The sequence below is a fragment of the Streptomyces sp. NPDC017056 genome (assembly GCF_044332485.1).
In the GTDB taxonomy this organism is placed as follows: domain Bacteria; phylum Actinomycetota; class Actinomycetes; order Streptomycetales; family Streptomycetaceae; genus Streptomyces.
On the sequence record NZ_JBIRPD010000016.1, the window covers coordinates 114,161 to 213,703 of the forward strand.

Here is a 99,543-nt window from a genome sequence, read left to right on the forward strand (position 1 = left end):
CCTGGTCGTTGATGTCCCGGATCAGGGCGTACTCGATCGAGATCCGCCGCCCGGACTTCTCCGCGTACTCCCAGGCCGCGTCCAGCACCTCACGCACCTTCCAGCGCGTGTTGACCGGTACGAGCGTGTCGCGCAGCTCGTCGTCGGGCGCGTGCAGCGACACCGCGAGCCGGCATTTCAGCCCCTCGTCCGCGAACCGCAGCATCGCCGGGACGAGGCCCACCGTGGAGACGGTGATGCCGCGCTGGGACAGCCCCACCCCGTCGGGCTCGGGGTCGGTCAGCCGCCGGATCGCGCCCACGACCCGGTTGTAGTTCGCCAGCGGCTCGCCCATGCCCATGAAGACGACGTTGGACAGCCGGGCCGGGCCGCCCGGCACCTCACCGTCGCGCAGCGCCCGCATGCCGTCGACGATCTGATGAACGATCTCGGCGGTGGACAGGTTCCGGTCCAGCCCGGCCTGTCCCGTCGCGCAGAACGGGCAGTTCATGCCGCACCCGGCCTGTGACGAGATGCACATCGTGACCCGGTCCGGGTAGCGCATCAGCACCGACTCCACGAGGGTGCCGTCGTGCAGCTTCCACAGCGTCTTGCGCGTGGTGTCGTCGTCACAGGAGATGTGCCGCACCACACTCATCAGCTCGGGCAGCAGCGCCGTCGCCAGCTTCTCCCGCGCCGCGGCCGGGATGTCCGTCCACTCCGCCGGGTCGTGCGCGTACCGGGCGAAGTAGTGCTGCGACAGCTGCTTGGCGCGGAACGGCTTCTCACCGGCCGCGGCCACGGCTTCGCGCCGCTCGGCGGGGGTGAGATCGGCAAGGTGCCGCGGCGGCTTCTTGGCTCCGCGCGGCGCGACGAAAGTGAGTTCTCCGGGCTTAGGCATGGTTCTTCCAGTGTCGCAGACGTAAGGGGTACCGATCGCCGCCTCGACGAACCGGCCTGACCTGCGGTTTTCCCTATGCGTGAGGGGCCCGCCACGCAGCGCGGCGAGCCCCTCACACGTACGGAGAACCTCCGGTCAGCCGGAGCCGACGAAGATGACGTACAGCAGCCAGACGACCGGGGCGGTCGGCAGGAGCGAGTCCAGGCGGTCCATGATGCCGCCGTGGCCGGGCAGCAGCGTGCCCATGTCCTTGATGCCGAGATCGCGCTTGATCATCGACTCGCCGAGGTCGCCGAGCGTCGCGCTGGCCGCGACCGCCATGCCGAGCAGCAGGCCCTGCCACCAGACGCCGTCCGTGATGATCAGCTGCATGCAGAGCGCGCCCGCGACCATGGCGAACAGCACCGCGCCGAACAGCCCCTCGCGGGTCTTGCCGGGGCTGATGCGGGGCGCGAGCTTGTTCTTGCCGAAGCGCCAGCCCACCGCGTACGCGCCCGTGTCGCTGACGACCGTCAGCAGCAGGAACGTCAGCACGCGCTGCGGCCCGTCGTCGGCGGCGAGCATCATCGCCACGAACGTCGCCAGGAACGGCACGTAGAACGCGGCGAAGACGCCTGCCGTGACGTCCCGCAGATAGTTCTCCGGAGCCTCCGTCATGCGCCACACCAGGGCGGCGAGCGCGGTGAGCGCCATCGCCACCCACGCGCCCTCCGCGCCCCGTACGTAGCCGGCGACCACCATCGCCGCGCCACCGAGGGCGAGCGGGACCAGCGGTACCCGGATGTCCTTGCGTTCGGAGAGCCGGGACGTCAGCTCCCACAGGCCCACGACCACCGCGATCACTATGACGCCGACGAAGAGCGGCTTGTAGACGAAGAGCGAGAGCAGGATGACGGCACCGAGGCCGACACCGACTCCTATGGCGGCCCGGAGGTTGCGCCCCGCGCTCTTCTTCTGCGGCTTGTCGGGGTGCCGTGAGCCGTCGGGTCCCGGCGAAGAGGTGGGCATGGGCTCCTGCGGCTGTTCGTCGCGGAACGGGGGACCGCTCTGCCGAGCGGCCCCCCGGTCGTCCCGGTGGTCCCGGTCGTCGTCCAGAGGGCTCCGGTCGTCGTCCTGGTGTCCGCCTGCGTCGGGCACGATGGGCATGGGCCGAGTCTGCGCCGCGCCGCCCCAGTCGTGCGCGGGACCCGCCGAACCGGCGGGCCCCTGGTCGGGTGGTCCCCATTGACCGGCTCGGCCGACGCCAGGCGGGGCCCCCCAGGATGACTCGTTCATCAGACCTCTAGGAGCTCGGATTCCTTGTGCTTGAGCAGCTCGTCCACCTGCGCGACGTACTTCGCGGTGGTGTCGTCGAGCTCCTTCTCCGCCCTGCGCACCTCGTCCTCGCCGGACTCCTTGTCCTTGACGAGCTTGTCGAGGGTTTCCTTGGCCTTGCGCCGGACGCTGCGGATCGAGATCTTCGAGTCCTCGGCCTTGTTCTTCGCGACCTTGATGAACTCCCGGCGGCGCTCCTCGGTGAGCTCGGGGAAGTTCACACGAATGATGTTTCCGTCATTGCTCGGGTTGACGCCCAGGTCGGAGTCCCGGATCGCCTGCTCGATGTTGCGCAGCGCGCTCTTGTCGAACGGGGTCACCACGGCCATCCGCGGTTCGGGCACCGAGAACGACGCCAGCTGGTTGATCGGCGTCATGGCGCCGTAGTAGTCCGCCACGATCTTGTTGAACATCGCCGGGTGCGCACGCCCGGTGCGAATCGCGGCGAAGTCCTCCTTGGCGACCACGACGGCCTTCTCCATCTTCTCCTCGGCCTCGAGGAGGATCTCTTCGATCACCACTTGCTCCTGGTCTTTTCGGTAAGAAGCAGAGCCTCGCCCCTGCCGCGCGTCTTCTCCTGCACGGTGTCCGACCGGCAGGCCGTTGTCCATCCCCGTGCCGGGGTCTTCCCACGACCCGGGGTTGCCGCCCGTACGGTGCCCTGCCCGTACGGCAATACGGCAGTTGGGGCCGTCAGGCCCGGGTGCCCTGATCGCTGACGAGCGTGCCGATCTTCTCACCCTTCACCGCACGCGCGATGTTGCCCTCGGCGAGCAGTTCGAAGACGAGGATCGGGAGCTTGTTGTCACGGCAGAGCGTGATGGCGGTGGCGTCGGCGACCTTGAGGTCGCGGGTGATGACCTCGCCGTATTCGAGGGCGTCGAACTTCACCGCGTCCGGGAACTTCTTGGGGTCGGCGTCGTAGACCCCGTCCACGCCGTTCTTGCCCATCAGCATGGCCTCGGCACCGACCTCCAGGGCACGCTGGGCCGCGGTGGTGTCGGTGGAGAAGTACGGCATGCCCATACCGGCGCCGAAGATGACCACGCGGCCCTTCTCCATGTGGCGCACGGCGCGCAGCGGAATGTACGGCTCCGCGACCTGCCCCATGGTGATGGCGGTCTGGACGCGGCAGTCGATGCCCTCCTTCTCCAGGAAGTCCTGGAGGGCCAGGCAGTTCATGACCGTGCCGAGCATGCCCATGTAGTCGGAGCGGGCGCGGTCCATGCCGCGCTGCTGCAGCTCGGCGCCGCGGAAGAAGTTGCCGCCGCCGATCACGATGGCGATCTCGTAGCCGTCACGGACCACGGCTGCGATCTCGCGGGCGATGGCGTGCACGACATCGGGGTCGACGCCCAGTCCGCCGCCGCCGGCGAACGCTTCGCCCGACAGCTTCAGCAGGAAGCGTCCCTTCCCGCCGCTGTCGGCCTTGTGGGCTGTGTCCGCGCCGTCGGCACCCTGATTCATCACGCTCTCCTCGTGCACATACGAAGAAGGCCATTGCCGGGGGTCTGGTTCAGATCCCTGTACGGCAATGGCCTCCTCGTCACATCTGCGGCCGGCCGGTACGCGGCCGACTGCGTACGACCCTAGCGGGGCCGTAGGTCATTCGCTGGCCTTGGCGACAAGGCTCACGGCTTGGCTCAGGCGCCGACGCGGATGCGCACGAAGCGCTTCAGCGAGACACCGGCCTCGTTCAGGACCTTCTCGACGGACTTCTTGTTGTCCTTCGCGAAGGGCTGCGCCAGCAGCGTGTTCTCCTTGAAGAAGCCGTTGACGCGACCCTCGACGATCTTCGGGAGGGCGGCCTCGGGCTTGCCCTCCTCACGCGAGGTGGCCTCGGCGACGCGGCGCTCGTTCTCGACGACGTCGGCCGGAACGTCCTCACGGGTGAGGTACTTCGGCGCGAACGCGGCGATGTGCTGCGCGACGTCCTTGGCGGTCTCGGCGTTCTCCTTGTCCAGCTCGACCAGGACGCCGACCTGCGGCGGGAGGTCGGGCATGGTGCGGTGCATGTAGGCGGCCACGTAGCCACCGGAGAACTGCGCGAAGCGGTCCAGGACGATCTTCTCGCCCAGCGTGGCGTTGGCCTCGTCGACGTACGCCTGGACGGTCTTGCCGGCCTCGATCTCGGAGGCGAGCAGCGCCTCCAGGTCGGCCGGGGAGGTGGCGGCGACGTGCGCGGCCAGCGCGTTGGCGACGGCCAGGAACTTCTCGCCCTTGGCGACGAAGTCCGTCTCGCACTTCAGCTCGAGCAGAACGCCGGAGGTCTTGTCCTCGGAGATGAGGGAGACGACGGCGCCGTTCTCGGCCGAACGGCTCTCGCGCTTGGCGACGCCCTTCTGGCCCTTGACGCGGAGGATCTCCACGGCCTTGTCGACGCTGCCCTCGGCCTCGTCCAGGGCCTTCTTGCAGTCCATCATGCCGGCGCCGGTGAGCTCACGGAGCTTCTTGACGTCCGCGGCGGTGTAGTTCGCCATGGTCTGTGAATCTCTTCTCGAAATCTCGACAGTCGAAAGATCTACGGGTGGACGGCGGGGGCGGCGCTCGTGGCGCCCTCCCCCGCCGTCGTCAACCGATGGTGCGGCGTCAGGCCTGCTCGGCGTCCGCGGCCGGCTTCTCGGCCTCGGCGGCGGGGGCCTCGGCAGCGGCGGGGGCCTCGGCGGGCTCGCCCTCGGCCTTGGCCTCGTCAGCCTTGGCGTCGTCGGCCTTCTTCTCGCCCTCGAGCAGGTCGCGCTCCCACTCGGCGAGGGGCTCGCCGGCCTTCTCGCCCGGCTTCTGGTCGCCGGTGGCGACGCCGGAGCGGGCGATGAGGCCCTCGGCGACGGCGTCGGCGATCACGCGGGTGAGCAGGGTGACGGAGCGGATCGCGTCGTCGTTGCCCGGGATCTTGTAGTCGACCTCGTCCGGGTCGCAGTTCGTGTCGAGGATCGCCACGACCGGGATGTTGAGCTTGCGCGCCTCGCCGACGGCGATGTGCTCCTTCTTGGTGTCCACGATCCAGACGGCGCTGGGCACCTTCTGCATCTCGCGGATACCGCCGAGGGTCTTCTCCAGCTTGGCCTTCTCGCGGGAGAGGACCAGCAGCTCCTTCTTGGTGAGGCCGGAGGCGGCCACATCCTCGAAGTCGATCTGCTCGAGCTCCTTCAGGCGCTGCAGGCGCTTGTAGACGGTCGAGAAGTTGGTCAGCATGCCGCCGAGCCAGCGCTGGTTCACGTAGGGCATGCCCACGCGGGTCGCCTGCTCGGCAATGGCCTCCTGGGCCTGCTTCTTCGTGCCGACGAACATGACCGAGCCGCCGTGGGCGACGGTCTCCTTGACGAACTCGTAGGCGCGGTCGATGTACGACAGCGACTGGAGCAGGTCGATGATGTAGATGCCGTTGCGCTCCGTGAAGATGAAGCGCTTCATCTTCGGGTTCCAACGGCGGGTCTGGTGCCCGAAGTGGACGCCGCTCTCCAGCAGCTCCCGCATCGTGACGACGGCCATGGCCGTACTCCTCGTGTTACTCGGTTCCACTGCGGCCGGGCGGCCGCGGTGCCTGACGCCCCGGCGCGCTCTGCCGGAGAAGGGACCTTGCGGGGCCTTCCGAGGACCGAGGGGCGCGTCCACCGTGCTGCCCGAATGGGGACTGTTGCGCTGGTGGCGGGGCGTGCGAAGTCGACCCGGTGACCCGGATCGCCACAAGAAGTGTACGGGACCGCCGAAGGGACGGGCGACACACACCTTTCGGACAGGAAATCGGGGGTGGGGCGGGGGCGGGGGCGGGCGGGGAGTGGGGGCGGGCCGGGGGCGGTTTGTACGGGTCGGATGACTCTTACGGCTGGTGCGGCTCGGATGGCTCGTGCGGCTGGTGCGGCTCGGCTCGTACGGCTCTACGGTCCTCGCCGGGGCGCCGGGGCGCCGGGGCGCCGGGCGGCGGCACCGCGAGCACCGCGCCCCGCGCCCTGCACCCCGCTCTCTCCCCCCGCTCCCCATACCCCACAAGGGTGACGCCGTTATTAACAACCCACCGGTAATCCACCGATCCGGCTCAAGATCCCCAAGCGGCAGCCGACCGCGCCATCGTCGAAACATGCGCCGACAATCCACTCTCAAGACCACCCGCGCCGCGGCCGCCAGCTACACAACAACACCCACAGCGCCCACCAAACACCCCCGACACCCCTCACCCCCAGGTGTCCGATTCCTCACCCTCTGCACCCTGCCCGTAATGAGCATCGCATTAGCCGTATTTTCCGCCGGAGCCGCCACGGCCGGCGCCGGAGCCACCGCGGCGAGCGCCAGGGCCGACGCGGCGAGTGCCGGAGCCGACGCGGTCGGCACGGCCTTCACCGGCACAGCCGCCCCGCCCAGCCCCACCGGCCCCCCACACCCCCCGGAACGACAGCCAGCACCCGCCCCTTCACACGGCGGCCCCGAGCCAGATCGCCCACCGCCAGGGACTACCGGCGAACGGGCATGGCCGGTGACCGGGCCGACGGGCGTGCGCCCCACCATCGCGCGCGGCTGGGAGCCTCCACCCGCCCCCTGGGCCGCCGGCCACCGCGGAGTAGACCTCTCCGCGACCAGGGGTGCCACGGTGCGAGCCGCCGCCTCGGGCCGGGTTCTCTTCGCCGGGAAGGTGGCGGGGCGCGGCGTCCTGTCCATCGAGGTAGCAGCATCCGGCCGCCCACCGCTCCGCACCACCTACGAACCGGTCCGTCCCACCGTCCGAAAGGGCGCCCGCGTCACCGCAGGCCAACCAGTGGCCACCCTCGCCCCGGGCCCCTTCCACTGCTCCGGCCCATGTCTCCACTGGGGCCTGCTCCGCGACAAGACCTACTTGGATCCGCTCTCCCTGCTCCCGGCGTCAATGCTGCGCCCTGTTCCCGCGCGGCTCCTACCGGTCATCGGAATTCCGGAGCCGGAACAGCCACCATCAGACCTTCGCGGGGCACCACAACAGAGCCACCCGCGTCGAGCGACAGCCCAGCGTGCAATAGCACGGGCACGGGCACGGGCACAGGCGCAGACACCGCCACGGGCACGGCGAATACAAACCCGACCACCGTCCGCCACCGCCGAGCGAGCGCGGCCGGTCAGCCCCTTACGCCACCAAGAACCATGGCGACCGCGGCCTCCGTGATCTGCGTCGGGTCCTCCGCGGCCCCGAGTTCGATACGGCGAACCGCGGCGTCGACAACGCCTTGAAGCAGCATGGCGGCCAGTCGCGGCTGCTCGTGACCGAGGTCGGCCAGGGCCTCCACGATCATCGCGATCAGCCCGCCGTGCGCAGCCCGGATCTTCTCCCGCGCGCCCGCGTCCAGCTCGCCCGCCGAGATCGCGACAACGGCCCGGTGCCGACGGTCACCGACCAGCGCAAGCTGTTGGCGCACATACGCCTCGACCTTGGCCTCAGGCGTGCCGACCCGCTCCATCGCAGCTTCGACCTCAGCCGCCCAAACGGGGAAGTCGACAGCGCACAGCTCTTCGACGACAGCCCCGCGGGAGCGGAAGTACTCGTAGACGGAGGAGCGCGCGAGACCCGTGCGCTCGGCGAGGGCGGGGAAGGTCAACGCCTCGGTCCCGCCTTCGGACAACAGGGTGCGGGCGGCGTCCAAAAGGGCGCCACGCTGCATCGTCCGGTGCTCGGCCACAGAGGCCGCTCGAATCCTGGGCACGTCACCACTCTACGGATGGCCCGCCCGGCACGGCACTCCGCATCACGATGTGTCCATGCCGGAGACCGACAGCCAAACACCGGCCACCAAGCGCGCCAGAACGGAACGGCAACAGGACAAGCACCCCGACACACCAAGAAACCCGCAGGTCAGATAGGCGGCGAGGCACGACAAGAGCAAGCCGACCACACAGACGGACGCACAAAGCGAACATCCGCCCGGACAAGGACACGACGGCCACCAAAGCAGAGCCGGGCACACCGAACACGGACCTAGGCGCTCCCCTCAGCCGCGGGCCAGCACACACCCAGACGCACTCCCCAAGCCAGGTGCACCGCCAAGCGTGCACTGTCCGAGGCAGGCGCGGCCTCAGAGGCAGGCGCGGCGTCAGGCCAGGGACGCTCCCCATGCCGGGCGCGATGCTCGAGCTGGGCGCGATGCCCGAGCCGGGCGCGATGCCCGGGGCCAGGCGCGCTATCCGAGGCCGGCGCGCTTCCTATGCCGGGGACGGCGTCCGAGGCCGGCGCACTCCCCATGCCAGGGACGGCGTCCGACGCAGGCGTGGCGTCCGAGGCTGACGTGACCCCCAAGGCAGACGCGGCGTCCGAGGCCGGCGCGGGGCCCAAGGCAGGCGTGGCGTCCGAGGCTGGTGCGGAGCCCAAGGCAGGGGCGGCATCCCGAGGCTGGTGCGGTGACCGAGACGACGTCGGCCGCGACGTGCGGGGCAGGCCAGGCGCGGGGGCCACCATGCCCCCGGCTCGGAGGCAGCCAGGGAGCCGGGGAGCGCGTCGTCCCCTGACGCCGGCCCATGCGACGAGGCGCGGCTGCCTGCAGACAGCGCGGCCACGGGCAGGTACAGCCCGCCAAGAGCAAGCGGCGCGGAGGCGAGAGGACAGGGGCGGGGTGGGAGGGGGCGGGGGGCGGGGGGGGGCGGGGGGGAAGCCAGCAGGTGACGCCCAGCAGGGGCCGGCCGAAGGGCAGGAAAGCCCGAGATAAAAGCAGCCTTGCGAAAGAGTCGAGCGGCCAGCCCTGACAGCCCCCAGCACAGTCACACCTACTGGCCCCATCAGCCCCGGGACGACACCTGCACCGATGGGCCCAGCGCACGGGCCAGGCGGCATCACTGCCTCCCCCGCGCCCCCAGGTCAACGCCCCATGTCCGCCAGTTTGGCGCGGAGCTGCAGTACGGACTTGGTATGGATCTGGCTGACCCGGCTCTCCGTGACGCCGAGAACGTTGCCGATCTCGGCGAGGGTGAGACCTTCGTAGTAGTAGAGGGTGACGACGGTTTTCTCGCGTTCAGGGAGCGTGTTGATGGCCCGGGCAAGCAGCCGCCGCAGCTCACGGTCCTCGGCGACCTCGACCGGGTTGTCGGCAGCCGTGTCCTCCAGGGTGTCCATCAGGCTCAGCCGGTCGCCCCCCTCGCCGCCCACATGCAGCAATTCCTCCAGGGCCACCACGTTGGCCAGCGACAATTGGCTGAACACCCCGTGGAGTTCCTCCAGCGCGATACCCATTTCCGAGGCCACCTCCGCTTCGGTCGGGGTGCGCCGCAGCTGGGCCTCCAGGGTGGCGTACGCCCGCTCGACCGCCCTGGCCTTCTGCCGTACCGACCGCGGGATCCAGTCCAGTGCCCGCAGTTCGTCGATCATCGCGCCCCGGATACGGGTGATGGCGTACGTCTCGAACTTGATCGACCGCTCGGGCTCGAACTTCTCGATGGCATCGATGAGCCCGAAGACCCCGGAGGAGACGAAGTCGGCCTGCTCGACGTTGGGCGGCAGGCCGACGCTGACCCGGCCGGCCACGTACTTCACCAGGGGGGAGTAGTGCAGGATCAGCTGCTCGCGCAGCCGCCCGTCGCCCGAGTTCTTGTACGCGCGCCACAGCTCCTCCAGAGAGGTGGGCGCGGCGGGGCGCACGCTGCCGCGCGCGGCGGGGGGTGCGGCCGCGCGGTCAGACCCGGAGGTGTGCTGGGGCATTCGTCGCCTTGAGCCGTTCTGCCGAGACACTGGGGAACACGTGCGTGAGGTCGAATTACTCGTGAGCGTAGCGTGACTACAGTGTCGCGATGCGCGATGAAGGGTCGTTCGGGAGTGCGCAGATACGTTCCGCTGCCCGCACCCCCGGGTTACAGAGGACGACGGTTCCACCCCCAGGGGGCAGAACCGTCGCCGTGAGTACCCGGCGCGCGCTCCGTCTCACGCGACTTCGCCACCGACCGGTACGGCAACGGCCGACGCGCCTCGTCGCCGTCCGGTGACGGCAGAGGCCCGCAAACGGAAGCGTGGCAAACCTGGATGCTGCGATCATTCTCCTCACTTTTTCACCCGTTCGTCCCAGGTCAAGGACCGCCTCGCCGCGAACCTGCCCCAGCCTTGGAGAGGCGCGCCAACTCCCAGACAGCACCACACCTTTGAACGAACCCGAGTGACTGCAGCTCGAAGAGCTTGCCCTGCGCCACTTCCTCTGCCGTACCCGAATCGTGCGCCAGTCGCCGCGCGTCCGCCCCGCCCCGCGCGGGGACCGCTTCGAGCACTCGGCTCGCCACCGGATCGAGGAGATCGCGCGCGACAACCGGCCCGCGCCGGGCGGGAGCGAGATCGCCGATGCTGCCGACCAGTTCGACGACCTCTGCGGCGTCGGTGACCACAACGGCTTCGCCGCGGAGGAGTTGATGCACACCGGCGGACAACCCGCTGGTGACCGGTCCCGGCATGCCCATCATGTACCGGCCCAGCTCCGTTGCCCGTCGCGCGGTGACCAGCGACCCACTGCGGAGTTCAGCTTCCACGACCACCGTGCCTCTGGTGAGAGCAGCAATGACCCGGTTGCGCAGGATGAAGCGACTGCGGGTGGGATGGTCGCCCGGCGGCAACTCGGCGATCACCAGGCCCTGTTCCGCCAGCCTTCCGATCAACTCCACGTGACCTCGCGGGTAGGCGTAATCGACACCGCAGGCCAATACCGCGACCGTGGCCCCCTGCGCGGCAAGCGCGCCTCTGTGCGCGGCACCATCCACCCCATAGGCAGCACCGGACACAACCGTCCAACCACGGTCGGCAAGGCCCGCGCCGAGTGTGGCAGCCATGTGCGCGCCGTACTCCGTACAGGCTCTGGCTCCGACGACGGCAACGGATCGCAGCGCCCACAACCGCAGATTCGCGCTCCCCCGTACCCACAAACCGATCGGCCGCCCGTCCTCCAGATCGTCCAGCTGTCGCGGCCATTCCTCATCGCCGGGGCAGATGAACCGGCCTCCAAGCGCAGCGACGGCAGCCAGGTCGGCGGCCGGCCCGGCAGTCGTGTCAACCCGGGCCGCTCGCATACGCAGCCCCGCGAACTTCTTCTTCGACGCTCCCGCCGGCATTTCCCGCTCACCGGCCAGGGACTGTACGAGGTGTACCGGCGTCGTCTGCCGCAGCCAACGTCCAACCGTCTCGTCACCCGGCTCAACGATGCGCGTCAACGCCGCGCGCGCTTTCCTCTCCTCCTCCCCCACGTCATGCATGTGCGGCCCCCTTACCGCCCGCCATCCGGCACACTGCTTTCTCCACGATCCCCCGCATCTCCTGCCCCTTCCTCTCTCTTCTGCGTACTCCCCCGCCATCTCGGCGGCCCGTCAGCACAGCGATCCGGCAATCCGGCAATCCGGCAGCGCCGTGTAACCAAAAGCGGTACATGAGTCGTCATTACGGCCACCGCACTCGGCCGGACCCACACGAGTTCCGTTCGCGCGTCACCTGTTCAGCCGTACACGCGAGAGGCCGTCACAACCTGCGTCCCGCCCCAGCCAAACCGGCATGAATCACAGCCCAGACCACGGCGCACTGCGCACAGCGGCGGGCCCCATGAGCAGCTACGGCCACGAGCAACTACCCGCAGCTCAGCAACTGCCCAGCGCCGCGACTGTCGCTAGGCGCGGCATACGCCTCACGCGCCTCGCCTCTCGTGTGCTTTACCGTCGCCTGCCTTACCTTCCGCGTCCCTTACCTTTCGCTTGTCTCGCCCCCTCCTCTGGGGCCCTCCCCCCCCCCGCCCCTCCACCCTCTCCTCCTCCGCGGCACGGCGTCCCGTGGGAGGGCCCAGAGCATGACCCCAACCAGATCAGCCCGGCCTCCCGTTCCCCGGCGCCTCGTCGACCCGCCAGCTCACCGACGCACCAGCCCACCCGCTCCCAGCCCACCCGCTCCCAGCCCATCCGCTCCCGGCCCACCCGCTCACCGGCTCGCCGACTCACCCACCCACCGGCACACCGGTGCGCTGGCCCGCCCGCCCGTTGGCCAACCGGCCCACCAGCCCACTGGCCCGTCGGCCCGCCAGCCCACCGGCCCGCTGGCTGATCGGCCCACCAGCCACCCAGCCCACCGGCGACGCCCCACCTCTCCGGCCCGGCGCCTCCCCAGCCCGTCGCTTTCACCCCGCTCCCGTCGCCAACGCCACCCCCCGCCTGATGCCTGTGCGCAATTCCAAGGCCCAGTTGACGTCTTCCGAGGTAGGGCGGTCGTGGCCGGCGAGGTCGGCGGATGTCCAGGCGACGCGGAGTACGCGGTCCATTCCGCGGGCGGTGAGCAGGCCGTTCTCCAGGTCGTGCTCGGCTTGGGCCATTGCTCCTGGGGCCACTTGCCAACGCGTTCGTAGTTCGTGGCCGGGCACCTCGCTGTTGGTGTTCCAAGGCGTACCGGCGAAGCGGGTGGCAGCCCGGTCGCGGGCGGTTCGTACCCGCTCGGCCACTTCGGCCGTGGATTCGGCTCCCCGGGTGAAAGAGAGCAGCTCGGACCGCGCGACCGGCTCCACCGTCACCCTCAGGTCGATGCGATCCATCAGCGGCCCCGACAGCCGGGCCCGATAGCCCCGGATGGTGGAAGGGCGGCATTCGCAGCCGCCCCCGAGCGTGCCGTGGCGCCCACAAGGGCAGGGGTTCGCGGCCAGGGCCAGCAGGAATCTTGCGGGCATGCGCATCATCCCGGCGGCTCGCGCGACCACAACGTATCCGGACTCAAGCGGCTGCCTCAGCGCGTCCAGGACGCGGGCGCTGCATTCCGCTGCCTCGTCGACGAAGAGGACACCGTGATGAGCCAGCGAAACGGCTCCCGGCCGGGGCAGGCCGCTGCCGCCGCCCACGAGTGACGCCATCGTCGCGCTGTGGTGGGGCGCGCAGTACGGCGGGCGCTCCACCAGCGGCTGCCCGGGAGGCAACGTGCCGGCTACCGAATGTACCGCCGTGACCTCCAGCGATTCCTTCGGTGACAGAGACGGCAGGAGCCCGGGAAGGCGTTCGGCGAGCAGCGTTTTGCCGGCTCCTGGTGGGCCCTTCAGAAAGATGTGATGGCGTCCGGCTGCCGCTACTTCCAAGGCTTTGCGGGCGCCGTGTTGTCCCACGACGTCCGACAGGTCGGGCAGGCGCTCTCCCGGCGCGCGCGCCGCACTGAGCGCGTTGCCAGGGACGGCCAGCCCTGCCAGCAGCGGGTCCGGGCGGCCTTCCACCGTCGCCCCGTCGTCCTCCTCTTCCGGCACCGGCTCGTCAGTGAGCACCGCGATCAGTTGTCGGAGGCTCCGTACGCCGAGGACGGAGACGCCTGGGACGAGCGATGCCTCGGCCACGGCCCTGTCCGGCACGACGACCTGGCGGTACCCAGCGTCGGCTGCGGCCAGGACGGCGGGCAGCACCCCGCGCACCGGCCGGACGCGGCCGTCCAGTCCCAGTTCGCCGATCATGACGAGGTCGGTCAGCTCACGCGGGTCGATCCGTTCCGCCGCTCCGAGCACCGCGCAGGCGACAGCGAGATCGAAGCCGCTGCCTCCCTTGGGTACGGAAGCCGGGCTGAGTCCCACCGTCAGCTTCTTCTGCGGCCATTCGCCGCCGCTGTTCACGATGGCGGCCCGCACTCTGTCCCGTGATTCGACCAGACTCTTGTCGGGCAGCCCGACCAGGGTGAAGGCTGCCACGCCCGGCTCCAGGTCCGCTTGGACCTCGACGACCACGCCCTCGACGCCGACCAGCGCGACCGAGCACGTACGGGCGAATCCCATCAGGACACCCCCCGGACATGCTCCAGGAGAGGCGCGCCCCGGGCCGGCAGCAGCACGCCGACCACATCGATACGCACCCCGCCGGGCGGCGGCCCACCGTGCTGCTCCAGCCAGCGTTCCGCCAGGCGGCGAAGGCGGGCGGCCTTTTCGGGCCGTACGGCCGCCATCGGATGTTCGTACGCACCCGCACTCCGGGCCTTGACCTCGCAGAGCACCAGCGCGTCGCCGTCGGCGGCCACGATGTCGACCTCGCCTTCCTGGCACCGCCAGTTGCGGTGCAGGATGCGCATGCCGATTGAGATCAGATGCCGGGCCGCGAGGTCTTCTCCGTATTGGCCGATCGCTCGTCGCGCGCTGGTGACACGCGGAATGCTTGCAGTCAGCCGGGCGGCGGAGTCACGGGCACGGCCTCGGCGGGGGTGTCCCCGGGGATTCGGCCGGCCGCCCGGCCGGCCGCTCTGGGCAGGTGTGATCGTCCGGGCGCCACGGACGGGCGACGTGTGTAGGGAGCCTCCCGTGCCGCTTCCGTCCGCGGCTGTCTGGAACTGGGACTTTCCCTCATGTGCGTGTGCGGCCCCCGTCGTCTGGGGCTTTCCCTCATGTGCGTGTACGGCCCCCGTCGTCTGGGGCTTTCCCTCATGTGCGTGTACGGCCCCCGCCGTCTGGGGCTTTCCCTCATGCCTGCCGCTGTGCGTGGCGGTCGGACCGGCGTTCTGATTGACGGTCTGATCGCCGGTCTGATCGGCGGTCTGATCGGTGTTCTGTTTGGCGTTCTGCGTGGCGTTCACTCGGCACCACCTCCGGCACCGACTGTGACGCTTCAGCCCAGACCCATTGGATCTTGGTGGATAACCAGGCGGATGTGGATATCTCGGTCACCCGTCCGAGCGAATCCGAGCTGATCGATGGCGGCTCACCTGCAAACCGACGGTCAGCTCCACACCGGGCGTCAGGGGGACACGGGTCAGGGGCAGGCCCAGCGCCGCCCCCACCGGCCCCACCCCACCGGCCCCCACCCCACCGGCCCCCACCCCACCAACTCAGCTCCCCGGCAGATCCAGGTCGCTCTTGTTCAGCTCCTCGATGTTCACGTCCTTGAACGTCAACACGCGCACCTGTTTCACGAAGCGAGCCGGTCGATACATGTCCCAGACCCACGCGTCCGCCATCGAGACCTCGAAAAAGACTTCTCCCTGAACAGAGTGCACCTGCATCTCGTAGTCGTTCGTGAGGTAGAAGCGTCGCTCGGTCTCGATCACATATTTGAACAGCCCGACGACGTCGCGGTACTCCCGGTAGAGCTTCAGCTCCATCTCGGTCTCGTACTTTTCGAGGTCCTCGGCGCTCATGGCAGATCCCCTTCAGCCGTGCGTCCCCCTATTGTGCGTCAGACGCTCTCGCTAGCCAGCAGCACCGGCGCGCCAGGGGGCCCTTCGTCGAGCAGTGTGCGCAGCAGCTCGGCGAACGTGGTCGGATACACCGTCTCATGCGATCTGGAGAGTTCTTCCGAAGTCCACCACCTCAGTCCGGACACGCTGCGTCGTTCCAGATCCGTCTGCCCCGACATCTCCGTTGCAGTCTGGTCCGTGTGGGCCAGGAAGTACCACTCGTCCTGGTCCCAGCGCCGCCCGTCGAAGGGGAAGGAGCAGCGGCGCTTCCACAGCAGCGGGCCGAGCCGTACGTCTGTGATGCCGGTCTCCTCGGCCAGTTCTCTGCGTGCGGCCTCCTCGGGGGTTTCGGCTCCCTCCAGGCCGCCGCCCGGCGTGAACCACCACGTGTTGGAGGGGTCGGCCGGTTCGTAGCCGTGCATCAGAAGGACCCGGTCGTCCGGGTCGAGCAGCACCACTCGTGCCACCTGCCGCACCTCTACCGGCAGATCACCGGTCGTTCCCGCGCGCCCGTCGCCCGGCTCCCCACCCGGGTCTCCACCCGCCACGCCACCAATCGCCTCTTCCGGCGCTTCGTTCACTTCGTTCTTCTCAGCCACTCTTACGCCCCATACGTCGCGCCAAAGGCCCGTACGCCGCGCCGGCCAGGATCATCACCGCGCCGACGACGACCGCGATGACGATGATCCGCACCGGCCCCGGCTGCGAGGTGCCGCCGGGCAGCGACGCGAAGCTCGTCGGCCGTTCCACCATCCCCATGCTGCCGAGCGGCCACGCCCTGGCGTCCACCCGCGCCTGCACCGCGCTCCGCGACACGGCGCCGTGATCGCCGTCCGTGAGGTGGGTGCGCGAGTCCAGGGAGTCGTTGCGGTGGTCGCCGAGCAGGAAGAGCCGGTCCGCCGGGACCTTCGAGCTGAAGCCGGTCGGCGAGGCCGGGCCCTTGGCCTGGAGATACGGTTCTTCAACGGGCTTTCCGTTGAGCGTCAGCCGGCCGTCCTTGCTGCAGCAGGCGACCGTGTCGCCACCCACCCCGACGACCCGCTTGACCATGGGCACGTCGCCCCACACCGAGTCGCGGAAGACCACGACGTCGCCGCGCCGGATCTCCGCGCCGTCCACCTGCTCGGCCAGTACCCGGTCGCCCACTCCGATCGTCGGGGCCATTGAGTCGGTCGGCACCGTGTAGGGGCGGTAGAGCAGCGCGCCCCATACGAAGCCGCCCAGGAACAGCACACAGCCGGCAGCCACGACCAGACCGGACAGCACGCTGCCCGTGGTCCGGCCGCGGCCGCCGCTCGTCCGTTCCTTGCTGCTGCTCATCCCGCGCTCCCGCCCCGCGAGCTCGGCCCGCGTCGAAGATCTGGGACGGCACCCTACCTGGGGGTACGTTCCCCAGTCAGCACCATGAGCAGGAACGACGGAACACCCGTTACGCAGCATGTGCATAACGGGTGTTCCGGTCCTTCCAGCCTTCACCTGGCCGCGTTTCTCGTATGCGGCCAGGTCATCACTCAGTCCGAGGACCGTCCTACCGGCCGCGCCGCTTGAGCGGCCCGCTTCCGGCGGCGCCAGAGCACGATCGGCACCGCGCCGGCGAGGCCCATCGCCGCCGGGGCCGCAGCCGCCGCCGTGTTCAGCGCGGGCTGGTCGAACGTGTCCGGCACCGAGAGCCACGACCAGCGGTTGATCGGCCAGGCGATCGTGAACGCGCGGCCCACGACCTGCTTCACCTCGACCGTGCCGTTGCCCTTGAGGTTGGTGTGGTAGCGCGAGTCCAGGGAGTCCTGGCGGTGGTCGCCCATGACCCAGATGCTGCCCTTGGGCACCGTGAGCTTGTCGATCTCCTTGTCACCGCAGGGCGTGTTGCCGGGGAAGAGGTACGAGTCCTCTTTCAGCGCCGTGCCGTTGACCTTGACCGGCCCGTTGCCGTGGCACTCCACGGTGTCGCCGCCGACCGCGATGACTCGCTTGATCAGGTCCTTCTCCTCGGACGACGGCATCAGGCCGATGAAGCTGAGGACCTGCTGGATCGCGTTGGGCTCGGGGGTCGGCACCTCGTTCAGCCAGCCGCCCGGGTCGTGGAAGACGACGACCTCGCCGCGCTCCGGCTCGGAGCCGAACCACGGGGTCAGCTTGTCCACCAGCACCCGGTCCCCGCGCTGCAGGGTGTCCTGCATCGAGTCGGACGGGATGGAGAACGCCTGGACCAGGAACGTCTTGATGATCAGCGCCAGGACCAGCGCGATCCCGATGAGGATCGGCAGCTCTTTCCAGAAGGCACGCGGCTTCTTGCCCTTCTTCACGCTGCCGCTCTCCTCCTCGTCCACCGGCTGTTCCTTGTCCATCGGCACTCCGGGTCCCGCCGGCTGCCCGGGGCCCGCCGGCTGTCCCGGGTCCGCCGGCCGTGCCGGTCCTCCGGACGCCGCGGGCTGTGAGGACTCACCGTTTCCCGCCGGCTCTTCGGGCTCTTCGGTACCGGACCGCGCGCCGACCGCCAAGTCCCCCACATCCACTCCTTGCTCCTCGCCACCGCCCACCCGACAGTCGGGGCAGGCCCACCACTCCCATAACGAGCGGGAGTTCCGCAGGGGTCGGGAGTACGGACAAACCGTCGGAGGACACACTATGCGGCGCCTGCCCCGCCGTCGCCCTCGCACCCGGCGCGTCGCGCACGCTCGCGTAGGTGTCAGGCTCCGACAGGCGGCCCCAGTGCCCCACCGGCCAGCCGATGACCACGGCCCGGCCGACGACGCTGTCCACCGAGATCGTCCCACGGTACGGCTCGTCCAGGTGATATCGCGAGTCCGCCGAATTGGAGCGGTGGTCGCCCATCACGAAGATCCGCCCGACGGGAACCTTGACCTCGAATTTGAACTGTGAGGGCGGATTGCCCGGATGTATGTACGGCTCGTCCAGGGGTGTGCCGTTGACCGTGACGCGGCCCTGCTTGTCGCAGCACTTGACGGTGTCGCCGCCGACACCCACGACGCGCTTGATCAGATCCTGTTCGTCGGCCGAGGGGAGCAGCCCGATGAACGTCATGAATTCCTTGGCCTGCTTGATTCCCACCGGGTCGTCGGCGGCCTTGACCTGCTCGCCCTTGAGCCAGCCCCCGGGGTCCTTGAAGACGACCACGTCGCCACGCTCGGGTTCCGAGCCGAACCACGGGGTGAGCTTGTCGACCAGTACGCGGTCGCCGATCTGGATCGTCTGCTCCATGGAGCCGGAGGGGATCACGAACGCCTGTACGAGGAAGGTCTTGAGCACCAGCGCGATGGCCAGGGCCACACCGATGAGGATCGGTATTTCCTTGAGGTAGGAGCGGCGCCTGCGGCGTTTGATGCGGCGTGCCTGTCGCCGACGCTCGGCCCGGCCTCCGGTGGCCCGTCTCGGCCTGGTCGTACGGGTGACGACGCCCGCTTCCCCGCCGGTCCCCGCGCCGTACGGGCCGCCTCCGTACCCCCCGTCGTCGTGGGAACCGCCCCCGTACTGCCCGTACGAGGCCTCCGCGTCCGTCTCGTCCGCGTGCGCGGCCCCCTGGTGCCCGCGCCTGGGCCGCCCCCGGTTACCCATGGCGGCCGGCCGGGCCGGGTATGGCGTCGAAGGAGCGTGGGCGGTCCAGGGCCGTCCAGTGGCCCACCGGCCAGGCGATCCAGTCGGCGCGGCCGATCACCTTGCCGACCGGGACGGTGCCGCCGCCCGGTTCACCGAGGTGGTCCCGTGAGTCCCGTGATCTGTCGCGGTGGTCTCCCATGACCCACAGCTTTCCCTCCGGCACCACGATGTCGAACGGATCGGAGGACGGCGCGTCCCCCGGGTACAGGTATCCCTCGTCCACCGGTTCGCCGTTCACCTTGATCCGCCCCCGTTTGTCGCAGCAGGTCACCCGGTCCCCGCCGACGCCGATCACGCGCTTGATGTAGTCCGTGTCGGCGGGCTGCGCCAGCCCCAGCGCCGCGCCCGCGCCCCGTACCAGACCCGTCACCGGGTTCTCCTCCGGTTCGCTCTGCAGGAACGAGCCGGTGCCGTCGAAGACGATCACATCGCCTCTGCGCGGCTCGCCGCCGAAGCGGTACGCCAGTTTGTTGACCAGCACCCGGTCGCCGATCCGCAGCGTGTTCTCCATGGAGGAGCTGGGGATCAGGAAGGGCTGTACGACAAAGGCGCTGAGCAGCAGGACGAAGGTCACGCACAGCGCGAGCAGCAGTACCGGGCGGTGCCACAGGGCGGCCAGGCCGGATCCCAGCCGGGACGCGAGCCGCCGGAGCCGGGGGGCGCGTCGCTGCTGTGCGCGCCCCCGGGGCTCCCCAGTCTGCTCCTGGGGCTCCGCCTGCTCGTCCGCCGGCCGGCCCGTCTGCTCGCGCTGCTGTGCCGGGGAGGCGGGCCCGGAAAAACGCGCGGAGCGCGACCCCTGCTCCGGCCCCTGGTCGGGGGCGGGAGAGCGGTCGCGCTCCGAAAGCTGTGCGTCGGTGTCCATCGGACCCAGAGCCTATCCGGCCGGTCCAGGACGCCGGACGTCTGTTCAGTTGTCGCGCTTCTCCTTGATCTTCGCGGCCTTGCCGCGGAGCTCACGGAGGTAGTACAGCTTGGCGCGACGCACGTCACCGCGGGTCACCAGCTCGATCTTCTCGACGATCGGGGTGTGCACGGGGAAGGTGCGCTCGACGCCGACGGAGAAGCTGACCTTGCGGACCGTGAAGGTCTCGCGCACGCCGGCGCCCTGGCGGCGGATGACGACGCCCTTGAACTGCTGCACACGGGAGCGGTTGCCCTCGATGACGCGCACGTGGACGTTGACGGTGTCACCCGGGCGGAAGGCCGGGATGTCGCTACGCAGCGACGCGGAGTCGACGGAGTCGAGAAGGTTCATGACCTACTGCTTTCTTCGTTGATGCCACAGGTCATCAACGGAACTGGAAATATCGATGAGGTTGCCGTTCCGTCGGGCGGACGTCGTTCCCCCTGTGGCAGGGGCGCGCGCCGGACGCACACAGCAGCGGCCTATTCTTCCACGTCGTGACGCGTACGCCCAAATCGGCCGTGCGCTCCCGGCGCCCAGCCGAGGATCGAGAGGGTCTCGCGGTCCTTCTTGTCGAAGGCGGCCGGGTCGGCGCGCTCGATGAGGTCGGGGCGGTTGCGGTCCGTACGGCGGAACGCCTCGTCGCGGCGCCAGCGGGCGATCTTGCCGTGGTGGCCGCTGAGCAGCACCTCGGGGATGCCGCGGCCGCGCCACTCCGGAGGCTTGGTGTAGACGGGCCCTTCCAGGAGGTCCGCCATCGCGCCGGGGGCGAAGGAGTCGTCCTGGTGGGAGGCGGAGTTGCCCAGGACGCCGGGCAGCAGCCGGGCGATGGCCTCGACCATGACCAGGACGGGGGCCTCGCCGCCGGCCAGGACGTAGTCGCCGATGGAGACCTCGCGTACGTCCACGCGGTCGCCGTACTCCTCGATGACGCGGCGGTCGATGCCCTCGTAGCGGGCGGGGGTGAAGACCAGCCAGGGCTTCTCCGAGAGCTCGACGGCGAGCTGCTGGGTGAAGGGTTTGCCGCTCGGTGTGGGGACGACGATGACCGGGTCGCCCTCCTGGGAGTCGATGACCGAGTCCAGTGCCTCGCCCCACGGCTCGGGCTTCATGACCATGCCGGGGCCGCCGCCGTACGGGGTGTCGTCGACGGTGTTGTGCTTGTCGTGGGTCCATTCCCGCAGGTCGTGGATGCGGACGTCCAGCTGGCCGCGGGCGCGCGCCTTGCCCACCAGGGAGACGTTCAGCGGTTCCAGGTACTCGGGGAAGATCGTGACGACGTCGAGGCGCATTACGCGTCCTCGCCGGCGTCGCGGGCCGAGGCCACCTCGGCCTGGCTGTCGTCGAGCAGGCCGGGCGGGGGGTCGATGACCGCCTTCTGCTCCGCCAGGTCGATCTCCGGCACGATCTCGGAGACGAAGGGGATCATGATCTCGCCGCCGTCCGGGCGCCGGACGATCAGCAGGTCCTGGTAGGGCAGGTGGGAGATCTCGGCGATGCGCCCGACCTCGGTGCCGTCGGTGGTCACCACGTCGAGGTCGACGAGCTGGTGGTCGTAGAACTCCTCGGGGTCCTCGGGGACCTCTTCGGGGTCGACCTCCGCGATCAGCAGCGTGTTGCGCAGGGCCTCGGCGCCCGTACGGTCCCGCACGCCCTCGAAACGCAGCAGCAGGCGCCCGCTGTGCACCCGGCCGGTCTCGATGGTCAGCGGGCCGGTGGCGGGCGGGTCCGTGGCGAGTACGGCGCCGGGCGCGAGCCGCAGCTCCGGCTCGTCGGTACGCACCTCGACGGTGACCTCGCCCTTGATGCCGTGGGCGCGGCCGATCCGCGCGACTACCAGCTGCACAGTGGCCCCTCTTCGCGGCCGGCCGCCCGCCGCTCGCGCGGTGGCGGTCCTCGCCTCGTGATTCGTCAATCGGTGATTACGGTCATGCGTGCATCGTCGCAGATGCCTACGACAACGGGCCGGGGTGAGCCGTAGCCCTCCCCGGCCCGTGCCGGTACTACCTGGTCCGGGAGTACCCCGGTGCCCCGTTTCTGCTCAGCGGACCTGGTCCACGTCGACGAGGTCGACCCGGATGCCACGGCCGCCGATGGCGCCTACGACCGTCCGCAGCGCACGCGCGGTGCGGCCGTTGCGGCCGATCACCTTTCCGAGGTCGTCGGGGTGCACCCGGACCTCCAGAACGCGCCCGCGGCGCAGGGTGCGCGAGGCGACCTGCACGTCGTCGGGGTTGTCGACGATGCCCTTTACGAGGTGCTCGAGGGCCTCCTCGAGCATGATCAGGACTCGGTCGACTCGGAGGTGGACTCGGCCTCGGCCTCGTCCGCCTTCTTGTCAGCCTTCTTCGCCTTCGGGGTGATCGCCTCACCCTTCGGCTCGTCGCCGGCGTCCTTGGCCAGGGCCTCGAACAGGGCGCGCTTGTCGGCCTTCGGCTCGGCGACCTTCATCGGCGCCGGGGCGGGCAGGCCCTTGAACTTCTGCCAGTCGCCGGTGACCTTGAGGATGGCCATGACGGGCTCGGTCGGCTGCGCGCCGACACCCAGCCAGTACTGGACACGCTCGGAGTCGACCTCGATGCGCGAGGGGTTCTGCACCGGGTGGTACAGACCGATCTCCTCGATGGCCCGGCCGTCACGGCGGGTGCGGGAGTCGGCGACGATGATGCGGTAGTGAGGCGCGCGGATCTTGCCCAGACGCTTCAGCTTGATCTTGACTGCCACGGGAGTGGTGTCTCCTGGTCTTGACGTGGTTGGGCACAACGGGATGCCACGTGGGGTTGCGGTACTCGGGTGCCCGATGGACGCGTCAGCCGGAGGAGAGAGGGGTCCTGTGCGGCTGTCGAGTACAGCTAGCCATTGTGCCACACCCCTCCAGGTCAGCCGACCGCGGCCACCTCGGGAATACGGAACGGTTTGCCGCAGCCGCCGCAGACGATGGGCGCCTGGGCCAGCACGGACGGAACAACTCGAACATTTCTGCCGCAATCACATACGGCCTTGACGCGCACACCGCCACCGGAGGAGCCGTGCCGCGCGGCCGGGCCGCGGAAGCTGCGGGCGCTGTCGGCCGTGGTCGCGGCGGAGTGCGCCTTGAGGGCTCTGGCGAGCCGCTCGATGGTGGGGCGGTATCGCCTTCGGGCCTCGGGGTTGAGCGTCACCAGCGAGAAGCCGCTGCTCGGGTGCGGCTCGTCGACGTGGTCGAGGCCCAACTCCTCGGCGATCGCGAGGAATCGACGGTTGTGGTAGCGGCCGGCGCGTGAGGTGTCACGGACGCCGCGGGCGGCGGCGATGCCGTGGACTGCCTCGTGCAGCAGCCGTTCGAAGGAGAGCTCGGCGCCACAGGCGGACGAGGACTCTCCGATCAGGGACTCGGGCGCGGCCAGGTCCGGCAGCTCGGGGTGGTGCCGTTGAATGTCGGCCCACGCGAGCGCCAGTTCGGCGGCGAGAACAGGCGGTGTCGTGCTCACGTCGTGACAACGAGCCGGGCCCATCCAGTGTTCCGATTACGGGGCATCTCAAATAATTTGCACGTACCGGTCAGTTTCTGGTCATCGGTTCCGAGGACGGCGTGTGCGCAGAACTGCGGAGAAGGCACGCGACAGGCGGCAAGCCGGGGCGTACCCGCGCGTACGCCCCGGCGCGTAAGAGATGTGTACGCGCCGGGGCATCCGATGCCCGTGGGCCGCGGCGTGACACCTGTGGAGCCCGGTGGGACTCAGTAGGCGCGCGCGACGACGGCGATGCTACCGGGGGCGTCGTCGGCGTCGGGTACCGACCCGTCCTCGCCCACCAGACACCGTACGGTCACGGCCTGCTCGGCGAGCCGGGCCTCTCCCTCCGCGCCGAGCGCCGCCCACGGAATGCGGGCCCAGCCGCCCGCGGCCGCCGCCTCGGCGGCCTCCTCGACGGTCGTCACGTCGGTGGTGCGCGACTGCCGGCGTTCGCGGGACTGCCGCAGGAGCAGCGCCTGGTCCTCCTCCAGGACCGCGGGGAGAAGGGCGGCGAGCGCGTCGAGCCGGACCGGCTCCTTGCCTCCGGGGATGCGGCGGACCAGCATCGCGGTGCCGTTCTCCAGGTCGCGCGGGCCGACCTCGATGCGGAGCGGCACGCCCTTCAGTTCCCAGTCCACCGCGCGGCGCCCGAAGGGGACGTCCGTACGGTCGTCTACCTGGACCCGTACACCCGCCGCCTTGAGGGTGTCGCCGATCCGCCGGGCCTCGGCCGGTACGGCGTCGTCCCCCTTGACCGCCAGGACCACGGCCTGGACCGGGGCCAGCCGCGGCGGGACGCGCAGGCCGTGGTCGTCGCCGTGCGACATGACCAGCGCGCCGACCATGCGGGTGGAGCTGCCCCAGGAGGTCTGCCAGACGTGTTCCTGCTTGCCTTCCTTGGAGAGGTACTGCGTGTGGAAGGCGCGCGCGAAGTTCTGGCCGAGTTCGTGGCTGGTGCCCATCTGGAGAGCCTTGCCGTCGCCCATCATCGCTTCGAGGGTGAGGGTGTTGACGGCGCCGGCGAACCGTTCCGCCGGGGTCTTGCGGCCGGCCACGACGTCGATGGCGAGGACGTTGACCATGAAGTCGGCGTAGACGTCGCGGTGGATACGGGCGGCGTAGTCGCGCGCCTCCTCATAGGTGGCGTGCGCGGTGTGGCCCTCCTGCCAGAGGAACTCCGTCGTGCGGAGGAAGACCCGCGGCCGCATCTCCCAACGGACGACGTTGGCCCACTGGTTGACGAGCAGGGGGAGGTCGCGGTAGCTCTGCACCCATTTGGAGAAGTACTCGTTGACGATGGTCTCGGAGGTGGGCCTGACGACGGCCGGCTCCTCCAGCTCCTTGCCGCCGCCGTGGGTGACCACCGCCAGTTCGGGTGCGAAGCCCTCGACGTGCTCGGCCTCCCTGGTCAGGTACGACTGCGGGATCAGGAGCGGGAAGTAGGCGTTCCGGGCGCCGGCTTCCTTGATGCGCGCGTCCAGTTCCTGCTGCATCCGCTCCCAGAGCCCGTACCCGTACGGTCGGATGACCATGGTGCCGCGCACCGGCCCGTTGTCGGCCAGCTCTGCCTTGCCGACCAGGTCCTGGTACCAGCGGGGAAAGTCGTCCGCCTGGGGTGTGAGAACGGGAGCCTTTGCCATGGCGCGCATGGTACGGGCGCGACCCCCGGCGTCGGCAAACGGAAATGCACCCCGGCGCACCGAGGGGCGCGCGGGAGACAACCCCGGCGCACCCCTGGACTCCGACCCGGATGGGGAGTTGTCTGGAATGCGGGGGCGCACGACGCGAACACAGGGGCGGGACACGGGGGCGAACGAGACGGAACAGCTTCGGGTTCTCGGCGGATAGGGGCGCTTTCGATGACACCCACGCTCGTACGGCATCACCACCGGCAGTCCGGCTCACCCGGATCGTACGGCTCGTCCGCACCGGCCGACTTCTGCGAGCGCGCCCGTGACTGGGCCGAGATCCAGGAGCGGATGCTGGTGCCGCTGTACGAGGCCGTCTACGACCGTTTGGACGTCGGCCCGCACACCAGGCTGCTGGGGCTGGGCTGCGGTTCCGGGCTCGCGCTGCTGATCGCCGCTGCCCGCGGCGCGCAGGTCTGCGGTGTGGACGCGGACGAGGAACGGCTGAATCTGGCGCGTGAGCGGCTGACGCCCGACGGGTCGCGGGAGAGCCGGGGCGACGCGGACCGTGCCACCTTGCTGGCGTGCGGCGGCCCCGAGCGGGCGGCCGACCCGGGTGGCCCCGCGTTCAATCTGGTGACGGCCTTTCACCCGGTGGGCTGTGTCAGCAGCGTCGAGGGGCTGACGGCTTCGCTGGTGACGGCCGCCGGGCTCGCGGAGCGCGGCAGCCCGGTGGTGCTGGGCGGCTGGGGCCCGGTGGAGCGGTGCGCCACGGCCGGTGTCCTGCGGGTGGCCCAGCGGCTGGCGGACCCGCTGCGCACGGCGGGCGGCTGGCGGCCCAGCGGTCGTGACGACCTTGAGGACCTGGCCGACCGCGCGGGTCTGCGGCCCGACGGGTCGGGGCGGGTGGCGTGCCCGTTCGGCTACGGGGACTTGCCGAGCGCGGTGCGCGGGCTGCTGTCCACGGGGCTGTTCGACGCGGCGCTGGAGGTCACCGACCAGGCGCAGGTGGAGAAGGAACTGGGCGAGGCGCTCCATCCGCACCAGCGCCCGGACGGCACGGTGTGGATGGCGAACATGTTCCGTTATCTGATCGCCCGCACGTGATTCTTGCGCAGACCCCGATGTGCTGACCTCAGCGGACCCGTCGTTCTCCGCCCGCCCGCCGAACACTGCCCGCGCCGCGCTCCGCATCCATCCTTACGCCGTTAGACGGCGCGCGGCGCGGGTGGTCACCACGGCCGCCCGGGCGTCGGTGCCGGTCCCCTGCGCCCCTTCGCCGGGGGCCGGAAGCGCCATCGTCCGCGTCTCGTCCGTTCACCCGTACGAGGTATAGCCAATATCCAGAATTCTGTTTACTGTCAATTTCATGAACGGTATCGACGAACGGTTCCTGACCCGCAACGGGCACGCCGCCCGACGACTCTCGGCCCTGCTGATCAACCGGCCCACCGAAGGCGAGGCCGCACGACTCCCCCGGGTGCGCGACCTCGCCGCCGAGCTCGGGGTCGGCAACGGGACGGTGCAGGCGGCGCTCCAGCTCCTGGAGGAATCGGGCGCGATAGAGACCGTGGCCCGCGGCCACCTCGGCACCTTCCTCGTACGCGCCGACCGCGCCGTCCTGTGGCGCCTGGCCGGCCTGGGCACCGTCCTCGCCGCGATGCCACTGCCCTACTCGCGCAGGTACGAGGGCCTGGCCACCGGCCTGCGGGCCGCTTTCGAGGAAGCCGGCGCGCCTTTCGCGATCACTTTCATGCGCGGCGCGGCCGCCCGCGTCGCCGCGCTGCTGGACGGGAAGGTCGACCTGGCGGTGCTGTCCCGCTTCGCCGCTGACCGGTTGATGGAGCAGCACCCGGTCGATCTGATCGCGGATCTGGGTCCGGCCACCTATGTGGGGGCCCACGGGCTGTTGCTGCGGCATGGCGTGCGGCTCGACACGGAGGGCTTGCGGGTCGCCGTGGACCACACATCGGAAGACCAACGTGCTCTTGCCGAGCGGGCTTTCGGCGACCGCCGGGACGTGACGTGGCTGGAGAGCTCGTACATGCAGCTCTACGACCTGTTCACGCACGACCGTGCCGACGCCACCGTCTGGAACCTCGACGAGGTGCAGGGGCAGCTCGGCGGAGAGGTGGACGTACTGCCGCTCGGCGACGAAATCACCCGCGACCTGTCGTTGCGCAATTCCAGTGCGGCGCTGATAGCGCGCAGCGAGGGCAGCGAGGCGCTGGCAGCGGTGAGCGGGTCGCTCGACCTGAAGGCCGTCACCAGCCTGCAGGACGAGGTGCTGCGAGGGGAGCGCATGCCTTCGTACTGAGGAGGACGAGCGCCGCCCCCGGGGGCGCGAGCCGTTCCGCCGACAGCGCCACCCCAGTTCACGCCAATCGCCGTGGGGTTTGACCCGGCACATCCAAAATCCAAAATCCTGCTTATTGCCTTATGGGAGGGGGGCCGATGGAAGCCCTGCTGGCACAGCGCATCCGGCTCTTCGTCGAGAGCGGCCGGGTACGGCCCGAGACCGCCGCTTTCGTCCGGGCCGAGCTGGACGCACTGGCCGCCGAAGGCTGTGCCGTCACCGAAGACTCGGCGGGCATGCTCACCAGCCACCTGCTGATGGCACTGACCCGCCTGCAGGACGGCGAGCCGGTGGAGCAGTTCCGCACCGACGCCGAGGTGGCCGCGGAGTTGGCGGATCACCCGGAGGCCGTCCGGCGGGCCCGCACCGTCTCCCTGCGGGCCGAGCGTGCCCTCGGCTCCCCGCTTCCCGAGTCCGAGATCGGCTTCCTGGCGATGCATTTCGCCGTACTGCGAAGGGACACACCATGACGAGGATCCTCACCGGCGGCCTCGGCAAGACGGAGGTCGCGGGCATCGTGGAGCGACTGGCGCTGGACGGCGTCGAGGTCGTGGTCACCAACGACATGGACGCGGCGGTGCAGTTGCGGGCCGGCCGCGCCGACTACTTCCTGGGCACCTGCCAGACCGGGGCCGGGGCGTCGCTGGGCGTCCTGGTGGGGCTCGTGGGCGCCGCCGCCTGCCACACCTTCGGCCGCTCGATCCCGTCGGAGGGCGAGATCGACGCCCTGCTGGACCAGGGCAAGAAGGTGTTCGGTTTCGCCGTCGACCAGATCGGGGCGATAACGCCCGCGCTCGCGGGAGCCATCGCCGCCCGCACCTGAACAGTCCGGGCCTTCCCCGGGCCGGGACAGCCTCGGCCCCGGCGGGCCGTACGACCAGCTGACGTGCCAGGGCACAAAGGAGTGACCCCGTGAGCAGCACCGTCCTCGCCGCGAGCACCGGTCTCGACTTCTCGCTCGCGCAGAAACTGACCGTCGTAGCCCTGTGCGCGCTGACCGCCTTCCTCTCACACCTGGCACTGGCCGTCTTCAACGACGGCGTACGGCCCTTCATGCTCGATTTCGTCCAGGGGCGTACGACGCGGAGCGCCATCACGGCGGTGTCCTTCGGGCTCTCCGCCGGGTTCGTCTTCGGGCTGGGCGCGCCGATGGCGCTCTCTTCCGGAGTGCTCAACCCGTGGCTGGTGTTCCTGCCCACCGACGTCCTGGGTCTGCTCGCGCCGAGGAAATGGCTCGCGCCGCTGCTCGGCGGCGCGTGGGGCGCGGTGATCGTGTTCGGTCTGAACGGCGCCAACGACCTGGCGCACGATCTTCCGGTCGACTTCCTGACGGCCATGCAGCACATGGCGACGCCGATTCTCTTCCTCTTCACACTGTTCCCGGTGCTGGCGGTCACCAGGCAGTTCGGGAAGCTGCTCGGTGCTCTGGCGGGCGCGGTGGAGCTGGTGCTCGTCGTGCTGACGATGAAGGTGTGGCCCGGTGTGTTCGCGGGGGCGCCGGCCATGGCGGTCGGCGTGTTGCTGCTCATCGGCTTCGCGGTGGCCAAGGACGTACGGCGACGCAGGGCGGAGCAGGCCGCCGCGGAGGCGGAAGGCGAGGCCGCGAACATCCCGGGTGGTCTGGGGGAAGAAGATCCGATGGCATCACTGTTCGGTGCCAGCGCGGCCCGGCTGCGCCGGCATCTGCCCCTCTTCATGGTGCTGGGCGCGGGTGTCTGCCTCTTGTCCCAGCTGCATGTGTTCGGCGGCGGTGAGGCGACCAGCTTCCTGATCGCCAAGGGGCAGTACACGGAAGCGGCGCAGGTCGACTTCTATCGGGCCTTCGGCTTCATTCCGTTGATCGCCACCACCGCGCTGGCTTCCGGCGCGTACGGCATCGTCGGCTTCACGCTCGTCTACCCCGTCGGCTATCTGCTGCCGAGCCCCTGGCTGGCGGTGGTCTGCGGCGCGCTGGTCTTCGCCGCAGAGGTGCTGGCGCTGAGTTGGATCGGCAGGGTGCTGGGGAGGTTGCCTTCGGTGCGCGACTCCTCGGAGCACGTGCGCGGCGCCATCGGCGACACGCTGCAACTGGCCATTCTCTTCGGCTCGTTGATGGCTGCCAACGCCATGGGCGGCGGGCTCGGGATTCTCATAGCCGGCGGCCTCTACCTGCTCAACGAGGCAACGGGGCGGGTCGTGGTCCGGATGGCCGCCGCTCCGGCCGCGGTCGTCGTCTGCGGCATCGTCCTCAACCTCTTGTACTGGCTGGGCCTCTTCACCCCGATCACCTCCTGACCAGGCGTGTCAGCGCGCCGGGAAGGCAGCACGTCATGAACCGTCCGCTGCAGACCGTCACCGGGCCGCTGCCCGTGTCCTCCGTCCGGGGACCCGTGCTCGCCCATGAGCACCTTGCCCTCGACCTCACCCGTCCCACCGACCGCGGCGCCTCGCTGGAGGCCCGGCACGCCCCGTCGGTGACCAGGGAATTAGCGCTGCTCCGGCAGCGGTTCGGGCTGTCGCTGGTTGTCGAGCTGACCTGCCGGGGCATGGGCCGGGATCCGGCCGCCCTGGCCCGTGTCTCCCGGGAGTCGGGGGTCGCGGTCGTCGCGGGCACCGGTTGGTACCACGAAGCGTTCCATCCGCCGGAGGTGGCCGACGCCTGCGTCGACGACCTGGCGGCGGCCCTGGTCGAAGAGATCGAGGGTGGGCCGGGCGCCGACGGCGTCCGCCCCGGTGTCATCGGAGAAGTCGGCAGTCACGGTGCCGCGCCGAGTGAGGCGGAGGCCCGTACGCTCACGGCGGCCGCGTATGCCGCCGTCGCCACCGGGCTGTCGTTGGCCACCCACGCGCAACTGGGGCGCGGCGGTCTCGCCCAGCTGGACCTGCTCACGGCTGCCGGCGCGGAGCCGCACCGGATCAGCATCGGGCATCAGGATCTCCTCGACGATCCCGCCGTACACCGGAAGCTGGCGGCGGCGGGTGCGTATGTCGCCTTCGACACCGTCGGCAAGGAGAGCTATCAGAGCGACGCGGTCCGGCTTCGGTTGCTGCTCGCGCTGCTGGACGCGGGGCATGCCGACCGCGTGCTGCTCAGCTGTGACATCTCTCGGCACGGCTACCTGACCGACGAGGGCGGCCAGGGGTACGGGCACCTGTTCCGGGCGTTTGTGCCGAAGCTGCGGGCCGCCGGCGCCGACGAGGACCTGATCGATCTGCTGACCCGCCGCAATCCGCTGCGGTTCCTCACCGGCGGGGACGGCACGGCCCGGCTCGCAGCAGGTGGCCGCGAGGGACGGCGGGTGCCGGCATGAGCACACGGTTGCCCAGGACGTATCCGTTGCCGACCGTCGCGCTGGAGGACGCGGTGGCGAACCAGTTCCGGCTGGTGGAGTGCGCTGCCCGGCATTTCGAGGGCCAGCAGCTCTTCGAGGCCGATGCCGGGGTGTCGCCGGACTTGGGCCGCCCTCGCACCACCGCGCGGGTCGAGGCCGTCTTGGCGGACTTCTTCGGGACCCAGGCCGCGGCGCTCGTGCAGGGCGCCGGCACCGGCGCCATCCGGGCCGCGCTCGGTGCCGTGCTCGGGGCGGGTGACCCGCTCCTCGTACACCGCGCGCCGGTCTACCGCACCACCGGTGTCACCTTGCGCGGGCTGGGCGTAGAGGTCGTCGAGGCGGACTTCAACGACCGCGCCGCGCTGGACCGCGCACTGTCCTCCGGCCGGTTCCGGTGGGCGTATGTCCAGCACACCAGGCAGCGGGCCGCGGACTCCTACGTCCCGGGCGAAGTGCTCGCTGCCTGCCGGGCCGCGCGCGTGCGCACCGTCGTCGACGACAACTACGCCGTGCTGCGCGTCCCGGCGTGCGGTGTGGAACTGGGCGCCGACGCCTCCTGCTTCTCCCTGTTCAAACTGCACGGGCCGGAGGGCGTGGGTGCTGTCGTCGGTGCGCGGGACCTGGTGGATCGCGTACACGAAGACAACTATTCCGGCGGTGGCCAAGTGCAGGGGCACCAGGCGCTGGACGCGCTGCGGGCGCTCAGTCACGTACCGGTGATGTGGGCGGTGCAGTCCAGGGTCGGTACCGAGGCCGCCGAGCGGCTGGCGGCCGGAGAAGTGCCCGGCATCGCCGAGGTGCGCATCGCCAATGCCCAGGACCGGTGCTTGCTGCTGCGGCTGGACCGGCCCGTGGCCCGCGCGCTGCCGGCTGCCGCGGCCAAGTACGGCGCCGCCCCGTACCCCGTCGGCTCCAACTCCCGCTATGAGATCGCCCCGCTCGTCTACCGGATGTCGGGTTCCGTGCTGGAGGACGCGCCGGAGCTGGCCGACTGGACCGTGCGGGTCAATCCGATGCGGGCGGGAGCGGACCTGGTGCTCGACATTCTCGGCCGCGCGCTGCACGACCTGCGCGATGCGCCTGCCGTCGGCGGCTGCGGAGCCCGCGTCCCCTCCGGCTCGGGCCCCGCACGCGCCCCGCGCCCGTCGCCCGGCCTCTACGACCGCGCGGCAGGGGGCTGAGCGTCATGTTCCTCGACTCCGTGCTCGCCCGTAACCCGCGGCTGGCCGACTGTGCCGCCGAGCTGCACCGTACGGGTGCCGTGCCGCCGGACACGTATGTGCTGGACCTCGATGCCGTCGAGGCCAATGCCGCGTTGCTGGCGGGCGAGGCGGGCCGGTCGGGCCTCGGGCTCTGGTGCGTGGTCAAGCAGGTCGGCCGCAATCCGGAGCTGATCAGGGCCGTCGCGCGGCACCTCCCCTGGTTCGCCGCCATAGACGCGCCCGAGGCCCGCGCCCTGCACGAGGCCGGTGTGCGGATCGGCAATGTGGGCCATTTGGTGCAGGTTCCGCATCGCGCGCTGCCCGAGGTTCTCACCTGGGGCCCCGAGGCGGTCACGCTCTTCGACCTGGCCAACGCCCGCGCCGTCTCGGATGCCGCACGCCGACTGGGACGCGCGCAGGACGTGTTGGTACGGATCGAGGGCGCGCCCGGCACGGTCCATCCGGGGCAGGAGGGCGGCGTGCCGATCGGCGGCCTGGCGGGGTTCGCGAGCGAGGCGGCGCGGCTGTCCGGTATCCGTATTGCCGGGGTCACCGCGTTCCCTTGTGTCCGGTGCGATCCCGGGTCCGGGCGGCCGTATCCCACGGCCACTTTCGAACTGGTCCGCGAGGCCCGTGCGTTGCTGGCCTCCCGCGGGCACCGGGACCTGAAGCTGAGCGCGCCGGGCGTCACGTGCGCGGCCACCCTTCCGCTGCTCGCCGAGTTGGGCGCCACACACGGCGAGCCCGGCCACGCCCTCACCGGCACCACTCCCCTGCACGCGACCGGACCGGAGCAGCCGGAGCGGCCCGCTTACGTCTACGTCACCGAGGTCGCGCACCTCCTCGCCGACGGCCGTCCCGCTCTTCACGGCGGCGGCTTCTACCCCCGGGCCCGGGCCGCGTCGGCGCTGATTCCCCGTACCGGCGCTCGGCTCCCCGTCCAAGAGGCGCCGGCCGAGTACATCGACTACTACCGTCTGCTGGCTCCCGGCGATGCCAGGCCGGGCGACACCGCCCTCCTCGCGTTCCGTACGCAGATCTTCGTCACCCGCAGCCGGGTCGCCATCGTCTCCGGACTCTCCTCCGGGTCCCCGGCGCTGATCGGCCAGTACGACGCGCTCGGCCGCCCGCTTCCCCGGGCCCCGGGCAGGAAAGGCGCAGGTGCACCATGAGCAGGGTCGTCATCCTCGTCATCGACGGCTTCGGCGTCGGTGCGATGCCCGACGCGGGTGCGCCGCGCTCCGCAGACGCCACCGCCGACACCCTCGGCCATCTCCTCGACGCGCACCGCGCGAACACCGGCCACCGCCTCCCGTTGCCCACCCTGGAGGCCCTCGGCCTGGGTCTCGTCCACCCGCACCGGGACCTCGCACGGACCGCGTCCCTCCCGGCGGCCGTCGGCCGCGCCGCTCCCGGCTATCCGGGCGCCGACACGTACGCCGGGCATCAGACCATGATGGGCGCCGATTGCAGCCGGGTGACCGTGGCCGGGATCGCGGGGCACCTCGACGAGGTCGCCGAGGCCCTCCGGGCGGACGGGCACCGTACCGCTCTCCTCGACGGGCGTCCTGTGCTGGTGGTGGACGGGCGGGTCCTCGTCCACGACAACCTGGAAGCGGACCCGGGGGTCAACTGGAATGTCTCCGCCCGCTTGGAGGACGTCCCGTTCGCGGAGATCCTTGCCATCGCCCATGCGGTGCGGTCGGTCGCCCCGGTCGCCCGGGTGATCGCCGTCGGGGGTCACGCCGACGCTCCGCTGGACGCCTTCGTCAGGGACGGCGACCTCGGGACGGTCGGCCTGGACACCCCCGCGAGCGGCTTCTACCGGAACGGCGGCCTGGAGGTGCAGCACCTCGGCGCGCCGCTGGACCGGACCCGCCGGCTGCCGGAGCTGGCGGCCGGCGCGGGCGTCCCCGTCACCCTCGTGGGCAAGGCCGCCGACGTGCTGGCCTGCGACGCGGCGCTGTGCCGTCCCGCCGTCGACACCGCCGAGGTTCTCGCGCTCACCCGCGAAGCCGTCCGGCGGGCCCCGGCGACCGCGCTGATCGTCGGCAACGTCCAGGAGACCGACCTTGCGGGGCACCAGCAGGACTCCGCGCGGTACGCCGCGGTGCTCCGGCAGACCGACTCGGGCCTGGGCGCGCTGCTGCCGTGCCTCTCCTCCCCCGGCGACCGCCTGATCGTCACCGGCGACCACGGCAACGATCCGGCCGTCGGCCACGCCCGGCACACCCGCGAGTACGTACCCGTACTGATCCACCGGCCGGAGGCCGCCGGCCTGGCCCTCCTGCCGCCGGCCCGGACCCTGGCGGACGTCGGAGCCACGGCGGCGGTCGCGCTCGGGCTGCGCGCCGCCGCGCTCGCGAACGGCACTCCGCTGTTGCGGCCGGTGGCCCGGTCGACGGAGGTGGCGGGATGACCACATGCGGGATGACCACATGGACGAGCCCCCGACCGGGGGTCCGGCCAGGGGCTCGACGGCACGTGTGCGCACCGTGTGCGGCTTCCGGTACGGCGCGGGCCGACCGGCAGCCAGGGGTGGGACTAGCCCATGAACTTCTTGAACTCGTCGGGGAGTTCAAAATTCTTCGCGTCGTCGCCCTGCGGCAGGCCCAGCGGGTTGCCGGACTGTGCGGCCTCGCGGCGGGCGGCTGCGGCCTCTTCCTCGGCCTTCCGCTTCATGGGGTTGCCGCTCTTGCGCTTGCCCTTGGCCTGCTTCTGCTGCTTCTTCTTCTTGGCGCCGGCGCCACCCATGCCCGGCATTCCAGGCATGCCGGGCATCCCCGGCATGCCGCCGCCCTGGGCCATCTTCGACATCATCTTGCGGGCGTCGAAGAAGCGCTCGACCAGGTTCTTGACCGCGCTGACGTCGACGCCGGAGCCCTTGGCGATACGGGCACGGCGCGAGCCGTTGATGATCGTCGGCTCCTGGCGCTCGGCCGGCGTCATCGACTTGATGATCGCGGCCGTGCGGTCGACCTCGCGCTCGTCCAGGTTGTTGATCTGCTCCTTCATCTGCCCCATGCCGGGCAGCATGCCGAGCAGCTTGGAGATGGAGCCCATCTTGCGGACCTGCTCCATCTGGGCCAGGAAGTCGTCGAGCGTGAAGTCCTTGCCCTTGCTGCTCGCCAGCTTGGAGGCCATCTTCTCGGCCTCTTGCTGGCTGAAGGTCTGCTCGGCCTTCTCGATCAGCGTGAGCATGTCGCCCATGCCGAGGATGCGGGACGCCATGCGGTCCGGGTGGAACGCGTCGAAGTCGTCCAGCTTCTCGCCGTTGGAGGCGAACATGATCTGCTTGCCGGTGACGTGCGCGATGGAGAGCGCGGCACCGCCGCGGGCGTCGCCGTCCAGCTTGGAGAGCACCACGCCGTCGAAGCCGACGCCGTCGCGGAACGCCTCGGCGGTGTTGACCGCGTCCTGGCCGATCATCGCGTCGACGACGAAGAGGACCTCGTCCGGCTTGACCGCGTCGCGGATGTCCGCGGCCTGCTGCATCAGTTCCTGGTCGATGCCGAGGCGGCCCGCGGTGTCGACGATGACCACGTCGTGCTGCTTCGCGCGGGCGAACTCGATCGAGTCCTGAGCGACCTTGACCGGGTCGCCGACACCGTTGCCCGGCTCCGGCGCGAAGATGGCGACGTCGGCGCGCTCGGCGACGACCGAGAGCTGGTTGACGGCGTTGGGGCGCTGGAGGTCACAGGCGACCAGCAGCGGGGCGTGGCCCTGCTGCTTGAGCCAGTTGCCGAGCTTTCCCGCGAGGGTCGTCTTACCGGCACCCTGCAGACCGGCCAGCATGATGACGGTCGGCGGGTTCTTGGCGAAGCGCAGGCGGCGGGTCTCGCCACCGAGGATGCCGACGAGCTCCTCGTTGACGATCTTGATGACCTGCTGGGCGGGGTTGAGCGCCTGGGAGACCTCGGCACCGGTCGCCCGCTCCTTGACCTGCTTGATGAAGGCCCGGACGACGGGCAGCGCGACGTCGGCCTCCAGCAGGGCGATCCGGATCTCGCGCGCCGTGGCGTCGATGTCCGCCTCGCTCAAGCGGCCTTTGCCCCGGAGGTTTTTGAAAGTACTCGCCAAGCGGTCGGAAAGCGTATCGAACACGGCGGTCGTCGATCCTCGGGGTCGGGGGCAGGGTTGCGTCGGGTTCTAGGGTATCCGCCCGTGCAAGCAACGTGCCCCTGCCTGCCGGGGAAGGGCTCCAGGACGGGGCTCCGCGCGGCTGCGGGCGCACTGTGGCACCGGCTCGGACGTCCTCTCCGTACGTCTCCCCCACCGTCTCATGGCGAGGAGCCGGCCAGGCTCCCCGTAACACCATCGCGCCCCGTAACACCATCGCGACCTGTGACGCCACCGCCACCCGCAACGCCATTGCGGGTGGGGCCGCCGTCGCGAAGCAAACCGCCGTCGCGAAGCAAACCGGCATCGCGGAGCACACCGCCATCGCGAAGCAACCCGCCATCGCGAAGCACGCCGCCGTCGCGGACCGGATGGCCGCGGCTACTTCAAAGCGCTTTCCACCGCGCGCGCCACGTCCACGGCCACCGCCTCCGGCAGCGGCTCTCCCTTCTCGTCCGTGACGTAGAACGCATCCACCGCATTCGCTCCCAGCGTGCTCACGTGCGCGCTGCGGACGGTGACCCGGGCCGCCTCCAGCGCGCGGCCGATCCGGTGCAGCAGCCCTTGCGCGTCCTGCGCGCGCACCTCGATCACGGTCGCCACCTGCGAACTTCCGGGAGCGACGGTCACCCGGGGCGGCGGTGCCTGCACTCCGCGCGAGCGGCGTGCGTACGCCTGCTCGCGCTCCGCCAGCCGGGCCGGCACGTCCAGCGAGCCGTCCAGCGCCCGTACGAGATCGGCCCGGAGCCGTACGGCCTGCGGGAGCGAGCCGTATTCGGCGGCCACCCGCCAGCTCAGCAGCAGCACGGGGCCCTCGCCGACGGGGTCCAGGCTGCGCAGGTCGGCGGCGCGGACGGTGAGGCGGTGCATGGCGAGGACGCCCGCCGCGGCGGGCAGCACTCCGGGCTGCTCCGGTACGGCCATCAGCAGTTCGACGCCCACCGGTTCCTGCTCCGGCTCGGCCTCCGGGCCCGACCCCGCTCCGGTCCAGGCATCCGTTCCCGTACCGGCTTCCCCGGCGGCGGGCTCCGCTTCGCCGTGGCCCTCCGACCGCGCGTGCAGGGCCAGCACCGGGCCACCGGTCCGGGCCGCCTCGACGGCCAGGCGTTCTTGCTCGGCGGTCGGCTCGTCCGCCGGGCGCCCCTCGGGCACGGCCTCGCCCGCCAACCGTGCGGTGACGCGTTTCACCAGGTCGGCGACGAGCGAGCCACGCCACGCGCTCCACGCGGCGGGCCCGGTCGCCAGCGCGTCGGCCTCGGTGAGGGCGTGCAGCAGTTCCAGCGTGCCGACGCTGCCCACCACGTCCGCGACCGCGTCGACCGTCGCCGGGTCGCCGAGGTCCCGGCGGGTGGCCGTCTCGATGAGCAGCAGATGGTGCCGTACGAGCGTGGCGACCACCGCCACGTCCCGGGCGTCGAAGCCGATCCGGGACGCCATGTCCCGGGCGATGGTCTCGCCGGAGACCGAGTGGTCGCCGGGCCAGCCCTTGCCGATGTCGTGCAGCAGGGCCGCGACCAGCAGCAGGTCGGGGCGGTGTACGCGGCGGGTGAGCGCCGCGGCGCGGACGGCCGTCTCGACCAGGTGCCGGTCCACGGTCCAGCGGTGCACGGCGTTGCGCTGCGGACGGCAGCGCACCCGTTCCCAGTCGGGCAGCAGCCAGGTGACGATCCCCTCCGCCTCCAACGCCTCCCACACCGGTACGGTCTGCGCGCCCGCCCCCAGCAGCGTGACCAGCTGTTCGCGCGCCTCGGCCGGCCACGGGACGGGCAGCGGCCGGGCGGTCGCGGCCGCCCGCAGCCTGCGCACGGCGTGCAGGGACAGCGGCAGCCCGGCCTGCGCGGCGGCAGCAGCAGCGCGCAGGGGGAGCACCGGGTCGTGTTCCGGGCGTGCCGTCCTGGCCAGTACGACTTCGCCGTCCAGCTCGACCACTCCTTCGGCGAGCGGCGACCGTTCCCCCCGGCCGGGGCCGCCGCCGGCCGAGCGCCCTTTCAGCATTCCCCGGAGCACCGGCCGTACGGACCGGGAGCGCAGCACCCGCCCCACCTCGCGCCAGGTGACGTCGCTCGCATACGAGATGGTGCGCGCGGATTCGTAGACCTGGCGCAGCAAAACGTCCGCGTCCAGTACGCCGAGCGCCTCGGCCACCTGGTCCTGCTCCTGGAGGGCGAGCCGGTCGGTGGTGCGGCCGGTGGTCAGGTGCAGGGCGTCCCGTACGTCCAGCAGGTGGGTGCGGGCCGCCTCCAAACCCTCGCGAGGCGCGTCGGCCAGCCAGGACGCGGCCACGGCCCGCAGCGCGGTGGCGTCCCGCAGTCCGCCGCGCGCCTCTTTCAGGTCGGGCTCCAGCAGGTATTGCAACTCCCCCTGGCGCGCGCCCCGTTCGCGGCCGATCTCGCGCAGCTCGGGCAGGCGCTTCGGCGCCTGTTCGCGCCAGTCGGCGAGCGCGGTACCGCGCAGGGCGGCCGTGAGTTCCGGATCACCGGCCAGGTGGCGGGCGTCCAGCAGGCCCAGTTGGACCTTGAGGTCCTCCCGGGACGCCTTGCGGGCCTCGGCGGGCGTGCGCACCGAGTGGTCCAGGGCGAGGCCGAGGTCCCAGACCGGGTACCAGAGCCGGTCGGCGAGCGCGGCCACCGTGCGGGCGCCGGCCTTGCCGTCGTGGAGCAGGAGCAGGTCCAGGTCGCTGCGGGGGGAGAGTTCCCCGCGGCCGTAGCCGCCGACGGCGACGAGCGCGGTGCCGGAGCCGGTGCCGCCGGTCGCGCGCCCGAAGAGGCCGGCCAGCCAGTCGTCGGTGAGCCCGGCGAGGGCGGCCCGGCGTGTGGTCCCGTCCTGACCGGCGGAGTGCAGGAGCCGCAGCCGGTCGGCGGCGAAGTCGCGTGCGGCAGCGGAAGGGTGTGGCGGTTCCTCGGAGGGGTGGGACGGTTCCTCGGGAGGGTGGGGCGGTTCCTTCGGGGTTTCCGGCGCTCCCGTACGGGCACCGGCTGCGAAACGGGTGCCGGCCGCGTCCGCCGCCGCCCGGATCGCGGCCGCGCCTGTCCCGGCCGCCGCCGAGGCGTCGTCCTCTTCCGTATTCTTCACGCTCTCGGTCACCTCAGGCGCTCCTTGGTCACGTCGGCCCCCAGATCCCGGCCCCCTCAGGCCCCCACGCGTACGGAACCGCACACCCGGCCCGAGCCCCGCGCCGCCGGCAGCCCGCCCCGGTCACCGGGCCACCGGTCCGCGCGCCCCAGCCCGCGAGCCCCGGCCCCCGGTGCGACCGCCACCGCCGGCACCGGCCGCCCCTACAACGCGTCCGGCCCTCGTTCGCCCGTGCGCACGCGGACCGCCTCCTCGACCGGAACGCTCCAGACCTTCCCGTCGCCGATCTTGCCGGTGCGGGCGGCCTTCACCACGATGTCGATCAGTTCCGGGGCGTCCGCGTCGTCCACCAGGACCTCGATACGGACCTTCGGCACCAGGTCGACGGTGTACTCCGCGCCCCGGTACACCTCCGTGTGCCCGCGCTGCCTGCCGTATCCGCTGGCCTCGGTGACGGTCAGGCCGTGCACGCCGAACGACTGCAGGGCCTCCTTCACCTCGTCGAGCCGGTACGGCTTGATCACTGCCGTGATGAGCTTCACGCGTCCACCTTCTTTTCCTTGCCGGCAGCCGGGGCCGCGCCCTGGCCCTTCCCCTGGCCCTTGTCGCGGCCCTTCTCCTGTGCGGGGCCGTCGCCGCGGACCGGCGCGGCGGCGGAGCCCGCCCCCGTGCCCGTGCGCGTCACCACGCCGCCGCCCGTGCCTCCGAAGTCGTACGCCGTCTCCGCGTGCGCCGCCTGGTCGACGCCCGCGACCTCCTCGTCCTCGGAGACCCGGAAGCCCATCAGCAGGTCGATGACCTTGGCAAGTACGAAGGAGACGACCAGGGAGTACAGCAGGACGCAGACGACACCCACCGCCTGCTTGCCCAACTGCTCCAGGCCGCCGCCGTAGAACAGGCCCTTGGCGTCGCTCTGCACGCCGCCGGTCGCGAACAGGCCGACGAGCAGGGAGCCGGTGATGCCGCCGACGAGGTGGACGCCGACCACGTCGAGCGAGTCGTCGTACCCGAAGCGGTATTTGAGGCCGACCGCCATCGCGCACAGCACACCGGCGATGCCGCCCACCGCGATCGCTCCCAGCGGGCTGACCGCGCCGCACGCCGGGGTGATCGCGACGAGTCCGGCCACCGCGCCGGACGCCGCGCCCAGGGTGGTGAAGGAGCCGTGCCGGATCTTCTCGTAGGCGAGCCAGCCGAGCATCGCGGCGGCGGTGGCGACCTGGGTGTTGACGAAGGCGACGGCGCCCACGCCGTCGTCGTTGTTCAGCCAGGAGCCCGCGTTGAAGCCGAACCAGCCGAACCACAGCAGTCCGGCGCCGAGCATCACCAGCGGCAGGCTGTGCGGCCGCATCGGGTCCTTCTTGAAGCCGATGCGTTTGCCGACGACGAGGATCACGCCGAGGGCCGCGGCGCCCGCGTTGATGTGCACGGCCGTACCGCCGGCGAAGTCGATGACCCCCAGGTCGAACAGCCAGCCGCCCTCCGCCCACACCCAGTGCGCGACGGGGAAGTAGACGACGGTGGCCCACAGTGCGACGAACAGCGCCCAGGCGGTGAATTTCACCCGGTCCGCGAGGGCGCCGCTGATCAGTGCGGGGGTGATCACCGCGAACATCAGCTGGAAGACCGCGAAGACGTAGACCGGGATGGAGGTGGTGCCCCACAGTTCGGTCAGGCCGATGCCGCTGAGGCCGGCGAAGTCGCCGGGCCGGCCGAGGAAGCCGCCGCTGTCCTCGCCGAAGGCGAGCCCGAAGCCGTACAGGACCCACAGGACGGTGACGATGCCCAGGCTGACGAAGCTCATCATCAGCATGTTGAGCACGCTCTTGACCCGGACCATGCCGCCGTAGAAGAAGGCGAGTCCGGGGGTCATGAGCATCACCAGAGCGGTGCAGATCAGCATGAAGCCGGTGTTGGCCGGGCTCAGGGTGGCCTGGTCTGCCGCGAGCGTCATGATGCCTGGGGGCATCGGCGTCTCCTGTCGTCGATGCGGCCCGTGCGGGCGTGGTTCCGGGTGGGCCGTCTTTCGCCACGAGGCTGTCGCAGCACCGTTTCGGCCATGCCCCGTCGGTGTTACCCCCGGGTGACGAAGCCTTCGCCAGTGTTACGCCTCGGTGAACTGCGGGATCGGCCCGCCACGCCCGTCACGCCCCCGCAACCAGCCGAAACGACCACGCCAAACCGGCCGGAAAACCGGAGACCCGAAGCCCGGCCTCTGTTAACCCACGAACCCCTGTAAAACCACGCACCCCTGTAAACCCACGAAGCCGGGCTCCGAGGCTCCCGCCCCTCGCCCCGAACCCAGCCGACCGCGGCTGTCACCCGTATGACCTGGCGTGGGGGAGCCGAGTCGAGCTGTACGGGGTGACGGGCCGCGGCCGGGGTCTGGGGTGGGAGTGCGGTCAGACGGCCTCCGCGCCGGTTTCCGGCAGTTGCCTGGCCAGCTCGTCGCTGAGCTGGACCACCTCGGCCACACCTTCGAAGTCCCGCGCCGCCGTGTCCACGGTCTTGCGCAGCCGGGTGTTGACCCGCTCCGAGCGGACCCTCTTCGCCAGCGGTATGGCCTGCTGGGCCAGGGCCGCACACTGCTCCGGCTCCTTCTGGAGCAGGTGCACGGTCGCCATCCCGATCAGGTTGAGCGCGTACGAGCGCTGGTGCTCGTCGTCCTGCGCGAAGAGCCGTACCGCCCGCTCCATCACGGGATTGGCGAGCGAGGCGTACGTCGGGCTGCGTCCCGCCACGTAGGCGAGGTCACGGTAGGAGTGGGCGTTCTCCGCGTTCAGCTCGGCCTCCGAGAAGAAGCGGATCCAGTCCGGCTCGGGCTCGCCGGGCGCCACGTCGGAGTAGGTGTCCTCGGCCATCCGCACGGCCCGCTTGACCTTGCTCGGCTGGCCCATGCTCGCGTACGCCCGCGCCTCCATCGCATACAACATCGCCTGCGTGCGGGGCGTCGCCGACTCGCGGCTGCCGTACTGCGCGAGGTGGATGAGCTCCAGCGCGTCGTCCGGGCGGTTCAGGTGGATCATCTGGCGGCTCATGCTGGAGAGGATGTACGAGCCGAGCGGGCGGTCGCCGGCCTCCTTGGAGGCGTGCAGCGCGAGCACGAAGTACTTCTGGGCGGTCGGTTGCAGGCCGATGTCGTAGCTCATCCACCCGGCCAGTTCGGCCAGTTCGGCGGCGACCTTGAACAGCCGCTTGGAGGCTTCTTCGCCCTGCGGTTCCTGGAGGAGGTCGGTGACCTCGTGGAGCTGGCCGACCACCGCCTTGCGGCGCAGCCCGCCGCCGCACTGGGCGTCCCACTGCCGGAACATGACGGTGGTCGACTCCAGCAGGTCCAGCTCCGGCTTGGACAGCCGGTTGGAGCGCCGGGACCGCTCCTGCGCGGCCTGTTGTGCCGCGGACGCCTGGCCCGGGGAGACCGGCACCAGCCAGCGCTGCATCGGCTCGATGAGGGCGGGCCCGGCGGCCAGCGCCAGCGAGGTGCCCAGGAAGCCGCGGCGCGCCAGCATCAGGTCGCTGCGCGAGAACTCGCTGATCAGGGAGACCGTCTGGGGGCCGGCCCAGGGCAGGTCCACGCCGGAGACGGACGGGGACTGGTGCGCCGAGCGCAGCCCCAGGTCCTCGATGCCGACCACGCAGCCGAACCGTTCCGAGAACAGTTCGGAGAGGATGCGCGGGATGGGCTCGCGCGGCTGCTCGCCGTCGAGCCAGCGCCGTACGCGCGAGGTGTCGGTACTGATGTGATGCGCGCCCATCTGGCGTGCGCGCCGGTTGACCTGTCGTGCCAGCTCGCCTTTCGACCAGCCGCTGCGCACGAACCATGAGCCCAACGGTTCGTTGGGGCGCTTGTCAGCGCCGGTGCCGCCACTGCCGCCCACTGGAACGCCCCCATTCCGATTGCTGCCTTGCTTCACTGCGCCGCGCCATCGCTTCGCATCGCCGCTCTTCGTCGCTTGCCTGGTTGCTTCTGACGGGTGGTGTGCTGCCGGGGGTCGTGCCGGCAGCCGGTCCTGCTGCCGTTCCGGTGCCGCACTGCTCCGGGACGGTGTCGCACTGCTCCGGGACGGTGTCGCTGCCGCGGCCGCCGTCCGTACCGGTGCGGTACGGGCGTGCCGCGCCGGTGGCGTCCGGTCTCGCCGTGGCCGCTCCGGTCTCCTGTGCCGTCGTCTGTGCCCTCGTCGCCCGGGCTTCGCTGCCGTCTCCCGGGCCGCCTGCCCCGCGGCCGCTCCCCGGCCGCCGCCTCATCTGCCTTCTGCCGCTGCTTCGCTCGCCGCTTCCGCGCCGAATTCTCGCGCCGTTCTCCGTCGCTGCTCTTGTCACTCACGTTTCGCCGCCGTACGTCGCGGCCGTGCCCGTGAACATCCCACAGGATGCCGTCCGTTGCGGCGACCGGTACGGGGTGCACCTACCCGAGCACGGAATCCGGCCAACCCGATTCGGGAGGGTTCACCCGCCGGTGCGTTGCCTCCGGCATACCCGCGTCCACGGGGCGTCGCCCCAGGTCGTGCACTGAAAGTAATCCTACGATCACGCCCCCGGCGAGGGCGATCCGCTAAACGCCACCATTCGCCACCCCTTCGAATGAACTCCCCGGCCGGTCCTCGCGATTGACTTGACACAGGTCGGGAGGAGGCGGACGGAAAGGAGCGCGCGAAGGCGCGCGGGACGCTCCGCACCACCCGCCGCACCCCACTGCACCATCGGCACCACCCTCTCCTGACGGAGCGTCACGCACGCGCTCCGGCACGTAACCACTGGCACACACCACCCGTTGGAGGAGGCATGGGCTTCACGATCGGCGGCATCCGCGACATTCGGTCCGGTTCACGGCGTCGCGCCCGCTCGACCGAGAGCACGGCGGTGGCGGAGTACACGGGACTGTGGGGCTGGGACGTGGTGCCCGGCGCCCGCGCGGCCCGTGGCGGGAACGGGCGTACGGTCTGCTCGTGCGGCGCGGACGACTGCGCCTCCCCCGGCGCCCACCCGCTGCCCTTCGCGCGCGGGCTGGCGGCCGGCGCGACGCTCGAAGAAGCCGCCGACGCGTGGGCCAGGACGCCCGGTGCCGCCATCCTGCTCCCCGTGGGCCGCTCCTTCGACGTCCTCGAAGTGCCGGAGGCGGCGGGGCGCAGCGCGCTCGTACGGCTGGAGCGGATGGGCCTGCCGCTGGGGCCGGTGGCCGCCACGCCGGCCGGCCGCGCCCTGTTCTTCGTGGCGCCCGGCGCCGCGGCCGACCTGCCGGGCCTGCTGTACCGGATGGGCTGGGACGACGCCGCCCTCGACCTGTGTCCGCTGGGCCCCGGCGACCATGTCACGGCGCCGCCTTCCGACCTCGGGGGGCTCGGTCCGGCGCGGTGGCTGCGGCCGCCGACGCTGGACACGGCCGGGCGGCCGCCGCAGGCGCGGCTGCTGCTGGGCACGCTCGCGTACGTGTGCCACCGGTCGGCCGCGTAGCCGGACCGGGCCCGCGCAGGGACGGGCCGCGTACGCCGGACCGCCGCGCCCCCGCTACGCCCCGGCCGGCATGAAAGCCCCGGCCGGTACCAGGCCCCGGTCAGCACAGATCCCTGGTCAACCCGAAGGACCCGGTCAGCACGAAGGACCCGTTCAGCACGAGAGCCCCGGCCAAAACGAAAGCCCCGCAACGCCGTCTGCGCGCTGCGGGGCTTTCGTGCGGGACCCGTGGTCCGCGGTCCTCGTACTACATAAGGCCATGGTTGCGCCTTAGTCGCCGATCAGGGCGTCCACGAACGCTTCGGGCTCGAACGGCGCCAGGTCGTCCGCGCCCTCGCCGAGGCCGACCAGCTTGACCGGCACGCCCAGCTCGCGCTGGACCGCGACGATGATGCCGCCCTTGGCCGTGCCGTCCAGCTTGGTCAGCACGACGCCGGTGATGTCCACGACCTCCGCGAACACGCGGGCCTGGACCAGGCCGTTCTGGCCGGTGGTGGCGTCCAGGACGAGCAGCACCTCGCCGACCGGGCCGTGCTTCTCGACGACCCGCTTGACCTTGCCCAGCTCGTCCATCAGGCCGGTCTTGGTGTGCAGCCGGCCCGCGGTGTCGACGAGGACCACGTCGGCGCCCTCGGAGATACCTTCCTTCACCGCGTCGAAGGCGATCGACGCCGGGTCGCCGCCCTCGGGGCCGCGGACCGTGCGGGCACCGACCCGCTCGCCCCAGGTCTGGAGCTGGTCGGCGGCGGCGGCGCGGAAGGTGTCGGCCGCGCCCAGGACGACGGACTTGCCGTCGGCGACCAGGACGCGGGCGAGCTTGCCGGTGGTGGTGGTCTTGCCGGTGCCGTTGACGCCGACGACCATGACGACGCCGGGGATCTCCTGGCCGTCCTTGCCGACGGCGCTGCCAGTGGCGACGGTGCGGTCGGCTTCCGTGCCGATGAGCGTGAGCAGTTCCTCGCGGAGCAGGCCGCGCAGCTCCTCGGGGGTGCGGGTGCCGAGCACCTTCACGCGCTCGCGCAGCCGCTCGACCAGCTCCTGGGTGGGCGCGACGCCGACGTCGGCGGTCAGCAGCGTGTCCTCGATCTCCTCCCAGGTGTCCTCGTCGAGGTGCTCGCGGGAGAGCAGCGTGAGCAGGCCCTTGCCCAGCGAGTTCTGGGAGCGGGAGAGCCGGGCGCGCAGCCGTACGAGCCGGCCGGCGGTCGGTTCGGGGACCTCGATCTCGGGGGCGGCGGGAGCGGGCGGCGCCTCGGCCGCCGGTTCCTCCGCGGGTGCCTCGGCCGGCGGGGCCTCGGCGGGCGGCAGGTCGACTTCTTCTATGGTGCGACGGGTTTCGTCGCGGGGGGTCTCGGCGTCCTCACCGACCTGCGGTTCCGCAGGGGGCGCGGTGACGGACGGGGTGGTCGGCGGGGCCGGCGGCAGCTGCTGCTTCTTCCTGCGGCTGCTGACGACGAGCCCGCTGATCGCGCCGAGCGCGACCACAGCGATGACTACAGCAAGGATGACGAATTCCATAACCCACCCAGTATCGGTCACGCCTCGCCGTACGGGCCCGCACACGCCGATTCTGGATGTTCGGCGTCCAGGTCCCGGCGTGGCCGGTGGCGGCAGCACGGTGGGCGTGTACGAGTGGCCGGCGTCGATCCGTGGGCACCGTCCTGCCGCCTCGGCGCGACGTATCAGGACCGGACTGCGCACCCTGCCTGACCTGCCCGTGACCCATGACCCCGGTTTGTCGGACGAGTTCGGGGCCGTACCGTGGTCGTCAGTGGACACAACAAGACGCACCGGCCGAAGTTGGATCAAAGTACGATAGCTCTCGGCTGCGCAACGCGCGTAGAGTCCTGGCAACCCCCTCCCCTTCGCCAGGCATCACAGCCGCTGCCTGAACCCGCACGGAGACACCTGCACCATGGGCACCACGTCCACGGACACCATGTCCGCTCCTGAAACCGAAGGCGCCGTCGAGCAACGAGGCATCGAGCCCGTCCCCGACCACGAACGCCACGGCCGCGTCCGCGAGCTCTTCCCGACCTGGGTCGCCGCCAACATCAGCGTGTTGCTGCTCACCATGGGCGCCTCCCTGGTGATCACCAACGGCCTGAACTTCTGGCAGGTCCTGGTCGTGGCCGCCATCGCCTCCGTCGTCTCCTTCGGCATGGTCGGCGTGCTGTCGGTCTCCGGCAAGTGGGGCGGCGCGCCCGGCGCGATGCTCTCGCGCGCGGCCTTCGGCGTGCGGGGCAACTACTTCCCCGGCGCGATCCTGTGGGTGGCCCGGTTCGGCTGGGAGACGATCAACGCGGTCAGCGGCGCGTACGCCGTGCTGACCGTGCTGAAGCTGCTGTTCGGCATCGAGGCCAACAACGTCCTCACCGTCATCACGCTGCTGCTCTTCGTCGCGACGACGTTCCTGGTCAGCGGCATGGGCCGCAAGGCGCTCAACGTCTGCAACAAGTACTCGACGTACCTGTTCAGCATCTTCAGCGTCATGGTGCTGGTGTACCTGATCGCCAAGATGCCCTGGTCGAAGATCTTCTCCCAGTCGGCGGGCAGCACCGCCCTGATGATCGCCGGTATCGGCACCATCGCCGCGGGCGGCATCAGCTGGGTGCCCACCGGGCCGGACTTCGCGCGCTACCTGCCGCACTCCGCCTCCGGCAAGAAGATCGTCGGTACGACCATCTCCGGCGCGGCCCTGGTGCTGGTGCCGATGGTGCTGATGGGCGGCATCATGGCCGTCTCCAAGCCCGAGCTGGCCAACCAGAACACCGACCCGATGTCGTTCCTCGGCGAGGTGCTGCCGGGCTGGCTGGCGGTGCCGTACCTGATCACCGCGCTGGTCGGGATGCTGCTGATCAACAGCCTGTCGATGTACTCGGCCGGTTTCACCGCGCAGACCATGGGCGTCAAGCTGCCGCGCGCCATGGCCGTGAGCATCAACGCGGTCATCAGCCTGGTCGGCGGCGCGTTCATGATGCTGGTGGCCAAGGACTTCATCGGTCAGTTCATCACCTTCCTGACCCTGCTCGCGGTCTCCTTCTCCGCGTGGATCGGCGTGTACGCCGTCGACATGGCGCGCCGCCGGAAGCTGGCCGTGCGCTACGACGGCGACAGCCTGATGAACGTCAGCCGCACCAGCCGCTACTGGTACGCGGGCGGCTTCTGCTGGCAGGCGCTGACGGCCTGGGCCGCGGCGCTGGTGGTGGGCCTGTGCCTGACGAAGGTCACCTGGTTCACCGGTCCGCTGGCCGAGACCTGGCCGGGCAAGCACGGCCTGGGCTGGGCAGCCACGATCGTGATCGCCGCGGTGGTCTTCGCGGTGCTGCCGAAGCCCAAGGAGACGGTGCCCGCGGGCGCCGCCGCTCCCGCCGAGGAGCCGGCGCCGGTCGGCTGATTCGGGTCCCGCACCCTGTTCACCCGATGTGACCTCAGCTAACGTCCCCTTCGCCATCCGGGCCCACCGCCTCGGTGAAGGGGACGTTCGCCATGCCCGTAACGGTCCTGCGCCTCAACCTCGCCGATCCCTCCCCCACCCCCGCGTCGCTCGCCGCGCGCTACCGGGCCGCCGTCGAGATGGCCGTCTTCGCCGACGACCGGGGTCTGGCCACCGTCCAGACCGAGGAACACCACGCCACCGGCAACGGCTGGATGCCCGCGCCGCTGGTCCTCGCCGGCGCGGTGCTCGGCGCCACCCGCCGGCTCACCGTCACGGTCTCCGCGCTGGTCACGCCGTTGCACGATCCGTTGCGGCTGGCCGAGGAGATCGCCGTACTGGACCTGCTGAGCAGCGGCCGGCTGGTCACCGTCGCGGGTATCGGCTACCGGCCCGAGGAGTACGCGGCGCACGGCCGGGACTGGCACTGGCGCGGCAAGCTCCAGGACGAGGTACTGGAGACGCTGCTCGCCGCCTGGACGGGTGAGCCGTTCCGCTACCGGGGCCGTACGGTGCGCGTCACGCCGCGCCCGTATACGCAGCCCCATCCGCTCCTCCTGGTCGGCGGCAGTTCCAAGGCCGCCGCCCGCCGGGCGGCGCGGCTCGGGCTGCCCCTGTTCCCCAGCGCGCATCTGCCCGAGCTGGAGGCGTACTACCACGCGCGGCGCGCCGAGTACGGGACCGAGGGCTGGGTGCTGCAGCCCGATGCCCGTACCTGTCTGCTCCACGTGTCGGAGGACCCGGACCGGGCCTGGGCCGAGTACGGCGGGCATCTGCTCCACGAGGCGCGGACGTACGCCTCCTGGCAGGCCGCCGACGCCCGGTCGGCCGTGGGGTCGGCCGCCGAGGACGTGGAGGCGCTGCGCCGCGAGGGGATCTACCGGATCGTGACGCCCGAGGAGTGCGTGCGGCTCGGCGAGGAGGCCGGGCCTTCGGGGGCGCTGATCCTGCATCCGCTGTGCGGCGGTATGCCGGTGGACGAAGGCTGGCGTTCCGTACACCTGTTCGCGGAGCGGGTCGTTCCGCGGCTCAAGAACGGGTGAGGCGAGCCCCCGTCCGCTACTTCAACGGAAAACCATTCGCGGAAAAAAGAACGCTCTCCCGGAAATCGGATGCGGGAAAAGGAGCTGCCCCGGTCCGTCGGGCGGACCGGGGCAGCTGCCCACAACTGAGGAGAAGGGCTGGCGGGGGGGGTTGTTAGCCCATCTCCTCCAACGCCTTGCCCTTGGTCTCCTTCACGAATTTCAGCACGAAGGGGATCGAGAGCAGGGCGAAGATCGTGTAGATCACGTACGTACCGGAAAGATTCCAGTCCGAAAGGCTCGGGAAGCTGGCGGTGATGGCCCAGTTGGCGATCCACTGCGCACAGGCCGCGACACCGAGCGCGGCGGCACGGATCTTGTTCGGGAACATCTCACCGAGGAAGACCCAGACCACGACGCCCCAGGACAGGGCGAAGAAGAGCACGAAGGCATGGGCGGCGACCAGGGCGACCGTGCCCTGGGCAGTCGGCAGCGTGCCGTCCGCGGTTTTCGAGGCGAAGGCCCAGGCCTCCAGCGCGAGGGCGACGGCCATACCGGCGGAGCCGATCAGCGCCAGCGGCCGGCGGCCGATCCGGTCCACGAAGACCATCGCGATCACGGTGCCGATGATGTTGATGATCGACGTGGTGAAGCTGTAGAAGAACGAGCTGCTCGGGTCGATGCCGACGGACTGCCACAGCGTCGAGGAGTAGTAGAACGCCACGTTGATGCCGACGAGCTGCTGGAAGACCGACAGGCCGATGCCGACCCACACGATCGGCAGGAAGCCGAACCGGCCGCCCAGCAGGTCCTTGAAGCTGGACTTGTGCTCCCGGCGCATCGCCTCCTTGATCTCCGAGACGCGCGTGTCCAGGTCGACGCTCTGGCCCTCGACCTCGGCCAGCACCTCCTTGGCCTTCTCCGTCTTGCCGACGGAGATCAGGAAGCGGGGCGACTCGGGGATCGCGAAGGAGAGCAGGCCGTAGAGCACGGCCGGTACGACCATCACGCCGAGCATCCACTGCCAGGCTTCCAGGCCCGCCAGCTTGCCGCGCTGGTCGCCGCCGGCGAGGTTGAGGATGCCCCAGTTCACCAGCTGCGAGATCGCGATGCCGATGACGATGGCGGCCTGCTGGAAGGAGCCCAGGCGCCCCCGGTACGCGGGCGGCGCGACCTCGGCGATGTAGGCCGGGCCGATGACCGAGGCCATACCGATCGCGATGCCGCCCAGGACGCGCCACATGGCCAGGTCCCACAGGGCGAACGGCAGTGCCGAGCCGACCGCGCTGACCGTGAAGAGCGCCGCGGCGATCTGCATGACGCGGATGCGGCCGATGCGGTCGGCGATCCGGCCGGCCGTGGCGGCGCCGATGGCGCAGCCGATCAGCGCGATGGCGATCACCTGGGCGAGGCCCGCCGAGCCCACCTCGTAGCGGCCGCGGATGGCCTCGACGGCGCCGTTGATCACGGAACTGTCGTAGCCGAAGAGGAAGCCGCCCATCGCGGCAGCCGCGGTGATGAAGATGACGTGGCCGAGGTGATCCGGCTGGGCCTTGCGGCCTTCCGGAGTCGTCGGCGGCGCGGTGCTGGTCAACGTGTACTCCAGTGCCCGGCTGCGCTGCCGGGCGTAGGGGGCTGGCCCTTCCAGTGGCGCATAGGTTCGGGGTACCCACCACTTGAAGGTAAAAGCAACGTTGCAGACCCTATGCCTTCAAGTTTCGAAGTCAATAGGTCGTGATGAATTTGTTTCGGCCGGGCGTCGGGGGCAATGCGTTCAAGTTATGAACTGTGCTCGGGTGGGTGCGAACCGTGAACACCGCACCGGTACCCGCCCGCGTTCAGCGCAACCGCTGGCTGATGACCTTCGAGACCCCGTCGCCCTGCATCGACACCCCGTACAGCGCGTCGGCGACCTCCATCGTCCGCTTCTGGTGCGTGATCACGATGAGCTGGGAGCTCTCCTGGAGCTCCTCCATGATCCCGATCAGCCGCTGCAGGTTGGTGTCGTCGAGCGCCGCCTCGACCTCGTCCATCACGTAGAACGGGCTGGGGCGCGCCTTGAAGATCGAGACCAGCAGCGCCACCGCGGTCAGCGACCGCTCGCCGCCCGACAGCAGCGACAGTCGCTTGACCTTCTTGCCCGGCGGGCGGGCCTCCACGTCCAGGCCCGTGGTGAGCATGTTGTCCGGGTCGGTCAGCACGAGCCGCCCCTCGCCGCCGGGGAAGAGCCGCGCGAAGACGCCCTCGAACTCCCGTGCGGTGTCCCGGAACGCCTCCGTGAAGACCTGCTCCACCCGCTCGTCGACCTCCTTGACCACCTGGAGCAGGTCGGAGCGGGTCTTCTTCAAGTCTTCAAGCTGTTCGCTGAGGAACTTGTGCCGCTCCTCCAGGGCCGCGAACTCCTCCAGCGCCAGCGGGTTCACCTTCCCGAGCTGCTGATACGCCCGCTCGGCGGCCTTGAGCCGCTTCTCCTGCTCGGCCCGTACGTACGGCGCGGGACGGTTACGCGGGTGCTCCGGGTCCTCCGGCAACTCCTCGCCCTGCGCGGCGGGGGACGGCGGTACGGGCTGGCCGGGACCGTACTCGGCCACCAGCGCCGCGGGCTCCACACCCAGCTCCTCCAGCGCCTTGGCCTCCAGCTGCTCGATGCGCAGGCGCTTCTCCGCGCCCAGCACCTCGCCCCGGTGCACCGAGTCCGTCAGCTTGTCCAGCTCGGACTTCAATTCCCTGCCCTGGTTGCGCTCGGCGACCAGCGCCTGCTCCCGCTCCCGCTTGGCCAGCTCGGCGGCGAGCCGCTCCTCCTCGGCCCGTACGACCGAGACCTCGACGTGTGCCAGCAACTGCCGCGCCCCCGAGGCGACCGCGGACGCCACGGCGGCCTCGTGACGGGCCCGCGCGCGGCGCTGTTCGGCCCGCGCCCGCGCCTCGCGCTCCGCCCGCGCCGCGCGGTCCAGCCCGTCGGCCCGGCCGGCCAGGCCCTTCACGCGCTCCTCGTGCGTACGGACCTGGAGGCGGGCCTCCATCTCGGTCTGCCGCGCGTTGGCACCGTCCGCGGCCAGCCGGTCCCGTACGGAGGTGTCCGGCTCCTCGTCGCCCGGCTCCTCCTCGGCGACCGCCAGCCGCTCGGCCAGTTCCTCGGCCTCCTCGATCGCCCGTTCGAGTGCTTCCTCGGCCTTCGCGGCAGCGGCCGCCGAGCGGTCGGCCTCGTCGGCGGCGCCGCGCGCCTGGCCCCCCAGACGGCCCAGGTCGCCCGCGACCCGGGACTTCTCCCGGTCGGCGGCCTGCCGCCGCTGCCCCAGCTCCTCCGCCAGCGCCGCGCACTCGTCCCGGCGCTGCCGCGCGGCCTCCTGACCTGCGGTCAACTGCGCACACCGGCGGCCCAGTTCCGCGGCCTCGGCCGCCGCCTCGTCGACGGACGCCTGCACCTCCAGAAGGCTCGGCGCCCCGGCCGACCCGCCCTGCGCGAAGTGCGCACCGAGGACGTCGCCTTCGACCGTCACCGCCGTCAGTTCCGGCCGCGCCGCCACCAGTTCCTCGGCGTCCTCCAGCGACCCGGCGACCACGACGCCGCGCAGCAGCCACCGTACGGAGCGCAGCAACTCCTCGGGGCCGCCGACCAGTTCGGCCGCGAGCGGCAAGCCGCCGGAGTCCACCCTGTCCGGCTCGGCGGCCGGCCCCGCTCCCAGCACCATCGCGGCGCGGCCCGCGTCCTCCTTGCGCAGGAGGCGAATCGCTTCGGCAGCCGTGGCGGGACCGGACACCGCCACCGCGTCCGCCGCCGCCCCGAGGGCCGCCGCCACCGCGACCTCATAGCCGGAAGAGACGGTCAGCAGCTCGGCGGCCGGTCCGAGGAGGCCGGACAGGCGGTCGGCCGCGCCGAGCAGCGCACCCGTACCGTCCTTGCGGCGCAGGCCGAGGGCGAGCGCCTCGTGCCGGGCGGAGACCGCCGCGCGCTGCCGCTCGGCGGCCGTCAGCGCGTCGCGCGCGGCGTTCAGCGCGGCCTCCGCGTCGGCCAGGTCCTGCTTCGCGTCCTCGTGCTGCCGCGCCAGGCCGGCGTCGTCCGCGTCCAGCCCGTCCACCTCGGCCTTGAGCGCCTCGTACTGCTCCTGGGCATCGGCCGCGCGCCGGCGCGCCTCGTCCCTGGCCGCGGCCAGCCGCCCGATCTCGGCCCGCGCCGACGCCGCCCGGCCGTGCGCGGCGGTGACCTGGCCGTGCAGCCGCGCCAGCCCCTCCCGCCGGTCCGCCAACGCGCGCGCCGCGTCCCGCAGCCGCCGCTCCTCGTCCTGGAGCTGCCGCTCCAGCTCGGCCCGGTGCTCGGCGGTGTCCTCCAGCGCCCGGCTGGCCGCCTCCAGCGCGGCTTCCAGCTCGGCTTCCTGTTCGCGGACCCGGGCCGCCTCCCGTTCCAGGTCCTCCGGGTCCCGGCCGCGCCGCTCCTCGGGCGGGGCGGCCGTCGCGCTCTTGACCCGCGCGTCCGCCAGCGAGATCGTGCCGCGGACCCGCTCGGCGAGCTGCGACAGCTCGTAGTACGTCTGCTGGGCCCGCTGGAGCCGCGGCGTCAGCATCCGCACCTCTTCCTCCAGGGCGGCTTCGCGGCGCGTCGCCTCCTTGAGCCGTTCCTCCGCGGCCTCCCTGCGCTGTTTGAGTGCCGCCTCGTCGGCGATCTCCGCGCGTAGCGCCTCGCGCAGCGCCACGAGGTCGTCGGCGAGCAGCCGCAGCCGGGCGTCGCGCAGGTCGGCCTGGATGACGGCGGCGCGGCGGGCCACGGCGGCCTGCCGGCCCAGCGGCTTGAGCTGGCGCCGCAGCTCGTCGGCGAGGTCCTGCACCCGCGCGAGGTTCGCCTTCATCGCCTCCAGCTTGCGCAGCGCCTTCTCCTTGCGCTTGCGGTGCTTGAGGACGCCGGCCGCCTCCTCGATGAAGGCGCGGCGCCCCATCGGGTCGGCGTGCAGGACGGAGTCGAGCTGCCCCTGCCCGACGATGACGTGCATCTCCCGGCCGATGCCGGAGTCCGAGAGCAGCTCCTGGATGTCCAGGAGGCGGCAGGTGTCGCCGTTGAGCTGGTACTCGCTGCCGCCGTTGCGGAACATCGTCCGCGTGATGGTGACCTCGGCGTAGTCGATGGGCAGCGCGCCGTCGGAGTTGTCGATGGTCAGCGAGACCTCGGCGCGGCCCAGCGGCGGCCGGCCCGTGGTGCCGGCGAAGATGACGTCTTCCATCTTGCCGCCGCGCAGCGATTTGGCGCCCTGCTCGCCCATGACCCAGGAGAGGGCGTCGACGACGTTGGACTTGCCCGAGCCGTTGGGGCCCACGACACAGGTGATGCCGGGTTCGAAACGCAGTGTCGTGGCGGAGGCGAAGGATTTGAATCCCCGCAGTGTCAGGCTCTTGAGATGCACGCCGTTGGACTCTACCGCCCGGCCGCCCCCGGCGGGGCCGCGCGCCGCCCGCCGTGACCGGGGCGGTAACGGTCCCGCCCGGACGGCGCCCGGGACACCCGCTCGCCTCACACCTATTCGATTTCGGTTTCACCGCTGTAGGCGCAGGGCACATCAGACGTTGAGGGACCCCGGGGGACGGAAGCGAAAACCACGGGAAACGACGAAGGGACGCCGAAGCGTCCCTTGAGATCTTGCTAGCGGTGCCTCAAGCGGCTGGCGTGAATGCCCGCCGGCCCCGGGGGATGGGGTCAGGTGAGCGCGGGCTCCGCCTGGGGTACGTCGATGCCGTCGAGCATCGAGTCGTCGTGACGTGCGGCAGCGGACAGCATGTCGTTTTCGGCCTGCATCCGGATGAGTTCGGATTCGAGGTCCTGGACGCGCTGCTGAAGCCGTCGCATCTCGGAGAGGACTCGGGGGTCGGAGCCGCCGACGTAACCGAGAAGCGCCTTTGCCATGATGGATGGTCCTCCACACTGAGTGACCGACCGAAGCGGTGTGGGTCGTGAGGGATTCGCACCCGCGGTGCTTGTCATTTCGCTGCGAACTCAATGCCAAACAGCTAAGGTGCGCGGGGCTTCCAGAGTCTCACCAAAAGGTTTGAGGGTCAACACGATCACGCCCCGTATCCTTGGGCGCCCGGGAGCGTACGGTCACGGCAACGCCGCACCGGCTCCCCAGAAAAGCACCCCGGGGGCGTGGAGATCATCCTTACAGCGGCAGCCTTCCACGGGTCGGCCCGGTTGGCAACCACCAGGTCATGACTGCACTGTGCATGTGACGGGGACACGGGAAACCGGCCCGTGGGCCGGTGCCCGTGTCCGGTGCGCCGCACGGGGTCAGCGGATGGCGAATCCGTCGTAACCGCCGCGCGGAGTGTCCCAGATCTCAGTGACCCCTTCGACGCGCCCGGGCGTGTCACCGGTGCGCAGCCATTCCAGGAGTTCCTCGCAGCGGTCACGGGGGCCTTCGGCGACGACCTGGACCCGGCCGTCACCGAGGTTGAGGGCGAAACCGGCGAGGCCGCCGATGCGCAGGGCGTTGGCCCGGGTGAACCACCGGAAGCCGACACCCTGGACCCGGCCGCGCACCCAGGCGGTCAGACGGACATCTTCGTTCATGTCTGCACGTTAACCGGCCAATTGCTCGGCGAGCACTTCGGCCCCATACGTCATGGCGTACAGTCGCCCGGCAACGAGACTCACCCTTACGAGTGAGGCAAGTTGACGCTCGTGTGACAGAAGGGGGGCCGTGGATGGGCCGCCATCGACGCTCCGTTCCCGCTTCGCCCGAAGCCGCCGGGACCACCGGCCCGGCAGGCGAGCCGGCCGCCGGGACCGCCGCGCACGGCGGCCGCCACCGTGGCCGCCGCCCCGCGCGCGACCGCCGGTCCGCTCCGGTGCGCACCGGGCTGCTGGGCGCCTCGGCCGCCGTGGCGATGGGCGCCGTGGCGGTCGCCTCGGGGCTGCTGCCCGGCGGCGGCCGGTACGACTGGGACGGCGGCGGCGGTACGGGGGCGCGAGCGCGCGCCGACGCGCTGCCGGGCACAGCCGCACGCCCCGCGACGCCCGTGACACCGGCGGACCGCGGCACCGGCCAGGCCAGCCGCGGCGAACCGCGCCCCGGCATCCCGGACCGGGCGCAGCGCCCCACGCCTGCCGTCACCCCCTCGGCCACCCCGTCTCCCCGGCAGCCCGCCACTCCCGCGGACACCGGCTCCGGCGGCGGCCGGACGGACCGCCCGGGGCGTACGGACACGGATCGGCCCCCCTCCCCCACGCCGTCGAAGAGCAGCACGCCGACCGCCTCCGCCGCGCCGGCCACCTCCCCCTCGGCCGCCGAGGCGCAGGTGCTGGACCTGGTCAACGCCGAACGCGCGAAGGCCGGCTGTTCACCGGTGGCCGCCGACCGCCAACTGGGCCGCCTGGCGAGGGACTTCAGCGACGACATGGCCCGCCGCGGCTTCTTCGACCACACCGACCCGGACGGGCGCAGCCCCTGGGACCGCGCCAAGGCGGCGGGCATAGAGGGCCTGGGCGGCGAGAACATAGCCCGCGGCCAGGCCGACGCCCGCGCCGTGATGGACACGTGGCTGCACAGCCCCGGCCACCGTGCCAACATCCTCAACTGCGAGTACAAGACCCTGGGGGTCGGCGCCCACTTCGGCAAGGGCGGCCCGTGGTGGACGCAGGACTTCGGCTTCTGAACCGGGGGCGGGCTCAGCCCTCCTCGGGCAGGCTCTCCCACTCCGCGCTGTCGCGGTAGAGCTCGTAGTCGTGCTCGGCGGCGATCTCCTCGGCGTGGGCACGGCTGCGCACCGTCACCTCGTGCCGTTCGCTGACGACCTCTCCGTGTACGCCGCCTTCTTCGACCACCTCGATCGCGTGTGTCTCGTACACGACGCTGCCGGGCGCCGCCGAGCTCCAGACCAGATGCATGCTCGTCGCCATCGGATCCCAACCTCCGAAGGTATGGCCCCCTGGCTACAGGGTCGCATCTCCATCCGTACGAAAGCACGCGTATGCGGGTGGGTCGGCGTGTACAGCTTTCCGCCTACGGGCGCGGCGGGCGCTGGCAGCGCGGGCAGAAGTAGCTGGAACGGTTCATCCAGGGGCGGCGGCGCACGGCCGTGCCGCAGCGGCGGCACGGCTCGTCCTCGCGCCCGTACGCGTCCAGCGACCGTTCGAAGTAACCCGACTCGCCGTTGACGTTGACGTAGAGGCTGTCGAAGCTGGTGCCGCCGACGGCGAGGGCCGCGGTCATCACGTCCCGGATGTGACCGAGGAGTTCGGCGGTACGGGGGCGGGTGAAGGTCGCGGTGGGGCGCTCGTAGTGCAGCCGGGAGCGCCACAGCGCCTCGTCGGCGTAGATGTTGCCGACGCCGCTGATCAGCGACTGGTCCAGTAGCGCGCGCTTGACGGTGGTCCGGCGGCGGCGCAGCGCCTCGTGGAAGGCGGCGTCGTCGAAGGCCGGGTCGAGCGGGTCGCGGGCGATGTGCGCGATGACGTCGGGGAGCCCGTCGGGGTCGCCCGGCACGGCGTCGTGCAGCGACAGGCCGCCGAAGGTGCGCTGGTCGACGAAGCGCAGTTCGGTGCCGGCGTCGTCGTCGAAGGTGAAGCGGACGCGCAGGTGCTTCTCGTCGGGGGCGTCCTGCGGCTGGACCAGGAGCTGCCCGCTCATGCCGAGGTGGGCGAGGACGGAGAGGCCGTCGGTGACCGGCAGCCACAGGTACTTGCCGCGGCGCCGGGCCTCTCCGATGCGCTGCCCTTTCAGGCGCGTGGCGAAGTCGACGGCGCCCGCGGTGTGCCGGCGGACGGCCCGCGGGTGCAGGACCTCGACGGCGTCGACGGTCCGCCCGCGTACCCAGCGCTCCAGTCCGCGGCGTACGACCTCGACCTCGGGCAGCTCGGGCACGGCTCTCCTCGTCCTCGCAACGGCCGCCGCGGCGGGGCGGCGGTCTCGATACACGTGTACGGATGTACGGACCGGCGGTGCGGCCCCGTAAAGCAGTTCCCGGCCGCCCTCCCCCGTGCGGGGGCGGACGGCCGGGAACGCCGGTGTACTGCGGCCGCTCAGCCGGCGGTGGGCGCCGGCGGCTCCTCGGCCGCCGGAGCGGCTTCGGCCACCGGGGACGGCGCCGCAGCGGCCTGCTTCGCCGCTTCGTCCGCCGCCGCGCGGATCGCCCGCCAGGCGGACTCCGCCGCCTGCTGTTCGGCTTCCTTCTTGCTGCGGCCGGTGCCGGTGCCGTACGAGACACCACCGACGCGGGCAGCAGCAGTGAAGGTCTTCTCGTGGTCCGGACCGGTCTCGCTGACCAGGTACTCCGGGACGCCGAGACCTTCGGTCGCGGTCAGTTCCTGGAGGCTGGTCTTCCAGTCCAGGCCGGCGCCGAGACCGGCGGACTTCTCGATGAGCGGGTCGAAGAGCCGGTGCACCAGCTCGCCGGCCGCTTCGAGGCCCTGGTCGAGATAGACCGCGCCGATCACCGCTTCGAGGGTGTCGGCGAGGATGGATGCCTTGTTCCGGCCGCCGGTACCCTCTTCGCCCCTGCCGAGGCGGATGAAGGCGCCGAGGTCGAGGCCGCGGCCCACCTCGGCGAGCGCGCGCGAGTTGACCACCGCGGCCCGCAGCTTGGCCAGCTGGCCTTCGGGCAGATCGGGGTGGGTGCGGTACAGCGTGTCCGTGACCACCAGGCCGAGCACCGAGTCCCCGAGGAACTCCAGCCGCTCGTTGGTGGGCAGGCCGCCGTTCTCGTACGCGTACGAGCGGTGCGTCAGCGCACGCACCAGAAGGGCGGACTCAAGGTGATACCCGAGCCGCCCTTCCAGAAGCGTGTGGGACGAGGCCGTGTCCGCCGGTGCCGTTTCAGCCCCGCGCTTGCGGGGAGACGTATGGGCGTCTGACATAGAGCCTGTCACCAGCCGATCAGACCTCGAGGACCTGTCGCTTGTTGTAGGTGCCGCAGCTCGGGCACGCGATGTGCTGCTGCTTCGGCTCGTGGCAGCGCTCGCACGCCACCAGGGTGGGGACCGCAGCCTTCCACTGCGACCGGCGGTGGCGCGTGTTGCTGCGCGACATCTTCCGCTTCGGAACAGCCACGGCTACTTCTCCTGCTTCTCGTCGACGCCCGCTTCGGCGCCGCCCATGTTGTCCTTCTCGCCGTCCTGGTCGGTGGCGAGTCCCTGCAGTGCCGCCCAACGGATGTCGACGGCGTCGTGGTGGTGGTCCGGGTCGTCCGCGAGCCGCTCTCCGCACTGGGAGCACAGGCCCGGGCAGTCGTCCTGGCACACCGGCTGCATCGGCAGTGCGAGCACCACCGCATCACGCAGCACGGGTTCGAGGTCGAACAGGTCGTCCTCGAGCAAGAGAGTGTCCTCCTCTTCCTCGGCGTCGTCGCCGGGCTCCGCAGTGCGGGTCCTGGCGTCGGCGTCGGGGTAGGAGAACATCTCCTGGAAGTCCGCCGTGAGCTCACGCTCCAGCGGCTCCAGACACCTTACGCACTCCCCCTGGACCGATGCACGGCCGGTACCTGTGACAAGCACCCCGTCCATGACGGACTCCAGGCGGAAGTCGAGTTCCACCGGCGCGCCCTCGGGCACTCCGATGACCTCGTTGCCGAGGTCCCGGGGGGCCTCGACGGTACGGGAGAGCCGCTGCAGCGCACCGGGACGACGTCCCAGATCGCGCGTGTCGAACACGAGCGGGGAACGGTGGTCGAGGCGGGCGTTGATGGCTTCCTGCTTTCTACGCTGACGTACGAGCCACCCCGTCGCCGAGAGGGCAACCGGGCAGCGCAGATCGCGGACGTACACGCGACCGAAGAGCCAGGATACTGGAACGGTCCCGATAGGCCCAATCCGCTACTGGCGCCCCTCCTCGTACTGCCGCAGCCGGTCCAGGTCGATCATGCTCGTGTCGAAGAGGCTGGTCTCGTCGAGCGCGGCGGGCTGCGCCGCCCGGCCGGCCGGGGCCTGCCCGTGGTGCTGGAGGTAGGCCGCGTCCGGATCGTAGGGCTGCTGCTGGGCCTGGTGCTGGAGCTGCTGTGCCTGCGGGTCCTGCCAGCCGTAGCCGTACGGGTCCTGCTGCGCGTACGAGGTCTGCTGATAGCCGTAGACGTCCTGCTGCTGGTACGCCGGGTCGGTGTAGTAGCCCTGCTGGAGCTCGGGCTGCGCCTGGGGCGGTACGGAGGGCTGCGGCGGGGCCTGCGGCTGCGGCGGCACGGGGTCGGCCAGCTCGGCGAGGCCGGCGAGGTACTCGGCGTCGCCGGTGTGGCCCGGGTGGCGGCCGTCGGGCTGCGTGGCGAGGCCGCCCAGCTCGTCCGTCGGCCGGGCGCCCTGGAGCTTCTGCCGGCCGCGGCCGACCGCTTCCAGGGTCTTGCTCAGCACGGCCTCGAAGGCGCCGAACTTGGCGTCCACGTAGCGGTCGGCACGCTCCTTGAGCGTCTGCGGGTCGGCGCTGCGCTCGGGGGCCTGGACGCCGTCCTCGTCCGCGTAGCCCTCCTCGCCCGGCGCCCGGCCGAGCAGCTTCTCGCGGCCGCGGTCGACCGAGCCGATGGTCTTGGTGAGGACGACCTCGAAGTTGGCCAGCTTGCTGTCGACGTAGTCGTCGGCCTCGGCACGGATCTCCTCGGCCTCCCTGCGGGCCTCGGCCAGGATCCGGTCGGCCTCGGCCTGGGACTGCCGGGCGACCTCGGTGTCGGAGATCAGCGAGCCGCGGTGCGCGTTGGCGGACTCGATGATCCGCTCCGCCTCGGCGCGGGCCTCCTCGACCATCTGCTCCCGGCCGCCGAGCAGCTCCTGCGCCTGCGCGAGCGACCCGGGCAGCGCGGCGCGCACCTCCTCCAGCATGGCGAGCAGCTCGGCGCGGTTGACCACGCACGAGGCCGACATGGGCATGGACCGGGCGCTGCCGACGGTCTGGACGATCTCGTCGAGCTTCTTCTGCACGTCCACCTTGGACTCGCCACTCTCTGGGGTCGGTACGACGGAACGAGGACGACTGTACGTCCACAGCCCGGCGTACCGACACCTGCTGACGGGTGGTCAGCCCGTCACTTGGCACCGAGCCGCTTGGTCAGCTCTTCCAGGACGAAGGGCGGCACGAGGTGGGAGACGTCGCCGCCCCAGGCCGCCACCTCCTTGACCAGGCTGGAGGAGAGGAAGCTGTAGGTGGGGCTGGTGGGGATGAAGAGGGTCTCGACGCCGGAGAGCCCGTTGTTCATCTGTGCCATCTGGAGCTCGTAGTCGAAGTCGCTGACCGCCCGCAGCCCCTTGACGATGGCGGGGATGTCGCGCTGCTTGCAGAAGTCGACGAGCAGGCCGTGGAAGGACTCGACCTCGACGTTGCCGTACTCGGCGGTGGCCTGGCGGATCAGGTCGATCCGCTCGTCGACCGAGAACAGGCCCTTCTTGGCCTGGTTGATCATCACGGTGACGTGCACGACGTCGTAGAGCCTGGAGGCACGGGCAATGATGTCCAGATGCCCGTTGGTGATGGGGTCGAACGACCCCGGACAGACTGCGCGGCGCAACTGAGGTTCCTCGCTCTCCGGTCCGGTCATGACGCGTTTTCGCACGTCGAAGCGGCGCGACCGTACCAAAGCGTCCCCTCGCCGTAGCGCCGGGACCGGATGGGCTCGAACCCGTCCGGCCAGGGGAACGGACCGCCTCTGGTGCTCCGCTCCACGGTGACGAGTGCCTCCTCGGCGCACCAGCCCCGTCGGCGGAGTGTGAGCAGGATCTCCCCAAGATCGCTGTCGGTGACGGCGTACGGAGGATCGAGGAAGAGCACGTCGTACGGCTCGTCCGGGGCCGGCCCCGCGACCACCTGCTCGGCCTTGCCGGGGCGCACCTCGGCGCCCGGCAGGCCGACGGTACGGACGTTGTCGCGGATGGTGCGGACGGCGCGGGCGTCGGCCTCGACCAGCAGGACGTGCGCGGCGCCGCGGGAGAGCGCCTCCAGGCCCACGGCGCCGGAGCCGCCGTACAGGTCCAGCACCCGGGCGCCGGACAGCGTGCCGTCCAGCGACTCCCAGGTGGAGAACAGGCCCTCGCGCGCCCGGTCGGAGGTCGGGCGGGTGCCGTTGCCGGGGGGCACGGCCAGGCGCCGGCCGCCGGCCGCGCCGGCGATCACGCGGGTCATGGGTCCTCGGTCCTTCACGCTGCGGAGGGGAGCGGCCCGCCTGCGCGGGCCGCTCCCCCACCCTATGGCGTCGGGTGGCGCGGGGCCGTGGCGCCCGGCCCGGGGCGCCGGCCCGGGACGCTCAGCCCTTGTCGAGGTACTGCTCGCGCTCGGCGTCCAGGAGGGCCTGGAGGGCGATGCGCAGCTCCGGGTGGCCGGCCAGCTCGGGGTCGGCCGCGACCACCGCGGTGGCCTCCTCGCGGGCGGCCTCGATGACCTGCTCGTCCTCGATGACGGCGAGCATCCGCAGGGACGTACGGGCGCCGGACTGGGCCTGGCCGAGGACGTCGCCCTCGCGGCGCTGCTCCAGGTCGATGCGGGACAGCTCGAAGCCGTCCAGGGTGCCGGCGACCGCGGCGAGCCGGGCGCGCGCGGGGCTCGCCTCCGGCATCTCGCTGACCAGCAGGCACAGGCCGGGCGCCGAGCCGCGGCCCACGCGGCCGCGCAGCTGGTGCAGCTGCGAGACGCCGAAGCGGTCCGCATCCATGATCACCATGGCGGTGGCGTTGGGCACGTTCACGCCGACCTCGATGACGGTGGTCGCCACCAGCACGTCCACCTCGCCGGCCGCGAACCGGCGCATCACCGCGTCCTTGTCGTCCGGGTGCATCCGGCCGTGCAGCACCTCGACGCGCAGCCCGGCGAGCGGGCCCTTCGCCAGCTGCTCCGCAACGTCCAGGACGGCGAGCGGGGGCCGCTTGTCCTCCCCCGCCGCTGCCTCCTCGGCGTCCTTCTTCTTCGCGCCCTTACCCTTCGGCGCCTCCTCCTCGTCACCGATGCGGGGGCACACCACGTACGCCTGATGGCCGTTCCCGACCTCCTCGCGCACCCGCTCCCAGGCCCGCGCCAGGAAGTGCGGCTTGTCCTTGGCGGGCACGACATGGCTGGCGATCGGCGAGCGCCCGGCGGGGAGTTGGTCCAGTACGGAGGTCTCCAGGTCGCCGAAGACGGTCATCGCGACCGTACGGGGAATGGGGGTCGCCGTCATGACGAGCAGGTGCGGCGGCTGCTTGCCCTTGCCGCGCAGCGCGTCCCGCTGCTCCACGCCGAAGCGGTGCTGCTCGTCGACCACGACCAGACCCAGGTCGTGGAATTGGACCTTGTCCTCGATCAGCGCATGGGTGCCGATCACGATGCCGGCCTCGCCCGTGACGAGGTCCAGCAGGGCCTGCCGGCGGGCGGCGGCGCCCATCGACCCCGTCAGCAGCACCACCTTCGTGCCGTGCTCGGCCCCGCCGAGCATTCCTCCCTCGGCCAGCTCCCCCATCATTTCCGTGATGGAACGGTGGTGCTGCTGGGCCAGCACCTCGGTGGGCGCGAGCATCGCCGCCTGCCCGCCGGTGTCCACGACGGCGAGCATGGCGCGCAGGGCGACCATGGTTTTCCCGGAACCCACCTCCCCTTGCAGGAGCCGGTGCATCGGGTGGTCCGTCGCCAGGTCGTCGAAGATCTCGCGGCTGACCTTCTGCTGGCCGTCGGTGAGGGTGAAGGGGAGTTTCGCGTCGAAGGCGTCGAGCAGGCCGCCCGGGGTCAACGGGCGGGGGGTGGCGGGGAGTTGGGTCTCGGCCATGCGGCGGCGGGCCAGCGCCACCTGGAGGACGAACGCCTCGTCCCATTTCAGCCGGGAGCGCGCGTCCTCGATGTCGGCCTTCGTGCGCGGCCGGTGGATCTTCCCCAGCGCGTCCGGGAGCGGCAGCAGGGCCCGTCCCTCGCGCAGCGCCTCCGGCAGCGGGTCGAGTGCCTCCACGGCGCTGGGCAGCACCGCGTCGACGGCCTTGCTGATCTTCCAGGAGGCCATCTGCTGGCAGGCGGGGTAGATCGGCATGAGGCGGCCCGCGAAGGCGTCCACGGCCTCCTCGCCGGACTCGGCGCCCTCGCCTTCCAGCAGCGCGTACTCGGGGTGGGCCAGTTGCAGCTTGCGGTTGAAGACCGAGACCTTGCCCGCGAACATCGCGCGGCGGCCGGGCAGCAGGTCCTTGTGCGGTTTGTGGATGCCCTTGCCGAAGAAGACGAGCTGGAGCCGGCCGCTGCCGTCGGTGAGGGTCACCTCCAGGCGCTGGCCGCGGCCGTTGTTGAATTTCAGCACCCGGGCGTCCGCGACCCGCGCGACGACGGTGACGTGTTCGTCCAGCGGCAGGTCGGAAAGCCGGGTCAGCTCGCCACGCTCCGCGTATTTGCGGGGGTAGTGGTGCAGCAGGTCGCCGACCGTGTGCAGACCGAGATGCTCGGCCATCACCTTCGCGGTGGTGCCACCGAGAATCTTCTTCAGGGGTTCGTCGAGCGCGGACACGCAGACCATTGCACACCACGCCACTGACAACCGGCGGCAGGCCCCGGGATTCCGCCGGGATATACCGGGATTCCGGAGGCTGGCACCGGCCCTGTACGGCTTTCCGTACGGCCTTTCCCGGCGTTATTCGACGCCGATGATGAGGGGCGCGCCGCGCTGCCCGCCCTCGTAGACGACGGTGTCCACGGCCAGGTGGCGTTCCCTTACGTGCCTTTCCAGTCGGGCCGCGAGGGAATCGGGGAGGCCGGCGCCCAGGACGAACGTGACCATTTCCCCGCCCGCGGAGAGCATCCGGTCCAGGACGGCCGCCGCGGTCACGGCCAGGTCGGTGCCGATCACCACCACGTCCCCGTCGATCAGCCCGAGGACGTCCCCTGCCTGGCAGACGCCGGCCATCGTCCAGGACTGCCGTTCGGCGACGGCCAGCTCCGCGTACCGGGTGGCGCCGGCGGCCGAGGTCATCGCCACCACGTCCTCGTCGAAGCTGCGGGCCGGCTCGTGCACGGCGAGCGCGGCGATGCCCTGGACGGCGGAGCGGGTCGGGATCAGGGCGACCCGTACGCCCTCGGTACGGGCCTGCTCGGCCGCCGCTGCCGCGGTGTGCCGCAGTTCGGGGTCGTTGGGCAGCAGCACGACCTCGCGCGCGTGCGCCTGCCGGATCGCCTGGACCAGCTCGCCGCTGGCGGGCGGCTCCCCGGGGCGCACGGTCACCGTGGTCGCGCCGGCCTCGGCGCACAGCCCGGCGAGCCCGTCCCCCGGCACCACGGTCACCACCGCGCGCGCCACGGGCTCCGGCTCGCGGCGGCGGGAGGACCCGGCCCCTTCGGGCGCCCCGAAGTGGGTGATGCGGATCCGGTGGGGGCGGCCCGCCTCGATGCCCGCCTCGACGGCGGCGCCCGCGTCGTCCACGTGGACGTGGACGTTCCACAGCCCGTCCCCGCCGACCACCACGAGGGAGTCGCCGAGCCCGTCCAGCCGGGTGCGCAGCCGGGCCACGGCGGCGTCGTCGGCCTCCAGGAGGTAGATAACTTCGAAGGCCGGGCCGTCCGGGTCCGCGTCGCCGTGCCGCTCCTCGGGGGCGTGCCCGTTCCCGTCCGCCGCCGGGCAGCCTTCGGGCGCCGGGACCGGGGTGTCCGGGCGTACGGCGATCGCCGCCGTCGGGTTCTCCCCCGACAGCGCCCCGGCCAGCGCGCCCAGCAGCGCGACCAGGCCGCAGCCTCCCGCGTCCACGACGCCCGCCCGGCCCAGCACCGCCAGCTGTCCCGGCGTCGCCTCCAGGGCGGTACGCGCCCCTTCGTAGGCGGCCCGCGCCACCGCCGCCGGGCTCCCGTCGGCCCGCTCAGCGGCCTGTGCGGCCACGGTGGCGACCGTGAGCACCGTGCCCTCCACGGGGTGTGCCACCGCTTCGTACGTCGACTCGGCCGCCCGCCGCAGCGCCCGCTTCAGCGCCGCCGCGCCGCCGCCGTCCGCCCGGTCCGCCGCGCCGTCCCCGAGGACTTCGGCCATGCCGCGCAGCAGCTGCGCGAGGATCGTCCCGGAGTTGCCGCGCGCGCCGATCAGGGCTCCGTGTGCCATGGCGCCGACGGCGTCGGACAGGCCCGGCGCGGTTCCGGAGGCGCCGTGCCCGTCGAAGGCGGCCTCGACCGCGCGGGCCGCCGACTCCACGGTCAGGTACAGGTTGGTGCCGGTGTCCCCGTCGGCCACGGGGTAGACGTTGATCGCGTCGATCCGCTCGCGCTCGCGCCCCAGTGCTTGGAGCGCCAGGGCGCACCAGGTGCGTACCGCAGCGGCGTCGAGCGGGTACGGCACCGTCGTCCTCCTCGGCCAGCGGCCCGTCGCGGGCTCGGCTCGGTCATGCGATCCACCGCACAGTAGCCGCGCACGGGCCCGGTGGCCGGGGCGGGGGCCGGAGCGGTCATGGTAGTTTCGTTCTACGGGAGCGGTCGTTGTATGCTGCTCCGGTTGCCCGATGCGAATCGGGCCATTCCTCTCCTGGCGAATCGGGTCGGTTCAATGCACTCCGCTCGTCGGGATTCACCGTAAGTGCATCTGAAGTCTTTGGAGTGACCCGTGGCTGCCAACTGCGACGTCTGCGGCAAGGGGCCGGGCTTCGGCAAGAGCGTTTCCCACTCGCACCGCCGTACCAACCGTCGTTGGAACCCCAACATCCAGACGGTGCGCGCGGTCATCGGGCGCACGCCGAAGCGGCTCAACGTCTGCACCTCGTGCATCAAGGCCGGCAAGGTCTCGCGCTGACGTCATAGTCGTAGCGCAGCCCAGCCGGTTGCCTTAAAGCCGGTCCACCTCGGTGGGCCGGCTTTTTGCCGTGTCCGGGCGCCCGCCTTCGAGGAATCCGGGCGCCCGCCCCCGCGGAGGGCGCCCGCGCCGGGCTAGAGGCCCCGCATCCGCCATCCGTGGTCGACCGGCCCGATCCCCGCGCCCAGGCGGAAGCCGCCCGCGATGGCGCCGGTGACGTACTCCTTGGCCGCCGCGACGGCCTCCGGGACGGTGTCGCCCTTCGCGAGCTGCGCGGCGATCGCGCTGGCGAGCGTGCAGCCGGTGCCGTGGGTGTGCCGGTTGTCGTGCCGGGGGGCGCGCAGCCAGTGCTCCTCGGCGCCGTCCGTGAGCAGGTCGGCGGCGTCGCCCGCCAGGTGGCCGCCCTTGATCAGCGCCCATCGCGGCCCGAACCCGAGGATCGCGGCGGCGGCCCGCGGCATGTCGGCCTCCTCCCGGACCCGTACGCCCGTGAGCTGGGCGACCTCGTCGAGGTTGGGGGTGGCGAGGGTGGCCGTCGGCAGCAGTTTCGTACGGACCGCGTCCAGAGCGGAGGCGGCCAGCAGCGCGTCGCCGTGCTTGGAGACGCCGACCGGGTCGACGACGACCGGCGCCCGCACGCCGGCGAGCAGGCCGGCGACGGTCTCCACCAGCTCCGGCGAGGAGAGCATGCCGGTCTTCACGGCCTGCACGCCGATGTCGTCCACGACGCTGCGGAACTGGGCCCGTACGGCCTCGGCGGGCAGCTCCCACGCGCCCTGGACACCCAGTGAGTTCTGCGCGGTGACGGCGGTCAGCACGCTCATGCCGTGCGTGCCGAGCGCCAGCATCGTCTTCAGGTCGGCCTGGATGCCCGCGCCGCCGCCGGAGTCGGATCCGGCGACGGTCAGGACGCGTGGAGGTATGCGCATACCCGGGAATCTACCCGGGCCCCCGGTCTACTCGGCGTCCTCGTTGTCGCCGAAGTGGTCCCAGCCCGCCTTGGCCCACGGCGCGCCGTCCACCGTGACCTGCGGCAGCGCCGACGGGTTCAGCACCTCGCCGATCACCTTCCAGCGGGCGGGCAGCTTCACGTCCGGCGGGAAGGTCGCCACGATCGCGTGGTCCTCGCCGCCGTTGAGCACCCACTGCATCGGGTCCACGCCGACCGCGGTACCGATGTCGGACATCTGCGTGGGGATGTCGATCTGGCCGGAGCGCAGGTCGATGCGGACCTTGCTGGCGTCGGCGATGTGGCCGAGGTCGGCGACCAGGCCGTCGCTGACGTCGGTCATGGCGGTGGCGCCGAGGCCGGCCGCCGCCGGGCCCGCGTGGTACGGCGGTTCGGGGCGGCGGTGCGCCTCCACGAAGGCGCGCGGGGAGCGGAAGCCCCGGGAGAGGACCGCGTGCCCGGCCGCCGACCAGCCGAGCCAGCCCGTGACGGCGACCACGTCGCCCGGCTGGGCACCGGATCGGGTGACGGGCTCCTGGTTGCGCAGGTCCCCCAACGCGGTGATCGCGACGGTGATGGTGTCGCCGCGTACGACGTCGCCGCCCACCACGGCGGCCCCCGCCACCTGGCACTCGTCGCGCAGCCCGTCCATCAGCTCGGTCGCCCAGGTCGCGGGCAGTTCGGCGGGCACGACGAGGCCGAGCAGGATGGCGGTGGGCACCGCGCCCATGGCGGCGATGTCGGCCAGGTTCTGCGCGGCGGCCTTGCGGCCCACGTCGTAGGCGGTGGACCAGTCGCGGCGGAAGTGCCGCCCTTCGAGAAGTACGTCGGTGCTGGCCACGACCCTGCGGTCCGGCGCGGTGACCACCGCGGCGTCGTCGCCGGGGCCGATCCGTACGGCCGGCGTGGCGGTGAGCCGGGAGGTGAGCTCCCTGATCAGGCCGAACTCTCCCAGCTCGCCCACGGTGCCCTTCATGCTGCTGCCCTTCCGATGCGTACGGACGATCCGTACTGCGCTGCCGATCCGTACTCCACTGCCGCGGGAACGGCCCCCGCTCCCCCTGTGCCGGCGGTCCCCTTTCCGCCGCCGGTCGCGCCGCGCGCCGCGTACCCCGCGCGGGTCTCCCCGGCGCGCGCACCGACGCGGTACCGTGGCGTCCCTTCTTCCCACATGATCCTCGAACCCGCCCTGGAGGTCCCGTGGTACAGGCGTACATCCTGATCCAGACCGAGGTGGGAAAGGCATCGGCCGTAGCGGAAGTGATCGCCAAGATTCCCGGCGTGATCCAGGCCGAGGACGTCACGGGCCCGTACGACGTGATCGTGCGGGCCCAGTCCGACACGGTCGACGAACTCGGCCGCATGGTGGTCGCCAAGGTCCAGCAAGTGGACGGCATCACCCGCACCCTGACCTGCCCGGTGGTCCATCTCTAGCTCCCCGTATGCTCGGCCGGGTGATCTCCTCGTCGCGCCGGCTGCTGGCACCGGCCCTGCTCACCGTGGCATTCGCCGCGGTGAGCTGCTCGTCCTCGGTCCCCACCGCGGCCCCGGCGCCGCAGGGCGAGGCCGCCCGGCAGTGCCGGGCGCTCCGGGAGGAGTTGCCGCGGACCGTGGACGGGCTGGAGCGGGGCACCGCCGAGCCGGTGTCGGACTTCACCGCCGTCTGGGGCGATCCGGCCGTCCGGCTGCGCTGCGGCGTGCCGAAGCCCGCCGTGCTGACGCCTGGAAGTGAACATTACAACCCCGGTGCGGACGCGGCGGAAGTCAACGGCGTCGAGTGGCTCTTCGAGAAGCAGGACGACGGATACCGCTTCACGACCGTACTGCGCAAGACGTACGTCGAGGTGAGCGTGCCGAAGAAGTACGCCCCCGAGGTCGATGTGCTCACCGACCTCGCGGGCGCCGTCAAGAAGACGGTGCCGGCCGGGGTCTGAGATGTCCGGCCGGCCGCGTCAGCGCAGGCCCGTGGAGCGCCGCAGCGCCGCCTGGACCAGCAGGTCGATCAGCTCCGGGTAGCTCACGCCGGTCTCCTGCCACATCCGCGGGTACATCGAGATGGGCGTGAAGCCGGGCATCGTGTTGATCTCGTTGATCACGAACCGGCCGTCGTCCTGGAGGAAGAAGTCGACGCGCGCCAGGCCCTCGCAGGACAGCGCCTCGAAGGCCCGTACGGCCAGCTCCTGGACCTCGGCGGTCTGCTCCGCGGTCAGCGGGGCGGGCACGATGCCGCTGGCCGAGTCGATGTACTTGGCCTCGAAGTCGTAGAAGGCGTGGTCGGAGACGGGCGGGATCTCGGCCGGCAGGCTGCCGCGCGGCCCGTCCGGGAACTCCAGCACGCCGCACTCGATCTCGCGGCCGGTCAGCAGCGACTCCACCAGGATCTTCGGGTCGTGGCGGCGTGCTTCCTCGATGGCCTCGTCCAGGCCGGAGAGGTCGTCGACCTTGGTGATGCCCATGGAGGACCCGGCGCGGGCGGGCTTGACGAAGAGCGGCCAGCCGTGTTCCCCGGCGAAGTCCACGATCTTCTTGCGGGCCGCGGCGCCCTTCTGCCCCTCGGGGCCCTGCTCCCACTCGTGCGGGCGGACGACCTCGTACGGGCCGACCGGCAGCCCGTAGGAGACGAACACCCGCTTCATGTACTCCTTGTCCATGCCGACGGCCGAGGCGAGCACGCCCGAGCCGACGTAGGGTACGCCGGAGAGCTCCAGGAGGCCCTGGATCGTGCCGTCCTCGCCGTACGGGCCGTGCAGGACGGGGAAGACGACGTCGACCTCGCCCAGCGCCTTGGGCACCGAGCCGGGCTCGCCGTAGACGACCTCGCGGCTGGTCGGGTCCGTGGGGAGCTGGACGGCGCCCTCGGCGGACTCGGCCAGGTCCGCCACGCTCGGCAGCCGCCGGTCGGCGAAGACCATCCGCTCGGGGTCGTCGGCGCTCAGGACCCAACGGCCCTCCGAGGTGACGCCGATGGGCAGCACTTCGTACTTCTCGCGGTCGATGGCGGCCAGCACGGCGCCCGCGGTGACCACGGAGACGGCGTGCTCGGAGCTGCGTCCGCCGAACACGACGGCGACGCGGGGCTTGTGGGAGGTGGTCTCGCTGCTCATATCGCGTTGAGCGTACCTGCTGCCCCAGGCGGAGTCAGTGCCGCTCCGGCTTGGCGCTGCGTGACATCAGTTCCTTGAGGGCCACCAGCGGCGGCTTGCCCTCGTGGACGATGTCCACGACCGTCTCGGTGATCGGCATGTCGACGCCGTGCCGGCGGGCCAGGTCCAGCACCGACTCGCAGGACTTGACGCCCTCCGCGGTCTGCTTGGTGACCGCGATGGTCTCCTCCAGCGTCATGCCGCGGCCGAGGTTGGCCCCGAAGGTGTTGTTGCGCGAGAGCGGCGAGGAGCAGGTGGCGACCAGGTCGCCCATTCCGGCGAGCCCGGCGAAGGTGTGCGCGTCGGCGCCCATCGCCAGGCCCAGGCGGGTGGTTTCGGCGAGGCCGCGGGTGATCAGGCTGGCCTTGGCGTTGTCGCCCAGGCCCATGCCGCCGGCCATGCCGACCGCCAGCGCGATGACGTTCTTGACCGCGCCGCCCAGCTCGGCGCCGACCACGTCGGTGTTGGTGTACGGGCGGAAGTACGGGGTGTGGCAGGCGGCCTGGAGGCGCCGGGCCACCGCCTCGTCGGCGCAGGCCACGACCGCGGCGGCGGGCTGCCGGGCGGCGATCTCCTTGGCCAGGTTGGGTCCGGTCAGCACCGCGACGCGCTCGGCCGGGGCCTTGGCGACCTCCTCGACGACCTCGCTCATCCGCTTGGCAGTGCCCAGTTCGACGCCCTTCATCAGGGAGACCAGGACGGTGTCGGCGGGCAGCAGGGGCGCCCAGGCGGCGAGGTTCTCGCGCAGCGTCTGCGAGGGGATGGCCAGAACGGTGAAATCGGCGCCGTGCGCGGCCTCGGCGGGGTCGGTGGTGGCCCGTACGGACGCGGGCAGTTCCGCGTCCGGCAGGTAGTCGGGGTTGGTGCGGCCGGTGTTGATGGCGTCGACCAGGCCCGCTCTGCGGCCCCACATCGTCACCTCGCAGCCCGCGTCACCGAGCACCATCGCGAATGCGGTTCCCCAGGACCCCGTGCCGTAGACGGCGCAGCGCGTCACTTGCCTTCATCCTCCTGTGTCTTCGGTGCCTGGTCGTCCAGTTTCACGCCCTGCTCGTCCAGTTCCCGCGCCCGTTCGGCGGCCTGCCGCTCCCGGCGGGCCCGGCTGCGCCGGACGGCGTCCTTGCGGTGGTCGAACGGCTCGGCGGGCGCCGGCTCGCCGCGCAGCTCGGCCAGCTGCCCGGTGACGGCGGCCATGACCTTCTCGGTCACCGCGCGCAGCACGTCGGCGGTCGGCTCCTTGCCGTAGAACTCGCTCAGGTCGACCGGCGGCCCCGCCTTGACCCGCAGCGTCTTGCGCGGGAAGAGGCGCAGCTTCTTCTCCTTGGCGTAGGGCGGCATCACCTCGTTGGCGCCCCACTGTGCCACCGGGATCACCGGCGCCTTGGTGAGCAACGCCACCCGGGCGGCCCCGGTCTTGCCCTGCATGGGCCACAGGTCGGGGTCCCTGGTGAGGGTGCCCTCGGGGTAGAAGGCGACACATTCGCCCTTGTTGATGGCGGCCACCGCGGCGCGGAAGGCCACGGCGGCGTCGGTGGATTCCCGGTAGACGGGGATCTGGCCGGTGCCGCGCATCATCAGGCCGACAAAGCCGCCCTTGAAGAGGCCCGACTTGGCGAGGAATCGCGGGACCCGGCCGGTGTTGTACTGGTAGTGCGCGTACGAGAGCGGATCCAGATACGAGTTGTGGTTGACCACGGTGATAAATCCGCCGTCGGCGGGAATGTGCTCCATTCCCTGCCAGTCCCGCTTGAACAGAACCAGGAGCGGCGGTTTGCAGATGACCGCGGCCAAGCGGTACCAGAAGCCGATTCTGCGGCGGGACACTGGGACACCCTCCTTGTGGGATCTGCTGAGCTGCTGCGACCCGGCAGCCGCACAAGTGTCGCCCCAGGTACCCGCTATGTCGAGAACACCGTAACCCCGCCGCTGACGGATGTCGGTGACGGCAGGTGAGAATGAGGGCGATGCGAAGTGACGGAGGGGACGCGGGCTGGAGCCTGGTCGTACCCCTGAAACCCCTGGTACGGGCGAAGAGCAGGCTGTCCACTGCGGTGGGCGAGGAGCTGCGGCCCCGGTTGGCACTGGCGTTCGCGCTGGATACCGTGGCCGCCGCGCTGGCCTGCGAAGACGTCGCGGATGTGGCGGTTGTCACGGACGATCCGCTGGCCGGGGAACGCCTGGCGGCCCTCGGGGCGCGCATCGTGGCCGACATTCCGGCCCGGGGCTTGAACGCGGCGCTGGCCCACGGCGCCGACGCGGTACGCGCCCGGCGCGCCGCGGCTCCCGTGGCGGCACTGAACGCCGATCTCCCGGCGTTGCGCCCGGCGGAACTGCACCGGGTACTGTCGGCCGCCGCCGCATTTCCCCGGGCATTTCTCGCGGATGCGGCGGAAATCGGTACGACACTGCTCACCGCGGCTTCCGGGGTGGAATTGGCGCCCGCTTTCGGGGGGCCGTCCCGGGCGCGTCACCTGGATTCGGGAGCTTGCGAGATCGCGCCTGCGGGCGCGGCTTCCGTACGCCGGGACGTGGACACCGGCGAGGATCTGCGGGCCGCGCTGGCACTGGGTGTGGGGCCGCACACGGCGCGCTGCCTGCCGCTGGCACCGGCTTTCGCGGGGTGTGCGCGGGACGTCAGAACGTCTGGAGCGTGACGAGCACGATCCGGCGCCCGTCCTTGTCCCCGCCGCCCGCCTCGCCCTCGACGTCGATGCGTACCCGCTGGCCGGGCCGCAGCAGCCGCAGGCCGCCCGCGTCGAACGCCGCCGCGTCGAAGGGCAGCGGCGTCCCGTCGTCGAGCAGCACGCTGCCGGAACGGGTCTGGTCGTCGTAGGTGTACGCGGTGGCCTGCATGCGGACAGCCTAGACGGCGTGGATACGCCTCGGCCGTACGCCGGGGCCGTAGGATCGCCACGCACCGCGGGCCGGGCTCCCCGGGGGGAGTCCGGCCCGACGCGTGGCGTCGCCGCTGCTGATTACCGCTTGCGGGCGGTGGTCTTCTTGGCGGTGGTCTTGCGGGCCGTGGCCTTCTTGGCCGGGGCCTTCTTCGCCGCCGCCTTCTTCGCGGGCGCGGTCTTCTTGGCCGTCGCCTTCTTGGCGGTGGTGGCGGTGGCCTTCTTGGCCGGGGTGGCCTTCTTGGCGGTGGCCGTGGTCTTCTTGGCGGCCGCCTTCTTCGCCGTGGCGGTGGTCTTCTTCGCCGGCGTCGCCGTCGTCTTCTTCGCCGTGGCGGTGGTCTTCTTCGCCGGCGTCGCCTTCTTGGCGGTGGCCGTGGTCTTCGCCGCGGTCTTCTTGGCGGTGGCCTTCTTGGCCGCGGCCTTCTTCACGGTCGTACGGGTGGAAGTGCCACCGGAGAGGCTGCCCTTGGGGGCCTTCTTGACGGCCACGTCGTTCTTCGGGAGCTTCTTCGAGCCGCTGACCAGGTCCTTGAAGCCCTGACCCGCGCGGAAACGGGGCACCGAGGTCTTCTTGACCCGCACCCGCTCACCCGTCTGCGGGTTGCGGGCGTAGCGGGCCGGGCGGTCCACCTTCTCGAACGAGCCGAATCCGGTGACCGATACGCGGTCGCCGGAGACAACTGCACGGACGATTGCGTCCAGTACCGCGTCCACCGCGTCCGCGGCGTTCTGACGGCCGCCGAGCTTGTCGGCAATGGCTTCTACGAGCTGCGCCTTGTTCACGTCTTCCCCTTCGGAGACATTGCTGGAACGAAAGTGTTCAAGCCTTTTCGCACGTTAGGCAGATATATACCGCAAATCAAACACGAAACGGGCTAATCACCCTTGTGCCGCAACGAACTCGACCTTCACGGAGTTCCGTCGGCGTGCACGTCTTCGGGAAAGCGACCCTCGTCGAGGTCGTTCATGAACCACTCCAGACGCCTTGCCGCGTCCGCCAGATCGTGTTTCGCCGCCGCCGTGATGACGAGCAGCTTCCGGGTCAGCGCCATGCGTACGCCCTCCGGGACTTGCAGTGTCCGCACTCGTGTGTGTGCGTCCTTGAGTCGGTCGGCGACGAGACCGTAGAGCTTGAGTTGGTCGTCGCGTTCCATGCGCTAATTGTGCCATCTGCGGCGAGTTGTCGCTTCACGGGGCCTCAACAGCAGCCTTCACACGCCGATGCGCCCCCTGCCAACTAGCAAGGGGCGCATCGTACGCAATAAGGCTTTGAGCCAAAAAACCCGAGGTCAGACTACTACCGTTTGCGGCTTGAACGACGGCCTGTTCGCCTCGTACGCGGCGATGGCCCCCTCCTCCCGAAGGGTGAGGCTGATGTCGTCCAGGCCCTCCAGCAGCCTCCAACGCGCGTTCTCGTCCAGCTCGAACCCAGCGGTGATGCCCGGCGCCCGGACCTGCCGGCCGACGAGGTCGACGGTGACCTCCGCGGTGGGGTCCGTCTCGGCGAGCTTCTGCAGCGCCTCGACGGTCTCCTGCGGGAGCACGACGGTCAGCAGTCCGTTCTTCAGCGAGTTGCCCCGGAAGATGTCCGCGAAACGCGAGGAGACGACGGCCTTGAAGCCGTAGTTCTGCAAGGCCCACACCGCGTGCTCACGCGAGGAGCCGGTGCCGAAGTCGGGCCCGGCCACCAGGACGGTCGCCCCCCGGTACGCCTCCTGGTTCAGCACGAACCCCGGATCCTTGCGCCAGGCCTCGAAGAGCCCGTCCTCGAAGCCGTCCCGGGTGACCTTCTTGAGCCAGTGGGCCGGGATGATCTGGTCGGTGTCGACGTTGCTGCGGCGCAGCGGCACCGCCCGGCCGGTGTGCGTGGTGAATGCTTCCATCGTTCTCAGACTCCCGCGGGCGTGCGTACGTCGGCGTCGGACAGGTCGGCCGGTGATGCCAGATGGCCGAGAACCGCCGTTGCGGCCGCGACCTGAGGCGAGACCAGGTGGGTGCGGCCGCCCTTGCCCTGCCGCCCCTCGAAGTTGCGGTTGGAGGTCGAGGCGGAGCGCTCGCCGGGCGCCAGCTGGTCGGGGTTCATGCCCAGGCACATCGAGCAGCCGGCGTGCCGCCACTCGGCACCGGCCTCGGTGAAGACCTTGTCGAGCCCTTCCTCGACCGCCTGGAGGGCGACCCGGACCGAGCCGGGGACGACCAGCATCCGTACGCCGTCGGCGACCCGGCGGCCCCGCACGACCTCGGCCGCCGAGCGCAGGTCCTCGATGCGCCCGTTGGTGCACGAACCTACGAAGACGGTGTCCACGCCGATCTCGCGCAGCGGCTGACCCGCCGTCAACCCCATGTATTCCAGGGCCTTTTCGGCGGCGTAGCGCTCCGAAGCGTCTTCGTACGAAGCGGGGTCGGGGACGGCCGCGGAAAGCGGCGCGCCCTGGCCCGGGTTGGTGCCCCAGGTGACGAACGGGGCCAGCTCGGAGGCGTCGACGACGACCTCGTGGTCGAAGGCCGCGCCCTCGTCGGTGCGCAGCGTCTTCCAGTACTCCACCGCGGCGTCCCAGTCGGCGCCCTCGGGCGCGTGGTCGCGGCCCTTGAGGTAGGCGAAGGTCGTCTCGTCGGGGGCGATCATGCCGGCCCGCGCGCCCGCCTCGATGGACATGTTGCAGATGGTCATCCGGGCCTCCATCGAGAGCTTCTCGATGGCCTCGCCGCGGTACTCGATGACGTAGCCCTGCCCACCGCCGGTGCCGATCCTGGCGATGATCGCGAGGATCAGGTCCTTGGCGGTGACTCCGTCGGGCAGTTCGCCCTCGACGGTGACGGCCATGGTCTTGAAGGGCGCCATCGGCAGCGTCTGGGTGGCCAGCACGTGTTCGACCTGGCTGGTGCCGATGCCGAAGGCCAGCGCGCCGAACGCGCCGTGGGTGGAGGTGTGGCTGTCGCCGCAGACCACGGTGGTGCCGGGCTGGGTCAGTCCCAACTGCGGTCCCACTACGTGGACGACCCCCTGCTCGACGTCGCCCAGCGGGTGCAGCCGCACACCGAACTCCGCGCAGTTCTTGCGCAGCGTCTCCAGCTGGGTGCGGGAGACGGGGTCGGCGATGGGCTTGTCGATGTCGAGGGTCGGGGTGTTGTGGTCCTCGGTGGCGATGGTCAGGTCGGTGCGCCGCACCCGGCGGCCGGCCTTGCGGAGGCCGTCGAACGCCTGCGGGCTGGTCACCTCGTGCAGCAGGTGCAGATCGATGAAGAGGAGGTCGGGCTCGCCTTCCGCGCGCCGGACGACGTGGTCGTCCCAGACCTTCTCCGCGAGTGTCCGTCCCATCGCTTTCCCTCCGGCCGGCCGCATTGCCGGCCCAACTCGACTGTGTGCGCAGAGCGTCCGCCCCCGAAACCGGACGTCGTGCCGGGCCCTGGTCGGGGCCGTGACTACAGATTGGCGGCTTCCTGGGAAAATTGAACTTGCGTTTCACACTGTGAGACGTGAGTATCGTTGCATGGACAACTCTAGCGGCGTCGGCGTTCTCGACAAGGCAGCTCTCGTACTGAGCGCTCTGGAGTCCGGTCCGGCCACCCTCGCCGGGCTGGTCGCGGCGACCGGGCTCGCACGACCCACGGCCCACCGGCTGGCCGTGGCACTGGAACACCACCGGATGGTGGCGAGGGACATGCAGGGCCGGTTCATCCTCGGCCCGCGGCTGTCGGAACTGGCCGCGGCGGCCGGCGAGGACCGCCTGCTGGCCACGGCCGGACCGGTGCTCACCCACCTGCGCGACGTGACGGGCGAGAGCGCCCAGCTCTACCGGCGCCAGGGCGACATGCGCATCTGCGTGGCGGCGGCGGAACGGCTGTCCGGACTGCGGGACACCGTCCCGGTCGGCTCCACGCTCCCCATGAAGGCCGGCTCGGCGGCCCAGATCCTGATGGCCTGGGAAGAGCCGGAGCGCCTGCACCGCGGCCTCCAGGGCGCGCGCTTCACGGCCACCGCCCTGTCCGGCGTACGGCGCCGCGGCTGGGCCCAGTCGATCGGCGAGCGCGAGCCGGGCGTGGCCTCGGTCTCCGCCCCCGTACGCGGCCCCTCGAACCGCGTGGTCGCCGCCGTCTCGGTCTCCGGACCGATCGAGCGGCTGACCCGCCACCCGGGCCGGATGCACGCCCAAGCGGTCATCGACGCGGCGGCGCGCCTCAGCGAGGCGCTGCGCCGCACCGGCTGACCAGCGAGAACACCGGCCGGCCTGGGCGGCGCAGGGCGCCCCCGCGAGCGTCAGCCGCGCTGCGGCGCGCTCACGGGGGCGGCTGCCCCGTGAGCGCGCCGGCCGACCGGGGCAACGCCGTACGCGGCCCCGAGTCCGGTCGGCGGCATCGTGTTGTAGATCGTGCTGTACGCCCCCGCAGGCACGACGTACGTCTCGTGCCAGATACCGACTCCCCCCTTGCCGCTCCGCGCGCGGCGGTTGAACGCCGTCCACGCGGGGCGGTGCTGCATGTTCTGCTCCGAGGCGTACGCGTACAGCTTCTCGCGCGACTCCCAGTACTGGATGACGGTGAAGGAGCGCGGCCCGCCGTTCAGCAGCCGGTAGCCGAGCAGCCCCGCGCCCCGCTCACGCGACAGCTCCTTGAGCATCCGCGGCATCCCGAGCCACACGGGCACCCAACTGCGCACGTCCCGGAACTTGTTGACGTGCATCCCGATCAGGAAGACGACCACCTCCTCGTCGGTGTCCACCACCACGCGCCCCGGCACGACCTTGTCACTCACGACTGTCCCCCTGCCTCTCCGGCCTTTGGATAGCGGCGCTATCCATGCTTGGATAGTGACACTCTCCAAAGAAGGGCGCAAGAGGCATGCGACTGGCGGAACTGAGCGAACGCAGCGGGGTACCCGCCGCCACGATCAAGTACTACCTGCGGGAGCGGCTGCTCCCGCCGGGCGAGCGCGTCACCGCCACCACCGCCGAGTACGGCGACGCCCACCTGCGCCGGCTACGTCTGGTGCGGGCGCTGGTCCAGGTCGGCAAGATGCCGGTGGCCACCGCCCGCGAGGTGCTGGCCGCGGTCGAGGACGAGACGCTGGACCACCACATGCGCCTCGGCGCGGCCGTGTGGGCCTTGCCGCACGCCCCAGGGCCCGCGGAGGAGACCCCGGAGACCGCGGCGGCACGCGGGACGGCGGACGAGCTGCTGCACCGCCTGGGCTGGCAGCACGGGCTGGAGACGGGGGCGGCCTCCCCCGCGTACGAAATGCTGGTGAACGCCCTGGCCGCGCTCGCCCGGCTCGGCTACCCGCACGGCGTCGCGAACGTACTGCCGTACGCCCGGATCGCGGGCGAACTGGCCGTCGCCGACCTGGATTTGGTGGAGCAGTTCGAGACGCCCGCCGAGCAGGTGGAGGCCGCGGTGGCGCTGACCGTACTGCTCGAACCGGTACTGCTGAGCCTGCGGCGGCTGGCGGAGGCGGAAGAGTCGCACCGCCGGTTCCGGAGCGGCGCGTGAGCCGGGCCCACCGGCCCCGCGGCCCCATACAGAAAGGCCCCTCCCTACCGGGAAGGGCCTTCCTTATGCGTACCCCCGACCGGATTCGAACCGGCGCTACCGCCTTGAGAGGGCGGCGTGCTAGGCCGCTACACAACGGGGGCTCGCTCTGCAGAACCGCAGTTGACCTGCGATTTCGCGCTGGGCTACCAGGACTCGAACCTAGACTAAATGAACCAGAATCACTCGTGCTGCCAATTACACCATAGCCCATGGTGGTATAGACCAGTACCCCCGACCGGATTCGAACCGGCGCTACCGCCTTGAGAGGGCGGCGTGCTAGGCCGCTACACAACGGGGGCCCTAGCGATCCTTGCGTCGTCACATCCGGGAGCGACCCGAAGGTGACGGAGAGAAAGGATCTGTACCCCCGACCGGATTCGAACCGGCGCTACCGCCTTGAGAGGGCGGCGTGCTAGGCCGCTACACAACGGGGGCCTGGTACTGCATGATCAAGAGACCTTCAGAAGATCTCTTGCTGGGCTACCAGGACTCGAACCTAGACTAACTGAACCAGAATCAGTCGTGCTGCCAATTACACCATAGCCCACCAAAACGCAACTCCTTGCCGGAGTCTTGTTCGGCTTGCGCTTCCCGTCCCGGCCTTTCGGCCCGCCCGGGCGGCGCAGAAAGAACATTACCCGAAGGTGGACGACGCTCCAAAACCGATAAGGCCGCGCACCAGCGAGGGCAGCTCGGCCAGCCCGCCGATCCGCGTCACACCGTCCGGCACCTCGCCCCGCCCCCCGGCCCGGTCCACCCACACCGCGCCCAGCCCGGCGTCCCGCGCGCCGATGGCGTCCACGTCCAGCTTGTCCCCCACGTAGACGACCCGCTCGGGCGCCAGCCCCAGCGCATCACAAGCCGCCCGGAACGCCCCGGCCGCCGGCTTCGCGAACCCCACCTCGTCGGCGCACAGCACCACTTCGAAGCGATCGCGTATGCCGAGCGCCCGCAGCTTGCGGTCCTGGTTACGGACGGACGAGTTAGACAGCACCCCCTGCCGGGCCAGCGGCGCCAGGTCCGTGAGCGCCTGCACGGAGTCCGGAAAGAGCGTCCAGGCGGCCTCATAGAGCGCGACATACCGCCCGAACCAGGCGTCCGCCTCGTCATCACTCAGCGACTCCCCCAGAAACGACCGCGCCCGCTCCCGTCGATGCTCCAGAAACCCCACCTCCCCCGCGAGGAAGCGGGCGAAGGCAACCTCCATGCACTCCCGCCACCGCCCGAGCGCACAATCGGCGTCCGCGAACCGCGCGAGCAGCCCCTCCGCCTCGATGTGGCGCAGCGCCCCCGCCCGGTCGGACCCGGTGTAGTCGAAGAGGGTGTCGTCCACGTCCCAGAGAACGGCCTCGATGGTCATGAGACCGACGGTACCGGCATGGGCCGCACGGGATCTTCGTTTTTGCCCTGCGCACGTCAAGTCCATGGCATCCTGTCGCCCTGCCGGGAACGCCGTCCGCGCCCCGCCGCGATTCAGCGGGGAGTGATCGACCAGTGATCGACATGAAACGTGCTGCCGTGGTGGGCCTGGCCGTCGCCGGCCTGGGCCTCGGAAGCCTGGTGACCGCCGCCCCGGCCTCCGCGAACGGAACGGCCCCCGAGTGCGTGAAGCGCAACGTCTTCACCGTGGTGGTCCGCTACTGGGAGGCGCGCGTAGAGAACACCTGCGGCCGCACGATGCGCGTCCGCGTGGTCGGCTCGCTCGGCCCCTTCGACTGCCACACCCTAAAAAACGGCACCAGCTACCGGCACCACAGCGACTGGGGCAAGTACAAGCGCGTCGAGGTCTGCTGAGGCGCGCGGGCGCGCCGGGGGTGGCGTGGGGGTCCAGGGGCCGGAGTTCGGCCGCCGGGCCCTCGCGCGTGCTCAGCGGTTGGGTACGGGCGCATGGCGCATGTGCGGGCCCGGCGAAGAAATTCGAGCCGCATCCCTGCGACGTCGTCAACCGCGGGCCCGGTCAGACCCGTTCGCCAGTCCGGGACCAAGGTCCCGGCTGTCACGCCGATCGCTTGGGCTTCATCGACAGTCGGCCTAGCCGTACGGCTCGCAAAGCCCGGGACCAAAGACCCGATTCCCGAGGTAATTGCCCGTTCAACCTTTTGCCGTCCGGTCGCACATGCCAAGCTCAAGGCTGCTTGCCTCTGGCATATGCCCACCACTTTGGCGTCAGAGGCTGGCGAATCTGCCTACGAAGGGTCTCCATGAACCACCGCCAGCGCATGGCCAGCACCATCGCCGCGACCATCAGCGCGGCCGCACTCACACTCGGAGCCGCCTCCACCGCCTTCGCCAGCGACACCCCCTCCCCGGCCGAGCGGACCGCGGCCGTGATCGAGAAGGCCACCGGCACCACCGACATCGCCCCGGCCCCGGCCCCGGGCACCACGATCCCCCAGCGGTCCACCGGGGACGCCAAGGCCACCACCACGACGGGTGACGCCGTCTCCATCGCCCTTCCCGGCACCAACAACGTCACCGGCACCAAGGCTGGCAAGAACACCACCGTCTACCCCGGTGCGGCCAAGGCCACCGACCTCGCCGTCCAGCCCACCGCCGACGGCGGCATCCGCGCCCTGGCCGTCCTCAAGGACGCCACCGCCCCGCGCGAGCAGCGCTACAACATCGGCCTGCCCAACGGTGCCCGCCTCGTCAAGCTCGACAACGGCGCGGTCGCCGCCATCGCCAAGAACGGCACCTTCCTCGGCGGTTTCACCACCCCCTGGGCCAAGGACGCCACCGGCAAGCCCGTACCCACCAGCTACCGCATCGACGGCAACACCCTCGTCCAAACCGTACAGATAGCGGACTCCACGGCATTCCCCGTCGTCGCCGACCCCAAGTGGCTGGACGATGCAGCCAAGGGAGTCACCACCGGAATGATCGGCGGATGTGCGGCCGGCGCCCTCGCCGGGGGAGCCGGATGCATTCCCGGAGCTGTCGCATCAGGCGTGATCGGTGGCATCGGCGGGGCGATCGGCGGCCTCTTCAGCTGACAGCCGACGCCGGCTTCCCTCGTCCCCGGACGACACGACCTGTGAGGAGTAGCGCAATGGCAGACGACTTGGAGAGCCGTTCCACCGGCCTTGAGCGGACCGTCGAGCTCGGGGTGTTGAGCGGGCTGGGGGCAATCCTTGGCCTGCGTGCGGGCGACCTGTCCTTCGGGGCCAGCATCCTGTGGGGGCTGGCCGGAGGGATCATCGCGGCGCCGGTACTCATGGGCGCCACCCGGGTCGCCCGATACGTGGCCAAGCGGCGATCCACACGCTGACCCGATCGAGACCGGGCCACACCTCACATCAGCCGAGGCAGATGCCAGGAGTGGACCGGTCTCGATCGGTCAGTGACAACCCTGGCTACGACATTCCGTCCGCACCGCTCCCCTTAAGCACCGCCAGCAAGGCGGCCAGCCCGTCGCGGGTGGCCGACAGGATCACTTGTGGGTCGTCGCTCTCCCGGAGGCGCACGGTGCCGTCAGGGGCGACGGCGATGTTCACGCAGTTCACGCCCTCGTTGCTGTACGAGGACTTCTGCCAGTTCAGACGAATCATGCTGTACCCAGCCTTCCCTTGAGGGCCGCTACGAGCCCGGCCAGCCCCCGGCGGGAGGTCAGAAGGGTCACCTTCGGATCGTCGCTCTCCCGCAGACGCACGGTGCCGTCGGGCGCGGCGGCGATGTATATGCAGTTTGCGCCCTCGTTGCTGTACGAGGACTTCTGCCAGTGGTGCACGTGCATCGTCAGGGCCTCACATACTCTTCGCGATCCTGTGAACGAGGTCGCGACTCCGGGTGGGATCGAGTGCGCACCGCTGCATACGGTCCAGTACCGCCCGGTAGCGGGCCAACTGGGCCTCCGCAAAGAGAAACTCACAGCCGTGGTCGTAATCCAGCAGGGCAGTGTCCAATTGCGGCACGGGACCATACGCGTAGGTGATCGGTTGCCCCGCCGCGGGGAAGTCCGCCCGCCCGAACGGGATGACCTGAATCGTCACGTGCTCGTGCTCGCCCATGTCGATCAGATGCCGAAGCTGTGCGCGCACGACGTCCACACCGCCGATGCCCATCCGCAGAGCGGCTTCGTGAATGATCGCCGTGTAGGGCACCGGCGCTTCTCCGTGCAGGACACCTTGCCGCCTGATGCGAAACGCAGTGCGATGCTCGACCTCGAACGGGCGAAGCGTAGGCACGTTCTGCTCGTACGAGGCACGGACATGCTCGGCGGTCTGCAAGAGACCGGGCATGGTCACGAGTACAGCGACCCGCAGCGCCGTGGCCTCGTGTTCGAGCTCTGCGACCTCCACCAAGGCCACGGGAAGGAGCTCGCGGTATTCGTCCCACCAGCCGCGACTGCGGCGCCCCGTCATGTCGCCAAGCGCTTCGGTCAGCCCAGCGTCATCGCAGGCGTACGTGTGAGCCATGGCCCGTACACGGTCCGCACTCACCCCGTACCGCCCGGCCTCGATCATGCTCATGCGGGCCTGCTGGATGCCGACCCTGGCCGCCGCCTCCGTAGATGTCAGCCCGGCCTGTTCCCGCAGTTTGCGTAGCTCGGCGCCCAGGCGGCGCTGCCGCAAGGTCGGCGGCATGGCTGTCGCCAAGGGTCCCCCTCTCAGTGCACGCATGTGCAAGACGTACCCCACACCAGTGAAATTCCAAGAACTATCAGCTTCTTCGGGATAGAGCTATCACGAAGTGGCTAACGTTGAGTCATCAACTCCTCGCGATGACAGGAGACTTCACATGACCACCGTATCCCCACCCCCGCCCCTCCCCGACCCACCTGACGGGTTCGGGCGGGAGATCCAAGAACTGGTCGACGCCACCGCGCCTCGCCTCTTCGCCGTCGTCGAGGAGTACGGCGTCGGCGGTTTTCGGGATGCTCGGATCGCCGCCTGGGGGCTCGCCTACGAGGACGGGCGGGCGGATGTCGCCGCCGTGGAGGGTGGCTTCCGGATGTCGGTGGCGGCGCCGGAGCGGGCGGCCCGGTTCGTGTCGATGCGGCCGGGGAGTCTCGGGAGCGTCGTCTGGCCGGGGGCGTGAGGTCGCCGGCCATGGGCAGAGAGATCGAAGTGGATCGGACCGCCTGCGAGCGGACTCCGGACGCCATCCGCACGGCGTTGCAGCGGCGGCCGGACTGGCTGCGGTACTTCGAGCAGGACTGGCTCAGCGCGGCGGCGGAGTTCGATCGTGCGGGGCTGGACCGGGTTGTCGACAAGTGGTTCCCTTTCGCTTGCGCGTGTGCGACGCCCGGCTACCTGGATCAGGTGGAGCAGATGGCCAAGCGCCTGGCGGAAGGGGACACGGCAGGCATGGTCTTCCGGGACGCCGAGGGCAACGCGTACGACGCCGAGAACCGTCCGATCGACGTCGGTCCGGTGACTGTGTGACCCGGCCCCACGCCATACGAAGGGGCGGCCACCGACACTCGGTGGCCGCCCCTTCGGCGTACGGCATGAGATCCGCCGCGCGTTACGCGCCCAGCTTCGCCAGTGCCGCGTCGATGCGGGCCAGGGTCCGCTCCTTGCCGAGAACCTCAAGGGACTCGAAGAGCGGGAGGCCGACCGTGCGGCCCGTGACGGCCACGCGGACCGGGGCCTGGGCCTTGCCGAGCTTGAGGCCATGGGCCTCGCCGGCGGCGAGGACGGCTTCCTTGAGGGAGTCGGCGCTGGACCAGTCGGCGCCGGCCAGCTTCTCGCGGGCGGTGGTGAGGAGGGCCACCGGGTCGCCCTTCATCGCCTTGGCCCAGGACGCCTCGTCCTCGACCGGCTCCTTGCGGAAGAGGAAGTCGACGTTGGCGGTGATGTCGGAGAGGACCGTCAGGCGGGTCTGGGCGTGCGGGGCGATGGCCTGCCAGGCCGCCTCGTCGAAGTCGGCCGGGTCCCAGTTGGCGTGGGGGGCCTGGAGCCAGGGGCGGCAGGCTTCGATGAACGCCTTCACGTCCAGGCGGCGGATGTGGTCGGCGTTGATCGCTTCGGCCTTCTTGAGGTCGAAGCGGGCCGGGTTGGCGTTGACGTCGGCGATGTCGAAGGCCGCGACCATTTCGTCGATGGAGAAGACGTCCTGGTCGGCGGAGAAGGACCAGCCGAGGAGGGAGAGGTAGTTGAGGAGGCCCTCGGGGAGGAAGCCGCGCTCGCGGTAGAGGTTCAGGGACGCCTGCGGGTCGCGCTTCGAGAGCTTCTTGTTGCCCTCGCCCATGACGTAGGGGAGGTGGCCGAAGAGGGGGACGGACTTGGCGATGCCCAGTTCGATCAGGGCCTTGTACAGGGCCACCTGGCGGGGGGTGGAGGAGAGCAGGTCCTCGCCGCGCAGGACGTGGGTGATCTCCATCAGGGCGTCGTCGACCGGGTTGACGAGCGTGTAGAGGGGGGCGCCGTTGGCGCGGAGGATGCCGTAGTCCGGGACGTTCTCCGGGGTGAAGGTCAGTTCGCCGCGTACCAGGTCGGTGAAGGTGATCGGCTCGTCCGGCATGCGGAAGCGGACGATCGGCTCGCGGCCCTCGGCCTCGTACGCGGTGATCTCGTCGGCCGTCAGCACCCGGCACTTGCCGTCGTAGCCGGAGGGCTTGCCGGCGGCGCGGGCGGCCTCGCGGCGGGCGTCCAGTTCGGCGGTGGAGCAGTAGCACTTGTAGGCGTGGCCGGCGTCCAGCAGCTTCTGCGCGACGTCCTTGTAGAGGTCCATGCGCTGGGACTGGCGGTACGGCGCGTGGGGGCCGCCGATCTCGGGGCCCTCGTCCCAGTCCAGGCCCAGCCAGCGCATCGAGTCGAGCAGCTGGTTGTAGGACTCCTCGGAGTCGCGGGCCGCGTCGGTGTCCTCGATGCGGAAGACCATGGTGCCCTGGGTGTGCCGGGCGAAGGCCCAGTTGAACAGGGCGGTGCGGACCAGGCCCACGTGGGGGTTGCCGGTCGGGGAGGGACAGAAACGGACGCGGACGGGGGTCGCGTTAGCCACGCTTGATCACCTTGTTGGTGAGAGTGCCGATGCCTTCGATGTGGACGGCGACCTCGTCGCCGTCCTGGAGGGGGCCGACCCCGGCCGGGGTGCCCGTGAGGACGACGTCGCCGGGGAGCAGCGTCATCGCCTCGGTGATGTGCACGATCAGGTCCTCGACGGAGCGGATCATCTCGCTCGTGCGGCCGAGCTGGCGTTGCTCGCCGTTGACGGTGCACATGATCGTCAGGTCGCTCGGGTCCAGCTCGGTCTCGACCCAGGGGCCGAGCGGGCAGGAGGTGTCGAAGCCCTTGGCCCGCGCCCACTGCCCTTCGCGCTTTTGCACGTCGCGGGCGGTGATGTCGTTGGCGCAGGTGTAGCCGAGGACGACGTCCTTGACGCGTTCGCGCGGGACCTCGCGGCACATGCGGCCGATGACGACGGCGAGCTCCGCCTCGTGGTGCACCTCCTGGGAGAAGGAGGGGTACACGACGGGGTCACCGGGGCCGACCACCGAGGTGGAGGGCTTGAAGAAGGTGACCGGCACGTCCGGGACCGCGTTGTCCAGCTCGCGGGCGTGTTCGGCGTAGTTGCGGCCGACCGCGACGACCTTGTTGGGCAGGACCGGCGGCAGCAGGCGGACCTTTTCGAGGGGGACCTTGTGACCCGAGCGCTCGAATTCCGCGAAGGGGTGTCCCTTGATGACGTCGATGTCGTCGCCGTCGAGGACGCCGAAGCCGACGTTGCCGTCGATGGAGAATCTGGCGATGCGCACGGGTTGCCGCTGCCCCTCATAGATCACTGGCCGGAGTTGACACTCCAGGCTATCGCGGGGGCGCGGCCGGCCCGCTTCCCCTTCGTCAGACGGCCGTGTCCTGGGCGCCGGCCTGCGCGGGGACGGTCTGCGGTGCGGGGGCTTCCATCAGGACGGTGCGGCGCGGGTTGGCGGTCTGGTTGGGCAGCTCTACGGGGTGCTCCGGTGCTTCGGCCGCGGCGCCGCGGAGCTCGTCGGCATCCTTCAGATGCGCGAGGGTGGTGCGCCGCGGGTTGGCTATGTTGCGGAACATCATCGTGGTCTTCACTGCTCATGCCTCGCGTAAGGACGTCGGGAAACAGGGCCGCCTCAGGATTGGGGCCTTGTCATTTCGGGCAACTGTGTAAAGCGTCAGGCTAAGCGCGCTATTCCCCGCGCCGCCCCGGGAAAGTCGGCATGGAACCTGTGAGTTTCCTCACGAAGTGTGTGACAAATGCCGCAATTCTCATGATCAATATCCAGGGGCGAAACGGACATTGCTGGATTGAAGCGCATGTTCCGCTCCCGATCACCGCACCTGGGACAGGGGTTGCGGGCGAGCGACTCGCGGACATAAGTCCGTTATCGACTGTGTCACTCTCTACGTGTTGTGACGCGTTCCGTACATTGCGTCACGCATGTCACAGCGGGCGGCGCCGCCCTTGTTGGAGATCCTGCACTGTGCTGGAATTCCACGGACCGCCGCAGGTTTCAGCCGGACGGCGCGCAGGAGGCGCAGCGAAGCGCCGCGCGGTGGTGCCGCTCTCTCGGCCAGAGGGGGTAGCCCGCCGGTCACTCACGACCGCCAAACGGGGGCCCGGCCCCCTACGACTCGACAACCGTCCCGCCGTTCACGCGGAGGGACGCCTGGTCCAGAGGTTGCGACGCTAGTGCAGGGACGTTTCAAGAGGGATGGCATGGGGTCTCCCCAGGCCCGCCAGGGCCAAGGGGAAGCTGCGGCGGACCCGGAGCTGCGCGGCGGAAGCGACCGCGCCTCCTCGCCCCAGCATGCCCAGGGCAACGGCCCGGCGGGCGGTCTGCCGGCCGGCGGCCGGACGCCGGGCGGTGACTCCGCCGACGGCGACGGCTCGGCCAAGCCGTCGAAGGGCGCCAAGGAGCCGAGCGGCCCCGGCGCCCGAATAGCCATGCGCAACTGGCGCATCAGCACCCGTCTGGTCTCCCTGCTGGCCCTCCCCGTCATCGCCGCGACGACGCTGGGTGGCATGCGTATCTCCAACTCCCTGGAGAACATGGACCAGCTCGACAAGATGCAGCTGCTCACCGAGATGACGCGGCAGGCGACCGAGCTGGCCGACGCGCTGCAGATCGAGCGGGACAAGTCGGCGGGTCCGATCGCCGGCAGCGGCAACGTCAAGGACGACGCGAACGTCGTCGCCCCCCGTGAGGCGACCGACCGCGCCAAGCAGGCGTTCAACAAGGCCACCGGTGACGTCCAGCGCGACGACCCGACGATGGCCGGCGTGCAGGCGACCCTGCTGGACATCGGGCGCCAGCTGAACACCCTCAGCGAGATCCGCAACAACGCGTACAAGGACGCCGACAACTCCGCGCGTACGGTCAGCAGCTACAACCAGCTGATCAACTCGCTGCTCGCGCTGTCCCAGGACATGGCGCAGGCGACCAGCAACCCGGAGATGATCCGCAGCACCCGCGCGCTGGCGGCGTTCTCCTCCGCCAAGGAGTACGCGTCGATGCAGCGCGCGCTGGTCAGCGCCGGCCTCGCGCACAAGGGCGGCCCGCAGCTGTCCGCCAACGACCGGCTGGCCGGCCGTACCGCCGAGGACAACGAGAAGGCGGCCCGCGACCGCTTCTCCCAGATCTCCGTCGGCGCCACCGACCTCACCAAGGGCCTGGACGGCAACAACGACGACATCAAGGCGGCCGTCGCCTTCGCGCACCGGACGTTCGCCAGCGACGGCGGTATCCGCAGCGAGGACTACAAGTACCTCGACTGGTACGACACCGACACCGTCAAGCTCGACGAGATGAAGAAGATCGAGAGCTCGCTGCTCTCGCAGATGGAGCAGAAGTCGCGCGAGCTGCGCAACGAGGCGACGCAGGAAGCCATCCTCAACGGTGCGATGATCCTGCTCGTCCTGGGCATCTCGCTCGTCGGCGCGTTCGTCGTCTCCCGGTCCATGGTGCGCTCGCTGCGCCGCCTCCAGGACACCGCGCAGAAGGTCTCCCAGGAGCGCCTGCCCGAGCTGGTCAAGCAGCTGTCCGAGGCGGACCCGCAGGACGTGGACACCTCCGTCGAGTCGGTCGGCGTGCACAGCCGGGACGAGATCGGCAAGGTGGCCGCGGCCTTCGACGACGTGCACCGCGAAGCCGTCCGCCTGGCGTCCGAGCAGGCGCTGCTGCGGGGCAACGTCAACGCGATGTTCACCAACCTCTCGCGCCGCAGCCAGGGCCTGATCCAGCGCCAGCTGTCGCTGATCTCCGAGCTGGAGTCCCGCGAGGCCGACCCGGACCAGCTGTCCTCCCTGTTCAAGCTGGACCACCTCGCGACGCGTATGCGCCGTAACGGTGAGAACCTCCTCGTCCTCGCGGGCGAGGAGCCGGGCCGCCGCTGGACGCGCCCGGTGCCGCTGGTCGACGTCCTGCGTGCCGCCGCGTCCGAGGTGGAGCAGTACGAGCGCATCGAGCTGAGCGCCGTGCCGCAGACCGAGGTCGCGGGCCGCGTCGTCAACGACCTCGTGCACCTGCTCGCCGAGCTGCTGGAGAACGCCACCTCGTTCTCCTCCCCCCAGACCAAGGTCAAGGTCACCGGTCACGCGCTGCCCGACGGCCGGGTGCTGGTCGAGATCCACGACACCGGCATCGGCCTGTCGCCCGAGGACCTGTCCGCGATCAACGAGCGGCTGGCCAGCCCGCCGACGGTGGACGTCTCCGTCTCCCGCCGCATGGGCCTGTTCGTGGTCGGCCGCCTGTCGCTGCGGCACGGCATCCGTATCCAGCTGCGGCCGTCCGACTCGGGCGGTACGACGGCGCTGGTCATGCTGCCGGTCGATGTCGCCCAGGGCGGCAAGAAGCCGCAGCCGGGCGGCAAGGGCGGCCCCGGCGCCGGTCACGGCGAGGGCGTGCCCAACACCCCGAACGCCTCCGCCAACCGGCTCGCCGGTCTCCAGCCGCGTGGCCAGGTCGGCGCGGGCGGCGCGCGTCCGGCGCTGCCGGGCCGCGGCGGTCCCGGCGGCCAGGGCGGCCCCGGCGCGTTCGGTGCCCCGGGCGGCCGTCAGAACAACGCGCCCGGCGCGGGGCCCGCGAAGAGCGCGCCCGCCGCGGGGCAGCAGAGCGGCGGACGTCCGGCCCTGCCGACCCGTGGCGCGCCGACCGGTGCGAACGCGGGTACGGGCGCGGGCACCGGTGCCGGTGACACCTCGCAGCTGCCGACGGTGGCGCCGCCCACGGGCGCGCCCCACCGCGACGAGCGGCCCCAGCTGCCGCAGCGCGGCGCGCCGGCCGAGCTGACCGGCGGCGCGGACGCCGCCGGCGGTGCGCAGCAGCCGGGCACCACGAGCTGGGGTGCCCGCCGCGAGCGCGGTGCCTCGGACGACTGGCCGATGACGCCCCGCGAGGCGCAGGACCGGCCGCGCGGCCACGAGGAGCCGGAGACCACCGGCACCTTCGCCGCTCCGGCGGCCGGCGGCCCCGGTGACACGGCGGAGTTCGCCCGTCCCGACTTCGACGCCCCGGCGCCCGGCGCGGACGCCTTCGGCGGCGCGCCGCAGCGCGGCGACCAGAACACCGGCGAGTTCACGCTGCCCGCCGACCCGAACGGCGCGCAGCAGGGCCCCGGCGACACCGGGCAGTTCGCCCGCCCCGAGGCCGGCGGCTTCGGCGAGGGTTCGTACGGCGGCAACGCGTTCCAGAACGGCGGCTACGACACCGACGGCCGCGGCAGCGCTTTCGAGGGCGGCAACGCCTTCGGCGGCGGCGCGCCGCAGCAGCAGGGCGGCCAGGGCACCGGCGAGTTCACGCTGCCCGCCGACCCGCAGGAAGCGCCGCGGCAGGACACCGGGGAGTTCCCCGCGCAGCCGCAGGACCGGCAGCGTCCGGCCGACGGCGACCCGCTCGGCGGCAGCTCGCCCACGGGCCCGGGCGACGGCCGCACGCCGATCTTCGACACGATCGAGTCGAACTGGTTCAACACTCCGGCGTCCGCCGCGGCCGGTGTGCCGCAGCAGGCCGCAGAGGAGCCGGCGAGCCCGCCGGCCGACCGTTCCGAGGTGCCGCCGCTGCCGCGCCGGGAGCCCTCCGCCACGCCCGGTGCCGGGCTCGGGGGTGCCGGCCAGGACGGCGACCGTGCGCAGGGACAGTGGCGCGCCTCGCCCAACGACGAGCGCTGGCGGCAGGCGGAGCAGATCCGCCAGCCCGCCGCCGGCGGCGTCACCACCTCCGGACTGCCCCGCCGGGTGCCCAAGGCCAACCTGGTCGCCGGCACCGCGCAGCAGCAGTCCCACCAGACCGGTCCGCAGGTCTCGCGTGCGCCCGACGACGTACGCGGCCGGCTGACCAATCTTCGACGGGGTATCCAGCAAGGCCGTTACCGGGCCGAGGAGAATCACTCCACCGGCAATCACGGCATTGTCGACCCCACTCACCAGCAGGAGCGTTAGTTGAGTCCGATGAGCCAGGCGGCGCAGAATCTGAACTGGTTGATCACCAACTTCGTGGACAACACCCCCGGTGTGTCCCACACGGTGGTGGTCTCCGCGGACGGACTGCTCCTCGCCATGTCCGACGGCTTCCCCCGCGACCGGGCCGACCAGCTGGCCGCGGTGGCCTCCGGGCTGACCTCGCTGACCTCCGGTGCGTCCCGCATCTTCGAGGGCGGCGTGGTCAACCAGACCGTGGTGGAGATGGAGCGCGGCTTCCTCTTCATCATGTCCGTCTCGGACGGATCGTCGCTGGCCGTACTGGCGCACCCCGAGTGCGACATCGGCCTCGTCGGTTACGAGATGGCCCTGCTGGTCGACCGCGCGGGCACCGTGCTGACGCCCGACCTGCGCGCCGAACTCCAGGGCAGCCTGCTGCACTGAGTCCCGCCGAACGTCACGACCCGACCGACCGACCACCGTGCCGCACCCCCCACCGGCCCAACCCGACGACAGTCAGTTGTCCCGTCCGGAGGACCCCATGACCCCGCCACCTGCCTCGCCCGGCCCGTACGGCGCCTACAGCCAAGCGCCGTACGGGGGCGAAGGTGACCAGCCGCTGGTCCGCCCGTACGCCATGACCGGGGGACGGACCCGGCCGCGCTACCAGCTCGCCATCGAGGCGCTGGTCAGCACGACCGCCGACCCGTCCCAGCTGCCCGGCCTGCTGCCCGAGCACCAGCGCATCTGCCACCTGACCCGCGAGGTGAAGTCGGTCGCCGAGGTCTCGGCCCTGCTGCACATCCCGCTGGGTGTGGCCCGCATCCTGGTCGCGGACCTGGCGGAGGCCGGCATGGTGGCGATCCACCAGCCGGGTGGCGGCACCGAGGCCGGCGGCACGCCCGACGTGACGCTGCTGGAAAGGGTGCTCAGTGGACTTCGCAAGCTCTGACGGCGCCGGTCCCGCCGCCGCCCGGGGCGGCGGCGGGTCCACCACCTCCGCGAAGATCGTGGTCGCGGGCGGCTTCGGCGTGGGCAAGACGACCTTCGTCGGGGCCGTGTCGGAGATCAACCCGCTGCGTACGGAGGCCGTGATGACCTCCGCCTCGGCGGGGATCGACGACCTGAGCCACGTGCAGGACAAGACCACGACGACCGTGGCGATGGACTTCGGCCGTATCACCCTGGACCAGGACCTGATCCTGTACCTCTTCGGTACGCCGGGTCAGGACCGGTTCTGGTTCATGTGGGACGACCTGGTACGCGGCGCCATCGGCGCCGTCGTGCTCGTGGACACCCGCCGGCTCGCCGACTGCTTCGCGGCCGTCGACTACTTCGAGAACAGCGGCCTGCCCTTCGTGATCGCCCTCAACGGCTTCGACGGCCACCAGCCGTACACGCCCGACGAGGTACGCGAGGCCCTCCAGATCGGCCCCGACGCCCCCATCATCACCACCGACGCCCGCCACCGCAGCGAGGCCAAGAGCGCTCTCATCACTCTCGTCGAGCACGCCCTGATGGCCCGCCTCAAGTGACTTCCCCAAGTCGCTTCGCCCGAAAGTAAGTTGCCTCGGGCAATGAGAGTCCTGACCGGCGCCGCCCGGCGCCGGAAAGGTCCCGGGCGGGCCCCGGTTCCCGTACGGCGGCATTGGATCTGTGTCCTTGGACACGCCGCCGGTGCCGTTCATAACGTTTCGACAGAGAATTCATCCGCCGCCGACACCCGGCGCGCACACGCGGCTCCGCTGTGCTCACAATCCTCTCGCCTTTTGCCGTCCCTCGCCCTTAACGCCCCTTTTATCTGACGCGCTCGGCGAGCTGCTCCCCCTTTCCCCAGTGTTTGGAACGCACGGTCCTGACGTGCTGAAATTCGCTGAACTCCGGAGTAGTAACGCCCTGAAGAAAACGGCACAGCGCAAAGGGTGCGGTGCCGGCGCCGAGAGGTTGTTGGTCGAGTGAGGCGAAGCAAGTCGGGCCCCGAGCCGCAGGAAGCGCGGCGGGGCAACTTCACGCCGCCGTCGCACAGCGCGGCTCCGGCTGCCGGCGCGTCCGAAAGCCCGGTCGCCACCGTCCCCGTGAGCGGCGGACGGTTCTCCCCGCGCAACTGGCGGGTGGCTACCCGGCTGAACGCGATCCTGCTCATTCCCGTGCTCGTCGCCCTGGTCTTCGGCGGCCTGCGCGTGAACAACTCGGTCGAGACCTGGCAGGAAGCCCAGGACGCCGAGAACACCGCCAAGCTGGTCCGGGCCGCCGCCGCCTACAGCCACGCCATCATCGACGAGCGCGACCGCACCGCCGAGCCGCTGCTCGGCGGCAAGCGCGACGAGCCGGTGGTGCGCGAGGCCCGCGCCGCCACCGACGCCGCCGCGGCCGAGTTCCACACCGCGGTCAAGGCCATGCCCGACAAGGACGGCCTCAAGCGCCGCCTCGCCGCCTTCGAAAAGGTCGAGCCCGGCCTCAAGAAGCTGCGCGAGGCCGCCTACACCCCGCAGCTGCCCGGCGTGCGCACCGAAGAGGGCTACGTCGCCATCCAGCACCCCCTGATGGAGTTCGCCAACGAACTGGGGCTGGGCACCGGCAACATCACCTCCTACGGCCGCACGGTATACGCCGTCTCGCTGGCCAAGGCCGCCGAGTCGCTGACCCGCTCCATCGGTACGCACCTGCTGGTCGACCCGGCGTCGCCGCAGGGCGGCAAGGAGCACAAGAAGCAGCTGACCTCGTTCGCCTCGTACAAGTACCTGGAGAACATCGCGATCGGCGAGTACACCTCCGGTGGCACTCCCGAGGACGTCCAGCGGCTGAAGAACGACGGCGACAAGCTGAAGAAGCAGAGCGCGGACGCCGTCGCCAAGGCGAAGCAGCGCGCGGAGAACGCCGGCCAGCAGTTCAAGGCCCCGCCGGCCTTCGACGCGATGGTCGCCGCCATCGCTTCCGGCGCGTCCCCGCAGCAGCTCGCCGCGCAGGGCATCACCCCGGAGACCTGGTTCGCCGCGGCGACCGGCACGTTCGACATGTACCGCGCCATCGAGAAGGACCTCGCGGACAAGGCCGTCGACGAGGCCGCCCAGATCTCCTCCGACGCCCGGCAGTCCACCTTCATCGACTCCGCGATCGTGATCGCCGCGCTGGTCGCCGCCTTCCTGGTGGCCGGGATGATGGCGCGCCGGATGAGCCGCAACATGCGCCAGCTGCGGACCGCGGCCTTCGGCATCGCCGAGCAGCGGCTGCCGACCCTGGTCGACCAGCTCTCCCGTACGGACCCGGGCCGCGTCGACACCCGTGTGCAGCCCATCCCGATCCACACCACCGACGAGATCGGCGAGGTCGCCCGCGCCTTCGACCAGGTGCACCGCGAGGCCGTCCGGCTCGCCGCCGAGCAGGCGCTGCTGCGCGGCAACGTCAACGCGATCTTCACCAACCTCTCGCAGCGCAACCAGGGCCTGATCGAACGTCAGCTCACCCTGATCACCGAGCTGGAGAACAACGAGGCAGACCCGGACCAGCTGGAGAGCCTCTTCCGGATGGACCACCTGGCCACCCGCATGCGGCGCAACGGCGAGAACCTCCTCATCCTCGCGGGCGAGGAGCCGGGCCAGCGCTGGAACCAGCCGGTGCCGCTGATCGACGTACTGCGCGCGGCCACCTCCGAGGTCGAGTCGTACGAGCGAATAGAGCTGTCCGGCGTGCCGGACGGCGACATCCACGGCACCGCCGTGACCGACCTCGTGCACCTGCTCTCCGAGCTGCTGGAGAACGCCACCACGTTCTCCTCCCCGCAGACCAAGGTGCGGGTCGCCGCCACCCGGCTGCCGGACGGCCGGGTCATGATCGAGATCCACGACAAGGGCATCGGGCTGACCCCCGAGGACTTCGCGGACATCAACCACAAGCTGGCCAACCCGCCGACCGTGGACGCCTCGGTCTCCCAGCGCATGGGCCTGTTCGTGGTCGGCCGGCTGGCCGACCGGCACGGCATCCGCGTCCAGCTGCGCCCCTCCGGCGAGCAGGCCGGCACCACCTCCCTCGTCATGCTCCCCGAGGCGATCACCCACGGCGGTGGCGGCGAGGCGGAGGGCCACGACGACGACTTCACCGTCTCCCGGATCGTCCCCGAGCACCAGCAGGGGGCGTACGAGAGCGACGGCCGCTCCGCCGCCGAGCTGGGCTTCGACGAGGCCGGCTACGGGGCGCACGGCGCCACGCTCGACCCCGTCAACCGCTCGCTGATGCGCGAGGAGCGCCGTGCGGCGCTGGAGGCGCAGACCGGCGGCGCGGGTCTCCAGGGCCGGTCGCACGACCCCGCGCCCGCGCCGTACCAGGACCCGGCACGGCCGCTGTTCCAGGACGAGGCGCAGACCGGTGGCGCGGCCTACCAGGGGTATCCCGGGCAGGCATATGCGGAACCGGAACAAGGTTCTTACGACAGCCGTTCGCCACTGGGCCAGGAGTACCCCGGTCACGGTTACGGCGAGGCCCCCGGCCAGCAGCCGTACGCTCCTTACGAGCCCCGGCAGCAGGACGACTGGCCCGAACAGAATGCGGCCACCGGCTATTTCGGTCAGGAAACGGAATCCGACCGGAATCAGCAGGCCGCTCCCCTGGATGCCCCGGAGCGCGTAGCATTCGACCGTCCGGACCCCACCCCGAACGACCCGCCGTCGCTGACCGACGCCGGCCTTCCGCGCCGCGGAGCCGCCGGCAAGCCGCATGTCCAGCAGCAGTGGCAGCCGTTCGAGGAGGCGTCCTCCAGGCCCCGTGCCCAGGAGGACCCGGCGGGCGCCCCGCAGGGGAACGCGCCGGAGTCCGGCACGGACGACTCCGAGTGGCGCTCGGCCAACGACGAGCGCTGGCAGCGGGCGGAGCGGCTGCGCGAGCCGAAGGCGGGCGGAGTCACTTCCTCCGGTCTGCCCCGGCGGGTGCCCAAGGCCAACCTGGTCGAGGGCACGGCGGAGCAGAGCCCGCAGGGCGGCCCGCAGGTCTCCCGTGCACCTGAGGACGTCCGCGGCCGGCTCAGCAACCTGCGGCGCGGGGTACAACAGGGACGCAACGTGGGCACGGACCACTCGGAGGTCCCCCAGAATGACCAACAGGGCTTCGGCCCCGGCAGCACCTACGATCAGGAGCGTTAGTGTGAGCCCGATGAGCCAGGCGGCGCAGAACCTGAACTGGTTGATCACCAACTTCGTGGACAACACCCCCGGTGTGTCCCACACGGTCGTGGTCTCCGCGGACGGTCTCCTCCTCGCCATGTCCGAGGGCTTCCCTCGGGACAGAGCCGATCAGTTGGCGGCGGTGGCCTCCGGCCTCACCTCGCTGACCTCCGGCGCCTCCCGCATCTTCGAAGGCGGGAGCGTCAACCAGACCGTGGTGGAGATGGAGCGCGGCTTCCTCTTCATCATGTCCGTCTCGGACGGATCGTCGCTGGCCGTACTGGCGCACCCCGAGTGCGACATCGGCCTCGTCGGTTACGAGATGGCCCTGCTGGTCGACCGCGCGGGCACCGTGCTGACGCCCGACCTGCGCGCGGAACTGCAGGGCAGCCTTCTCAACTAACAGACAGGCAGTGCGTTTCTCGCCACCGCGCCATAGGGTGCGGTGGCGCGACCGGCGTCAGAATGGCAAGTTGGAGGAGGAAACGTGGCAACGCCCCCGAGCGGATACCCGTACGGACCCGGACAGCAGTCCGGGCCCCAGGGCGACACCCATCACAACCGCTTCAACTTTCCCTCCGCGCCCAGCCGTCGGCAGCAGCGGCCACCACAGCCGCCGCAGCCCCAGCAGCCGTACCAGCAGCGGCAGCCGTACGACTCCCGGCAGCCGTACGAGCCGTCGGGGTACGAGCAGCCGCGGGCGCCCCGCATCCAGCCGGTGCAGCCCCAGCGGCGCGCGCCGTCGGGCCCCGCCGGGGGCACGAGCAACCCGCTCGTGCGCCCGTACGCCATGACCGGAGGCCGGACCAGGCCGCGCTACCAGCTCGCCATCGAGGCGCTGGTCAGCACGACCGCCGACCCCGCCAGGCTGCAGGGCCAACTGCCGGAGCACCAGCGCATCTGCCACCTCTGCCGCGAGATCAAGTCAGTGGCCGAGATCTCGGCCCTCCTCTCCATCCCCCTCGGCGTCGCCCGAATCCTCGTCGCCGACCTGGCGGAGGCCGGGCTCGTCGCCATCCATCAGCCCGGCGGGGACGAGACCGCCGGCGGACAGCCAGATGTGACACTGCTCGAAAGGGTGCTCAGTGGACTTCGCAAGCTCTAGCGGTGCAGCCCGCTCCACCACCTCCGCGAAGATCGTGGTGGCGGGCGGCTTCGGCGTGGGCAAGACCACGTTCGTCGGGGCCGTCTCAGAGATCAACCCGCTGCGCACCGAAGCCGTGATGACCTCGGCGTCGGCCGGCATCGACGACCTCACGCACGCGCCGGACAAGACCACCACCACGGTGGCCATGGACTTCGGCCGCATCACCCTGGACCAGGACCTGATCCTGTACCTCTTCGGTACGCCGGGTCAGGACCGGTTCTGGTTCATGTGGGACGACCTGGTACGCGGCGCCATCGGCGCCGTCGTGCTCGTGGACACCCGCCGGCTCGCCGACTGCTTCCCCGCGGTCGACTACTTCGAGAACAGCGGCCTGCCCTTCGTGATCGCCCTCAACGGCTTCGACGGCCACCAGCCGTACACGCCCGACGAGGTACGCGAGGCCCTCCAGATCGGCCCCGACGCCCCCATCATCACCACCGACGCCCGCCACCGCAGCGAGGCCAAGAGCGCCCTGATCACCCTGGTCGAGCACGCTCTGATGGCCCGCCTCCGCTGAGCCGGCACGGCACGCACGGGCCCCGCGCACACGAGGTGCGCGGGGCCCTCAGCCGTACCGTCACGCCCCCGGCTTGGGGCACTGCTTCCACGCGAAGTGGTACTTGGTGTTGATGCTGCCGTCGGTGGAGTCCATCGCCATGAAGCTGGTGAGCTTCGGGTCGGAGCTCTTGGCGTCCACCCGCAGCTCGGTGTTGATGTTGAAGTAGCGCTGCTCGCCGCAGGGGGCGTAGACCAGCGCGTCGATGGCCGTCTCGTCCGAGGTCTGCCAGTTGGTGTCGTACGGGCCGGTGAAGCGGTGGCTCGCGCGGTTGGTCTGCGAGCTGCCCTGGAAGTAGTAGCCCGCCTGTTCCAGGCCCACGGCGCCGGGCGCGAGCTGGGCGTAGCCGCGGTAGTCGGCCTTGGCGATGGCGTAGGTGAAGCCCTGGGGGACGTGCACGCGCAGCGCGATCTGGCAGTTCTTGCGGGAGTCCGTGGGTCTGGAGTCCTTGCCGGCCTGGGCGAGGTACTCGCTGTACGTCACGGTGAACGCGGTGTTGTCGGGTGCGACGGCGACCGCGGCGCTGCCGGGGCGGCAGCCCGACCCGTTGACGGTGGCGATCGTGATGGTGATCTGGCCGGTCGGCGGCGCCTCTTCGCCGTACCGGGGGGCTGTCTGTGCGGAGGCGGGGGACGCCGACCCGGCGAGGAGCGCGAGCGATGCCGCGGCGGCACCGGCACCCAGTGTGCGGAACATGGGCATTCCTTCCGGTCGTGCTGGGGTCCGCTCCCGGCCTCGGCGGTGCGGGGACGCCGGAAGTGGAATGACGAGCGCATGCCAGCACGTGGATCACGGAATGCACACCTGTCGCCCCGAGAGTCGGTGCGAACCTACGCCTTGTTTCGGCCGCCGCAGGAACTGTGTGCGGTACACGAAGAAAGCGCGGGGGCCCGGTACTCGTACGAGTACCGGGCCCCCGCGCCGACGGTGCGGCTCAGCGCTGCCAGCTGCCCGCGCTCTGGAAGCCGTGCTGGCGCTCCAGACGGCGCCAGCGGGCGGTGGTGGCGCTCCGGCGGCCCGGGACGGCGGCGGCCGGCCGGTGGGCGGCGCGGGCGAGCAGGACGGCGGTCAGCGCCGCCAGCTCTTCCTCGCTGGCGTCGCCCTTCTCCACGCGGATGGGGCTGGTCTGAACGGGAGTGGTCACGTCGTTTCTCCGGTCTGCGTAAGGTCCGGTCGGTGGGTGGTCGGTACTGCGCGCCGGTTACTGGGGTGGGTTGCCGTGTTTGCGGGCGGGCAGGTCGGCGTGCTTGTTGCGGAGCATGTCCAGGGAGCGGATGAGGACCTGGCGGGTTTCGG

97 protein-coding genes and 5 tRNA genes (1 of these 102 running past the window's edge) are annotated in these 99,543 nt (G+C 71.0%); 33 read left to right on the plus strand and 69 right to left on the minus strand.

Annotated elements, in window-relative coordinates; translation table 11 throughout:
• From rlmN to rpsB, 6 genes are all read right to left on the minus strand, one after another.
• On the minus strand, positions 1 to 880 hold the 5' portion of the coding sequence (gene rlmN / locus ACH4OW_RS27450) for a 23S rRNA (adenine(2503)-C(2))-methyltransferase RlmN (RefSeq protein WP_360131112.1). Its footprint begins 227 nt before the window's first position; only the first 880 of its 1,107 coding nucleotides appear in the window; it begins with the start codon at positions 878 to 880; the stop codon falls past the left edge of the window.
• A 135-nt stretch (positions 881 to 1,015) separates the two neighbouring features.
• Positions 1,016 to 2,155 carry a phosphatidate cytidylyltransferase gene (locus ACH4OW_RS27455; RefSeq protein WP_398030462.1) on the minus strand — a complete coding sequence of 380 codons (1,140 nt, stop codon included), beginning with the start codon at positions 2,153 to 2,155 and terminating at the stop codon, positions 1,016 to 1,018.
• On the minus strand, positions 2,155 to 2,712 hold the full coding sequence (gene frr, locus ACH4OW_RS27460) for a ribosome recycling factor (RefSeq protein WP_360131118.1): 558 nt from the start codon (positions 2,710 to 2,712) through the stop codon (positions 2,155 to 2,157). Before frr ends, ACH4OW_RS27455 begins: the two co-directional genes overlap by 1 nt.
• 175 nt (positions 2,713 to 2,887) lie before the next feature.
• Positions 2,888 to 3,661, minus strand: coding sequence for a UMP kinase (pyrH, locus tag ACH4OW_RS27465; protein WP_360131121.1), 774 nt, complete (start codon positions 3,659 to 3,661; stop codon positions 2,888 to 2,890).
• A 176-nt stretch (positions 3,662 to 3,837) separates the two neighbouring features.
• A complete protein-coding gene (gene tsf, locus ACH4OW_RS27470; RefSeq protein WP_360131124.1) occupies positions 3,838 to 4,674 on the minus strand; it encodes a translation elongation factor Ts in 837 nt (278 codons plus the stop codon).
• Positions 4,675 to 4,783: 109 nt separating this feature from the next.
• Complete coding sequence (gene rpsB, locus ACH4OW_RS27475; RefSeq protein ID WP_360131127.1) at positions 4,784 to 5,683, minus strand: 30S ribosomal protein S2; 900 nt, start codon at positions 5,681 to 5,683, stop codon at positions 4,784 to 4,786.
• Positions 5,684 to 6,407: 724 nt separating this feature from the next.
• On the opposite strand from rpsB, the gene ACH4OW_RS27480 reads away from it, so the two are divergent.
• Entirely contained in the window at positions 6,408 to 7,322 is a 915-nt protein-coding gene (locus ACH4OW_RS27480) for a murein hydrolase activator EnvC family protein (protein WP_398030463.1), read from the plus strand.
• Here ACH4OW_RS27480 and ACH4OW_RS27485 read toward each other — a convergent pair.
• The 18 genes from ACH4OW_RS27485 to proS form a co-directional block, all read right to left on the minus strand.
• Positions 7,276 to 7,815, minus strand: coding sequence for a TetR/AcrR family transcriptional regulator (locus ACH4OW_RS27485; protein WP_398030505.1), 540 nt, complete (start codon positions 7,813 to 7,815; stop codon positions 7,276 to 7,278). The two genes, ACH4OW_RS27480 and ACH4OW_RS27485, sit on opposite strands and share 47 nt — an antisense overlap.
• Positions 7,816 to 9,002: 1,187 nt before the next feature.
• The gene (whiG, locus tag ACH4OW_RS27490; RefSeq protein ID WP_360131130.1) at positions 9,003 to 9,839 is read right to left on the minus strand and encodes an RNA polymerase sigma factor WhiG; all 837 of its coding nucleotides are present in this window, start codon (positions 9,837 to 9,839) and stop codon (positions 9,003 to 9,005) included.
• A 362-nt stretch (positions 9,840 to 10,201) separates the two neighbouring features.
• Positions 10,202 to 11,368, minus strand: a complete 1,167-nt coding sequence (dprA, locus tag ACH4OW_RS27495; protein WP_360131133.1) for a DNA-processing protein DprA — start codon at positions 11,366 to 11,368, stop codon at positions 10,202 to 10,204.
• Between the two features lie 905 nt (positions 11,369 to 12,273).
• Positions 12,274 to 13,890, minus strand: a complete 1,617-nt coding sequence (locus ACH4OW_RS27500) for a YifB family Mg chelatase-like AAA ATPase (RefSeq protein ID WP_398030464.1) — start codon at positions 13,888 to 13,890, stop codon at positions 12,274 to 12,276.
• Positions 13,890 to 14,261, minus strand: coding sequence for a YraN family protein (locus tag ACH4OW_RS27505; protein ID WP_398030506.1), 372 nt, complete (start codon positions 14,259 to 14,261; stop codon positions 13,890 to 13,892). The genes ACH4OW_RS27500 and ACH4OW_RS27505 overlap by 1 nt, the downstream gene beginning before the upstream one ends.
• A 669-nt stretch (positions 14,262 to 14,930) precedes the next feature.
• On the minus strand, positions 14,931 to 15,239 hold the full coding sequence (locus ACH4OW_RS27510) for a DUF2469 domain-containing protein (protein ID WP_003980220.1): 309 nt from the start codon (positions 15,237 to 15,239) through the stop codon (positions 14,931 to 14,933).
• Between the two features lie 38 nt (positions 15,240 to 15,277).
• Positions 15,278 to 15,766: an NUDIX hydrolase gene (locus ACH4OW_RS27515; protein WP_360131363.1), complete on the minus strand. Its 489-nt coding sequence runs from the start codon at positions 15,764 to 15,766 to the stop codon at positions 15,278 to 15,280.
• 103 nt (positions 15,767 to 15,869) lie between these two features.
• Positions 15,870 to 16,598 (minus strand): signal peptidase I, encoded by a 729-nt coding sequence (gene lepB, locus ACH4OW_RS27520; protein WP_398030465.1) that lies wholly within the window; start codon positions 16,596 to 16,598, stop codon positions 15,870 to 15,872.
• A gap of 191 nt (positions 16,599 to 16,789) precedes the next feature.
• Positions 16,790 to 17,776, minus strand: a complete 987-nt coding sequence (gene lepB, locus ACH4OW_RS27525) for a signal peptidase I (protein ID WP_398030507.1) — start codon at positions 17,774 to 17,776, stop codon at positions 16,790 to 16,792.
• Positions 17,718 to 18,851: a signal peptidase I gene (lepB, locus tag ACH4OW_RS27530; RefSeq protein WP_398030466.1), complete on the minus strand. Its 1,134-nt coding sequence runs from the start codon at positions 18,849 to 18,851 to the stop codon at positions 17,718 to 17,720. The genes lepB (ACH4OW_RS27525) and lepB (ACH4OW_RS27530) overlap by 59 nt, the downstream gene beginning before the upstream one ends.
• On the minus strand, positions 18,844 to 19,755 hold the full coding sequence (lepB, locus tag ACH4OW_RS27535) for a signal peptidase I (protein ID WP_360131146.1): 912 nt from the start codon (positions 19,753 to 19,755) through the stop codon (positions 18,844 to 18,846). The genes lepB (ACH4OW_RS27530) and lepB (ACH4OW_RS27535) overlap by 8 nt, the downstream gene beginning before the upstream one ends.
• A 45-nt stretch (positions 19,756 to 19,800) precedes the next feature.
• Positions 19,801 to 20,148, minus strand: a complete 348-nt coding sequence (gene rplS, locus ACH4OW_RS27540; RefSeq protein ID WP_031007308.1) for a 50S ribosomal protein L19 — start codon at positions 20,146 to 20,148, stop codon at positions 19,801 to 19,803.
• Between the two features lie 131 nt (positions 20,149 to 20,279).
• Positions 20,280 to 21,089, minus strand: coding sequence for a tRNA (guanosine(37)-N1)-methyltransferase TrmD (gene trmD / locus ACH4OW_RS27545; protein ID WP_360131149.1), 810 nt, complete (start codon positions 21,087 to 21,089; stop codon positions 20,280 to 20,282).
• A complete protein-coding gene (gene rimM / locus ACH4OW_RS27550; RefSeq protein ID WP_360131152.1) occupies positions 21,089 to 21,643 on the minus strand; it encodes a ribosome maturation factor RimM in 555 nt (184 codons plus the stop codon). Before rimM ends, trmD begins: the two co-directional genes overlap by 1 nt.
• A 195-nt stretch (positions 21,644 to 21,838) precedes the next feature.
• Positions 21,839 to 22,078, minus strand: coding sequence for an RNA-binding protein (locus tag ACH4OW_RS27555; RefSeq protein WP_003980229.1), 240 nt, complete (start codon positions 22,076 to 22,078; stop codon positions 21,839 to 21,841).
• Between the two features lie 2 nt (positions 22,079 to 22,080).
• Complete coding sequence (gene rpsP / locus ACH4OW_RS27560) at positions 22,081 to 22,521, minus strand: 30S ribosomal protein S16 (RefSeq protein WP_360131156.1); 441 nt, start codon at positions 22,519 to 22,521, stop codon at positions 22,081 to 22,083.
• 155 nt (positions 22,522 to 22,676) lie between these two features.
• The gene (locus tag ACH4OW_RS27565) at positions 22,677 to 23,267 is read right to left on the minus strand and encodes a hypothetical protein (RefSeq protein WP_003980231.1); all 591 of its coding nucleotides are present in this window, start codon (positions 23,265 to 23,267) and stop codon (positions 22,677 to 22,679) included.
• A gap of 248 nt (positions 23,268 to 23,515) precedes the next feature.
• Positions 23,516 to 24,931 (minus strand): proline--tRNA ligase, encoded by a 1,416-nt coding sequence (proS, locus tag ACH4OW_RS27570; RefSeq protein ID WP_360131158.1) that lies wholly within the window; start codon positions 24,929 to 24,931, stop codon positions 23,516 to 23,518.
• A 219-nt stretch (positions 24,932 to 25,150) separates the two neighbouring features.
• Here proS and ACH4OW_RS27575 point away from each other — a divergent pair, with 219 nt between their 5' ends.
• The 9 genes from ACH4OW_RS27575 to ACH4OW_RS27615 all read left to right on the plus strand — a co-directional run bounded on the left by ACH4OW_RS27575 (position 25,151) and on the right by ACH4OW_RS27615 (position 34,207).
• Positions 25,151 to 26,026, plus strand: coding sequence for a methyltransferase domain-containing protein (locus tag ACH4OW_RS27575; protein WP_360131161.1), 876 nt, complete (start codon positions 25,151 to 25,153; stop codon positions 26,024 to 26,026).
• A gap of 262 nt (positions 26,027 to 26,288) precedes the next feature.
• Positions 26,289 to 27,236, plus strand: a complete 948-nt coding sequence (yhfZ, locus tag ACH4OW_RS27580) for a GntR family transcriptional regulator YhfZ (RefSeq protein ID WP_398030467.1) — start codon at positions 26,289 to 26,291, stop codon at positions 27,234 to 27,236.
• A gap of 137 nt (positions 27,237 to 27,373) precedes the next feature.
• Positions 27,374 to 27,745: a PRD domain-containing protein gene (locus tag ACH4OW_RS27585; protein ID WP_398030468.1), complete on the plus strand. Its 372-nt coding sequence runs from the start codon at positions 27,374 to 27,376 to the stop codon at positions 27,743 to 27,745.
• Entirely contained in the window at positions 27,742 to 28,098 is a 357-nt protein-coding gene (locus ACH4OW_RS27590; protein WP_398030469.1) for a DUF2620 family protein, read from the plus strand. Before ACH4OW_RS27585 ends, ACH4OW_RS27590 begins: the two co-directional genes overlap by 4 nt.
• Positions 28,099 to 28,187: 89 nt before the next feature.
• Positions 28,188 to 29,549: a YhfT family protein gene (locus tag ACH4OW_RS27595; protein WP_398030470.1), complete on the plus strand. Its 1,362-nt coding sequence runs from the start codon at positions 28,188 to 28,190 to the stop codon at positions 29,547 to 29,549.
• Positions 29,550 to 29,584: 35 nt separating this feature from the next.
• Positions 29,585 to 30,565: a phosphotriesterase gene (locus tag ACH4OW_RS27600; RefSeq protein WP_398030471.1), complete on the plus strand. Its 981-nt coding sequence runs from the start codon at positions 29,585 to 29,587 to the stop codon at positions 30,563 to 30,565.
• Positions 30,562 to 31,767: an aminotransferase class V-fold PLP-dependent enzyme gene (locus ACH4OW_RS27605; RefSeq protein ID WP_398030472.1), complete on the plus strand. Its 1,206-nt coding sequence runs from the start codon at positions 30,562 to 30,564 to the stop codon at positions 31,765 to 31,767. Before ACH4OW_RS27600 ends, ACH4OW_RS27605 begins: the two co-directional genes overlap by 4 nt.
• A 5-nt stretch (positions 31,768 to 31,772) precedes the next feature.
• Entirely contained in the window at positions 31,773 to 32,960 is a 1,188-nt protein-coding gene (locus ACH4OW_RS27610; RefSeq protein WP_398030473.1) for an alanine racemase, read from the plus strand.
• Complete coding sequence (locus ACH4OW_RS27615) at positions 32,957 to 34,207, plus strand: phosphopentomutase (protein ID WP_398030474.1); 1,251 nt, start codon at positions 32,957 to 32,959, stop codon at positions 34,205 to 34,207. The genes ACH4OW_RS27610 and ACH4OW_RS27615 overlap by 4 nt, the downstream gene beginning before the upstream one ends.
• Before the next feature lie 125 nt (positions 34,208 to 34,332).
• Here the strand turns inward: ACH4OW_RS27615 and ffh are convergent, their stop codons facing one another.
• The 5 genes from ffh to ACH4OW_RS27640 all read right to left on the minus strand — a co-directional run bounded on the left by ffh (position 34,333) and on the right by ACH4OW_RS27640 (position 42,857).
• A complete protein-coding gene (ffh, locus tag ACH4OW_RS27620; RefSeq protein WP_360131187.1) occupies positions 34,333 to 35,892 on the minus strand; it encodes a signal recognition particle protein in 1,560 nt (519 codons plus the stop codon).
• Positions 35,893 to 36,288: 396 nt separating this feature from the next.
• Positions 36,289 to 38,757, minus strand: coding sequence for a [protein-PII] uridylyltransferase (locus tag ACH4OW_RS27625; protein ID WP_398030508.1), 2,469 nt, complete (start codon positions 38,755 to 38,757; stop codon positions 36,289 to 36,291).
• Positions 38,758 to 39,182: 425 nt separating this feature from the next.
• Positions 39,183 to 39,521, minus strand: a complete 339-nt coding sequence (locus ACH4OW_RS27630; RefSeq protein WP_360131193.1) for a P-II family nitrogen regulator — start codon at positions 39,519 to 39,521, stop codon at positions 39,183 to 39,185.
• Positions 39,518 to 40,948 carry an ammonium transporter gene (locus ACH4OW_RS27635; RefSeq protein WP_398030475.1) on the minus strand — a complete coding sequence of 477 codons (1,431 nt, stop codon included), beginning with the start codon at positions 40,946 to 40,948 and terminating at the stop codon, positions 39,518 to 39,520. Before ACH4OW_RS27635 ends, ACH4OW_RS27630 begins: the two co-directional genes overlap by 4 nt.
• A gap of 433 nt (positions 40,949 to 41,381) precedes the next feature.
• Positions 41,382 to 42,857: a hypothetical protein gene (locus ACH4OW_RS27640; protein ID WP_360131198.1), complete on the minus strand. Its 1,476-nt coding sequence runs from the start codon at positions 42,855 to 42,857 to the stop codon at positions 41,382 to 41,384.
• 904 nt (positions 42,858 to 43,761) lie between these two features.
• On the opposite strand from ACH4OW_RS27640, the gene ACH4OW_RS27645 reads away from it, so the two are divergent.
• Positions 43,762 to 44,430, plus strand: coding sequence for a bifunctional DNA primase/polymerase (locus tag ACH4OW_RS27645; RefSeq protein WP_398030476.1), 669 nt, complete (start codon positions 43,762 to 43,764; stop codon positions 44,428 to 44,430).
• A gap of 270 nt (positions 44,431 to 44,700) precedes the next feature.
• Here the strand turns inward: ACH4OW_RS27645 and ftsY are convergent, their stop codons facing one another.
• Positions 44,701 to 45,945, minus strand: coding sequence for a signal recognition particle-docking protein FtsY (gene ftsY / locus ACH4OW_RS27650; protein ID WP_398030477.1), 1,245 nt, complete (start codon positions 45,943 to 45,945; stop codon positions 44,701 to 44,703).
• A gap of 397 nt (positions 45,946 to 46,342) precedes the next feature.
• On the opposite strand from ftsY, the gene ACH4OW_RS27655 reads away from it, so the two are divergent.
• Together ACH4OW_RS27655 and ACH4OW_RS27660 are read left to right on the plus strand one after the other, a co-directional pair.
• On the plus strand, positions 46,343 to 47,824 hold the full coding sequence (locus ACH4OW_RS27655) for a purine-cytosine permease family protein (RefSeq protein ID WP_398030478.1): 1,482 nt from the start codon (positions 46,343 to 46,345) through the stop codon (positions 47,822 to 47,824).
• Between the two features lie 92 nt (positions 47,825 to 47,916).
• Positions 47,917 to 48,906 (plus strand): LLM class flavin-dependent oxidoreductase, encoded by a 990-nt coding sequence (locus ACH4OW_RS27660; protein WP_398030479.1) that lies wholly within the window; start codon positions 47,917 to 47,919, stop codon positions 48,904 to 48,906.
• A 154-nt stretch (positions 48,907 to 49,060) separates the two neighbouring features.
• Here the strand turns inward: ACH4OW_RS27660 and ACH4OW_RS27665 are convergent, their stop codons facing one another.
• The 4 genes from ACH4OW_RS27665 to ACH4OW_RS27680 all read right to left on the minus strand — a co-directional run bounded on the left by ACH4OW_RS27665 (position 49,061) and on the right by ACH4OW_RS27680 (position 55,438).
• Positions 49,061 to 50,479, minus strand: a complete 1,419-nt coding sequence (locus ACH4OW_RS27665) for a sugar porter family MFS transporter (RefSeq protein ID WP_398030480.1) — start codon at positions 50,477 to 50,479, stop codon at positions 49,061 to 49,063.
• Between the two features lie 244 nt (positions 50,480 to 50,723).
• A complete protein-coding gene (smc, locus tag ACH4OW_RS27670; protein WP_398030481.1) occupies positions 50,724 to 54,278 on the minus strand; it encodes a chromosome segregation protein SMC in 3,555 nt (1,184 codons plus the stop codon).
• Positions 54,279 to 54,568: 290 nt separating this feature from the next.
• On the minus strand, positions 54,569 to 54,775 hold the full coding sequence (locus tag ACH4OW_RS27675) for a hypothetical protein (RefSeq protein ID WP_030018387.1): 207 nt from the start codon (positions 54,773 to 54,775) through the stop codon (positions 54,569 to 54,571).
• Positions 54,776 to 55,156: 381 nt separating this feature from the next.
• A complete protein-coding gene (locus ACH4OW_RS27680) occupies positions 55,157 to 55,438 on the minus strand; it encodes an acylphosphatase (RefSeq protein WP_360131219.1) in 282 nt (93 codons plus the stop codon).
• Positions 55,439 to 55,572: 134 nt separating this feature from the next.
• Between ACH4OW_RS27680 and ACH4OW_RS27685 the strand changes: the two genes are divergently transcribed.
• Complete coding sequence (locus ACH4OW_RS27685; RefSeq protein WP_398030482.1) at positions 55,573 to 56,523, plus strand: CAP domain-containing protein; 951 nt, start codon at positions 55,573 to 55,575, stop codon at positions 56,521 to 56,523.
• Between the two features lie 13 nt (positions 56,524 to 56,536).
• Here ACH4OW_RS27685 and ACH4OW_RS27690 read toward each other — a convergent pair whose 3' ends face one another.
• The 10 genes from ACH4OW_RS27690 to ACH4OW_RS27735 all read right to left on the minus strand — a co-directional run bounded on the left by ACH4OW_RS27690 (position 56,537) and on the right by ACH4OW_RS27735 (position 66,096).
• Positions 56,537 to 56,767, minus strand: a complete 231-nt coding sequence (locus tag ACH4OW_RS27690) for a hypothetical protein (protein WP_360131224.1) — start codon at positions 56,765 to 56,767, stop codon at positions 56,537 to 56,539.
• A gap of 103 nt (positions 56,768 to 56,870) precedes the next feature.
• Entirely contained in the window at positions 56,871 to 57,731 is an 861-nt protein-coding gene (gene mutM, locus ACH4OW_RS27695; protein WP_360131227.1) for a bifunctional DNA-formamidopyrimidine glycosylase/DNA-(apurinic or apyrimidinic site) lyase, read from the minus strand.
• Between the two features lie 158 nt (positions 57,732 to 57,889).
• Positions 57,890 to 58,723 carry a ribonuclease III gene (rnc, locus tag ACH4OW_RS27700; RefSeq protein WP_398030483.1) on the minus strand — a complete coding sequence of 278 codons (834 nt, stop codon included), beginning with the start codon at positions 58,721 to 58,723 and terminating at the stop codon, positions 57,890 to 57,892.
• Between the two features lie 19 nt (positions 58,724 to 58,742).
• On the minus strand, positions 58,743 to 58,916 hold the full coding sequence (rpmF, locus tag ACH4OW_RS27705) for a 50S ribosomal protein L32 (RefSeq protein WP_003951102.1): 174 nt from the start codon (positions 58,914 to 58,916) through the stop codon (positions 58,743 to 58,745).
• Positions 58,917 to 58,918: 2 nt separating this feature from the next.
• Positions 58,919 to 59,515, minus strand: a complete 597-nt coding sequence (locus tag ACH4OW_RS27710; protein WP_398030484.1) for a YceD family protein — start codon at positions 59,513 to 59,515, stop codon at positions 58,919 to 58,921.
• Positions 59,516 to 59,677: 162 nt separating this feature from the next.
• On the minus strand, positions 59,678 to 60,769 hold the full coding sequence (locus ACH4OW_RS27715; protein WP_360131232.1) for an ATP synthase F0 subunit B: 1,092 nt from the start codon (positions 60,767 to 60,769) through the stop codon (positions 59,678 to 59,680).
• 98 nt (positions 60,770 to 60,867) lie between these two features.
• Entirely contained in the window at positions 60,868 to 61,347 is a 480-nt protein-coding gene (coaD, locus tag ACH4OW_RS27720) for a pantetheine-phosphate adenylyltransferase (protein ID WP_360131235.1), read from the minus strand.
• Positions 61,348 to 61,373: 26 nt separating this feature from the next.
• Complete coding sequence (rsmD, locus tag ACH4OW_RS27725; RefSeq protein WP_360131238.1) at positions 61,374 to 61,958, minus strand: 16S rRNA (guanine(966)-N(2))-methyltransferase RsmD; 585 nt, start codon at positions 61,956 to 61,958, stop codon at positions 61,374 to 61,376.
• A gap of 121 nt (positions 61,959 to 62,079) precedes the next feature.
• Positions 62,080 to 64,296 (minus strand): ATP-dependent DNA helicase RecG, encoded by a 2,217-nt coding sequence (recG, locus tag ACH4OW_RS27730; protein ID WP_398030485.1) that lies wholly within the window; start codon positions 64,294 to 64,296, stop codon positions 62,080 to 62,082.
• 114 nt (positions 64,297 to 64,410) lie between these two features.
• Positions 64,411 to 66,096, minus strand: coding sequence for a DAK2 domain-containing protein (locus ACH4OW_RS27735; protein WP_360131244.1), 1,686 nt, complete (start codon positions 66,094 to 66,096; stop codon positions 64,411 to 64,413).
• Positions 66,097 to 66,357: 261 nt separating this feature from the next.
• On the opposite strand from ACH4OW_RS27735, the gene rpmB reads away from it, so the two are divergent.
• Complete coding sequence (gene rpmB / locus ACH4OW_RS27740) at positions 66,358 to 66,543, plus strand: 50S ribosomal protein L28 (protein ID WP_003984695.1); 186 nt, start codon at positions 66,358 to 66,360, stop codon at positions 66,541 to 66,543.
• A 134-nt stretch (positions 66,544 to 66,677) separates the two neighbouring features.
• Here the strand turns inward: rpmB and thiD are convergent, their stop codons facing one another.
• Positions 66,678 to 67,472 carry a bifunctional hydroxymethylpyrimidine kinase/phosphomethylpyrimidine kinase gene (thiD, locus tag ACH4OW_RS27745; protein WP_360131247.1) on the minus strand — a complete coding sequence of 265 codons (795 nt, stop codon included), beginning with the start codon at positions 67,470 to 67,472 and terminating at the stop codon, positions 66,678 to 66,680.
• Between the two features lie 27 nt (positions 67,473 to 67,499).
• Positions 67,500 to 68,468, minus strand: a complete 969-nt coding sequence (locus ACH4OW_RS27750) for a thiamine-phosphate kinase (RefSeq protein ID WP_360131250.1) — start codon at positions 68,466 to 68,468, stop codon at positions 67,500 to 67,502.
• A 224-nt stretch (positions 68,469 to 68,692) separates the two neighbouring features.
• On the opposite strand from ACH4OW_RS27750, the gene ACH4OW_RS27755 reads away from it, so the two are divergent.
• On the plus strand, positions 68,693 to 68,926 hold the full coding sequence (locus tag ACH4OW_RS27755; protein ID WP_360131253.1) for an Lrp/AsnC ligand binding domain-containing protein: 234 nt from the start codon (positions 68,693 to 68,695) through the stop codon (positions 68,924 to 68,926).
• Between the two features lie 8 nt (positions 68,927 to 68,934).
• Complete coding sequence (locus tag ACH4OW_RS27760; RefSeq protein WP_360131256.1) at positions 68,935 to 69,426, plus strand: DUF3515 domain-containing protein; 492 nt, start codon at positions 68,935 to 68,937, stop codon at positions 69,424 to 69,426.
• Positions 69,427 to 69,444: 18 nt separating this feature from the next.
• On the opposite strand, the gene ACH4OW_RS27765 is transcribed toward ACH4OW_RS27760, so the two are convergent.
• From ACH4OW_RS27765 to ACH4OW_RS27775, 3 genes are read right to left on the minus strand one after another with little or no spacing between them, the layout of a single operon-like run.
• Entirely contained in the window at positions 69,445 to 70,596 is a 1,152-nt protein-coding gene (locus tag ACH4OW_RS27765) for a D-alanine--D-alanine ligase family protein (protein WP_398030486.1), read from the minus strand.
• 34 nt (positions 70,597 to 70,630) lie between these two features.
• Complete coding sequence (locus ACH4OW_RS27770) at positions 70,631 to 71,632, minus strand: NAD(P)H-dependent glycerol-3-phosphate dehydrogenase (protein ID WP_398030487.1); 1,002 nt, start codon at positions 71,630 to 71,632, stop codon at positions 70,631 to 70,633.
• Entirely contained in the window at positions 71,629 to 72,459 is an 831-nt protein-coding gene (locus tag ACH4OW_RS27775; protein WP_360131265.1) for a lysophospholipid acyltransferase family protein, read from the minus strand. Before ACH4OW_RS27775 ends, ACH4OW_RS27770 begins: the two co-directional genes overlap by 4 nt.
• A 140-nt stretch (positions 72,460 to 72,599) precedes the next feature.
• Here ACH4OW_RS27775 and cofC point away from each other — a divergent pair, with 140 nt between their 5' ends.
• Entirely contained in the window at positions 72,600 to 73,289 is a 690-nt protein-coding gene (gene cofC / locus ACH4OW_RS27780) for a 2-phospho-L-lactate guanylyltransferase (protein ID WP_360131267.1), read from the plus strand.
• Here cofC and ACH4OW_RS27785 read toward each other — a convergent pair.
• From ACH4OW_RS27785 to leuC, 5 genes are all read right to left on the minus strand, one after another.
• Positions 73,270 to 73,488 carry a hypothetical protein gene (locus ACH4OW_RS27785; protein ID WP_360131269.1) on the minus strand — a complete coding sequence of 73 codons (219 nt, stop codon included), beginning with the start codon at positions 73,486 to 73,488 and terminating at the stop codon, positions 73,270 to 73,272. The genes cofC and ACH4OW_RS27785 overlap by 20 nt on opposite strands.
• Before the next feature lie 122 nt (positions 73,489 to 73,610).
• Complete coding sequence (locus ACH4OW_RS27790; RefSeq protein ID WP_360131272.1) at positions 73,611 to 74,312, minus strand: HU family DNA-binding protein; 702 nt, start codon at positions 74,310 to 74,312, stop codon at positions 73,611 to 73,613.
• Positions 74,313 to 74,437: 125 nt separating this feature from the next.
• A complete protein-coding gene (locus ACH4OW_RS27795; protein WP_360131275.1) occupies positions 74,438 to 74,683 on the minus strand; it encodes a hypothetical protein in 246 nt (81 codons plus the stop codon).
• A gap of 135 nt (positions 74,684 to 74,818) precedes the next feature.
• Positions 74,819 to 75,412, minus strand: coding sequence for a 3-isopropylmalate dehydratase small subunit (gene leuD, locus ACH4OW_RS27800; RefSeq protein WP_398030488.1), 594 nt, complete (start codon positions 75,410 to 75,412; stop codon positions 74,819 to 74,821).
• Between the two features lie 5 nt (positions 75,413 to 75,417).
• Positions 75,418 to 76,848 carry a 3-isopropylmalate dehydratase large subunit gene (leuC, locus tag ACH4OW_RS27805; protein ID WP_398030489.1) on the minus strand — a complete coding sequence of 477 codons (1,431 nt, stop codon included), beginning with the start codon at positions 76,846 to 76,848 and terminating at the stop codon, positions 75,418 to 75,420.
• A 172-nt stretch (positions 76,849 to 77,020) separates the two neighbouring features.
• Here leuC and ndgR point away from each other — a divergent pair, with 172 nt between their 5' ends.
• Positions 77,021 to 77,737, plus strand: coding sequence for an IclR family transcriptional regulator NdgR (ndgR, locus tag ACH4OW_RS27810; RefSeq protein ID WP_360131283.1), 717 nt, complete (start codon positions 77,021 to 77,023; stop codon positions 77,735 to 77,737).
• A 50-nt stretch (positions 77,738 to 77,787) separates the two neighbouring features.
• Here the strand turns inward: ndgR and ACH4OW_RS27815 are convergent, their stop codons facing one another.
• The gene (locus tag ACH4OW_RS27815) at positions 77,788 to 78,282 is read right to left on the minus strand and encodes a DUF4188 domain-containing protein (protein WP_398030490.1); all 495 of its coding nucleotides are present in this window, start codon (positions 78,280 to 78,282) and stop codon (positions 77,788 to 77,790) included.
• A gap of 86 nt (positions 78,283 to 78,368) precedes the next feature.
• Between ACH4OW_RS27815 and ACH4OW_RS27820 the strand changes: the two genes are divergently transcribed.
• On the plus strand, positions 78,369 to 79,016 hold the full coding sequence (locus ACH4OW_RS27820; protein WP_360131288.1) for a MerR family transcriptional regulator: 648 nt from the start codon (positions 78,369 to 78,371) through the stop codon (positions 79,014 to 79,016).
• Positions 79,017 to 79,086: 70 nt separating this feature from the next.
• Here the strand turns inward: ACH4OW_RS27820 and ACH4OW_RS27825 are convergent.
• The 6 genes from ACH4OW_RS27825 to ACH4OW_RS27850 form a co-directional block, all read right to left on the minus strand.
• Positions 79,087 to 79,159 (minus strand) — tRNA-Glu (locus ACH4OW_RS27825).
• 37 nt (positions 79,160 to 79,196) lie between these two features.
• Positions 79,197 to 79,268: transfer RNA gene (locus tag ACH4OW_RS27830), tRNA-Gln, on the minus strand.
• A 16-nt stretch (positions 79,269 to 79,284) separates the two neighbouring features.
• A tRNA-Glu gene (locus tag ACH4OW_RS27835) sits at positions 79,285 to 79,357 on the minus strand.
• Between the two features lie 63 nt (positions 79,358 to 79,420).
• A tRNA-Glu gene (locus ACH4OW_RS27840) sits at positions 79,421 to 79,493 on the minus strand.
• Positions 79,494 to 79,533: 40 nt separating this feature from the next.
• Positions 79,534 to 79,605 (minus strand) — tRNA-Gln (locus ACH4OW_RS27845).
• Positions 79,606 to 79,692: 87 nt separating this feature from the next.
• The gene (locus tag ACH4OW_RS27850) at positions 79,693 to 80,418 is read right to left on the minus strand and encodes an HAD family hydrolase (protein WP_398030491.1); all 726 of its coding nucleotides are present in this window, start codon (positions 80,416 to 80,418) and stop codon (positions 79,693 to 79,695) included.
• Positions 80,419 to 80,561: 143 nt separating this feature from the next.
• On the opposite strand from ACH4OW_RS27850, the gene ACH4OW_RS27855 reads away from it, so the two are divergent.
• The 3 genes from ACH4OW_RS27855 (at position 80,562) to ACH4OW_RS27865 (ending at position 82,326) form a co-directional block, all read left to right on the plus strand.
• Entirely contained in the window at positions 80,562 to 80,852 is a 291-nt protein-coding gene (locus ACH4OW_RS27855; protein WP_398030492.1) for a hypothetical protein, read from the plus strand.
• A gap of 407 nt (positions 80,853 to 81,259) precedes the next feature.
• The gene (locus ACH4OW_RS27860; RefSeq protein ID WP_398030493.1) at positions 81,260 to 82,051 is read left to right on the plus strand and encodes a hypothetical protein; all 792 of its coding nucleotides are present in this window, start codon (positions 81,260 to 81,262) and stop codon (positions 82,049 to 82,051) included.
• Between the two features lie 56 nt (positions 82,052 to 82,107).
• Positions 82,108 to 82,326 carry a hypothetical protein gene (locus tag ACH4OW_RS27865; RefSeq protein WP_360131299.1) on the plus strand — a complete coding sequence of 73 codons (219 nt, stop codon included), beginning with the start codon at positions 82,108 to 82,110 and terminating at the stop codon, positions 82,324 to 82,326.
• Between the two features lie 85 nt (positions 82,327 to 82,411).
• Here the strand turns inward: ACH4OW_RS27865 and ACH4OW_RS27870 are convergent, their stop codons facing one another.
• Genes ACH4OW_RS27870 through ACH4OW_RS27880 form a run of 3 tightly spaced genes read right to left on the minus strand, consistent with a single transcriptional unit; the run spans position 82,412 to position 83,653 of the window.
• On the minus strand, positions 82,412 to 82,606 hold the full coding sequence (locus ACH4OW_RS27870; RefSeq protein ID WP_360131302.1) for a DUF397 domain-containing protein: 195 nt from the start codon (positions 82,604 to 82,606) through the stop codon (positions 82,412 to 82,414).
• Positions 82,603 to 82,791, minus strand: a complete 189-nt coding sequence (locus ACH4OW_RS27875; protein WP_398030494.1) for a DUF397 domain-containing protein — start codon at positions 82,789 to 82,791, stop codon at positions 82,603 to 82,605. Before ACH4OW_RS27875 ends, ACH4OW_RS27870 begins: the two co-directional genes overlap by 4 nt.
• A gap of 10 nt (positions 82,792 to 82,801) precedes the next feature.
• Entirely contained in the window at positions 82,802 to 83,653 is an 852-nt protein-coding gene (locus ACH4OW_RS27880; RefSeq protein ID WP_398030495.1) for a helix-turn-helix domain-containing protein, read from the minus strand.
• 142 nt (positions 83,654 to 83,795) lie between these two features.
• Here ACH4OW_RS27880 and ACH4OW_RS27885 point away from each other — a divergent pair, with 142 nt between their 5' ends.
• Both ACH4OW_RS27885 and ACH4OW_RS27890 read left to right on the plus strand, forming a co-directional pair.
• The gene (locus ACH4OW_RS27885; RefSeq protein WP_398030496.1) at positions 83,796 to 84,095 is read left to right on the plus strand and encodes a hypothetical protein; all 300 of its coding nucleotides are present in this window, start codon (positions 83,796 to 83,798) and stop codon (positions 84,093 to 84,095) included.
• 11 nt (positions 84,096 to 84,106) lie between these two features.
• Entirely contained in the window at positions 84,107 to 84,442 is a 336-nt protein-coding gene (locus ACH4OW_RS27890) for a DUF6247 family protein (protein WP_398030497.1), read from the plus strand.
• 82 nt (positions 84,443 to 84,524) lie between these two features.
• Here ACH4OW_RS27890 and gltX read toward each other — a convergent pair whose 3' ends face one another.
• The 3 genes from gltX to ACH4OW_RS27905 all read right to left on the minus strand — a co-directional run bounded on the left by gltX (position 84,525) and on the right by ACH4OW_RS27905 (position 87,064).
• The gene (gene gltX, locus ACH4OW_RS27895; protein WP_398030498.1) at positions 84,525 to 86,003 is read right to left on the minus strand and encodes a glutamate--tRNA ligase; all 1,479 of its coding nucleotides are present in this window, start codon (positions 86,001 to 86,003) and stop codon (positions 84,525 to 84,527) included.
• Positions 85,996 to 86,757, minus strand: coding sequence for a fumarylacetoacetate hydrolase family protein (locus ACH4OW_RS27900; RefSeq protein WP_360131314.1), 762 nt, complete (start codon positions 86,755 to 86,757; stop codon positions 85,996 to 85,998). The genes gltX and ACH4OW_RS27900 overlap by 8 nt, the downstream gene beginning before the upstream one ends.
• An 85-nt stretch (positions 86,758 to 86,842) precedes the next feature.
• Positions 86,843 to 87,064 (minus strand): hypothetical protein, encoded by a 222-nt coding sequence (locus ACH4OW_RS27905; protein WP_360131317.1) that lies wholly within the window; start codon positions 87,062 to 87,064, stop codon positions 86,843 to 86,845.
• Positions 87,065 to 87,692: 628 nt separating this feature from the next.
• Between ACH4OW_RS27905 and ACH4OW_RS27910 the strand changes: the two genes are divergently transcribed.
• The 8 genes from ACH4OW_RS27910 to ACH4OW_RS27945 all read left to right on the plus strand — a co-directional run bounded on the left by ACH4OW_RS27910 (position 87,693) and on the right by ACH4OW_RS27945 (position 98,208).
• Entirely contained in the window at positions 87,693 to 91,412 is a 3,720-nt protein-coding gene (locus tag ACH4OW_RS27910) for a nitrate- and nitrite sensing domain-containing protein (RefSeq protein WP_398030499.1), read from the plus strand.
• Between the two features lie 9 nt (positions 91,413 to 91,421).
• A complete protein-coding gene (locus ACH4OW_RS27915) occupies positions 91,422 to 91,835 on the plus strand; it encodes a roadblock/LC7 domain-containing protein (RefSeq protein WP_030018344.1) in 414 nt (137 codons plus the stop codon).
• Between the two features lie 97 nt (positions 91,836 to 91,932).
• On the plus strand, positions 91,933 to 92,343 hold the full coding sequence (locus ACH4OW_RS27920) for a DUF742 domain-containing protein (RefSeq protein WP_030682600.1): 411 nt from the start codon (positions 91,933 to 91,935) through the stop codon (positions 92,341 to 92,343).
• Entirely contained in the window at positions 92,324 to 92,926 is a 603-nt protein-coding gene (locus ACH4OW_RS27925) for an ATP/GTP-binding protein (RefSeq protein ID WP_360131323.1), read from the plus strand. Before ACH4OW_RS27920 ends, ACH4OW_RS27925 begins: the two co-directional genes overlap by 20 nt.
• Positions 92,927 to 93,346: 420 nt before the next feature.
• Positions 93,347 to 96,523: a nitrate- and nitrite sensing domain-containing protein gene (locus tag ACH4OW_RS27930; RefSeq protein WP_398030500.1), complete on the plus strand. Its 3,177-nt coding sequence runs from the start codon at positions 93,347 to 93,349 to the stop codon at positions 96,521 to 96,523.
• Positions 96,524 to 96,533: 10 nt separating this feature from the next.
• Positions 96,534 to 96,947 (plus strand): roadblock/LC7 domain-containing protein, encoded by a 414-nt coding sequence (locus ACH4OW_RS27935; RefSeq protein ID WP_018087204.1) that lies wholly within the window; start codon positions 96,534 to 96,536, stop codon positions 96,945 to 96,947.
• Positions 96,948 to 97,031: 84 nt separating this feature from the next.
• On the plus strand, positions 97,032 to 97,649 hold the full coding sequence (locus ACH4OW_RS27940; protein ID WP_360131329.1) for a DUF742 domain-containing protein: 618 nt from the start codon (positions 97,032 to 97,034) through the stop codon (positions 97,647 to 97,649).
• Complete coding sequence (locus tag ACH4OW_RS27945; RefSeq protein WP_073447656.1) at positions 97,630 to 98,208, plus strand: ATP/GTP-binding protein; 579 nt, start codon at positions 97,630 to 97,632, stop codon at positions 98,206 to 98,208. Before ACH4OW_RS27940 ends, ACH4OW_RS27945 begins: the two co-directional genes overlap by 20 nt.
• Positions 98,209 to 98,268: 60 nt before the next feature.
• Here ACH4OW_RS27945 and ACH4OW_RS27950 read toward each other — a convergent pair whose 3' ends face one another.
• Positions 98,269 to 98,943: a DUF4360 domain-containing protein gene (locus tag ACH4OW_RS27950; RefSeq protein ID WP_360131333.1), complete on the minus strand. Its 675-nt coding sequence runs from the start codon at positions 98,941 to 98,943 to the stop codon at positions 98,269 to 98,271.
• 238 nt (positions 98,944 to 99,181) lie between these two features.
• Positions 99,182 to 99,391, minus strand: coding sequence for an acyl-CoA carboxylase epsilon subunit (locus ACH4OW_RS27955; protein WP_360131336.1), 210 nt, complete (start codon positions 99,389 to 99,391; stop codon positions 99,182 to 99,184).
• Positions 99,392 to 99,543: the final 152 nt, after the last annotated feature.

Coding starts and splice junctions, on each gene's coding strand:
- ACH4OW_RS27455 (WP_398030462.1), bottom strand. CDS start 2,155: ATGAACGAGTCATCCTGGGGGGCCCCGCCTGGCGTCGGCCGAGCCGGT.
- pyrH (WP_360131121.1), bottom strand. CDS start 3,661: ATGAATCAGGGTGCCGACGGCGCGGACACAGCCCACAAGGCCGACAGC.
- tsf (WP_360131124.1), bottom strand. CDS start 4,674: ATGGCGAACTACACCGCCGCGGACGTCAAGAAGCTCCGTGAGCTCACC.
- rpsB (WP_360131127.1), bottom strand. CDS start 5,683: ATGGCCGTCGTCACGATGCGGGAGCTGCTGGAGAGCGGCGTCCACTTC.
- ACH4OW_RS27480 (WP_398030463.1), top strand. CDS start 6,408: ATGAGCATCGCATTAGCCGTATTTTCCGCCGGAGCCGCCACGGCCGGC.
- ACH4OW_RS27485 (WP_398030505.1), bottom strand. CDS start 7,815: ATGCAGCGTGGCGCCCTTTTGGACGCCGCCCGCACCCTGTTGTCCGAA.
- whiG (WP_360131130.1), bottom strand. CDS start 9,839: ATGCCCCAGCACACCTCCGGGTCTGACCGCGCGGCCGCACCCCCCGCC.
- dprA (WP_360131133.1), bottom strand. CDS start 11,368: ATGCATGACGTGGGGGAGGAGGAGAGGAAAGCGCGCGCGGCGTTGACG.
- ACH4OW_RS27500 (WP_398030464.1), bottom strand. CDS start 13,890: ATGGGATTCGCCCGTACGTGCTCGGTCGCGCTGGTCGGCGTCGAGGGC.
- ACH4OW_RS27510 (WP_003980220.1), bottom strand. CDS start 15,239: ATGAGCGCCGAGGACCTCGAAAAGTACGAGACCGAGATGGAGCTGAAG.
- lepB (WP_398030465.1), bottom strand. CDS start 16,598: ATGAGCAGCAGCAAGGAACGGACGAGCGGCGGCCGCGGCCGGACCACG.
- lepB (WP_398030466.1), bottom strand. CDS start 18,851: ATGGGTAACCGGGGGCGGCCCAGGCGCGGGCACCAGGGGGCCGCGCAC.
- lepB (WP_360131146.1), bottom strand. CDS start 19,755: ATGGACACCGACGCACAGCTTTCGGAGCGCGACCGCTCTCCCGCCCCC.
- rplS (WP_031007308.1), bottom strand. CDS start 20,148: ATGAACCTTCTCGACTCCGTCGACTCCGCGTCGCTGCGTAGCGACATC.
- trmD (WP_360131149.1), bottom strand. CDS start 21,089: ATGCGCCTCGACGTCGTCACGATCTTCCCCGAGTACCTGGAACCGCTG.
- ACH4OW_RS27555 (WP_003980229.1), bottom strand. CDS start 22,078: ATGCTCGAGGAGGCCCTCGAGCACCTCGTAAAGGGCATCGTCGACAAC.
- proS (WP_360131158.1), bottom strand. CDS start 24,931: ATGGCAAAGGCTCCCGTTCTCACACCCCAGGCGGACGACTTTCCCCGC.
- ACH4OW_RS27575 (WP_360131161.1), top strand. CDS start 25,151: ATGACACCCACGCTCGTACGGCATCACCACCGGCAGTCCGGCTCACCC.
- yhfZ (WP_398030467.1), top strand. CDS start 26,289: ATGAACGGTATCGACGAACGGTTCCTGACCCGCAACGGGCACGCCGCC.
- ACH4OW_RS27585 (WP_398030468.1), top strand. CDS start 27,374: ATGGAAGCCCTGCTGGCACAGCGCATCCGGCTCTTCGTCGAGAGCGGC.
- ACH4OW_RS27590 (WP_398030469.1), top strand. CDS start 27,742: ATGACGAGGATCCTCACCGGCGGCCTCGGCAAGACGGAGGTCGCGGGC.
- ACH4OW_RS27600 (WP_398030471.1), top strand. CDS start 29,585: ATGAACCGTCCGCTGCAGACCGTCACCGGGCCGCTGCCCGTGTCCTCC.
- ACH4OW_RS27605 (WP_398030472.1), top strand. CDS start 30,562: ATGAGCACACGGTTGCCCAGGACGTATCCGTTGCCGACCGTCGCGCTG.
- ACH4OW_RS27610 (WP_398030473.1), top strand. CDS start 31,773: ATGTTCCTCGACTCCGTGCTCGCCCGTAACCCGCGGCTGGCCGACTGT.
- ACH4OW_RS27615 (WP_398030474.1), top strand. CDS start 32,957: ATGAGCAGGGTCGTCATCCTCGTCATCGACGGCTTCGGCGTCGGTGCG.
- ACH4OW_RS27635 (WP_398030475.1), bottom strand. CDS start 40,948: ATGCCCCCAGGCATCATGACGCTCGCGGCAGACCAGGCCACCCTGAGC.
- ACH4OW_RS27645 (WP_398030476.1), top strand. CDS start 43,762: ATGGGCTTCACGATCGGCGGCATCCGCGACATTCGGTCCGGTTCACGG.
- ftsY (WP_398030477.1), bottom strand. CDS start 45,945: ATGGAATTCGTCATCCTTGCTGTAGTCATCGCTGTGGTCGCGCTCGGC.
- ACH4OW_RS27655 (WP_398030478.1), top strand. CDS start 46,343: ATGGGCACCACGTCCACGGACACCATGTCCGCTCCTGAAACCGAAGGC.
- ACH4OW_RS27660 (WP_398030479.1), top strand. CDS start 47,917: ATGCCCGTAACGGTCCTGCGCCTCAACCTCGCCGATCCCTCCCCCACC.
- ACH4OW_RS27675 (WP_030018387.1), bottom strand. CDS start 54,775: ATGGCAAAGGCGCTTCTCGGTTACGTCGGCGGCTCCGACCCCCGAGTC.
- ACH4OW_RS27680 (WP_360131219.1), bottom strand. CDS start 55,438: ATGAACGAAGATGTCCGTCTGACCGCCTGGGTGCGCGGCCGGGTCCAG.
- ACH4OW_RS27685 (WP_398030482.1), top strand. CDS start 55,573: ATGGGCCGCCATCGACGCTCCGTTCCCGCTTCGCCCGAAGCCGCCGGG.
- ACH4OW_RS27690 (WP_360131224.1), bottom strand. CDS start 56,767: ATGGCGACGAGCATGCATCTGGTCTGGAGCTCGGCGGCGCCCGGCAGC.
- rnc (WP_398030483.1), bottom strand. CDS start 58,723: ATGTCAGACGCCCATACGTCTCCCCGCAAGCGCGGGGCTGAAACGGCA.
- rsmD (WP_360131238.1), bottom strand. CDS start 61,958: ATGACCCGCGTGATCGCCGGCGCGGCCGGCGGCCGGCGCCTGGCCGTG.
- recG (WP_398030485.1), bottom strand. CDS start 64,296: ATGGTCTGCGTGTCCGCGCTCGACGAACCCCTGAAGAAGATTCTCGGT.
- thiD (WP_360131247.1), bottom strand. CDS start 67,472: ATGCGCATACCTCCACGCGTCCTGACCGTCGCCGGATCCGACTCCGGC.
- ACH4OW_RS27750 (WP_360131250.1), bottom strand. CDS start 68,468: ATGAAGGGCACCGTGGGCGAGCTGGGAGAGTTCGGCCTGATCAGGGAG.
- ACH4OW_RS27760 (WP_360131256.1), top strand. CDS start 68,935: ATGCTCGGCCGGGTGATCTCCTCGTCGCGCCGGCTGCTGGCACCGGCC.
- ACH4OW_RS27765 (WP_398030486.1), bottom strand. CDS start 70,596: ATGAGCAGCGAGACCACCTCCCACAAGCCCCGCGTCGCCGTCGTGTTC.
- cofC (WP_360131267.1), top strand. CDS start 72,600: ATGCGAAGTGACGGAGGGGACGCGGGCTGGAGCCTGGTCGTACCCCTG.
- ACH4OW_RS27785 (WP_360131269.1), bottom strand. CDS start 73,488: ATGCAGGCCACCGCGTACACCTACGACGACCAGACCCGTTCCGGCAGC.
- ACH4OW_RS27795 (WP_360131275.1), bottom strand. CDS start 74,683: ATGGAACGCGACGACCAACTCAAGCTCTACGGTCTCGTCGCCGACCGA.
- leuD (WP_398030488.1), bottom strand. CDS start 75,412: ATGGAAGCATTCACCACGCACACCGGCCGGGCGGTGCCGCTGCGCCGC.
- leuC (WP_398030489.1), bottom strand. CDS start 76,848: ATGGGACGGACACTCGCGGAGAAGGTCTGGGACGACCACGTCGTCCGG.
- ndgR (WP_360131283.1), top strand. CDS start 77,021: ATGGACAACTCTAGCGGCGTCGGCGTTCTCGACAAGGCAGCTCTCGTA.
- ACH4OW_RS27820 (WP_360131288.1), top strand. CDS start 78,369: ATGCGACTGGCGGAACTGAGCGAACGCAGCGGGGTACCCGCCGCCACG.
- ACH4OW_RS27850 (WP_398030491.1), bottom strand. CDS start 80,418: ATGACCATCGAGGCCGTTCTCTGGGACGTGGACGACACCCTCTTCGAC.
- ACH4OW_RS27855 (WP_398030492.1), top strand. CDS start 80,562: ATGAAACGTGCTGCCGTGGTGGGCCTGGCCGTCGCCGGCCTGGGCCTC.
- ACH4OW_RS27860 (WP_398030493.1), top strand. CDS start 81,260: ATGAACCACCGCCAGCGCATGGCCAGCACCATCGCCGCGACCATCAGC.
- ACH4OW_RS27865 (WP_360131299.1), top strand. CDS start 82,108: ATGGCAGACGACTTGGAGAGCCGTTCCACCGGCCTTGAGCGGACCGTC.
- ACH4OW_RS27870 (WP_360131302.1), bottom strand. CDS start 82,606: ATGATTCGTCTGAACTGGCAGAAGTCCTCGTACAGCAACGAGGGCGTG.
- ACH4OW_RS27875 (WP_398030494.1), bottom strand. CDS start 82,791: ATGCACGTGCACCACTGGCAGAAGTCCTCGTACAGCAACGAGGGCGCA.
- ACH4OW_RS27885 (WP_398030496.1), top strand. CDS start 83,796: ATGACCACCGTATCCCCACCCCCGCCCCTCCCCGACCCACCTGACGGG.
- ACH4OW_RS27890 (WP_398030497.1), top strand. CDS start 84,107: ATGGGCAGAGAGATCGAAGTGGATCGGACCGCCTGCGAGCGGACTCCG.
- ACH4OW_RS27910 (WP_398030499.1), top strand. CDS start 87,693: ATGGGGTCTCCCCAGGCCCGCCAGGGCCAAGGGGAAGCTGCGGCGGAC.
- ACH4OW_RS27915 (WP_030018344.1), top strand. CDS start 91,422: ATGAGCCAGGCGGCGCAGAATCTGAACTGGTTGATCACCAACTTCGTG.
- ACH4OW_RS27920 (WP_030682600.1), top strand. CDS start 91,933: ATGACCCCGCCACCTGCCTCGCCCGGCCCGTACGGCGCCTACAGCCAA.
- ACH4OW_RS27935 (WP_018087204.1), top strand. CDS start 96,534: ATGAGCCAGGCGGCGCAGAACCTGAACTGGTTGATCACCAACTTCGTG.
- ACH4OW_RS27950 (WP_360131333.1), bottom strand. CDS start 98,943: ATGTTCCGCACACTGGGTGCCGGTGCCGCCGCGGCATCGCTCGCGCTC.